This is a genomic window from Paraburkholderia bonniea, from assembly GCF_009455625.1.
Taxonomy (GTDB): Bacteria; Pseudomonadota; Gammaproteobacteria; order Burkholderiales; family Burkholderiaceae; genus Paraburkholderia; species Paraburkholderia bonniea.
The window spans coordinates 3,044,642-3,159,984 of record NZ_QPEQ01000001.1 but is presented as its reverse complement, the minus strand read 5'-3'; the positions used below and the strand labels follow the sequence as shown (position 1 = coordinate 3,159,984).

Genomic DNA, 115,343 nt, shown 5'->3' with positions numbered 1-115,343 from the left:
GGCGGAAGCCAGCAGCGCATAGGCGAGGGCATTGGAGCTGGCTAGCAGCACGAAGGTGGCTTCGAAAATAACGATCTGTGAGGCGATGGCCGCGTGCGGATCAATGAATTGCGGCACAAAAGCGACAAAGAAAATAATGCTTTTGGGATTGAGCGCGGTGACTGCATAAGCATGCGCAAAAATCTGCCAGGTGCGAGGGGCGCTGGCGCTGTGTGCGGTCTCGAACTGACTGGCCGGTGCGCGCCACAATTTGATGCCGAGATACACCAGATAGGCCGCGCCAAGCCATTTCAGGGCGGTAAATAACGTGGCGGAAGCCGCCAGAATCACTCCTAGGCCAAGCATCGACACGGTCATTGAGGTCAAGTCGCCTAGCGCCACGCCTGCGGTGGTCACCATCGCGTAACGACGTCCATGCCCCAGCGCGTATGAGATGACGAGCAGTACTGTCGGGCCGGGAATCGCCACCAGGATTGCTGACGCCATTGCGAACGGCAACCATTGGGCCAGTGTCATGTGAGCCTTCTCCTATAACGTGCTGCGATTAACCCATGAACATTTTTCGGCGACAAGCAACAATTTGCTGATGGCGGATAAAAATGGCCGGGATGGCATTGTTTTTATTCTATAAACGCTGAATTTCGCGGTAAGCGGGCTCTTAATTACGGAATAACTTGGTGTGCGCTGCACCATTGGCGGTGTTATCTCGCTAATGAGAGGCAGCGTGTGGACGCATTGCATGCTGACTTATGGGCCCGGGCGTTGCTAGGCATGGCAATGGCGCTGATTCGCGTGAACCTGTCGTGGCTGGTAATGCGGGGTTCAGGTTGTCAGCCGTGCGGCGTAAAAGTGGTAAATCAGCGCTGCGACAATTCGTCACTGTTGCGAGCGCACACAAGATGTTCTTGCTGCTGCGCGGGCTTCTTTTACAGTGCAAGGTACGGATCTCTCATGAAGTTAAGCACCTAGCTAACCGGAGTTGTTCCAGCACGGAGGCCAGACATGAAACAGCGAGCCGTCATTTTTTTCGCCTTGATGGGATTGATCGCCGCCTCGGCGGTAGAGGCCCAGGACGCCATCGTTAAACCACAGCAAACCATTCAACTGAAACCCAATGCGTATGGCTGCCTGTCGAAAGACAAACTCGATGCGGCTGACCGTCATGCGAAGGCAGGTGAGAAGCAAAAAATGCAGGAATATTTCTCGGGTTTTCAGTGCATTTCGACGCCCGAGAATTCGCGTTTTCGCGTCGTGCGGGTGGTTGGACATGACGTCGAATTCGTCAATGCGGGCAATAGCGACACTCAGGGCCTCTGGACCAACGATCGCTTTATCAGGCAATAAATCAGTGCGATCCGTTTGAACGGATCGCACCCAGGCTGGATACCCCAGGCAGTCCGGGCCATTTATGGATGAATGGCCCGGATTTTTTGCATCCACCGCCGCCAGCCCTCAGCCGCCAGCCGCGCTACCTGTTAGTTACCACTCGCCACCCCCATCACTCGCCGATTCGCCCGTGCGCCTGGTGCATTCGGTATCATCACGCCGCTAGTCACGTGGCTCACGCTGGCTAGCGGTGTTTTTCACCTGCTGTTTCCGCTTCGCTGCCTGTTGGCCTGCTCTTCGTCAGGTTTCGGGGCGAGCGCCATGATCCGGCTTGGGTGCCGTCACGCGCGCCAGTCTGCAATACGCAGGATGTGCGCCACCTTTCACCTTTTTCTGTCCGGTCCGCGCAGGCGGGCTGTGGGTATCGCATGGCTCTTAAATCAACGATTTATAAAGCAGAACTCCAGATCGCCGATATGGATCGGCACTACTACGGCAATCACGCTTTGACGATTGCCCGCCATCCGTCTGAAACCGATGAGCGGATGATGGTCCGTGTCGCGGCTTTTGCCTTGTTTGCGCACGAGCGGCTTGAATTTTGCAAAGGCCTGTCGGATATCGACGAGCCGGATTTATGGCAGCGCGATTTAACCGGTGCGATTGAGCGCTGGATCGACGTCGGCCAGCCCGAGGAGCGGCGCATCGCCAAGGCCAGCGGGCGTGCCGCTCAGGTGCATGTGATCGCCTATGGCGGGCGGACCTCTGAGATCTGGTGGCAAGGCGTGCGCGGCAAGGTTGAGCGGCTGCGCAATGTCACGGTGTGGTCGCTGGGTGAGGGGGTCGCGTCCGCGCTGGGTGGCCTGGCGGAGCGGACGATGCGGCTGCAATGCACGGTGCAGGACGGTGAGGCGTGGCTTGGCAGTGCTGACGCGGATGCGGTGCCGATTGAATGGTCAGTGTTGAAGGAACCGGCGAACGGGTAAAGCGTAAGCGGAATCAAGAGCATGCCGGCCGCTGGGTTTTATGCTGCGGCCGTTGGCCAGGCGGCTTGGGGTGGTCCTTTGAGTTCGATGGTGTTGCCATCTGGGTCACGCAGATAGAGCGATGGCCCAAAGCCGTCTGCGCCATAGCGCTCGGCGATTGCGCCGGGCTGCGCGCCGTGTGCCGCCAGATGGGCGGTTAGCGCAGGGCCATCGAAGGGTTCGACGCGCAGGCACAGGTGATCCAGGTTGTGCCCTGTTTGAGGCCGGCCGCCTGCTGGACTGTCGCTTCGGAGCAGATCAATCAGCGCGCGTCCGGCCCGGAGCTGAACTAGCCCGAGGTCGGGCTGGACTTTTTCCAGCGTGCAGCCGAGAACCGTGCAATAGAACTGCTGCATGGCATCGAGCGCGGAGGTGCGAAGCACCACGTGGTCAATGTCGCGGATGGATATCTTCATGACGCTCGCTCCTTTGGCCGGAATGGACTGGTTGCATCAGACAGCGCAAGTGTAGGAGACGGTACAGCTCCCGGCAAACGGACCAGTGAGGGGCCAGTGAGGCCTGTGCAGGGCGGGTGTGCGGCAAAATGCGGGCAAAAAAAAGCCCGCTCACTAGGGGGCGGGCTGAATCCATATCAGGAGGAGACATGGAGGAGACAGAAACGACTATACACACGGGGTTGATGCAGCGCAATAATTTTTTAAGGGAAAACCCGATGAGGTGGCAATTTGTCGCACAGACAAAAAAGGGTACGAGCGCGAAGGTGCGAGTGAGCGGAATGCGGTATGGGGCTTGGGGCATGCGCTGAAATAGCGCTCAAACCTACACGAGAGCGCAACCAGCGGGCAATAAGAGCACAAAGAGCATGCAATGAAAGAGCAAGAAGCGGGGCGCACCGCCTTTTCTTGCGCGCTACATTGGGCTTTATCCCAACTTCTTTCCGAACCGCGATGACCTCTGCCTATCTGACCGATGCCGAACGCTGGCAAGCCGTGATGAGCCATGACCCCCAGGCTGATGGGGCATTTTTTTATGCGGTCCGGACGACTGGCGTGTTTTGCCGTCCTTCATGTGCGTCACGCCAGCCGAAGCGGGAGAACGTCCGTTTTTTCAATACCGTCGAAGAAGCCAGCGAGGCGGGCTATCGCACCTGTAAACGTTGTCAGCCAGGCAATTTGCCGCGCGATCTGGCGCTGGTCGAGCGCGCGCGTGCGGTGCTGGATGCGCATCTGCAGCAGCGTTTGACGCTGGCCGAACTCAGCGCGGCGGTTCATCTCAGCCCGTTCCACCTGCAGCGGCTGTTTACCCGGGTGGTCGGCGTTTCGCCGCGCCAGTATCAGGCCGCCCAGCGTGGCAAGACGCTGCGTGATGCGCTTCAGGCGGGGGCGAATGTCACTCGGGCTAGTGCTGACGCGGGTTTTGCCTCGGCTTCGCGTCTGTATGACGCGGCACCCGCTGAGCTGGGTATGGCACCTGCGGCGTTTCGTCGTCAGGGCGCGGGGCAGACCGTGCATTACGCGCTGGCATCGACCACGCTGGGTTGGATGCTGATCGCCGCGACCGGGCAGGGCATCTGCCAGATTGCTTTCGGTGAGGATCCCGGCGCGCTCGTTGACGCGTTGCGCACTCAGTTCGCCCGGGCGGATCTGCGCGTTGACTCCGAGCGGCTCGCACCGTATATCGGCCAGGTGAACGCATATCTGCACGGCTCGCGCCAGCGTTTTACGCTGCCGCTCGATGTGCCGGCGACGGCGTTTCAGCGGCGCGTCTGGGATGCGTTGCAGCAGATTCCTTACGGCGAAATTCGGAGTTACTCCGAGATTGCCAGCGTTATCGGCCGCCCCCGGGCCGTGCGCGCGGTGGCGAGCGCTTGCGCGGCAAATCCGGTGGCGCTGGCGATTCCGTGTCATCGCGTCAAACAAAAGGGCGGGGCGCTGGCGGGTTATCGCTGGGGGCTGGCGCGTAAGGCCGCTTTGCTGGCTGCTGAGGTGGGCGGCTCCGCTGTTGTGCTGCCTTTGGTGTTGTCGCAAGAGTTGCAAAAGCCGCAAGAGTTGCAAGAGCCGCAAAAGCCGCAAGAGCCGCAAGAGCCGCAAGAGTCGCAAGAGTCGCAAGAGTCGCAAGAGTCGCAAGAGTCGCAAGAGCCGCAAGAGTCGCAAGAGTCGCAAGAGTCGCAAGAGCCACAAAAGCCACAAAAGCCACAAAAGCCACAAAAGCCACAAAAGCCACAAAAGCCACAAAAGCCACAAAAGCCACAAAAGCCACAAAAGCCACAAAAGCCACAAACGCAACCACAAGTGGATGATCTCGCGTGAAACCGAAGCCGCCGACGCCTCAAACGCCTCCTGCCAGCCGTTCCGGCAGTGTCACGCTAACGCTGCCCTACACCGCGCCATTCGATTGGCCCCGGCTGCTGCGTTTTCTGGCCGGACGCGCCACGCCAGGCGTGGAGGCGGTTGACGCTAACACTGACACTTATCAGCGCGTCGTCGAATGGGCGGGCGTTAGCGGCCTGCTGACGGTGCGCTGTGAGCCGCAGCGTGCGGTCTTGCTGGCGCGTCTTGATGGCGCGGTGAGCCAGCATGCCGATGCGCTGGCCAAGCCATTGACACATCTGTTCGATCTGCACGCAGACCCTGGCGCGATTCAGGCGCATTTTTGCCGTGATCTATGGCTGGGCCCGTTGCTTGCCGCCGCGCCTGGCTTGCGGGTGCCGGGCGCATGGTCCGGTTTCGAACTGGTGGTTCGGGCCATCGTCGGTCAGCAAGTCAGCGTGAAAGCCGCTACCACGCTGACCGGCCGGCTAGTGCAGCGGGCCGGTCAGCTCATCGTTGAAGCCGGGCCAGCGGCTCAGCCGGGGTGGCGTTTCCCGACACCCGAGCGCCTCGCCAGCGCCGATCTGACGAACATTGGCATGCCAGGCAAACGTGTCGCGGCGCTTCAAGGTTTTGCGCAGGCGGTGGCATCTGGCGACTTGCCGCTAGAGCCTGCTGCGGCCGACTGTGCCACGTTGCGTGCGAAGTTGCTGGCGTTGCCGGGCATTGGTCCCTGGACCGTCGAATACGTGGCGATGCGTGCGTGGCGCGATGCCGATGCCTGGCCATCAACTGATCTGGTGCTGATGCAGGCAATCATGGCGCGCGAGCCGGCGTTGGTGCGGCCGGCGCAGCAGCGCGAGCGCACGGAGGCATGGCGGCCCTGGCGGGCCTATGCGGCGATGCATCTGTGGAATGAGATCGCCGACCGGGCGGGTGCCGCGCGAGGCGGATAACACAATGCATGACAGCGGCCGGGCACGAGGCCGCAGACGGCTGTTGCATCAACTCGCTCAGCATTGAAAAACCGTGCGCGGCACAGCCAGGAACGAGTTTAGAAACGGCACGGAGAAACGACACGGAGAAATGGCACGGAGAAATGGCACGGAGAAATGGCACGGAGAAACAGCGCTGAAAAACAGCGCGGAGACTCGCTGAAATGGCCATCGGGCGGCCTCAAGCAGGTCTTGTAACGAGGTGTTAAAGTGCCCGCTACCAAAAAACTGTGCCGACCATTCTCACGAATCTCACGGTGCGATTGCGACACACCGGCCGCCAACATTCCACTCGTCTCAATGCCAAACACCACTCCTTCGCACCATCACGATGCGCTTGCGCACCGCCTGTCCGTGCTGACAACTGAGCCTGAATCCGGGGCCAAACGCACCGCGCTGCTTCAGGGCTTGCGCGGCATTGAAAAAGAAAGTCTGCGCGTCACACCTGAAGGACAACTGGCCATGACGCCGCATCCCCGCGCGCTGGGTTCGGCGCTGAGCCATCCATCGCTCACGACCGATTATTCCGAAGCGCTGCTCGAACTGATTACACCCGCCGAAAAAGATATCGCCATCACGCTCGACAAGCTCGATGAGTTGCACCGCTTCGTCTACGCCAGGCTTGATGGCGAGATGCTCTGGAATAACTCGATGCCCGGTTTGCTGCCCGCGCGCGATGAGGATATTCCGCTGGCGCAGTACGGCACATCGAATATCGGCCGGCTCAAGCATGTGTACCGCATGGGCCTGGCGTTGCGATATGGCCGCACGATGCAGTGCATCGCGGGCATTCATTACAACTATTCACTGGATGAGGAAGTGTGGCGGCTGTTGCATGCTGAGCAGCAGTCCACTGCTCGTGCAGTTGATTTCCAGTCCGAACGATATCTTGGGCTGATCCGCAATTTCCGACGCACCAACTGGCTGCTGATGTATCTGTTCGGGGCCTCGCCTGCGCTGGACCGGCGTTTTCTGCGTGGCCGTGAGCACACGCTTGAAACCTTCGATGCCGACACGCTGTACCGCCCTTACGCGACCAGTCTGCGCATGAGCGATCTGGGTTACTCGAACACCACCGCACAAGCCGCGCTGCACGCCGATTACGACACCTTGCCCGGATATCTCGATGGCCTCGCGCAAGCGGTCAGCCAGCCGTATCCGCCTTATGAGGCGATTGGCACGCGGCGCGATGGTCAATGGGTGCAGATCAATACCAACGTGCTGCAAATCGAAAACGAGTTCTACTCGACGATTCGTCCCAAGCGCGTCACGCATCCGGGGGAGCGTCCACTGCAGGCGCTGGCCGCACGGGGTGTGCAGTACGTCGAAGTGCGCTGCATGGATATCGACCCGTTCGAGCCGACGGGGATCTCGCTGGAAACTTCCCGTTTTCTGGATGCGTACTTGCTGGTGTGCGCGCTGGATAACAGCCCGCCATTGCCGCCAGCGGCTTATGCCGAAGCCAACCGGAATTTCGGCATGGTCACGCTGGAGGGGCGCAAGCCCGGGCTTGAGCTGGTGCGTGACGGTCAGCCGGTGGCGATGCTGGAGTGGGCCGACGCGTTAATGGCGCAGATCGAGCGCGCAGCGGCGACGCTCGATGCATTGCGTGGCGATGACGTGCATGCCCGTGCGGTGGCGGCTCAGCGAGCCAAGCTGGCGGATGCCTCACTTACGCCGTCGGCGCGAGTGTTGCAAACCATGCGTGAACGCGGCCAAAGCTTTCTTGCATTTGGTCTGGCGCAAAGCGCGGCGCATGCGGCGCATTTTCGTGCGCAGCCGCTGGATGCCGCGCAGACCGAGGCGTTTGTCCAATTGGGCGAAGCGTCACTCGCGGAGCAGGCGCGGCTGGAGCAGGAGGAGGCGGGCTCGTTCGATGCGTTTATCGCGGCGTATGGGGCTTATACGCTGAACCGGTTTAGTGTTTGAGATGGCGGGCGGCCGGGGATCGTTTGTTTGAATCCCCGGCTGAAGGGATGTGCTTAGACTTAGACCTTGTTTGAATTTCCAAGGGGCTGGCGCATCAGATAATCTTCAATTTCTTTGTCCAGCACGGCATTCTGGATGCAAATATCCTCTTCTATATCGTGTGGTGCCAGAAGCCGGTTATTTTGCAGAAGTTTTTCAGCATCGAATTTGATTAGTAAGTCGTATTTTTGATCAATATCCCTGAGCTTGGCGTCATACGAATCTTTATCTTGTTTGGTGACGGGATTTTCGCTGGGGGATGATTTTTTATATAAATCGGTGAAATCTTTTTTAATTTTTAGTTTTTCATTTAGCACGAGATGAAGCATCGTGTCGCCACTGCCAGCTTGTTTTGCGTTGACATAGGCTCCGTTATTTAGAAATGATTCAATTTGCCGGTAGTCGTTGATGTAGTTAAAAAGATGATCGCTCATCTTTTTTTGAAATGGGGTGAGGGCGGGTTGCGGCAAATCTTTGATGTATTTAATCTCCTTGGCTTTTTTGAGTGAAAATGTCGAAATGCTTGAGGAGATGATTGCCTGATTTTCGTCGGAACAGTTTTCTTTTTCGGACATATCGGAGCAGGTGCTTGTTTCATCGTTAAAATCATCAAGCTCTCCAATAGACCCAGGGCTGGATTGTCCCGAATTTAAAGGGGATAACTCACTATCCGCGCCCGAGCGTTTTTTATTAGATGTGGTCGAAAATATTTTCTTGCCGAAAAAACCCGTGAATTTCGAAAATTTCTCCTGCGCGACTTGTTTGGCGCGTTGTATCGAAGAGGGTTTAACGGCAGATTTTTTCTTGCTTTCTGGCGGAGGGTTACCTGGTATTAGCCGAGCGCGTCCGCTCAGATCGTTTTTGTTTGTGCTTGTTGTTTTAAATAGCATCTTCGTCTCCTTCATCGGGCCCCATTAATCGGGTGGCGAGAGGGTAACACTTTGGCTCGCGGAGTTCTATCGGTGTACCCCCTTGGCTTTAAGTTTCCTGCACGTCGCCATCCAGATAGCGCCAGTGGCCATCCTCGCCACGCACGAAGCGGCTGAGTTCCTGCAGCCTGTGGGCGCGGCCTTGCACCTTGTAGCGCGCGACAAACTCTACTTCGGCATGTTGTGCATCACGCTCGATAAAACGATTGATCTGCAAGCCTAACCAGCGTGGCGCATCTGGCGCTGTCAGGCTTGCGTCGGTCTCCAGGGTTGCTGGGCAGGTTTGCTCGGCCCAGCTTGTTCGCAGATACGCCGTGTTTCCCAGCACATAGGCGCTATAGCGTGAGCGCATCAATTCCAGCGCATTGGTGGCGGCTTCGCCCCCTTCGAGAAAGCGTCCACAGCATTGCGCGAAGAGCGGTGCATGGGCGTTGCTGCGTTGCCCGGGCAGTGCGCCGCCACAGGGGCACAGTGCGGGCTGGGGAGTTGTCAGGTGTTTCACAGGTAGCGTCGTCAGGTCAGGTTACGTCGAGGCAAGGCAATTCAGGAGGAGAAAAAGGGTGCGGAGCGTGGGCCGCAGACTGCGGCAGCGAGTGCGGATTAAGTTGAGCCTCAAGCCAGCCCGCGCGCGATCAGAATTTTTTGAATGTCGCTGGTGCCTTCGTAAATCTGGCACACGCGCACGTCGCGGTAGATCCGCTCCACTGGAAAATCATTCAGGTATCCATAGCCACCATGCACTTGCAGCGCAGCTGAGCAAATGCGCTCAGCTGCTTCCGAGGCGAATAGCTTGGCCATCGCGGCTTCGCTCAGGCAAGGCTGGCCAGCGTCTTTCAGGCGGGCGGCATGCCATACCAGTTGCCGGGCCGCTTCCAGTTGCGTCGCCATTTCCGCTAGCCGAAACTGCACCGCCTGGTGCGCAAACAGCGGCTGGCCAAAGCTCTCGCGTTCTTTGGCGTATTTCAGCGCGGCCTCGAAGGCTGCGCGCGCCATGCCAACGCTTTGCGCCGCGATGCCGATGCGCCCGCCTTCGAGGCCGGAGAGTGCGATGCGATAGCCCTCGCCTTCTGCGCCGATGCGGTTGGCGAGTGGCACGTGGCAGTCTTCAAAAATAATTTGCGCGGTATCGGATGAATGCTGGCCGAGCTTGTGTTCGATGCGGGCGACGACATAGCCAGGCGTATCGGTTGGCACGATAAACGCGCTGATGCCGCGCTTGCCGGCTGCGGCATCGGTGAGCGCCAGCACGATAGCCACCTGGGCGTTCTTGCCGCTGGTGATGAACTGTTTGACGCCATTGAGGCGATACGTGTCGCCATCCCGGGTGGCGGTGCTGCGCAGCGCTGAGGCGTCTGATCCAGCTTGTGGTTCGGTCAGGCAAAACGCGCCTAGCTTGTCGCCGCGTGCGAGCGGTGTGAGCCACGTGCGTTTTTGCGCTTCGTTGCCATGGCTGAGCAAGACGCTGCACACCGGGCAGTTGTTTACCGAAATCACCGTTGAGGTGCCGCCGTCGCCTGCCGCGATTTCTTCGAGAATCAACGCGAGCGCGAGCGTATCGAGCCCTGCGCCGCCGTAGGCTTCTGGCACCAGCACGCCATAGACACCGAGTTCGGCTAGTTGGCGGTGTACTTCATGAGGAAAAGTGTGATCGCGGTCCCACTGGGCCGCGTGCGGCGTGATGACTTCGGCGACGAAAGTGCGCATCGCGTCCTGAATCATCCGGTGATCCTGGTCAAGCATGCGGGGTTCTCCTTACCACTCGATCGGGCTGCCGTCGTACTGGAAGAATTGCCCGTTGCATGCGGCGGGTGCGCTATGGGCTTGGGCAATCACGTTGCGCATGCCCGCGACGCTGTGTTCCGGGTCGATTGCGGCTTGCGCACCCCCCATGTCGGTGCGCACCCAGCCAGGATGGAGCGCGAGGCATGCCGCGTGACGAGCCTGCAATGAGGTGAGTTTCAGTGCGTCGTTTAGCGCGGCTTTGCTGACGCGATACAGCCAGCCAGTCGTGCCGCTTGCCGCGCCAATGCTACCCATCTTGCTGGAGATCACCGCTAGTACGCCGTGTGCCGCTTCGACGCGTGGCAGCAGCTCGGGCAGTAATTGCATCGGGCCGCGCACGTTGGTGTTCATCACGTGCGCGAAGTCTTCCGCACTGATGTTCTGCACGCTTTCCGTGCGCGGGCCATAGACCCCGGAGACGATGATTGCCGCGTCCAGCGCTGCGTCATTGAGCTGGTGTGCGAACGCCGTGATCTGGCTGGGCACGGTGAGATCAAGCGCAAAGGTGCGCGCGCCCAGGGCGTCGAGCGCCTCCAGCGCGGCGGGGTCGCGGGCGGTGGCTAGCACTTGCCAGCCCGCACGGAGATACTGACGCGCGAACTCACGGCCAATGCCACGCGAGGCTCCGACAATCAGCGCTGTTTTCATGCTCAGGTTCCTTGCTCAATGGACGGAGAGGTAACAAATGAAGCAGCGAAGCACTACACACACGAAGCATCCGGCACCCGGCCTGAAGTCTGAAGCACCAGACACCAGACACCAGACACCAAACACCAAACACCAAACACCAAACACCAAACACCAAACACCAAACACCAAACACCAAACACCAAACTTGCGCCGGCTGAAGCAGCTCTCCGCCGCGTGTTTACATCAGCTCAATGCCCATCGCGGTCGCTTCGCCGCCGCCGATGCACAAGCTGGCGACGCCGCGTTTCAACCCGCGTTGTCGTAGCGCGCCAATCAGCGTGACGAGGATGCGTGCCCCCGATGCGCCAATCGGATGTCCAAGGGCACAGGCACCGCCGTTCACGTTGACCTTGCTGTGCGGCAGGTAGTGCGCCTGGATGGCGGCCATGGCCACCACCGCGAAGGCTTCGTTGATTTCGTAGAGATCGACTTCGCTGGCGCGCCAGCCGTTCTTGCTGAGCAGTTGCTTGAGCGCGCTCACCGGCGCGATGACAAATTGCGCGGGGGCGTGCGCGAAGGTGGTGTGTCCGACGATCTGCGCCAGTGGCGTCACTCCTAGCCGGGCGGCGGTGGAGGCGCGCATCAGCACCAGTGCAGCAGCACCATCGGCAATCGACGAGGCATTCGCAGCCGTCACGGTGCCATCCGGACTGAACGCGGGTTTGAGTGTGGTGACCCGGTCGAGATCGGCCTTGAAGGGCAATTCGTCCTGGAGAATGGTGACGTCGCCATCGCGTCGCGGCACTGTGACCGAAGCGATCTCCCACTGGAACGCACCGCTTTCGATAGCTTGCCGTGCCCGGTTGAAGGATTCGAGCGCGTAGCCGTCCTGAGCCGCGCGTGACAGATGCAGCGTCAGCGCTGCCGCATCGGCAAACGAACCCATCAGACGGCCTTTTTCATAAGCATCTTCGAGCCCGTCGGTGAACATGTGATCAAGCATCTGGCCGTGGCCCATGCGCATGCCGCTACGCGCTTTGGGCAGCAGGTAGGGCGCGTTGCTCATGCTTTCCATACCGCCTGCTACGAGGACTTCCGCTGAACCTGCCAGCAGCATGTCGTGGGCGAACATCACCGCGCGCATCCCCGAGCCGCACATCTTGTTGACGGTGGTCGCGCCAGTGCTTTGCGCCAGACCCGCGGCAAGCGCAGCCTGGCGAGCCGGGGCTTGCCCCTGGCCCGCTGCGAGCACGCAGCCCATGATGACTTCGTTCACTAGCGTGGGTTCGATACCTGCGCGCTTAAGCGCGGCGGCAATTGCGGCAGCACCAAGCTGAGCCGCGCTGAGCGTGGCGAATTCGCCCTGCAGGGCCGCCATCGGGGTGCGCGCAACGCTGGCAATGACGACGGGATCAGCGGCGGCTTCACTCATGCTTTAGCTCCTTGATAACCCCTGCGACAACAGCGGGCACGTCGCCCAGTTTTGCCGCGTCGGCGGCGACCACATCGTTGTCTGTCGCGTGTGCACGGCTGGCCGAGACTGCATTGACACACGCGGCATAGGTGTTGTCGAGCGCGTCGATTTCGCTGATGGTCATGCCGAGATCGCGGACCCGTCCGTCATGCACGCCATAGGCCCAGCCATGCACGGTGAGCTCCTGGCCGCGCGCCCAGGCATCGTTGACGATGGTGGTGCGGCACACGTTGACTACCTGCTCAATCGTGTTGAGTTCGACCAGCCGCCGGTGACGCGCGTCGCCAAGCGGCCATTCTTCCAGCAGCGCAGCATGTTTGGCGCGCACGTCCTGCACGTGATGCAGCCAGTTATCTGCGAGGCCGACACGCCGTCCGTGCAGCGCCGCGCCTACGCCCGAGCAGCCATAGTGGCCAACCACCATGATGTGCCGGACCTTCAGCAGATCGACGGCGAACTGGATCACCGAGAGGCAGTTCAGATCGCTGTGAACCACGACGTTGGCAATGTTTCTGTGGACGAAGACTTCGCCGGGCGGCAGACCGATGATCTGGTTCGCGGGCACGCGCGAATCGGAGCAGCCGATCCACAGATACTCCGGGGTTTGCTGGTCAGCGAGGCGGGAAAAATATTCGGGATCAGCCGCCAGCTTGCGGCTCACCCACGCATCGTTGTTGTCGAACAGATGGGCGAGTGGGTTGGGTGGGGATGCAGGGTTTGAGTTCATCGCAATCAGGTCGGTTTAATAGCTGGGCCGAAAGACCGGTCCGGGTCATTACAGAATGCGTGACGGTGGGGCAAAGCGTTCTGGATAACGGACGCAAAACCGCTCGCGCTGCTCATAAGGATAAAAATCGGGTAGCTCGCCTTGCAGAAGATGATCTTTGTGCCGCTGCCAGAGTGCGGGTTCAAAAAAGTCAGCATGGTGTTTCAGGAAGGCCTCGCGCACGCGTGGATCGCCCAGCAGGAACGTGCCGTAGGTTTGCGGAAAGATGTCGTGCGGCCCGACGCTGTACCACGGCTCGCCAGACATTTCGTCTTCCTCATGACGCGCCTGGGGCACGGCCCGCACGTTGCAGTCGGTCAGATACTCGATCTCGTCATAGTCGTAGAACACGACGCGGCCATGACGGGTGACACCAAAGTTTTTGTACAGCATGTCTCCCGGAAAAATATTGGCTTGTATGAGTTCTTTGACGGCATTGCCGTATTCCTGCACGCCATGATCGACGTCCTCATCGGTGCCGTTTTGCAGGAACAGGTTGAGCGGCACCATGCGGCGCTCGATATACACATGCCGGATCACGAGCTTGTCGCCTTCGTACTCGATCATCGAAGGCGCTTCTTTTTCCAGCTCACGCAGCAGCGCATCATCCAGCCGCGCGAGCGGCAAAGCGACGCTTGAATACTCCAGCGTGTCGGCCATCCGTCCCAACCGGTCGTGACGTTTCACCAGTTGGTACTTTTCCTGGATCTGGGCGCGGGTGGTTTCCTTAGGGGGCGGGAAGTTGTCTTTAATCAGCTTGAAGACGTAAGGAAACGACGGCAGCGTGAACACCAGCATCACCAGCCCTTTGATACCCGGCGCGATGATGAACGGGTCGCTCGAATGCGACAGGTGATGCAGCAAGTCGCGGTAGAACAGGTTCTTGCCCTGCTTTTGCAGACCCACCGAGGTGTAGATCTCCGCTTTGGGCTTGCCCGGCATGATCGTGCGGAGGAATTCGACATAAGCCGAAGGCACTTCCATATCGACCAGAAAATACGAGTGCGAGAAGCTGAAGATGATGAGCAACTGCTCGCGCTTGAGCAGCACCGTATCGAGCACCAGCTGGCCCCGCGTGACATGGCGCAACGGCACTGCGAAAGGCTGTACCCGGTCGCCGTTGATGATGCGCCCGACGATATACGCCGACTTGTTGCGATAGAACAGCGACGACAGCACGTGAATCTGGAAGTTGGCCGCCTGCTCGAATGAGCCGAATGCCTCATCAATGGCTTGCATCATGCAGGCCACATCACGTGGCAGGTTTTCGAATGAAGGCTTGAGCTGGAAGTTCGTGACGATGCGCGTTAGCGTCTGTTCGAGGCCGTCGCGTGCGGGGTAATACGCCCGGTAAGTGGGCTTGGCAGCGGGTTCGTCGTTCTCGATGTATTCGGTGGAGATCGCGGGCCGGACAAAGATGAAATCGTTATTGAAGTACGAACGATGCAGGATCTTGCAGCAAACCGAATTGAAAAACGTTTCGGCGCATTCGGGCTGGCGATGAGTGGTGAGCAAGCCGATGTAGTGCAGTTTGATCTGCTGCCAGATGTCGTCGTCGATGTTTTCGGCGTCGTATTCGTCTTCAAGCAGCTCGACGCATTCTTGTACGCGTTCGTCGTATGACGTGATGCGCTCGCGGGCCAGCGTTTGCAACGTGTGCCAGTCGGCGTTTTCGAACAGGCTTTTGGCGCGTTGCGCCGCTGCGCGAAAAATCGCGTAGTGCCGCTCGAAGCCTTCGAGCATCGTTTGCGCGACATCAAAGCCGATTTGCGATGACAGCAGTTTGGGGAAGTGATTCATAACGGCCGCGCATTCATCCTGTGTCGTGAAAGCCCGGCGATTGTAGCGCCGGAGCGGGCTAGCGAGGCTTTAGCTGGCGTGGTCCGCGTGCGCGGCCTGGTTGTGTTGCAGCAGCGTGCGGGCTTCGGCTTCGTATTGCGTGAGTTCTTCGAGCGTGGTGTTCAGGTCTTCACGCTGACGCTCCAGCACCTCGCGGTGACGTGCCACGGTGGCCAGAAACGCCTGAAGCTGCGGCACGGTGTCGGTGGGGGAGTCGTATAGATCGAGCAGGTCACGGATCTCGGAGAGCGTGAAGCCCAGCCGTTTGCCGCGCAAGGTTAGTTTGAGCCGGGTGCGGTCGCGTCCTGAATACACCCGCCGCAGGCCGCCTGGACCTTCGCGGCTGGGCGCGAGCAACCCTTGATCTTCATAAAAACGGATCGCGCGGGGTGTCACGTCGAATTCACGCGCAAGCTCGGCAATTGTGTAATGCGGATTCATCGGGATAGTCCGGACAGGCAGCGCAGCAAGGTGGGCGATAAAATCGCCGTTTACGTTATCGTCAACCAGATCAAAGCGCAACCTGCGTCCCCAGTTGCGCACCTCCATGGGCGTCTTTTCCGCGCCGCTACTGATGTTGCTACTTGTACTGCTACTTGCGGCGCTCTGTACATTGGCCAGCGTGTTGTCCAGCGCATTGACCCCAAACTTCCCCTGCCCGGCTGTCGATGGAGCAAGCCCCCCACCATGAATGCACTCGAACACCAACTCGATTACCCGTTTGCCGATGTCTTGCCACCTGCGGGTGAGGCGCATGAAGTTGCGCCTGGCGTGTTCTGGCTGCGGATGCCATTACCGTTTGCGCTCGATCACATCAACCTGTGGCTGCTGCGTGACGAGATCGACGGCCAGCGAGGCTGGACCGTAGTGGATTGCGGCATTGCCACCGACACCATCAAGGCGCACTGGGAGCACGTATTCGAGCATGTGCTGGAAGGCTTGCCGGTGTTGCGGGTCATCGTCACGCATTGCCATCCCGATCATCTTGGGCTCGCGCACTGGTTGTGCGAGGGCGGGGAGCATCGGCGCTGGTCGGTGCGGTTATGGATGTCGTTGGGCGAATACATGATGGGCCGGGTGATGGCGGCAGGCGATTCCGGCGCGGGCGGAGCCGGTGCCGCGCGTCATTTCGCGCGCCATGGCGTGAGCGATGAAGCGTCGCTGGCTAGTCTGCGCCAGCGTCAGGGCTATTACGCCGAGCTGGTGCCCGCCATGCCGCAGCAGTACCGGCGCATGCGCGATGGCGACAGGTTGCTGATTGGCGGCGAGACATGGCATGTGGTGACGGGCTTTGGCCACTCGCCTGAGCATTGCGCGCTGCATTGCGAGCGCGCTGGCGTGCTGATCTCGGGCGATATGGTGTTGCCGCGTATTTCGACCAATGTGTCGGTGTTCGATATCGAACCGGAAGGCAATCCGCTCGCGCTCTATCTGGAAGCGCTGGGGCGCTATGAAACGATGCTCCCCGATACGCTGGCTCTGCCTTCGCATGGCAAGCCGTTTCGCGGCGTGCAGATTCGTATCCGGCAGTTGCGTGAGCATCATGCGGCGCGCCTTGAGGAGGTGCGCGCCGCCTGCGCGGTGCAACCCCAGAGCGCCGCCGATATCGTGCCGATGATGTTTCGCCGCCGGCTCGATCTGCATCAGATGACGTTTGCGCTTGGCGAAGCGCTCGCGCATTTGCATTTGCTATGGCTGGCGGGCGAACTGACGCGCATGCAGGATGCAGCCGGGGTGTGGCGTTTTTCCACGGTGCCCCCGGCGGCGTGAGCGTCTGCGTGCTGGGCGCCTGGGCGTTGAATGTTGAATGTTGAGCGTTTAACGCACCACCACGGTGGTGAAGTTTTGCCGTCCAAACGGGCTCACGCGGTAGCCGCTGACATTCGTGCGGGTGATCGCCGTGGCCATCGGATAGCCCAGCGGAATCCACAGCGCCTCGTTGTGGATCATCTGCTGCGCTGCTTCATAGGCCTTGGTGCGCGTGGCCTGGTCCGAGCTGGTACGGCCATCAGCGATCAGCTTGTCGAGCTTTGGATTGCAATAGCGGGCGAAGTTGATGCCCGACTTCACCGCGTTGCAGCTAAACAGCGGTGTCAGGTAGTTATCCGGGTCGCCGTTGTCGCCCGCCCAGCCCATGAACAGCGCATCGTGCTGGCCTTGCTTGGCCTGCTTGATGAGCTCGCCCCATTCGATCACTTTCACCTGAGCCTTGACGCCAATTCTGGCGAAGTCCGCTTGCAGCAGTTCCGCGCCGGCCTTCGGGTTGGGGTTGAGCACACTGCCGTTTGGCCGCACCCAGATCGTGGTCTGGAAGCCTGCCGGATAGCCCGCTTCGGCGAGTAGCTGCTTCGCTTTCACGGGGTCGTAAGGCCATGGCTTGGTTGATTTGTCGTCGCTCCAGGTGTTGGGCGGCCATGGGTTGATCGCGGCCGTGGCCGTGTTGTCGAATACCGCCTTGAGATAGGTCGTGCGGTCAAAAGCCATGTTCAGCGCAGTGCGCACCTTGACGTTATCGAGCGGTTTTTTCTGCGTATTGAGCGCGACAAAGGCGGTCATGAACGCAGGTGTCTGGACGATCGCCAGCGTTTTATCGCCTCGGGCGCGAGCGATATCTTGCGGCTTGGGCGACAGCGCGATCTGGCATTCGCCTGCCTTGACCTTTTGCGCTCGCACCGTGGCGTCTGGCGTGATGACGTAAATCAGGCTGCTGACCTTGGGCTTGTCGCCCCAGTAGCCGGGGTTCACGTCGTAGCGAATCAGCGCGTCTTTCGTATAGCTCTTCAGCATGAAGGGGCCGGTGCCTACCGGCTGGGTGTTCAGCAGCGCGGGCTGACCTGCCTTGAGCAACTGGCTGGCGTATTCGGCGGAATAGATCGAGGCGAAGCCCATCGTCAGAATCGAGGCGAAGGTGGCGTTGGGCTCAGTCAGCGTAAAGCGCACGGTCTGGTCATCGACCTTCGTGACGGACTTGATGAGCTTGGGCAAGCCCATTGATTGGGCGTGCGGGAAACCACTCGCGCCGGTGAGCTTGTGCCATGGATTGCTGTCGTTCAGCATGCGGTCGAACGAAAACACCACATCGTCGGCATTCAGTGTGCGGCTTGGCTTGAAATAGCGCGTGGTCTGGAACGCGACATTCGGCCGGAGATGAAAGGTGTAGCTGAGGCCATCGGGGCTGACTTCCCATGTGCTGGCGAGTGCCGGGGCGATTTTTTTCGTCGCTTCGTCGTAGCTCACCAGCGAGTTAAAGATCACATCCGCCGAAGCATTGGTGGTGACCAGCGAATTGAACTGGACCACATCGAAGCCATCGGGGCTGGATTCGGTGCAGACCGTGAGGGGCCGGGCGAACACAAGCGCCGGGGCCGTGACGAGCAGGGCAGCAGCGAGCAGTTTGAAACGCATAGGGTCTCCGATGACGAAAGTGAGCGAGCGCAGCATGACGCGGTGTGGCGCGGCGTGAGGCGATGCGGCAAGCAAGGGGGCTGCGTGTGGCGGGCTGCCCCGGTCAGGTTGATTATTTGAGGCGGGTGAGCAGGGCCGCTGTGCATCGTGTATCGCATATCGCGTGCCCCGCGCTGGGCTGAAAGCTTAGCGAACAGGGCTGGCGGCGACAACAACAGAATCTTCATACCGGTATGGCGGATGAAGCGGGCGGTGGCTCATGACAGATGGCGTATGGCATATGCCGCAGGCCAGATGCCCTACGCCAGATTTCGGGTGGAAGAGGCCCGGATACGTGCCTAAGCCAAAGTGGACGAGCCAGGCGGTGGGGCTAGCCATGGTCATCAGAGATCAACTGCAAGCAACGGCGTTACGGCTTTTGCAGCGTGTGCGGCGGGCGTTATGGCGGCGTGTTGTCAGCGGCACGGGGTTTGCGCGGCGCTTTTTCGAACAGGCGGTCGTACAGCCAGCGCGGCATCACGTGCAGCAGCATCGCAGCGATCCGCATCGGCCACGGATAGACCGCGAATGACACCTTGCGCGCGATTCCATCTACGACCTTCACCGCGAAACGGCTGGCATCCATCAGAAATGGCATCGGATAGGGATTCTGCGCGGTCATTGGCGTGCGGATATAGCCCGGCGCAATGGTGACGACCGCGACCCCGAGTGGCCGCATCTCGACGCGCAACGCTTCGAGATACTTCAGTGCTGCCGCTTTCGACGCGCTATAGGCCCCCGACCCTGGCAGGCCACGCACGCCAGCCACGCTGGCTACGCCTGCGAGCGTGCCGCGGCGCGCCGCGCACATGGCGGCAACGAAGGGTTCGAAGGTGGCGACCATGCCGTAGTAGTTGACGTCCATCACCTCACGGAAGATGGCGAGATCGCCCTGGCCGGTCAGCGCGCCACGGCTGATGCCTGCGTTGGCGATAACGACGTCGGGGCAGCCGTGCTGCGCGATGAACTGGGCCGCCGCCGCAGCGAGTGCTTCGGCGTCGCAGACATCGACGGGATAAATCGCAATGAGGTGTTGCGGATGAGCTTGCTGGAACTGGCGGAGAGCGTCGCCGCGCCGGGCGGCCAGACCGAGAATGGCGCCGCGCCGGGTGTATTCGGCAGCGAGCGCCAGGCCAATGCCGCTAGAGGCACCGGTAATGAAAACCTTCAGGGGTGGGCTCATTCCGGTGCCTTTGGGCATTACATCTTTTTCGCGCGAACTTGCGTGACGAGATAGTCGAGCACTTGCACGGTGCCTGGCAGGCTGTTGGTCAGGCTGGGGCCGGTGAGGTACTTGCCTTGCACGATGAGTGCTGGGACGCCGTCGATCTTGTAGTCGGCCAGCAGCTTTTTATCGCGCTGCACGGCGCTTTGCGTCGAAAACGAGTTGTAGGCTTCCATGAACTTCTTCGTATCGACGCCGTTTTTAGCGAGGAATTTGGCCTGATCTTCGGGCGTCATCAGGTAGTTCTTGTTGACGTGAATTTCGTTGAAGATTTTTGGCGTGAGCTGCTGGGCGAGGCCCATTGCATCAAGCGCGTGGTAGAGCTTCGAGTGAGGGATGAAGTCGTCGCGGAACGCAACTGGCACGCGCTTGAACACGACGTCCGGGCCTTGGCGTTTGATCCACGTTTCAAGAATCGGATCGAATTCGCTGCAATGCGGGCAGCCGTACCAGAAGAATTCGAGGACTTCGATCTTGCCTGCGGGCACGTCGGCTGACTGCGGTGCAGCCAGCACGGTGTATTGCTTGCCCGCAACCGGATCAGCGGGTGCGGCGTGCGCCGCGCTGGCGGCAAAACCAAGGGAGAGGAACAGGATACCGAGCAATTTTTTCATATCTGGTCGATTGGTTGAGTGGTGCTGATTGAATGTCCGGACGCTTGAGCATCCGCGTAAAGCGTTGTTTGAGACTCGCGCCGCGCGCTGAAGGTTCAGTGTGCTTCAGTGCGGGCGCTGGAATTACTGTTTGGTGAAGCGGATGACGGCGGTATCGACGCCAGCGCTGGAGAGCCGTTGACGGGCAGCATTCATGTCATCGAACTTCGCAAACGGCCCGATACGCACTCGGTAATACGTGACGCCACCGGCTTCACGCAGCGTGACTTTCGATTCAAAGCCCTGGAAGGCCAGCCGTGCGCGCTGTTGCTCAGCATCCGCCGCGGTTTTATATGCCCCGACCTGGAGGAAGTACCCGGTGGTGGCATCAGCCGCGCTGGAGGCCGCGCCTGGTTTGGTGGCGGGTGCCGGTGCGTTGCCGTTGACGGGAGTGCTTGCCGTGGTGGCGGTTGACGGTTTTTTGGCCGGTGGCGTGGCGGCAGTGGTGTCTTTTTCCGGCGCGGGTTTGGGTGCGACGGCTATGCCGTTGCCGCTGGAGGGGGGCACTTCGACGATTTGTGGCTCGTCGAGCAGGCCTGCTGCCTGCGTCTGGTTGCTGGTTGCACCCGGTGCGGTGTTGGGCGGCGAGGGTTGCGCGGCTTGAGGCGTGACCGGCTGGCCAGGTGTTTTGCCTTGCAGCGGCCGGTTCGGGTCGAATGGCGGGGCTTGAGTGGTATCGGCTGGCGCGGTTGCTGGCGGCGCAACCTTCGATACAAATGGCGTTGGCGCGCGCGTGATATAGAGCGCGACGACGACTGCGACGGCGAGGCCGACGATCAGGCCCAGCACGATACCGAGAAACGTTCCCCCGGCTTGTTTCGATTGCTTCGTTGTACGGCGTGGCTTTGCCATCGTATGAATCACCTGCAAAAAAATCCTGGAATGGCCGCCGATTATAACGACGGCCACACGCATGAAGTGGCGGAAAAGGGATGCTTACATCTTGAAGGGCGCTGAGACGCCGATCATTGCCAGACCATTCGCCAGCACCTGCCGGGTGGCGGCGAGCAGTGCCACGCGGGCGTTGCGGCCGGTTTCATCATCGGTCAGCACACGTTCGGCGCGGTCATTGTAGAACGAGTGAAATTCGCCCGCGAGTTCGCGCAGATAGAACGCCACCGCGTGCGGCGCGAGTTCGGCGGCCGCGTGTTCGAGCATGTCGGGGAACTCCGCGAGCTTTTGCAGCAACGCCATGGCCCGCTCGCTGGTGAGCGAGCTGACGTCGATCTGCGGCAAAAGCGCCAGGTCGCCCTGGTAGCGGGAGTGCCATTCGTTGAGCACCGAGCAGATGCGCGCATGGGCGTACTGGACGTAATGCACGGGGTTTTCGTCGTTTTGCTTGAGAGCGAGATCAATATCAAAGACGAACTCGGTATCGGCTTTGCGCGAGATCAGGAAAAAGCGCACGGCGTCGCGGCCGCGCTGGATCGTGGCGGCATCGGGGGCGTTTTGCGCGGTATCGGTGCCAGGCGTGACACCGCCAGACCACTCGATCAGGTCACGCACCGTGACATAGCTGCCGGCGCGCTTGGAGATTTTGACTTCCTCGCCATTGCGCATCACGGTGACCATCTTGTGCAGGATGTAATCGGGGTAGCCCTTGGGGATGCCAATGCCGAGCCCTTGCAGCCCCGCCCGCACGCGCGCAATCGTGCCGTGGTGGTCGGAGCCCTGGACGTTGATGACCTTGGTGAAGCCGCGCTGCCATTTCACCGCGTGATAGGCGACGTCGGGCACGAAGTAGGTGTAAGTGCCATCGGACTTGCGCATCACTCGGTCTTTGTCGTCGCCGTCATCGGTGGTGCGTAGCCACAGCGCGTTGTCCTGCTCGTAGGTTTTGCCAGCGGCGATCAGCGCTGCGACGGTTTGTTCGACACGGCCTTCCTTGTAGAGCGAGGATTCGAGGTAGTACTGGTCGAACTTGACGCCAAACGCCTGAAGATCCATGTCCTGCTCGTGCCGCAGGTACGCGACGGCGAAGCGGCGGATGGCTTCCAGGTTGTCGACGTCGCCCGCGCCGGTGACGGGCTCGCCGTCGCTGGCTGCGACGGTCGCGCGGTTCAGGTAATCGCGCGCGATGTCGGCGATGTACTCGCCGTTGTAGGCCGCTTCGGGCCAGTCGGCGTCACCGGGTTTGAGGCCGCGTGCGCGGGCCTGGGTAGAGTGCGCCAGGGTTTGAATCTGCACGCCTGCATCGTTGTAATAAAACTCGCGGTGCACCGCATAGCCTTGCGACGCCAGCACGTTCGAGAGAGCATCGCCGAGCGCGGCCTGGCGGCCATGGCCGACGTGCAGGGGGCCGGTGGGATTGGCTGAGACGAATTCGACCAGCACCCGCCGTCCGGCTTCGCGGGTCACGTGGCCAAAGCGGGCTTGTTCGGCAAAGACTGCGGCGATCACCGCTTGCTTTGCCGCAGGTGCGAGCCGCAAGTTGATAAAGCCCGGCCCGGCGATTTCCGCGCTCAGCACGAGCTGAGCAGCCTGCGGTTGCGTTAGCAGGGCATCGACGATTTGCTGGGCTAGCTGGCGCGGATTGGCACGCAGGGGACGGGCGAGCTGCATCGCAACATTGCAGGCGATATCGCCATGGGCGGCGACTTTGGGGCGCTCAAGCGTGATCGTGGGGGCGACAAACTGTGCGCCGGGCTCGCCTTGCGTCGCCTGGACGACTTGTTTGACAGTGTCGGAGAACAGCGTTTCGAGAAGATGTTTGTGTGCGGGCAGCATGCTTGTGGTGAGTCCAGTGAGGCAGTCTGGGTGAAACGGAGGCGCGGCGGGTGCGTAGCGCGCCGTGCGGGTTCAGGTTCGACAGGGGGATCTAAAGCGGGTGACGCTGTGCAGCATTGGCTGTCATGCAGGCGGTGTTCCGTGCCGGCGGCTTCAGCCGCCTGGTGTTGCCACAGGAAAGCGCACTGCAGCACAGGCGAGACGCATCTAGCCGGATTTTAGCAGGTGCTAATATATTCAAAGACCTGCCCGTCAAGGGCTGTGGCCTGTCAGTCTGGGCTGCAGCGCTTGACGGGCGTGTGCATATCGAACCTCAAACATCGAACCACGGACAAGGAACCACCATGCTGATTACTTTCAAATGCCACGCCGCGCCGGACGTGATGATGCTGGAAAATCTGGCGCAGTATCTGGTTGGCATTATTGGCAAGCGTCTGGGTGAGCGCGGTGTGATTACTCATGACGAACTGCCCGCCGCGATCGCCAAACTCGAAAGCGCGATCAACACCGACAAGCAGCACCGGGCCGAAAGCGATGGTCATTTTCATGAAGGCGAAGAGGGCCACGAGCACCACGAAATTCCACTGGGCCTCGCGCAACGTGCCTTTCCATTTCTCGACATGCTGCGCGCAGCGCAAAAAGAAAACGCGGATATCGTCTGGGGTCTTTGACTAGCGCGGTTGTTACCCACTGCGTAGTGCGTCAGACGCCAGATACCTGGCAGCATTAAACACAAAGCCCGCCTGAATGAAGGCGGGCTTTGTGTTGTCTGGCGTCGCGTCAACGAAGACGCGGCGCGGCGGGTGGTTTACCGCTGCGGTTTAAAGTTGCGGCGCGAGTGCCCGCTGCGCATCGGCTTGCGATAGCCCCATCCGCTGGGCGTAATCATCGAGCTGATCGGCGGCAATCTTGCCCACAGAGAAATACGTGCTGTCCGGGTGCGCCAGATAAAACCCTGAGACGCTAGCTGCGGGCAGCATCGCCAGTGACTCGGTCACGCTCATGCCAATCTCATTGGCTTGCAGCACCTCGAACATCGCCTGCTTCACAAGGTGGTCTGGGCATGCCGGATAACCTGGAGCGGGGCGCACGCCACGGTATTTCTCTGCGATCAGGTCGTCGTTGTCGAGTGTTTCATCGCTGGCATAGCCCCACAGATCACGTCGCACCCGCGCATGCAGCGCTTCGGCGAAGGCTTCTGCCAGACGGTCTGCGAGCGCTTTGAGCATGATCGAGCTGTAGTCGTCGTAAATTTTTTCGAACTGCTTTTCTTTGACTTCGACACCGAGGCCTGCCGTCACCGCAAACAGACCGATGTAGTCGGCCACGCCGGAGGCCTTGGGCGCGATGAAATCCGCTAGCGAGCGATTGGGCCGCTGCACGCCATTTACCACTGGACGCACGCTTTGCTGGCGCAGGTTGCGCCAGGTGAGGGCGACTTCGGTGCGCGATTCGTCGGTATAGATCTCGATGTCGTCGTCATTCACGGTATTGGCGGGCAGCAGCGCGATCACGCCATTGGCGGTGAGCCAGCGCCCCTGGATCAGCCGTGCCAGCATCGCCTTGCCGTCTGCGAACACCCGCCGCGCTGATTCGCCAACGAGCTCGTCATTGAGGATCGCTGGATAGGGCCCAGCCAGATCCCACGTCTGGAAGAACGGGGCCCAGTCGATGTACTGCGCCAGTTCCGCCAGATCGAAATTCTTGAACGCGCGGCGGCCGATGAACTTCGGCTTGACCGGCTGATAAGCGCTCCAGTCAATCGGGGTTTTGTTGGCGCGTGCTTCGGCCAGCGTCACCATTGGCTGGGCTTTTTTGTTGGCGTGCTGCTCGCGGACGCGGGCGTAATCGGTTTTGAGGTCTTCGAGATATTTCGCCGCGCCTTCGTCCGACAGCAGGCTCGAGGCCACCGACACCGAACGCGAGGCGTCCGGCACGTACACCACGGGGCCCTCGTAATGCGGTGCGATCTTGACCGCGGTGTGGACCCGCGAGGTGGTTGCACCGCCAATTAGCAACGGGGTTTGTTTCTCGCGGAAGTATTCGTCACGCTGCATTTCGGCGGCGACGTAGGACATCTCTTCGAGACTCGGGGTAATCAGCCCAGACAAGCCGATGATGTCCGCGCCTTCGGCTTTGGCCTTCGCCAGAATTTCGCTGCAGGGCACCATCACGCCCATGTTGACCACTTCGAAGTTATTGCACTGCAGCACCACCGACACGATGTTCTTGCCGATATCGTGCACATCGCCCTTGACGGTGGCGATCACGATCTTGCCCTTGGCGCGCACATCGCCGCCTGCGGCTGCGATGCGCAGCTTTTCTTCTTCGATGAAAGGGATCAGATGGGCCACCGCCTGCTTCATCACGCGCGCCGATTTGACCACCTGCGGCAGGAACATCTTGCCCTGACCAAACAGGTCGCCCACGATGTTCATCCCGTCCATCAGCGGGCCTTCGATCACGTTGATCGGGCGTCCACCGGCGGCGTCGATCTGGACCCGGGCTTCTTCGGTGTCTTCGACGATGAAGGTCGTGATGCCTTGCACCAGCGCATGCGCCAGACGTTTTTCAACGGGCTGGTTACGCCATTCGAGGTTCTCTTCTTTTTTCGCCACGCCAGTTTTAAAGCGGTCAGCGATTTCGAGCAGACGGTCCGTGCCGTCCGTGCGGCGGTTTAGCACCACGTCTTCGACACGCTCGCGCAACTCCGGATCAAGGTCGGCATATACCCCGAGCTGCCCCGCATTGACGATGCCCATATCCATGCCCGCCTGGATCGCGTGATACAGGAACACGGTGTGGATCGCTTCACGCACTGGGTCGTTGCCGCGAAACGAGAACGAGACGTTCGACACGCCGCCGCTCACCTTGGCATACGGCAGGTTTTGCTTGATCCAGCGTGTGGCGTTGATGAAATCGACGGCGTAGTTGTTGTGCTCTTCGATGCCGGTGGCGACGGCGAAAATGTTCGGGTCGAAGATGATGTCTTCTGGCGGAAAGCCGACTTCGTTGAGCAAAAACTCGTATGAGCGCTGGCAGATCTCGGTCTTGCGCGCGAAGGTGTCGGCCTGGCCTTGTTCATCGAACGCCATCACCACGGCGGCGGCACCATAGCGCCGGATCAGGTTGGCGTGATGCCGGAACGCCGCCTCGCCTTCCTTGAGCGAGATCGAGTTGACGATCGCTTTGCCTTGCACGCATTTCAGGCCTGCTTCGATCACGTCCCATTTCGATGAGTCGATCATGATCGGCACGCGGGCGATGTCTGGCTCGGACGCGATCAGGTTCATGAAACGCTCCATCGCGGCTTTCGAGTCAAGCATGGCTTCGTCCATGTTGACGTCGATCACCTGTGCGCCGTTTTCGACCTGGTGGCGCGCGACCGCCAGCGCCTCATCGAACTGGCCATTGAGAATCATGCGGGCGAAGGCCTTCGAGCCCGTGACGTTGGTGCGCTCGCCAACGTTGATGAACAGCGTGCCGGGCGTGACGTTGAAGGCTTCGAGCCCGGAGAGGCGCATGGTGTGATCGGTCATGGCAGTCAGATGATGTGAGGGTGACAGCGGCGGCCCGGAAGACAGGGGGCCTGAGCAAGGCGGAGAAGGTGGATAAGACGGACGAGGCGGATAAGGTCGGCCGGCGGAAATGCTCCGGCCAGGAATCGGATCAGCCTTCGTCGCGGTATTGGCCGGGCCACTTGCGTGGTTTGATCTCGGCCAGCGCTTGGGCGATGGCGGCGATGTGCTCGGGGGTGGTGCCGCAGCAGCCGCCCGCCAGGTTGACCAGCCCCGCCTGGGCGAACTCTTTGAGCAAGCTGGAGGTGTCGGCGGGCAGTTCGTCGAAGCCGGTATCGCTCATCGGGTTCGGCAGGCCAGCGTTGGGATAGCACGAGACATAGGTGTCGCACAGACGTGCTAGTTCGGCGATATACGGCCGCATCAGCGCCGCGCCTAGCGCGCAGTTCAGGCCAAACATCAGCGGCCGGGCGTGGCGCAGCGAGTTCCAGAATGCTTCGACGGTTTGGCCCGAAAGAATGCGCCCGGAAGCATCGGTGACCGTGCCGGAAATCATGATTGGCAAGCGCTCGCCGGTGTCTTCGAACAGCTCGTCGAGGGCGAAGAGTGCTGCTTTGGCGTTGAGCGTGTCGAAGATTGTTTCGACCAGAAAGAGATCCGCGCCGCCGTCGAGCAGGGCTTTGGCCTGTTCGTAATACGAAGTGCGCAGCTCGTCGAAGGTGACGTTGCGCGCGGCGGGGTCGTTGACATCGGGTGAAATGCTGGCGGTTTTGGGGGTTGGCCCAATGGCCCCGGCGACGAAGCGGGGTTTATCCGGTGTCGAATATTTGTCGCATGCGGCGCGCGCCAGTTTGGCGGATTCGAGATTCATCTCGATGGCAAGGCTTTCCATGCCGTAATCGGCCTGAGCGACGGTGGTTGCGCCAAAGGTATTGGTTTCGATGATGTCCGCGCCTGCTGCGAGATATTGCTCGTGGATCTCGCCGATGATTTGCGGCTGCGTGAGGGAGAGCAACTCGTTATTGCCCTTGATGTCGCGGCTGTAATCCTGGAAGCGCGTGCCGCGATAGCGGGCTTCATCGAGCTTGTAGCGCTGGATCATCGTGCCCATTGCGCCATCGAGAATCAGGATGCGTGACGCAAGCAGCTTGGGGAGCACCGCACCTCGTGTGTAGGCGCGGATGCTGGGGGCGGAAGCAACAGGCTGGTTCATGACTGGTAGGGCGGGATGCCGACGGGTTCGAAAGAGTCCGCCATTGTAGTCCGGGTAGGCGGAGGGGCTGCGGGCAGGCGGTGGGGCTAGCTTGAGGGCAAAAGCAGGAGCGGGGAAAAGAAAAGCTCTGCTCAGGTTGAACCTGAGCAGAGCTTGGGTGCGGGATGAAGCTAAAGCTAAATAAAGCGGAAAACGGAACCGGCGTTAGTGGGAAACCACGGGCTGGGTCATCAGGCTGTCGAACTGGCCGAGGAATTCATCGACTTCATCGAGTGAGGGTTCTTCTGCGATCAGCTTCTGGACATGTTCGCGGAAGCTGGCTGCCATTGCGCCATCGATATAAATTTCGCGCTGCATGTTTTTATCGACGATCTCGTAGCCGCCTGACCTCATGGCGATGTGACCGTCTTGCGGCGGAAACTCGACGACGCAGTAGTTCGGGCTGTTGTAGATCATTTGCATGTCGTCACTCCTGTTCCTGTTTTCGTTGGCTCCTGGCCGGACAGCGCCTTAAGTGGAGCGGATGCAGAGGAATTCAAGGGGCGGATCTGGCGGGTTAGAAAAATGCCGGCCCTCGGATGGGTGTTAGTTAGCTAGTTAGCGCACAGAGCATGCGGCTTCGAACGTTTCAGGTTTGGCGTCAAAAGTCAAAACGAAGCGGGTTGGCATGGTGCAACGCGGCTCGGGATGAGCTGCGCGCCAGTATGACCCGGATGCAGAAAGCTTGCTGGGCGCGCGCTTCGGTGTGGCTGTGCCGTGCGAGGTGGCTTCAGGGACGGTTGTAGAGGCTGTCCGGGCTGACCGCGGCCGGGTCGGGGCTGCGGATGGAGGCGGGTGCGCTGTCTGCGTTGGCACCTGCTGCGGTGCTTTGGCCACGCCAGACCAGTTCGATTTCGGCACCATTGGGTTCGGTTTGCATCAGCCGGGCGGGCAGCCAGCCCAGCGAAGGAGCCAACCAGATGTCGATGCGGCGGGTATCGTCCGCGCGGCGCGGCAGGCGGCGGAAATGACGAGCGTGGAGTAGGCCTTCGGCTGTGCGGATGGTTTCATCGCCAATGGTCTGAATCGGCCAGATTTCGCCGCTATCGCTATCGGTCACATAAAACTCGCGGGTGACCCCTGGCTGATAGGCGTCCGGATCACCACGCACCAAGGCCGATAGCTGCATCAGCATGCTGAAGCGGTCTTGCGCGCCATCGGGCAGCGCCAGTCTGGTGGGAGTGCGGGTGAAGACGATCTGCTGCTCGCGGCGATTGAAAATCGTGATGTCTTCCACGCGGCGGCCGCGCTTTTCAATGTATTGCTCGGGTGCCAGGCCAAACGCGTCGATCTGGCCATGGCTTGAATACTGATAAGTGCCGACAAATGGCAGCGGAATCGAAATGGCGATGCGGTACTGATGGCCGTCGGTGCTCCAGCGGATCGTGCCCGGCGGGTTGCGCACGCCGTTGTAGTACGAGTCGTATTCGAGGTTGCCTGACGGCGGCACGGAGAATTTCACGCCAGGTTCGGCTTTGGCTGCGCTGGCGGTTGGGTTGTGGGGGTTGCTGGCGCTGCCCGTTGCGGTACCTGTTGTGGTGCCGGTTTCGCTGGTTTGATCGCTGGTGCTGGTGCTGGTGCTGGTGTCTGCGTGTGCCTTGGTCTCAGGCGCGCTTGCGGTGGGTTTGGCTGTTGACGGTGTGGCGCTGAGCGTGGATGTATTGCTACGCGGACGCACCGGTTTGCGCGCAGACGTTGACGTTGATAGCGAGGGAGGCGAAACCGGTTGGCGTTCGATGCGTTCGGGTTTGAGCAGGGCGATCTGCACTGGCGGTGGCGCGGCGGGCGGCTCGAAGCCGATGCGGCTGTGTTCCAGCCATTGTCCTGCGCTCCAGTGCAGGCCTAGCACCGCTAGCAGCACGACGGCCCAGCGGCCCAGTTGCCACCGGCGGCTGGTGGTGTCCTTGGGCGAGCGATGCTGGCGGCTGGCGGGGGAGGGAGACGGCATCAGGTTGAGCGAGACGAGAAATGCGTGAGAAAAATAGCGGGGAGCGGAGGACCCAAGCCAGGACGTTGACCTGGCGCATACAGCGGGAGCGGGCGGGTGTGTTCCTGTGAGCGCTGGGTTGAGGCGTGGCGCATTTTACCGGGTGGCGTGGGGTGAGGCCTGTCAGCTCTGACAGGCCTGTCAGGCTTGTCAGGCCGAAGCGGGTCTAGCGCGATGCCAGCCGGTGCGGCTGAACCCAGGCTAGTCCGCTGCCGCTTGATCTTGACCTATCGGCTTTGCCTGATCTGCTTGATCCACCTGATCCACTCGAGCCGCAACAAAGCCCAATTCATAAGACAGTTGCCGCGCGCACTCGCGCAATGCTGCGCCGGCCTCCCCATCCCAGCGAATATCGAAGACCCCTTCGCGGCCCAGCGCGATCAGCCCTAGCGCGAGGCTGCCCGTTGCATCGAACACGGGCAGGCAAAACGCGTTGATGTTTGGCAGCAGCATGCCTTCGACGCGTGCCGCGCCATGCGCGCGTACTTCGGCCAGCAACGGCTCGATGTCTTCTGCTGTCTTGGGCCGTCCTTTGGTTGGGCTGGCCTGACGCAGATACGCCAGTTCGCGCTCCAGCATGGGTGCGGTCTTGCTGCGGGGCAGATAGGCCGCGAACAGAAGGCCGGTTGCCGAGCCGAGCAATGGCATTACGTCACCGAGTTTGAGTGAGGCCTTGGCCGGATAGCTTGATTCAAGCCAGTGCACCACGGTGGGCCCCTGATTGCCCCAGACGGCGATGCCTGTGGTCAGGTCAAGCTGTGCGTGCAGCCGGGCGAGCGCCTCGCGCGCGAGTTTCACGCCATCGACGCGCGCCAGTCGCGCCAACCCAAGCTGCAACGCAAAGCCGCCTAGCTCATAGCGCCCCGACAACGAGTCTTGTGTCACCACGCCGAGCCGCGCAAAGCTCACCAGATAACGATGAGCTTTCGCGGGGCTCATCTGCGCGCGTTGCGCGAGGTCACGGAGCATCATCGCGCGGGGCTCGTGCGTGAGCACTTCAAGCAGGCGGAAACCCACTTCAATCGACTGAATGCCTGAGCGGAGCTTTGCACTGCCGGTGTCATCCGGTTCGTCGCTGTGGGTCTCGCCGGTGGCCGGTTCAGCCGTAGTGGTGTTGCTGCGGGAGGAAGAAGGCATGGTCAGTGTGCGAGTGGAGAACGAGAGCGGAGAACGCAGATGAAGGACGCAGATGAAGGACGCAGATGAAGGACGCAGATGAAGGACGCAGATGAAGGACGCAGATGAAGGTGAATGGTGCGGCGGGAGGGATGCCACGGCTTTGGGCCGGGCGAATTCACCATCGTAGAATAGATTCCTTCTATCGTCACTTCTTCGAGCCCCTCCTTATGAAATTCGCCACCTTGAAGGACGGCACGCGCGACGGCCAGTTGATGGTTGTGTCCCGTGACCTGCAAACGGCCGCGCTGGCCGATGCGATTGCACCCACGCTGCAGCGGGTGCTTGATGACTGGACCTTTTACGCGCCGCAGTTGCAGGAGGTGTATGACGCGCTGAACCACGGACGCGCGCGCCATCCGTTCGCATTCGATGCGAGCCAGTGCATGGCACCGTTGCCACGAGCGTATCAGTGGGCGGATGGCTCGTCCTATGTGAATCACGTTGAACTGGTGCGGCGCGCGCGCGGCGCGGAGATGCCGCCTGAATTCTGGAGTGATCCGCTGATGTACCAAGGTGGCAGCGATGATTTCATCGGCCCCAAAGACGACATCGTGTGCGCCTCTGAAGCGTTCGGCATTGATTTCGAGGCCGAAGTCGCGGTGATCACCACGGACGTGCCGATGGCCGCCACGCCCGAGCAGGCGCTAAACGGCGTGCGGCTGGTGACGCTGGTCAACGATGTGTCGTTGCGTAACCTGATTCCGGCCGAGCTGGCCAAGGGTTTTGGTTTCTTCCAGAGCAAGCCCGCGAGCGCATTCGCTCCGCTCGCCATTACGCCGGATGAGCTTGGTGAGCACTGGCGCGAAGGCCGTTTGCACCGGCCGATGCTGGTTCACTGGAATGGCAAGAAGGTGGGGCAGCCGGATGCGGGCACCGACATGGTGTTTCATTTCGGCCAGCTGATTGCTCATGCGGCGAAGACGCGTAATTTGCGCGCGGGAACCATCGTTGGCTCGGGCACGGTATCGAACAAGGACGCCAAACGCGGCTATTGCTGTATCGCCGAGAAACGCTGCCTGGAAACCATCGAGCATGGCGCACCAAAGACCGCCTTCATGCAGTACGGCGACACCGTCAAGATTGAAATGCTCGATGACGCGGGCAAGTCGCTATTTGGGGCGATTGAGCAGTCAGTTGTGCCGCCTGATTCAGCGTCTTGATGGCGTTTTTGCCAGTGGCTGGTGAGCCATGGCTGCGCGTATGATCGAGTGATCGTGCGCAGCCTGGCCGGTCCAGTATTGCTTTGTTTGTTTAGTGAGGAGACCCGCGTGTCTGATACCCCCGGTTTTGGTTCTCAATCGCCTTTTTCTGGCATGCCGGGCTTTCCGCCTGCGGGTGTGCTGGATCAGCTCTGGAGCATGATGCCGCTCGCGCCATTTGCCCAGGGGTTTCCTGGCGCGCAGCCGGGTGCCGCTGCTGCGGGGGCGGATCTTCCCGGGATGCTGGCGCAATTGACGAATCTCGAAGAGCTCGACCGGCGCATTACCGATATGCGTGCCGTTGAGCAATGGCTCAAGCTCAATCTGAATCTGCTGCAGTCCGCGATCCAGGCGCTGGAGGTGCAGCGCGCGACGCTGGCTACATTGCGCGCGTTTGGTGCGTTTGCCCAGGCACCGGCTGCGCAGCCAGAGACGGCCAGGGCGGCGGATGATGCTTCTGCTTCTGCTTCTGCTTCTGCTTCTGCTTCTGCGGCTGCGGCTGCGGCTGCGGCAGCTAGCACGGCATCAGGTGCTACGGCTGAAGGCGCTGCTGCTTCTGCTGCTGGAATGGACCCTTCCACCTGGTGGAACCTGCTGCAATCGCAGTTCAACCAGGTGGCCGAGTTTGCGATGGCCCAGCCAGAGGCTGCGGGTACTTCGGCGGGGGGCAATTCGACTGCGAGCAATTCGGGCGGGCAGGCAGCGGCTCACGCTGCACCGGCTTCGGCAACTGACCCAGCGAGCGCACCACCTCGCCGCGCGCCCAAGTCTGCCGCTAAAACCGCCGCTAAAACCGCCGCTAAAACCACCCCCGCTGCTGGCAAAACGCGCGCGGCGAAAAAAGCCGCGCCCCGCCGGACGTGATGCCCGGCCCGCGATCATGACAACCGGGTCGTGAACCGTGCCGCTGCCTGATCTTATGAGCGCCGTTCTGGCGCGCTTGCGCGTGCTGCCTGGGCTTGGGCTGTTGCCTAGCCAGCCGCGTATGTCGCGCCGGTCCAGCTATCCGGCACCGGGTGCCCACGCATGGAGACCGTCCAGCCAGCTACGCCCGTCGCGTTGGTCCGTGCTGCGGCTTGGCAGACCGGGCGGGCAGCCCCGCCAGTTATACGCATCGCGTTGGCCTTTGCCATGCGCCTTGCACTAGTCCTGATGGGCGGCGGGGCTCGCGCAGCCTACCAGGCGGGCGCGTTGCAGGCGTTAGCCGAGATTGCGCGCGCCACCAGGCCCACACGGCCTGAATCTCCCTTTAGCGTGATTTGCGGCACTTCCGCCGGAGCGATCAACGCGACTTCTATAGCTAGTCATGCGGATGATTTCGCCCGTGGTGCGGAGCGCCTGGTGCAAGTCTGGTCAGCGATGCGGGCCAATCAGGTGTATCGCACCGACTGGCCTGGCGTGATGGCCGCGGGTGCGCGCTGGCTCGCGGCGATGACCATCGGCTGGGCTGCGCATCAGTCGCCGCGCGGCTTGTTCGATGCCACACCGCTGGCGCATTTGCTCCGTGAAACGCTTAGTTTTCATCGGATCGAGCAGATGCTCGAACAGCGCGTGCTGCATGCGTTGTCGGTCACCGCGCTGAGTTATTCGTCTGGCCAGCACCTGACCTTCTATCAGGCCAGTGAGCCGATCCACGCCTGGCGCCGGGCGCAGCGTTCCGCCCGCATGGTTGCGCTGACGCCCGAGCACTTGCTGGCGTCAGCGGCGATTCCCTATGTGTTTCCAGCGGTACGGCTCGAACTGGATGGGCATCACGAATATTTCGGTGATGGCTCGATTCGCCAGATTGCTCCTTTAAGCCCGGCGATCCACTTCGGCGCGCAACGCATTCTCGTGATTGGTGCTGCCACGCCGCGTCCAGAGGTGCCACTGGCTGGTCACGAGAATGGTTATCCGTCGCTGGCGCAAATCGGGCAGCAGGTGCTGGCGAGCGTTTTTCTCGATTCGATTGGTGCGGATATCGAGCGTATCGAGCACGTGAACCGGATGGTGCAGCACTTGCCGCATGCGGTTGAGCCCGAGAGCGGCTGGCGTCATGTCGAGGTGCTGGCGATAGAGCCCAGCGAGCGGATCGAACTGCTCGCCGCGCGGCATGTGCAACGCCTGCCACGAACGGTGCGGGGCTTGCTGGGCGCGGTGGGGGGTAACCGGGCGTCAGGGGCCTCGTTTGCGAGTTATCTGCTGTTCGAGCGTGAATTCACTGGTGAGCTGATTGAACTGGGGCGGCGCGATGTGCTCGCCCAGCGCGACGAGATCGTTCGCTGGCTGCGGCAAAGCGATGCCATGGATGGCGCGGCGGGGTGACTCTGCGCTGTGGCAGATGGCGCGTTTGCAAGGCTTGGCATGAGGCTGTCAGCCCTGTCGTATCAGGCCGGAGGCTATGCCAATGGCATTTTTGCCGGCTAATGGCTGGACCCCTCGTGTTACCATCGTGAAAGCTTTTGCCTATTTTTTTGGCACATGTTCCGCACTTGCTGCTGTGGGCTGATCCGGCCTTGCTGCATCAGGCTCAGCGGGAGTTGTGCCAGGGCATGCCGCGGACACGGTTCCATTGGTTGGCCGTGCAACGCACGCTGGGGCCATACCGGCTTTGTCAAATAGCGCGGTTTGCCGCTTGATTACCGCGTAAAATTGAAGGCTTGGGCTTCGCGCGCGCACTGTGCGCCAACAGTCGCCATCACAGTCACGAACATACACAACCAGATGTTGCAATACGCAGAAACAGGGGTGGGACGATGAACACCATGCTTTATCCGGAGCTTTACAAATCACTCGAATCTGTTCGATGGGACATGGAAAAAGACGTGCCCTGGAACAGCTTCGATCCTTCGCTGCTTACCGACGAGCAGGCAGCCACCATCAAGATGAACGCGATCACTGAATGGGCCGCGTTGCCAGCCACCGAAATGTTCCTGCGCGATAACCACCACGACAGTGATTTTTCCGCCTTCATGAGCGTTTGGTTCTTTGAAGAGCAAAAGCATTCGCTGGTGCTGATGGAATATCTGCGCCGCTTCAAGCCAGAAATGATGCCCACCGAAGCAGAGCTGCACGCGGTGCGTTTTGAGTTTGATCCGGCTCCGCCGCTCGAAACCCTGATGCTGCATTTCTGCGGCGAGATCCGTTTGAACCACTGGTATCGCCGCGCCGCTGAATGGCATACCGAGCCGGTCATCCGGCACATTTACGAACTGATTTCGCGCGATGAAGCCCGCCATGGCGGTGCGTATCTGCGTTACATGAAAAAAGCGATGGCGCAAACCGGCGATGTCGCGCGGGCGGCATTTGCGAAGATCGGCGTGCTGATGGCCTCGGCGCGCCGCACCGAAAAGCCATTGCACCCAACCAATCTGCACGTGAACGAGTCGCTTTTCCCGCGTGACACCGTTCAGTCGCGTCTGCCTGATCCGGAATGGCTCGAACGCTGGCTCGATGAGCAAATCCGCTTCGACGACAGTTGGGAAAAGAAAGTAGTTGAGCGCATTTTGCATAACCTGTCGGTTTTGTTTGAGCGCACGTTTAACACGGCGCAGGAACTAAACCGCTATCGCAAGGAAGTGGTTCAGCGCTTGCAGGCGGCTGAACGGACTGCCGGGCAAGCGGCCTGACGCACGGTGGGTGGTTTTGCCCGTTTGAGGCTAGCGGCCAGCAAAGTGAGGCTAGCGGCCAGCAAAGGCTGGTATCAAACGGAGTAGCGGTTCAACGGCCCAGCATGTTTAACGCATGCTGGGCCGTTTGCTTTTGATGTTTTTTTGATGCTATGCCGCCTTGTCGCAGCATGCGATGCTGCCCGTTAGCTATCGGTCGTCAGCCGTCAGCAAGCGCGGTGAGCGTGTATCGTGGCGGCTCGCTTTAACTAGCACTAGCGCCCTGTTAATTTTTAAGCCCTTGCACTGGACGGTTCAATGTCTGCCATTTTTGAACGCAAAATCACGACGCGCGAGGCGCTTGCCCAGCGCCGCGCTACGCTCACTGGCCCGGTGGTGTTTACCAATGGCGTGTTCGATATCCTGCATCGCGGTCACGTCACGTACCTCGCCGCGGCGAAAGCCCTCGGCGCGTGTCTGATTATTGGCGTGAATAGCGATGCCTCAGTTCGCCTGCTAGGCAAGGGCGATGACCGGCCGGTGAATCAGGAGGCTGACCGCATGGCGTTGCTGGCTGCGCTGGAAAGCAGCGACTGGGTCGTGCGCTTTGATGAACCGACGCCGTTGGCGTTGATCGAGGCGCTGCACCCGGATGTGCTGGTCAAAGGGGGCGATTACGACATGGATGCGCTGCCGGAGTCTGCTCTGGTGCGCAGCTGGGGGGGGCGGGCGCTGGCGATTCCGTTCGAGCATGCACGCTCAACCACCGCTTTGCTGAAGAAAGTCCGCGCTCATTCAGGTTGAGCGGGGTCACGTTGATGCGTGGGTTAATCACGTGTGGTTAAGTTCATTTAACCAGGTGGCAGTTCACTACTCGCCACTCACTAGCGCGCGTTGGGCACTTTGAAGCACTGGCACGGCGTGGATAAGCATTGTGAAGACGGCGAAATGAAGTCCGGTGAGGGGTTCGGGGAGCTGCTCGTAGTCGCGCGCGAGACGCCGGGAGCGGTTGAGCGCAGCCAAAGCTGCGCTCGTTTTCCTGCTTGTGTTTGATTCAGGGTATTTCATTCTCCAAACCTCGCTCTTTTCCTGCTCTAGCGCAGATTTATAAAATGCTCGATAAGCGCAACCCTATTTGTCTAAAAGCGTTGTATCTGGCTCAAAAAAGCGTGTTAACCCAAATCCTCTGATTCATCTGGCGCTAAATTGCCGCTCATTAAAAATTAGTAAAGCGAATGAGACCAGATGGAACAAGGCAATAAACGACTTTTGTTCAGTCGTCTGAGAGTGGGGCGCGCTGTGGTTAAAGCAGGTACCCAGGCCACCGTGCAGCAAATGCAGCAAGTGCAGCAAACGCAGCAAGTCAGGACTGGCTGTTACGGCGCGACGGCAAACGTGGCGGGCACTTCAGGTGCAGGACATTGGCCAGTCACGTTTGCACTTCGTCCTGCCGCACTGGCTACGCTCGTGCTGCTCGGCACCCTGCCTGTCTGGTCGCCCGCGCAGATTGTTCCGGGTGGGGTGTATTCGCCTTCGGTGGTCCAGACGCAAAACGGTTTGCCCCAGGTGAACCTCAACCGGCCTTCGGGTGCCGGGGTGTCGCTGAATACTTATGGCCAGTTCGACGTGCCCCGGCGCGGTGCGATTCTGAACAACTCGCCGGTGATCGTGCAGACCCAGCAGGCGGGTTTGATCAACGGGAATCCTAACTTCGGCCCTGGCCAGTCTGCGCGGGTCATTGTTAATCAGGTTAACAGCCGTGCGGCGAGCCAGATCAACGGGTATCTCGAAGTGGCTGGCCCGCGTGCCGAAGTCGTAATTGCGAATGGCTCGGGTATTAGCGTGAATGGTGGTGGTTTTATCAACACGTCACGCGCGATTCTGAGCACTGGCACGCCGAACTTCGCGCCGGATGGCTCGCTTGCGGGTTTTAGCGTGAGCCGCGGCCATATCCGCATCGAGGGTGCGGGGCTGATCGCAGGGGCAACCGATCAGGTTGATCTGATTACGCGTGCGGTGCAGGCGAACGCGGCGATCTACGCTAAAAACCTGAACGTCATCGCGGGGGCAAATGCCGTCGATCACGACACGCTCGGTGCCACGGCGATCGCCGGTGATGGCCCGGTGCCGGGTGTTTCGATCGACGTGAGCCAGTTAGGCGGGATGTACGCGAACCGGATCATGCTGGTTGGCAATGAGCATGGCGTTGGGGTGTCTACCCAGGGTGAGCTGGCGGCGCAGGCGGGTGAGTTAACGCTGACCACCGAAGGCAAGCTGGTTCTTGCCGGACAGGCTAATGCCAGCGGCAATCTCAGTCTCTTTGCACGCGAAGGCATCGAGCACAGTGGCACGACCTATGCGCAACAGAATCTCAGCGTCAGCACCGCTGGCACGCTGACGAATAGCGGCATGCTCGCCGCGAGGCAGAACACAGTGGTTCACGCAGGCCACCTCTCATCGAGCGGCACCCTGGGAGCGGGGATTAACTCCGATGGAACCATCTCGCAGCCAGGTAACCTGGACCTGTTAGCCAACGGCACACTCAGTGCGACCGGCCGCAATGCCGCGGGCGGGAATGCTGCGCTGAACGGCGCGGCGCTCAATCTCGCGGGCAGCCGGACCTCGGCCAATGGCACGCTGGCCCTGCGCGCCAGCGGTGGCGATCTGAACCTGTCAGGTGCAACCACGACATCAGGTGGCGCGTTAAACCTGCACGCAGCCGGGATGCTGCTGAATGACAACGGCGTGCTGTCCCCGGATGGTGCGCTGGCCATCACAGCGGGTGCACTGGGCAACCGCAACGGCCAGATACGTTCGGGCAGCGCGCTTGAAGTTTCAACTATCGATGGCCTGCAGAACCAGGGCGGCACGCTGCAGGCCGCAGGTGCGTTCTCTGTCAATTCCGGTTCACTCGACAACACCGGTGGTCATGTTGCCGCGCTGGGCGCGGATGCGCTGACGCTGGCGATTGGCGGCCTGTTAAACAACGGTGCGGGCGGCACGGGTGATGCAAGTGGCGCGGGCAGCACAGGTGGCACCATTGGCGGCAACGGCAATGTGACCGTACAGGCCGGACAAATCGCCAACGCCGGTTCGATTACCGCCGTGCAGTCGCTGATTGCCCACGCGGCGCAGACACTGTTCAGCAGCGGCACGCTGGCGGCAAACGGCAACCTCGACGTCACGGCAGGGACAACGCTGACGAACCGCGGCACGCTCTCGGCCGGGAACCTGGCGGCACTGGATGCCACGACCATCGACCACAGCGACGGCACGACCAGCGCCAGCCAGTTCACGCTCCGCGCGACGCAGTTCGTGAATCACCGTGGCCGTATCACACAAACCGGCACGGCACCGATGAGCCTCGACGTGGCGGGCACACTCGACAACACATCCGGCACGCTCCAGAGCAACAGCGACAACCTCGCGCTCAATGCTGCGGCGCTGGTCAACGACGGCGGCAGGTTAAGCAGTGCTGGCACCGGCACGCTGTCAGTCACCACAGGCACCCTGTCAAACAACCGCGGCACGCTGGCAACGAATGGCGCACTCGACATCCACGCAGACGCGGTATCGAATCGCGGCGGCAAGCTGGCCGCACAGCGTCACATAACGCTTGATACGGGCTCGCTCGACAACCGCGCGGGCGGCTATGCCGGTGCACGAAACGTGGCACTAACAAGCACAGGCATCCTGAACAACGCAGACGGCACGATCCAGGCGGACGGCACGCTGTCGGTCACCGCACAGTCGCTCGCCAACGATGGCGGCTCCCTCTCGAACAGCGGCACCGGCATCACCACTGTCACCGCCAGCGGCGCAATAACGAATACCGCCAATGGCCTGATCGGTGGCAACGGCAACGTATCGGTGTCGGGCAACCGCATCAGCAATGCAGGCGGCACGATCACCGCAGGCGGCTCAGCGATGCTGCAGTCCGCCAGCACGCTTGATAACCGCGCAGGCCTGGTCCAGGGCAGCGGTACGGTCTCCGTGTCTGCACAGGACGCCATCGACAACACCGGTGGACAGACCGCTTTAACCGGCAACTTCACCCTGAGGAGAAGAAGTGGGTTGGCGACAAAGCTGCGGCTTACGCAAAGCGGCGAGGCATTTCTGTCGAGCAAGCGGCAAGTGAGTTGACTGCGCAAGCGAATCGACAAGTGCAAAACGGCTCGCCTGGCGCATGGGACCAGAACGCCAGCGCGTTCCTGGGACAAGCGCACGGCATGCTGCCCGCCGATGGTGCCAGCGGGCCGGGTTATATGTTCTATGCCACGCCTGATCAGAAGGCGAATCCGAATATGTACGCGGGGTACGCGGGCGTGACGAATGCGTCTGGGGCACAGGACATCGCCAATTCAGTCAATCGCGAGCAGGCGTATCGCGATGCCTATACACAGATGACCTGGGGCGCGGCGGTAGGCGCTGCGGGTCTTGGGCTGCTTGGCCCTGTGGCGACCCTTCCGGGTGCGCCAATTCTGAGTTCTGCCGGAGCGCTTGGCTCAACTACGTGGGCCGCCCCCGTGGGGACAGGGGCGATTAGCGCGGGGATCAACGCGGGTTCGCAGTATTACCAAAACGGCCAAATCAATCCGACTGATGTAGCAGCCAGCTTTGCGACGGGTTACGCGGGCGCCTATGGCGGGCTGCTGTGGAACGTGGGCGTTAATACCGCCGGGGGCGCTGCTACGACTGCCTTGAATAACTTCTTGCAGGGCAAGAACGATAGCGTTATGGGTACTGCGATTATTAGCGGCGTGCTATCAAGCCTGGGTTATGGAGTAGGAAAATTCGGTGAATCAGGCATTAATAACGCTCTCAAACCAACTATCAATACTCAAAACTGGGCATCTACTGGCATATGGTCGAATAGCGGATGGAACATACTTAATCAAAACAATCTGCCTGTGATCTTTGGTTCTGGAGTTGGAGGTTTAGGACAAGAGGTATTCAATAAAGCATGCGATTCCGTTAAATCAAAAAATCAAGGCGAAAAATGAAAAAGCTTCTGATAATTTTTATATGCAGCTTGATAATTTGTTGGGCGACAGTAGCTATTGCCTGGGTTGTTGGCCTATTAACTAGCTGCGCCTTTGTAGACGGGTGCTATGAAAAATTAAGCTTTGTCGAGCTATTGGGATTGGTAGACGAGAAGAGTGTGTTTGTCCGCGGAACTTTGTTGTCACTGGTTTTTATGTTGTTTGCGTGGTCGAAATTCCGTCACTCGTAGCCGTATCGATATGGTTTAAATCAACCGGCACCCCAAGAAAGCCGAAGCTCAGCCCGAATAACCCTAAAGCCGTCTAATAAAGGCTCGTGCGCCAAGCTCAACGCTTCGAGCGCCGAGTCCAAAGCGTCATGTGTCAGGCTTCAACGCGTCATGCATCGAGCGTTAAAGCGTCACGCGTCACTGTCAAAGAGTCAGGCGCGAAGCTTCGAAGCCTCGTGCGTCGAGCCAAAAAACCCAGGCTCCGAACTAAAACTCCCGTGCGCAGCGTTAAAGCTTCCATGTGCCGAGCTTGAAAGGCCGCGAACGCCGAGCTAAAAGCCCGATGCACCGAGTTCTAAGCCTCACGCGCCGAGCTATAAGCTTCATGTGCCGCGCTTTTAGTCCCATGCTCCACTTTTTTAGTCTGATGCGTCACGTTTTAACTTCCATGCGCCAAATTCATCACATGGCATGAGGGTGATTGAGTTTGCCTGGCGGCATGAGACGGAATAAGGATGGCATTCCAACGATAAAAATTGGAGCAGAAACAACAAACCCGGAAATTGCCGGGTTTGTTGTTTTACCGCCGTGCTTTAGGAAGCGGCGTAATAATGATTTTATCGTCGTGGACTTCAATTATCGCGCGATGATTTGCTTTAAATCTGGCCAGTTCAAGCCATCGCCCGGAGAGTTTAAGCCACGAATAAAAAGGCAAGTCTTTACGGTTCTCGTTAGAGCACTGCTGAAAGTGACCTGCCTGATTTCTTCGGGCCATTTCAATCTTGGAGAACGGCCTTGGTTGCTTCAGTTGAACAATGCCGCTGCTTGAACTCGTCGGGCGTCAGGTACGCCAGACTTGAATGCGGCCGGATCGCATTGGAGTGGCACCGCCACTGTTCGATCACGACCTTTGCCTCCGCGCGGCTGCGGAACCACTGGCTGGATGTAGTTCGTTCTTTGAATCGTCGCGCACCGCACCCCGGCGTGCGCGCGGATACGCTTTACCTTGCGCTGTACATTCCGCTTGCATTTAGAACGTTGTCTGAACGTAGATAGCGTGGCGCACCGTGAACACTGATCAGTTGCGAGAGCACTTCGATGACGCGCTTCGAGCGGATTGATCCTGCAACGTCAAGCGCCAGGCTCTCACGCGTGTACTCGTCGATCACCGTCAGACACTTCAATTGCTGGCCGTTCGCGCAGGCATCGAATACGAAGTCATACGCCCAGACATGCCGGGCAGCCGTCGCCGGCCGTGGACGGGAGCGACGAACCGAAACGCGCCTGCGCGAACGCTTGCGCGGCACCTGCAGGCCAGCAAGACGCCACAGTCGCCACGCCCGGTCCGCACTCATCTCGTGACCCTGGCGCCCCAGAAAGATCTGAATGCGGCGCTAACCATAGCGCGGATATTGCGCCGACAGGATGCCCATGGCCGCGAGCACAGGCGCGTCCCGCTCAACAAGCTTCGATTCGTAGCGCAACGCTGATCGCGCGACGGACATCCGCGCGCACGCACGTCGTTCCGACGGGCCCCGTGACTTTGCATAGGCAACCTGCTGGCGACGCGCGGGCGCGCTCACCACTTTTTTGCGTTGATCTCTTTCATCACGTCCAGTTCGAGACCCGCTCCGCCACCATCTTCTTCAACCGCGCGTTCTCCTGCTCGAGTTGCTTGAGCCGCTTCACATCGGCCGTCTCCAGAGCGCCGAAATGCTACCGCCAGTTGTAGATCGTCTGCTCGCTGATTCCGTGCTTCTTTGCGACCTCGGCGACTGGCGACTTGTCTGCCTCACGCAGAATCGTGACCCTCTGCTCGTCGCTAAACCGGCTCTTTTTCATGACTCCCTTCTCCGTTGGAAGCCATCTCTCAAGTTTCAGCTGGTCCGAAAATTCCAGGGCAAGTCAATATGAAGCGACAACCCCAGCGGTGCTGGGGTTGTCGCTTATGGGGGTAAATCAGACCAGATGGCGCAGATGAACTTGACGGTGGATGGACAGACTGAAGCGCATGGCTACGGGTGTAGAGCCACGAGATGGTACGGACTGGCAGAACCGAACACCGCTACGACGAGCAGGCTATAGGCACAACGATCACGGCAATCCTGATTTGCAAACGTATAACGCCACGCTACCAGGTCTCATTCGAAGTGCCTGTCACGCTCTAAGGCGACACAGTTGACGCCGCCACCGGTGCCTCAGGCATCGGGCTGCCAACCACCACCTGGTCGGCGGCTTCGGCGGCCGATAGCGCCTGTACTCTGAGCCAGTCTGGATGTATCTGGCGGTTCAACTGCTGCGTTTCACGCGGGCTGGCCGATGGCAGCGGGCCGAATGCGCCGCGCACGGCGGCGAACGCGCCCAGGTTGGCGAGAAGCAAAATAACGATTAGCCAGCGCAGCATGGTTGAAAACTCCAGCAAAAAATAACGGACATAAGAAGAGATTGGGGCCGGGGTGAGTTGGTTTCAGACGCGCTGGGCGCTCGCCGTCTCAGTGGCGATCAGCGCGAGGCCTGATAGCACTAGCGAATCATGCCGGGTGTACGGCACACGCAGTACGGCGCTGACCTCATCGGCGCCGCCACCGTTTAACACCAGGCGCACGGGCGCTTGCCATTCCTGCGCCAGATCGCGCCACATCCGTTCGATCAGGCTGGCTTGCGCCAGCGCGCAGCCTGCGGACAGCGAGCGTGGAGTATCGGTGGCAAACCATGGGCCGTGTTGCGGGTCGCCGCTTAGCAGGCCGCGTGCGGCGTGGGCGTCGAGCGTGGGCAACTGGGCTGTGTGTTCGCCGAGCGAGCGCATCATCAGTGACCAGCCTGGCGCGATCAGGCCGCCGATAAAGGTGCCGTCGGCGCGTAACGCTTCGAGTGTCGTCGCCGTGCCGATCGTCGCCAGTAACAGCGGCTCGTGCGGAAACGTCGCACGTGCGCCAATCAGTCCCGCCCAGCGGTCGCTGCCGAGCGTTGATGGGGTCGCGTAGCCGTTGGTCACGCCGCATTGTTGTGCGCGAGCGCGGATGGTCGTGCGCGGCAAGCTAGGCCAGTGGGCCTCAAGCAGCGCATCAAGGCGTTGCGCGACGGCCGCGCCTGCCACGTTAGAGAGCCATGCGCTGCCGGGCTGGGGCAGTGCTTGCCACGCCGGGATACCCATGCTGGCGGTGCTGGCCGACACATTGCCGTCGAGCGGGTTGGCGGCCGCTGCCGCATCGTGAGTGAACGCGCCGGTCTGGATCTGGCGGCCGTCAGCTTGTGCCAGCGCCCATTTAACGCGGCTGTTGCCCGCGTCGATCAGTAAAAAAGGCGCGGAGTGCGTCATGCAATACCCGGCTCCGTTGCCAGTCGTAGCGAGACATCGCCAGTGGCAATCGTCTGGCGGCCGGTGGGGGTGTCGAGCAGCAATTGTCCGCGTAGGTCCACCCCCGCCGCGATGCCTCGGGCAATTTCAACGCCCTGTTCAAACAACGCGACTTCGCGGCCAGCATAGGCGTGGCAGGCGTTCCAGCGTCCCTGGAACGGCGTGAAGCCGCTTTGGCCGAAGCGTTGCAGTGCGGGTTCGAGCGCGTTGAGTTCGGCCGCGAGTGTGTCGGTCAGGTTGGCTGTGGGAAGGACGCGCGAGAGCGCCGTGGGCGCGGTGCCGGGGATGGGGGCGTTGACGTTGAACGCGCTGATTTTGCTCGCCAGCTCGGATGCGCCTTTGACGTTGGTGCCGATGCCGATTACCACTGCGCTGGCGCTAGCCGTGCTCCACGCGGTTTCAATCAGGATGCCTGCGAGTTTGTCGCCTTCCAGCAGCACGTCATTGGGCCATTTCAGCGCAATTTGCCCGGGCTGAGCCAGTGGCAGTGAGCGTAGCCCGTCTACCAGCGCCACTCCTAACGCCAGGCTCAGCCCGGCGAGTTCTTCGAGTGGCCGTGGCAGTACGCAGGCTACCGAAAACAGCAGGGCATTGCCGGGCTCGGCGTACCAGGCGCGGCCACGGCGGCCACGGCCAGCGGTTTGCAGATACGCGACGCGCACGATGGGCCGCGTCAGTGCGTTGGCGCGGCGCGGCAGCGCTTTGAGGCGCGCCATCAGATCGGCGTTGGTGGAGCCCGTTTCGTCGACGATTTCGACGGGCCAGTCGTGTGCCGCTGGGCCAAACAGGGCGATGGCGCGCTCGCGGTTGATGCGCCAGTCGTCTGCGCTGGGGGCGCTGGAGGGGGAGGTGGGGGCATTCATGGCGCGTATTGTAGCGATCAGTCTGCTTACCAGGTTGTTACGGCAGGCCTTCGTTACAATGGCCGCTCTTTCGCTAACCGAACCGAACCAGGCGATTTTGAACTACGACACTCCGCCCGGCCTCGATGTCGCGGCAGGCAGCCAGGGCACGATCGTGCGGTTGTCGGGCCAATGGACCGCGCTTGCCCTGGCACGCGACCGTGCACGTAGCGGCACCGTGCTGCGCTTGCGCGGCCTGGCTTCGCAAGCCATTCAATACTGGGATTTATCTCTGGTCGAACGTATCGACCACGTTGGCGCTCAGGCGCTATGGCGTGTCTGGGGGCGGCGCTTTCCCGCTGAGGTCACGCTGACTGGCACCCAGCGCGCGATCTTCGAGCGCGTCGCCCAGTTGGACCAGACAGGCACGGCCGCTGAGCCCGTTCCGCGCATCAATCCATTCACCCAGCTCGGCCTCGGCATTTTTTCGCTGCTGGAGCATCTGTACGGTGGCATTGCGATGTTTGGCCGCTTCGTGCTGGATTTGCTGTCCATCGTGCGTCATCCAAAAACCATCCCCTGGACCGAGATTTCCGCCAACGTTTATAGCGCGGGAGCCAAGGCGTTGCCGATTACCGCGCTGGTGGCGTTTCTGATCGGCATCGTGCTGAGTTATCTGTCAGCGCAGCAGTTGCGGCTTTTCGGGGCCAATCAATACATCGTGAATATCCTCGGGCTTTCGGTGATCCGCGAGCTCGGGCCGGTGCTGGCGGCGATTCTGGTGGCGGGGCGCTCGGGTTCGGCCATCACCGCGCAGATCGGCGTGATGCGGGTGACCGAAGAGCTGGATGCGATGCGCGTGATGGGCATTCCGCACGGGCTGCGGCTGATTTTGCCGCGCGTCATCGCGCTGGCGGTGGCGATGCCCTTGCTCGTGATGTGGACCAATCTCATCGCGCTCACCGGCGGGGCACTGGCTGCGAAGGTGGCGCTGGGTATCGACATGACGTATTTCGCCCGCGCTCTGCCCAATGTCGTGCCGGTGATGAATCTGTGGATCGGGCTGGGCAAGGGCGTGGTGTTCGGCATGCTGATTGCCATCGTCGGCTGTCATTTTGGCTTTCGCATCAAGGCGAATTCGCAGAGCCTGGGCGATGGCACGACCACCTCGGTGGTGACCTCCATCACCGTGGTGATTCTGGCGGATGCGGTGTTTGCGATTCTGTTCCAGAGCGTGGGGATTTAATGGCGACGCCTTCTGTTACCCCGACCCCTCCGGGCTCCGCCGCTGCCGCTAGCCCGGCTGCGCCGCGTCATGCCGAAGCCGTGATTGAAGTGCGCGATCTGACCAAGCGTTATGGGCGCAATCTGGTGCATCAGCATTTGAATCTCGATGTCTGGCGGGGCGAGATTGTCTCGCTGGTTGGTGGTTCGGGTTCGGGAAAAACCTCGTTGCTGCGGCAGATCCTCGGTCTTGAGCAGCAATCGTCGGGCACCATCAAGGTCTTTGGCGAAGACACGCTAACTATTGATCCCGTTTCCGCGCGTCTGATGCGCAGCCGTTTAGGCATGTTGTTTCAGCATGGCGCGCTGTTCTCCTCGCTGTCGGTGTTCGACAACATCGCCCAGCCATTGCGCGAGCTAGGCCAGGTGCCAGAAGACCTGCTGCGCGACATCGTGATGCTCAAGCTGCAGATGGTCGGCTTGCCGTGCAAGCATGCGTCGAAGATGCCTGCCGCGCTGTCGGGCGGGATGGTGAAGCGGGTTGGCATTGCGCGGGCGATCGCGCTCGAACCAGAGTTGCTGTTTCTTGATGAGCCAACGGCGGGGCTTGATCCGCAGGCTTCGGATGAATTCGTCGAACTGATTGATACGTTGCGCGGCGCGCTCGGTCTGACGGTCGTGATGGTGACGCACGATCTCGACACGATGACCGCGCTATCAACGCGGGTGGCCGTGCTGGCTGAGCGCCGGGTGCTGGTGGCCGCGCCGCTCGAAGAAGCGGCGGCAGTCGATCATCCGTTCATCCGTGAATTTTTTCTGGGTCGCCGTGGCCGCCGCGCGCTGCAGGCGCTGCCGCCCGAGCGCCGCGCGAAGCTGCCGCCTGCGGCGCTTGAAGCGGCATCCTCCGACCTACCGCTGTGAACCAGGGAAGCTGATTATGGAAAACAAGGCACATGCCTTCTGGGCGGGACTTTTTACGGTGCTGCTGGCGGGGGCGATTGCCGTGGCGGCGTTCCTGTTCAACGTCGATCGTGCGGTGCGTATGCCCTATGACCTGATTGCGCGCACCAATGTGACAGGGCTCTCGACGGGCGCGTCGGTACGCTATCGCGGGCTCAGTGTTGGCAAGGTGCAGTCGATCCGCTTTGACTCCGAGCATCCGGGGCAAATCGTGATCCGCATCATGGTGGACAAGACCACGCCGGTGACGCAAACCACTTACGGCAGCCTTGGATTTCAGGGCGTGACCGGCATAGCCTTCGTACAACTGGATGACAGCGCGCGCGATTCGCCACGGCTTTTGTCCACGAACAAGCAGGTAGCGCAATTGCCGCTGCGCCCTGGGCTGCTGGATCAACTGCAAAAGCGCGGCGATGTGTTGCTGAGCAAGCTGGAAAAAGTCGCTACCGATGCCGACCGCATGCTCGCGGAAGATACCCGGCAGCAATTGCTCGCTACGGCGGCGAGCTTGCAGCATGCCGCCGATGGCGTGGCCACGCTGACCCGGCAACTGAGCCCCGCGGCGGGCCAGTTGCCCGCGACGCTGAACCAACTGGATCACACGCTGGCCACCACCAGCCAGTTCGTCGCGGACCTGAACCGGCCGGATGGACCGTTCACCGTCAATCTGAACAAGGTGGGCGCGGCGGCGGAACGCGCGGGTGTCGCGTTGACGTCGATGGATACGACTTTGCAGGAGCTATCCGCGCAGGTGGGCTACGAGAGCCTGCCGCGCATCAACCGGATGGCGGAAGAGGTGCGCACCGCCGCGCGTTCGGTCAATCGGGCGGGCGATACCTTCAGCAGCAACCCCCGCAGCGTGTTGTTTGGTGTGCCGCGCGCGACACCGGGCCCCGGCGAGCCAGGTTTTGCCTGGCCTGCCGGTACACCGGCTAGCCAGCAGGCAGCCCCCTGATTTCAAGGTTCAAGGAAAACTCTGCCATGCGATTTTTTTGCTCTGTTGTGTCTGGCGTGTCTGGGCGTCGCCTGAGTGCCGGTGCGGCGCTGGCCGGGCTGGTGCTGCTGGCTGGGTGTGCTGGCACACCGGCTGCGCTGTCGAATCTCCGCTATGACCTGGGCCCGCCTTCCCCTCCAGTAACAGCCGGCACGCTGCCTGCGGTGAAAGTGCTCGATATGGTTGCGCCTACTACGCTTGAAACCGACAAGATGATCTATCGGCTCGGCTATGTCGACGCGCAGCAAACGAGCGCTTATGTGAATAGCCGCTGGACCATGCCGCCAGCGCAATTGCTGACGCAGCGTCTGCGGATGGCGCTAAGCGCGCATGGCCCCGTGCTGAACGGCAGCGACGGAGTGCGCGCGCCGATGCTGAAGGTCAGCCTGGATGAGTTTGAACAAATTTTTGATGGCCGTGCGCAAAGCCATGGCGCGGTGAGTGCCCGCGTCACGTTGCTCAGTGAGGGCGTAGTGCTGGGCCAGCGCACGTTTATCGCGCGCGCTCCCGCGAGCACGCCCGATGCCGCAGGCGGCGCACAGGCGCTGGCGGCGGCGAGTGCCGATCTGGTCGCGCAAATTGCCGTTTGGGTTAGCGCGCAGATGCCGGCGCGTTCACCGGTTGCGGCGACGCCGTAAAGCCATCGGCATGCTGATGAAATCGCGCACCCCGCACCCGCTACTGCGCTTTTTTTTGCCGAAGGCCCCGCTTCGGCTGCCGCGCCAGGCTAGCGCCCACCGCGCAGTTTCTTCCGGCGCACCAGCGGTACTAGCGGCACCACTGGCACCAGCGGCGCGATGAACCCGCGTCCGTGGCAACGTCGCCCGTCTGCTCTGGCACGCCAGGCGCTGGCGCTGTATACCGCGTTGATTGTCTATGCCTCGTGGTACCCGTTTTACGGTTGGCGCTCGCTCGGTATTGGTCCCTTCGCGTATCTGGATGACCCTCTTTCGTCTTATCTGACTGCCTTCGATATCGTCACTAATGTGCTCGGCTATATGCCGTTTGGCGCATTGCTGGTGCTGGCGCTGTATCCACGCTGGCGCGGCGGCTTCGCGGTGCTGTTGGCGCTGAGCTTGGGGGGATTGTTGTCAGGCGTGATGGAAGCGGGGCAAACCTGGCTGCCGACCCGGGTCGCATCGAATCTCGATCTCGCGGCCAACGCGCTCGGTGCGCTGCTTGGCGCGGTGCTGGCCGCGCCTGCCGCGAGCGCGCTGCTGGACCGTGGCTGGTTGCGGCGCTTGCGCTTTCTGTGGTTTGAACGTGAGGCCACCGCGTTGCTTGGCTTCGCGCTGCTATGGCCGTTTGCGGCGATTTTTCCGACGCCTTTTCTGTTTGGCACTGGCGACTGGCCGCGCGTGTTGTGGCTGCGTGTTGATCCGGTGATGCAAGACGCGCTGTTCCGCTGGCTGCCGGAGAGCTGGCAACCCATGACGTGGCCGCTGACGTTGCAAGCGATGCTGCCCGATGCCGGATGGGAAGCGCTCGTGACCGGGCTTAATCTGTTCGCGGCGGGCACGCTGGCCTCGTTGGCGATGCGCGCGCGCGCGCCGCGAGTGCGTTTGCTGCTGGGGCTGATCGTGCTGACGCTGCTGGTCAAGATGGGGGTGAGCTGTTTGCAGTCGCGCGTGGGGCTGGTGTTCGACTGGATGACGCCCGGTGCGCGCTGGGGTGTGGCGTGGGGGGCCGTCGTGCTGGCCTTGACGCTGCGTTTGCGCGCCACGTGGCGCGCCGCATTCGCCGCGCTGGCATTGAGCGTGGCGCTGGTGCTGGTGAATCTGCTGCCGCTCAATCCGTACTTCGACGTGGTGCTGGCGGACTGGCGTCAGGGGCGTTACATCCATTTCAACGGGCTAACGCGCTGGCTGGCATGGATCTGGCCTTACGCCGCGCTGGCATGGCTCGCGTTCGCGGTGGAGCGCACCTGGCTGAAGCGGTGGCGCGGCAGAGGTTAGAGGCTGCGCCAAAGCCAAAGCCAAAGCCAAAGCCGAAGCCGAAGCCGAAGCCAAAGCCAAAGCCAAAGCCAAAGCCAAAGCCAAAGCCAAAGCCGAAGCCGAAGCCGAAGCCAAAGCCAAAGCCAAAGCCAAAGCCAAAGCCAAAGCCAAGCCAAAGCCAAAGCCAAAGCCAAAGCCAAAGCCAAAGCCAAAGCCAAAGCCAAAGCCAAAGCCAAAGCGAGCGCAGAGCGGTTTTTGTGCTGTACGGACTTCACCTGAGCGGCCGAGGCCCGCCCTCACGCCTTTGCCTCGCTGGCTATAATCCACCGCACCCTTGCGCTTCCTGCTGCTTCGGCGACGCTTTTTTTGTCCTTCTTTTTTCCGCAGTGGAAACCCCCATGGATTCCTTCTACAAACATCACGTTTTCTTTTGTCTGAACCAGCGCGAACCGGGCGCTGAGCGCCCGAGCTGCGCGAACTGCAACGCCCAGGCGATGCAGGAATACGCGAAAAAGCGCGTGAAGCAACTAGGCCTCGCGGGCCCCGGCCAGGTGCGGATCAACAAGGCCGGTTGTCTCGACCGCTGCGAGGAAGGCCCGGTGCTGGTGATTTACCCGGAAGGCACCTGGTACACCTATATCGACGAAACCGATATCGACGAAATCGTCGAATCTCATCTACAGCACGGCAAGGTGGTCCAGCGCCTGAAAATCGACCAGTAAGCTGCCACGTCACCCAACCCAGCCGCAACCCAATCCAGTCACACGATGAACCCGCACACGAAAAAATTTCTGCTTGATGGCCCGGTGGGCAAGATTGAAGTCGCTTGTGATCTGCCTGACGACACCCGCGAGCATCAGGCCGCGCCGCGCGGCATAGCGCTTGTCGCGCATCCACATCCGCTCTTCGGCGGCACGATGGATAACAAGGTGGCACAGACACTGGCGCGCACGCTGACGCAACTGAACTACGTGACGTACCGGACGAATTTTCGCGGCGTGGGGGCGACCGAAGGTGAGCACGATAACGGCGTTGGCGAGCGTGATGATCTGTGGGCGGTGCTCGACCATATGCGGGCACAGCCAGGCCAGGCTGACCTGCCACTGGTGCTGGCGGGCTTTTCGTTTGGCACCTTCGTGGTGTCGCATGTTGCAGCGCGGCTGCTTGCCGAGGGCCACGCGCTTGAGCGCATGGTGCTGGTCGGCACCGCCACGAGCCGCTGGGAGGTCGCGCCGGTGCCATCGAACACGCTGGTGATTCACGGGGAGATCGACGAAACCGTGCCGGTTCAGTCAGTTTTTGACTGGGCCCAGCCGCAGGAACTGCCGGTGGTGGTGATCCCGGGCGCGGAGCATTTCCTGCATCGCAAGCTGCACATCCTGAAGCGCATCGTCGTCGATGCCTGGCACTGAATCTGCTTGCTTCGGTATGCTTTCTAGCGGCTACGTGCGGGCTTCCTGGGCGATCGTGCCACTTCGGTGCAGGGCCGGTTCATGGCTCGCCTGACGCTGGACGCAGCGTGTGCATGCGTATAATGGCGCTCTTTTTCAGGCGTAATCTGACTGGCTCAGGTTCAAGCAGGCCTTCACGCCGCAAGCCATCTGACTACGCTCGTAACAATGTAGCAACGTAGTGCGAACCGATCATCCGGCCGCCAGTCCAACGGACTTCGCGCGGCGCACACGGTGAGTTTTTTCTGCTTTCACTGCGCCGTGCGACACGCTCGCCGACCGGCTCTTCCAAACTGCGCGCCCTGTGCGCGGCTCATCTTTCTGCCCGAATCGAACCTATGCGCTTTCCTCTCCCTGGCTATTCACCGTCCCTTTCTTTTGCTCCTCAAGCCATGCATCGCGCGGTGACGCTGGCGCTGCTGCTGCCCGCGACGCTAGCCGCGAGTGCGGCGTTCGCACAAGTGCCGCCGCCTGCCGTCAACGCCCGCTCATGGGTGCTGGTGGATGCCACGGCCAATCAGGTGCTGGCATCCGGTAACGCAGACGAACGGGTTGAACCCGCTTCGCTGACCAAGCTGATGACCGCTTACCTGGTGTTCGAAGCGCTGAAGAGCAAGAAAATCACGATGGAGCAGACGGTTCTGCCCAGCGAAGCCGTCCGCCGGGTGCGCAACGACGAATCACGCATGTTCATCGAAGCCAACAAGCCGGTCACGGTGCATGACTTGGTGTACGGGATGATCGTGCAGTCCGGCAACGACGCCGCGATTGCGCTGGCTGAACTGGTTGGCGGCAGCGAGGCCCAGTTCGTCAACATGATGAATACCGAAGCTGCGCGCCTTGGCATGAAGCACACGCATTTCACCGACGTGAACGGCATGCCTGACCCGGAGCACTACACCACGGCAGGCGATCTGGCGGTGCTTTCCACCCGTTTGATCCGCGATTTCCCTGATTACTACAACATCTTCTCGGTGAAGGAATTCACCTACAACAAGATCAAGCAGCCCAACCGCAACCGCTTGCTGTGGCTTGATTCGACCGTCGATGGCCTGAAAACAGGGCATACCAAGGCGGCGGGTTTTTGCCTGATCGCAACCGCCAAGCGTCCGCTGCCGGGTTCAACCGATGCCTCACGTCGTCTGGTGACGGTGATGATGGGCGAGGTGAAGGAGCACGACCGCGTGCAGGACAGCATGAAGATGCTGAACTACGGCTATACCGCGTATGACACCGTGCGCATCTATCAGGCGGGCCAGGCCATCGAAACGCCGCGCGTCTACAAGGGCACGCAAGGAACGGTGAAACTTGGGGTGAAGGCCGATCAATACATCACCGTGCCGAAGGGTGTGGGCGACAAGATCAAGCCGCAAATCGAAGTGACCAGCCCGTTGGTGGCACCGCTTGCCGATGGTCAGGCAGTGGGCACGGCGAAGGTCATCGTGGATGGCAAAACCCTCGCGCAATTCCCGGTGGTCGCGTTGCAGGCCGTGCCGCAAGCAGGGATTGCCGGCCGCATGTGGGATTCCATCATGCTGATGTTCAACAAGAAGAAGTAAGCCCGCGCTGGGCCAATGGCCTGATGGCTAGATGGTTGCCGCGCCTGCCACATGAATCGCTGTGCGCGAGGCGCGGCGCAGCATCAAGGATTTCCCGTGTACGAATCATTATTTGAATTTCCCTGTGATTTTCCGATCAAGGTGATGGGCAAATCACACCCTGAATTCAGGGACACCATTGCGGCTTTAATCCAGCAGTTCGATGACGGCTTTGCCCCAGAAAACATGGAAGCCCGTCCATCGGGCAGCGGTAGTTACACCGGTCTCACGGTGACGGTTCGGGCACTGAGCCGCGATCATCTCGACGATATTTACCGCGCGTTGACCGGGCACCCGATGGTGAAAGCGGTGCTGTAGGCGCGTTGCGTTTTATTTCTCTTTTGCGCCGCTTGCTGTGCCATTGGCACCATCCGCACTGTCGGCGCAGGCGCGCTCGAACAGCAGCTTGAAGCGCGCTACTTCGCTAAAGACCCAATCCCGGAAGGCCTTCACCCGCGCCGTTTGCATCATCTGCGGCGAGCAGATGAAAAAGTATTGCCACGGGCTAGGCCCGTCGATATCAAATAGCCGCACCAGCCGGCCTTCCGCGATCGCATGCATCGCCAGCGAACGCCGGGTGAGCGCGACGCCCTGGCCATCAATCGCCGCCTGCAGCAGGTTCGATGAATCCTGATACAGCACACCGCGCTTGGGCTCGGGCCAGTCGGTCAGGCCCGCAGCGTTAAACCATGGACGCCATAGTTCGTCATCCGAGCGCAGCAGCGGCACATGGGCCAGATCAGCTGGCGTTTGCGGCAGCACGCCGCCGTTAAAATCCGGCGCGCAGGCCGGAAAGAAAATCTCTTCTAGCAAGAGCTCCACATGCAGGCCCGGATAGGTACCGAAGCCAAAGCGGATGGCGACGTCGATATCGTCGCGGGAAAAATCCGCGAGCGCATTCACCGAGAGCAATTCCAGATCCCATTGCGGATGCGCTTCGATAAACCGGCCAATGCGAGGCGTTACCCAGCGTGCGGCGAAGGACGACAGCATCGACACCACCAGCCGCCGTTCCCGGTCGCCTGCGCGAATTTCGCGGGTGGCATCCGCCAGGGCCATCAGCGCGGCCCGTACCTGTAATGCATAGCGACGGCCAATATCGGTGAGCTGCACGCGCTTGCCCGAGCGGGCGAACAGCGACACCCCCAATTCCGCTTCGAGTGCCCGGATCTGATGGCTGACCGCGCCATGGGTGACGAACAGCTCATCAGCGGCGCGCGAAAAGCTCTCATAGCGCGCGGCGGCTTCGAAAGCCTTGATGGCATTCAGGGCGGGGAGTTGTCTCAGGTCCATCGTAGTTTTTCTCACATTTGCGTGAAATTTGATCGTTTTGCTGCGGCGCTTGTGCTGTCTAGGATTGTAGGCATCACACGATTTTTGGCGGAGGGTGTCATGCGAGAAATTTCCTCAAGTATCACGTTTGAAATCAGGGCCGGAGAGACCGTGCCCATGATGGTCACGCACAGCACGAGTTTGACGCCTCAAGGCGGCGCGGTTTGGGTCACGCGCAGCGACGATTTCGAAGATTACTGGCTCGCGCCGGGCCATACGCTGTATCTGCGGCGCGGTGAACGGCTGTGGCTGAGCGTGGAAGGAGCTGCCGAGGCGCAGGTGTCGTTTGCGCTGCCCGTCCGGGCGGAGCAAAAGGCGCTGCACGGATTCTCGCGGCAAGGCGAACGGCTGGCAGCGTGGTTTCGTGGCGGCTGGCGTGCGGTTTGAATGGCGCGGGTGAGAGGGCGTGAGGACGAGCGCTTGTGGTGGCTGGCTGCTTGCGCTCGGTGTAAATGGGGCGGGCGCGTGGCGGCTGGCGCAACTGTGCGCTTGGCTCTGGCTGCGTGCCCAGGTTGATGCCGGGGTCTGATATTCGGTGGACGCTGGCTCAGCCGCACGTCTGGGCTTGGGCCACGGGCCGTCGCACTCGCTGCCCCGGGTTTGTTGGCACGCGCGTGTGCGGATGCGTTGGCTTTGGCGTTGACGCTGGCTTTGGCACGAAAAGCACGAGCGGCGAGGAAGGGCGGTTTTCTGTAGACTGGCACCACCCTGCGTGCCATCTGGGTAGCCTTCCTGTTTCACCCGCGCGTCAATCCTGTTCATCCTTGCCCCGTGCCGACTGATTTGCCTGCTTCGCTGCCCACTTCTGCGCCTGATTCCGGCGTTGTCCCGTCCATGCCCACTGCCGCCGCAAGCGCGGTCCAGATCGCGCAGCCCGTGCCGGTTACGCTGCGCTGGCTTGGCATCGAACCCTATGAAACCAGTTTCGCGGCGATGCGTGCGTTCACCGATGAACGCACGCCGGATACGCCCGATGAAATCTGGCTAGTCGAGCACCCCCCGGTTTTCACGCTAGGCCAGGCAGGCGACCCGTCACACCTGCTGGCGGCGGATAGCAAGATTCCGCTGGTCAAGGTGGATCGCGGCGGACAAATTACCTATCACGGGCCCGGGCAGCTTGTGGCCTACCTGCTGCTGGATTTGCGCCGCCGCAAGCTGATGGTGCGCGAGCTGGTCACACGCATTGAGCAGGCCGTCATCGGCACCCTCGCGGCGTATAATCTCGCCGGCGAACGCAAGGCTGGCGCGCCTGGCATCTACGTAGCGCCCGGTGCGCACATGGCCCATGTGGGTGCCAAGATCGGCGCGCTAGGCCTGAAAATCCGCCAAGGCTGCAGCTATCACGGGGTCAGCCTGAACCTGAAGATGGATTTACAGCCCTTTCTGGCGATTAATCCTTGCGGCTACGCCGGGCTGGAAACCACCGACATGGCAACGCTCGGTGTCACCGCAAGCTGGGACGAAGTGGCCCACACCCTTGCAACTCAACTCATTGCCAACCTCGACGGCGGTTCTGCGGCCGTCGCCCAACCACAGGCTGGCGCAGCCAGCCTGACCGGATCACACGAATGACCGACGTTACCGCGAACCCCGCAGGCGCTCCCGCCGCCCCTTACGACGCCACTGCGAAGCAAAAAGCGCAGGCCAAAACGGCGCGCATTCCGATCAAGATCATCCCGATCGAAAAACTGAAAAAACCCGACTGGATTCGCGTGAAAGCGGCGACGGGCAGTTCGCGCTTCTACGAGATCAAGCAGATTTTGCGTGAGCACAATTTGCATACGGTGTGCGAGGAAGCCAGTTGCCCGAATATCGGCGAATGCTTCGGCAAGGGCACTGCGACCTTCATGATCATGGGCGACAAGTGCACACGCCGTTGCCCGTTCTGCGATGTTGGCCATGGCCGTCCCGATCCGCTCGATGCGGACGAACCCGCCAATCTGGCACGCACGATTGGCGCGCTCAGGCTGAAATACGTGGTGATTACCAGCGTGGACCGTGATGATCTGCGTGATGGCGGCGCGGCGCATTTTGTCGAATGCATCCGCCAGGTGCGCGAGCAATCCCCTGAAACACGCATCGAAATTCTGACGCCGGATTTCCGTGGCCGGTTAGACCGGGCGCTGGGAATTCTGAACGCCGCCCCCCCGGATGTGATGAACCACAATCTCGAGACCGTGCCGCGTTTGTACAAGGAAGCGCGTCCAGGCTCGGATTACGCGCATTCGCTGAAGCTGTTGAAAGATTTCAAGGCGCTGCACCCGGAAGTCGCAACCAAATCCGGGCTGATGGTGGGCTTGGGCGAAACCGAAGAAGAGATTCTTCAGGTGATGCGCGATCTGCGCGAACACAACGTCGACATGCTGACCATCGGGCAATATCTGCAACCGTCAGAACACCACTTGCCCGTGCGCGCTTACGTGCATCCCGACACCTTCAAGATGTACGAAGAAGAAGCGTACAAAATGGGCTTCACGCATGCGGCAGTCGGCGCGATGGTGCGCTCCAGCTATCACGCTGATTTGCAGGCGCATGGCGCTGGCGTGGTTTAAGCGAGCCGATTCAAGCGCTGCCGTTACCGTTACTGCTACAAACGCAAACGCCCCGGTGCGGTTCACGATGAACCGCACCGGGGCGTTGTGCTTCCAGCGTGAGCTAGGCGAGACGCGCTTCGAATGCGGCTTTGGTCTGCGTCAATGCGGCAGGCAAACCTTGCTGCAAGCGCGTGAACAGTTCAGCGTGCAACGCCAGTTCAGCCCGCCATGCGTCCGCGCTGGACGACATCACCTGAGCAAACTGCGCCTCGCTGAAATCGAGCCCGCGCCAGTCGATATCGTCATAACGCGGTGAGAGGCCAAACGCATGCTCCGTGGCCGCCGCCTGGCCCTCGATACGTCCCACCATCCAGGCCAGTACGCGCATGTTTTCGCCGAAACCCGGCCAGACAAATTTGCCCTCAGCGTTTTTGCGAAACCAGTTCACGCAGAAGATTTTCGGCAGCGTTGCCTGCTGCTGGGCGAGTTGCTCGCCGGTCTTGAGCCAGTGGTTGAAGTAGTCGCTCATGTTGTAGCCGCAGAAAGGCAGCATGGCGAACGGATCGCGCCGCACGACGCCTTGCTGGCCCGCTGCCGCTGCGGTGGTTTCCGAGCCCATGGTCGCGGCCATGTAGACGCCCTCGGTCCAGTTGCGCGCTTCGGTGACGAGCGGCACTGTAGTCGAGCGGCGGCCACCGAAGATAAAGGCGTCGATGGGCACACCCGCCGGGTTTTCCCAATCGGCGTCGATGGACGGACATTGTTCGGCTGGCGCGGTAAAGCGCGCGTTTGGATGCGCTGCTTTGCGGCCAGTTTCGCGCGCGATGGCAGGGGTCCATGGCTGGCGCTGCCAGTCGGTCAGATGTTCGGGCGGCGTGTCGGTCATGCCTTCCCACCAGACATCGCCATCCTCGGTGAGCGCGACATTGGTGAAGATGACGTTTTCTTTCAACGTCGCCATCGCGTTGAAATTGGTTTTCTCGCTAGTGCCTGGCGCAACGCCGAAATAACCCGCCTCAGGATTGATCGCGTACAGGCGGCCATCCTTGCCCGGCTTGATCCAGGCGATGTCATCGCCGATGGTCGAGACGCTCCAGCCACCGAGCGCCTGTGGCGGGATCAGCATGGCAAAGTTGGTTTTGCCGCACGCTGACGGGAACGCTGCCGCCACGTGATATTTGCGCCCTTGCGGCGAGGTCACGCCGAGAATCAGCATGTGTTCTGCCAGCCAGCCCTGATCTCGCCCCATGGTTGAGGCGATGCGCAGCGCGAAGCATTTCTTGCCGAGCAGCGCATTGCCGCCATAGCCCGAGCCATAGCTCCAGATTTCGCGGGTTTCGGGAAAGTGAACGATGTACTTGGTGTCGTTGCAGGGCCAGGCGACGTCGGCCTGGCCAGCCGCCAGCGGCGCACCGACCGAATGCACGCAAGGCACGAACGGGCCATCCGTGCCGAGCACGTCATACACCTGACGACCCATGCGCGTCATGATGCGCATGTTGGTCACCACATACGGGCTATCGCTCAGTTCGACCCCGATGTGCGCGATAGGCGAACCCAGGGGCCCCATCGAAAACGGCACGACATACATCGTGCGGCCGCGCATAGCGCCATCGAACAAGCCATCGAGCGTGAGCCGCATTTCGGCCGGTTCAACCCAGTGATTGGTCGGGCCCGCATCCTCACGGCGTGGCGAGCAGATGAACGTGCGGTCTTCGACGCGCGCCACATCGGATGGGTCCGACCAGGCCAGATAAGAATTCGGCCGTTTGGCTGGGTTGAGGGGTTGCAGCGTGCCGGCTGCCACCATCTGCGCGCATAGCCGGTCGTATTCTTCTTGCGAGCCATCGCACCAAACCACCTGATCGGGCTTGGTCAACGCGGCGACACGCTGTACCCAGTCGATGAGCTGGCGCTGCCTGACCCACGCGGGAGGCTGAATGGTGAGAGGCGGGTTGGGTATAGCGGTGGGGGATTGATTCATCGTGTCTCCGTTTCGTAGCGGCAAAGTAAAACCGTTGCGAACCCGGCGACGCTGCGTGCGAGAGGCGCGTATTTCCGTCTCGGAGAGATCAGGAGACGGGAAATGCTGCAGATCGTCGAGGGGCTCAAGAGCCTGTTGCGGTGTATCCGTCTGAAACTGTCTGTAAAGCGGCTTGCGCGGATATACAACAAACTGTAAAACGCGAGATTCATCCAACTGGTGCTTCTACGTCACCTGCGGGGCCATCAGCATAGCACTCCGTTTCGCACCCCATGGTGCGTTGCAAAACCTACCTGCCATGAAAATTGCCATCCTTGACGACTACCAGGACGCGGTTCGAAAACTCGACTGCTTTCATTTGCTGGCTAACCACGAGGTCAAGGTTTTTAACAATACGGTGCGCGGGCTGGGGCAACTTGCCAGCCGCCTCGGTGAAGTCGATGCCTTGGTGCTGATCCGCGAGCGCACCCGCGTCAACGCACAGCTGCTCGACAAGCTGCCTCATCTGCGACTGATTAGCCAAACCGGCAAGGTGTCGAATCATATTGACCTGGCTGCCTGCACGCAGCGCCACGTTGCGGTGCTGGAAGGCAGCGGCTCACCCGTCGCCCCCGCCGAGCTGACATGGGCGCTCATCATGGCGGCGCAACGGCGCATTCCACAGTACGTGGCGAACCTGAAGCAAGGTGCATGGCAACAGTCGGGCCTGAAGACCTCGGCGCTGCCACCCAACTACGGGCTGGGCCAGGTGCTACGCGGCCAGACGCTTGGGATCTGGGGCTACGGCAAGATTGGACGGCTGGTGGCCGGATATGGCCATGCGTTTGGTATGAAGGTGCTGGTGTGGGGGCGAGAACATTCACGCGAAGCCGCCCAGGCTGATGGCTACGACGTAGCCGAGAGCCGTGAAGCGTTGTTTGCACAGAGCGACGTGCTGTCACTACATTTGCGTTTGCACGATGACACCCGCGGCATCGTGACCCCCAAAGAGTTGACGCTGATGAAACCCACCGCATTGTTCGTCAACACCAGCCGTGCAGAACTATTAGAAGAAAACGCGCTGGTGAACGCACTGGCGCACAACCGGCCGGGGATGGTGGCGCTCGATGTTTACGAAAGCGAACCGATCTTGCAGGGCTACAGCCTGCTGCGGATGGAAAACGTGATTTGCACACCGCATATCGGCTACGTGGAACGCGAAAGCTACGAGCTGTATTTCTCCGTCGCCTTCAGAAACATTCTGGCGTTCGATGCAGGCGATACCACTAGCGTGGTGAACCCGGATGCACTTTCCGGCAGCAGACGGCGCGGCTAGACGCGTTAGACGTACTAGACGCGTTAGACGGACATGCTGGCACGCGCGTCCAGATCTGGCATCTGTTGCAGGAAGCGCTCACCATCGCTGCGGCCCAGGTTATACGCCAACTGCATTTGCGCCGGGTTGGTGTAATCCCAGCTTGAAATCGGCACCTTGCGCGAAGGCTGCACATAAAAGCGCTGCTGCGCGCCATGCGGCACGACGAACATCTGAGGCCTTGGATAAAGCCGCGTAACCAGCACAAGCACCTTGCCGGGGGTTTCATCGAGCGCACTGACGGGCACGTTATCGACCATGCCACCATCCAGCACCGGCCGGCCGTCGCGGCGCAATACCGGCGTAAAAGGCGGCGTGCACGAGGATTGCAGGATCAGATCAGCCAGCGCCTCGACCGACGTGCAATCTTGCGCGCGCACGAACTCTGGCCGAAACCCGAGTGTCTGACCGAGCGTGGGATGCAACGTTTTGCGGACGTATTTTTCGATGTTGTAGGCGATCAAACCAGCCGCGACCGCGCTGCGCGCACCCAGCCAGCGCGGCACATGCGAGATTCCCACACGAATTTCCGGCGCTTGCGCGAGCGTGGCGAACGCCTCGCCATAGATATCGAGCAACGCCTGGCGATAAATGCGGTAGTGCGGAAACACCGGCTCTTTGCGCAGCAGATTGCCCCAGTACGCATTTTTGCGGTTGTGGCGCAACGCTTCGCTGTAATAGCGCATGACCCACTCGGTATCGCGTGTGTAGAGCATGCACGCGGTTGCTGCGCCAGCTGAGATTCCCGTGATGACACGCGGACGAAGGCCCAGTTCCGGCCGGACCACATCCCAGAACCCACCCTGCCACCAGCAGCGATTGCCGCCGCCCGCGAATACGATCTGATCGAACATTGGTGAGTTTCTCCTTGGAGGGGGCTTGCTTTGGGGCTGAGGCTTATGGGGTTATGGCTGGGTGTCGCTGTGTTGCTGTGTTGTTGCCGTTGCCACTGCCGGGTGCGGCGTGTGGCGGGTTTTCAGCTCGGGCGGGGCATGATACCAGGACGGGGTTCGTATCGGCTTTCGGTTTTCAGCGTCACGGGCTGCCGTGGGCGGATTTTCAGGGGGAGGCTGGGCGTAATAGAAGGGCTAGGCAAGTACCGATCTTTGCGGCATAATTCGCCGTCTGTTTGGGGCGTTAGCTCAGTTGGTAGAGCAGCGGACTCTTAATCCGTAGGTCGACAGTTCGAATCTGTCACGCCCCACCAAGTATTTGAAAGGGTTCCAAGCGATTGGAGCCCTTTTTGTTTGTTCCGCAGTTTTCTCTATCGAGTAGGCGTTACCAGGTTGCCTTTCCGATGCCGGACATCCCGGCCATCTGCTCGTCGGCGTGCCCAGGCTAGTCCTTCGCTGCTGTCATTCCCACCCATTCCTCCTTGTCCGTGCCCGCCTTGGCACGCAGATCACGGAACTGGAGCACCTCCATTGCGGCAGCAAATTCGCCCTGCTTCTGCACATGCGCTTTCTTCACCGCCGCTCTGCTCGGGCCTCTCGCAGTGAGCGTCTGAGCGGAGCTGTCGCCAGCTGTTCAACTGGTTCCGATAGCATGTCCAGCGCTGCCAGCGCCACCGGCGTGGGCGATGCTGCTACCGCCTACGCTGACCTCGACCGAGCGACTGCGCAGCGCGTTTTCGCTGTCGCGGCCGACGATCAGCGAGAGATAGACGAGCTGCGCGCGCTTCAGAGCTATGTGTGTGCGGTAAGGCCGGGGGCAGTGGATTGCGGCTCTCGGAGCCGAAGCTAATTTCGCCAACGGGCCGCTTCGGGCCGGTGGCGTAAACAGTAAAGCCTCACTGGAACAGTGAGGCTTTGAGAGTATGAGTGCCGTCAGCCTTGATGCCGCCCGAGTGCCGCCCGAGCCGCCCGGCAAGATCAAGGCACAAACAGCTCGGTGGTTGCGCCATCGGTGTCACCGCTATCGCTTATACGTCCGGCCGCCAGCACCTGGCCGTTCGGCAACAAGGTGAACGTCGCGCCAAACCGGTTCGTATGAGTCAAGCCCGCCATGGTCCACTCACCGGTTTTAATGTCATACAGCTCCGTCGTCCGGTCTGTGCGCAAAGTATCTCCACCCGCCACCAGCACCTGAGCGTTGGGTAACAGCAGCGCAACATGGTCCCGATGCATTACGTTCATCGGCTTTATCGCAGACCACATACCTGTGTCTGGATCGTAGAGCTCAGCAGAGTTCAGCGTTACGCCAGCGAGGTTTGTGCCTCCTGCAACGAGCACCTTGCCGTCCGGCAACAACGTCGCGGAATGTACCGACCTCGGCTCGACTAACTCTCCTGTTGTGTTCCACATGCCGGTTTGCGGGTTGTATCGCTCTGTCGTGCTGCTGCTCGTAATCGTTTGCTGGCCACCTGCCACCAGTACTGTGCCGTCGTGCAAAAGCGTCGCGGTATGACTCACATGAGCCGACTGCATCGTCCCCGCCGCAGCCCATGTATCCGACACTGGATCGTACCGTTCCGTAACCAGCCCGGCTGGCCCAAAAATCTTCGGCGGTGGTAACGATCCGCCAACCACAAGAATCGTGCCGTCATCCAGCTCAGTTGTCGTTTGATTGTTGACGTGCATCTCACTCATCAAACTGGTGGACCAAGTCCATGTTCCGCTCAAGGGGTCATACCGGTCGGACTGCTTGCTCTGCAGCTGCGTGGCGATGCCACCAATTGCCAGGACGGCGTCGGCGTGCGGGCCGGTTTTCAGCCGCATCGCATCATGCATCGCGCGCGGGACGTTCATTGGGCCCGCCGTTTCCGTCCATGTGCCATGGGCCGGATCGTAGATCTCGGCGCTAGAGCGGACTTGGCCCCACGTACCATATAGATCACCGCCCGCCACCAGCACCTTGCCATCAGCAAGCAGGGTCGCAGAATGACTGACGCGTGCCTCGTTCATCGGATTGCCCTGGGCCCAGGTGCCCGGCTTGACGACTTCGAGCGAGACCGGTGCGCTGACCGAGCCCGCCGCGTTGGCACCCGTCACGGTGTACATCGTGCGGCTGACCGTTTCCGTGGGCGTGCCGCTGATTTCACCGGAGCGGGTGTTCAGGCTCAGGCCAGCAGGAAGCGCTGGCGTTACGCTAAACCGGCGAATCGCGCCACCGCTCGACTGCGCCGAATTGGTCAGCAAGACTCGGCCCTCGCCGCCTAGCACCCAGCTTTGTGCATACGCGAGACTCGCGGGCGGGACCGGTAGCGCTACGGCGATAACCAGCGCCGTGCTGACCGAACCCGCGCCGTTGCTGCCGCTTACCGTATAGGTGGTGGCGGTTGTGACGATGCTCGGCGTGCCGCTGATCACCCCGGTCGCTGCGTCGAGTTGCAGGCCCGGCGGCAGCTCCGGCGTGACCGACCACGCGGTGATGGCGCCGCCTTCGCTGTGCGGCAGGTTCGGCGTGATTGCTTCACCCAGTTCATATGAAACCGGCGTGGCGTCGTAGGACAGGTTGGCGGGCGCGGTTTCGCCGGAGGTCACGGTAATCGTGATGGCGGTGGTCGCTGAGCCGCCTTTGTTACTGCCCGTGATCGTATAGATGGCGCGCGCAGTGGGCTGGGCCGGTGTGCCGCTGATGATGCCGCTGGTGGCATCAAGCGTCAGGCCAGGCGGCAGCGCTGGCGTGACCGCATACAGGGCGATCGGCCCGCCACTGCTGGCGGGTGTATTGGGTACGACTGGCTGGTTGGCGGCATAGCTCGCGTTGAGCGTGGTGTAGTGCAGTCCGGCCGGTGCGGCAACGGTCTGCATGTCACTGCCGCAAGCGGCCATCAGGAAGGCGGTGCTGAAGATGAGCAGGAAGAAACGGATCACAAAAATTCCCCGGGACAAAAACGATATGGCATCGGATACCGCGTCACCGGTGCTCTCTGGCGGAGCATGTGGCGCACGGCTCATATCATGCGTAGATTTGTTACTGAATGCTTTCGGTTTCAGTAACAAATGTGGTTATTTCGTTCCATCTTCGAGGAAATTTTTTGTGTTTTATGGTGCTTTCCCTGGAGTAGCGGGGAGGGGGGCCACGCCACATTTTCTTCACGCCTCCAGCCATCCGAGGTCTGGGCCGAACTAGTGCCACAACGGCTCCCGCTCTCCTGCAACCAGCACCCCATAACCCCCTCACATCTCTATCTCAAAAAATGTTATATGGGTTGTCAACGGAACGCTTCGGCGGCCCGTTTTAATGGGCAGGCTATTTTTTGCCTGCCTTGTTCTGTTCCTGTTCCTCTTAACTCAGGAAAGCCGGCATGCCCCGCCTGCGAGACATCCGGCAGGTTTGCCTGAAATAACACCCACTTGCATGGAGTTGGACAATGAAATTGCACCGTCTGGCAGCACTGTTGCCTATCGTTTATTTCGCCGCTGGCGTGGCTGGCGCAGTTGCTCAGCCTGCAGCCGACGTTAGTTACTCGCGTCACCCGGAGCTGGCTTCCGCGCAGGCCTCGATTCGTCAGGCGTTTGTCCAGATTGAGCGGGCTCAGTCGGCGAACCGGGATCGTCTGGGTGATCACGCTGAAAATGCCAAGCGCCTGCTGGATCAGGCTAGCTGGGAGCTGAAAGCGGCTGCGGAATACGCTAATGGCCGCTAAGCCCACCAGCAAGCTGAGCCTCGGTGCCATCAAGCTCATCTGCGCGAGCCTTGTCCTGGCTAGCGTGGCGGGTTGTGTGGTGGCCCCGCCAGCACCGCCGCCTGAGCAGGACATCAGTTGGCAGCTGCATCCGGAACTGGCAGCGGCGCAGGCTTCGATCCGTCGAGCCTACGATGCCACCAGCCGGGCCCAATCGGCCAATCAGAATCAGCTGGGCGACCATGCTGAACGTGCCAAGGGCCTGCTGGATCAAGCGAGTGCCGAGCTGAAAGCGGCGGCGGAATACGCCAACATGCGCTAAGCGTGAGCTAAGCGCGACTTAAGCATGACCGAAGCATGACAAGTGACGGGCCGCCATGGCTCGTCACTTCCGAGGTTGTCCCAGGCTGAGTTCCGCGCCTGGCGTCAGCGCTCATCCATCTTGCGTTCCCGCTACCCCCTGGCGGAGCAGTCCTCTCTTACAGATACCGTTTTAGCGCGAGCCTTCATGCTCAGCGGCTGCATTGGCGATGCCGGTAAGCCGCCAGCGTAATGAGTGGCCGGAAATTTTTATCCGGGCGCTGCCAACAAGATCTGATTCCGTTCGCACAAAGACTTGCGCGTAAACGAGGCAAGCGACGAAAACGATGCAGCCGACATAAAAGACCAACGCATCGTGCCAGCCAACCCCGCCTGCAGTGGTGGTCTATGCCCCGTTCCACGTCCATGACCATGGTCCAGGCAGATCCAGCCGTTGTGCTATGTCAGCACTCTTTTCCGGCTTGCTGAGCTATACCGGCCATATGTAAAAGCAGTACATATTGTTTCTCCATATAGAAGAGAATCCCGGAGCGGCAAACCAGCGTATTGCTTTTCTTTGAACCGAAGGCCAGTACGCGGCCGATGACCGCCATCTGATTTCGACCCGCCACGACCCGCCGCATGACGCTGATTCAGCGCTTGTCTGATTCAGGCTGAACCTGACAACCGGTTTTGCCTGGCGCAATCGAATCATCTAATTCATTGAATCAAACCCGAGGAGGGTGTCTGGAATCGTTACGGTCATCCGATCTGAAGAACATTCTGCATTCCAGGCGCGCCAACCTTTACTACCTCGAACATTGCCGGGTGCTGGTGAAAGGTGGGCGTGTCGAATATGTGACCGATGCGGGCAAAAAAAGCCTGTACTGGAACATTCCAATTGCGAACACCACCAGCATCCTGCTCGGCACGGGCACCTCCGTGACTCAGGCGGCGATGCGCGAACTAGCGAAGGCGGGTGTGCTGGTCGGTTTCTGTGGTGGGGGCGGCACGCCGCTGTTCAGTGCCAATGAGGTCGATGTCGAAGTCGCGTGGCTGTCGCCGCAAAGCGAATATCGGCCTACTGAATATCTGCAAGCGTGGGTGCGCTTCTGGTTTGACGATGCGTGGCGTTTGCATGCAGCCAGACAGTTGCAGACGCATCGCTTGAAGCGGTTGCAGCAGGCATGGAGCGCACGGGCATTGCGCGATGCGGGTTTCACAGTGGATGTCGCGCGCTTGCTTGTGCTGGTGCCGCAGTTTGAGCGGCAGATTGCTGCGGCCTCAGATGTCAGCGAGCTGCTGACCGCCGAAGCCCGTCTGACCAAAGCGCTGTTCAAGCTCGCGGTGGAGGCGGTGGGCTATGGCGAATTCACGCGCGCCAAGCGCGGTGGCGGCACCGATGCGGCCAACCGCTTTCTGGATCACGGTAACTATCTGGGCTACGGCCTTGGTGCCACGGCAACCTGGGTGCTGGGTTTGCCTCATGGGCTGGCTGTGTTGCATGGCAAGACCCGGCGTGGTGGCCTGGTGTTCGACGCGGCTGATCTGGTCAAGGATGCGGTGATCTTGCCGCAGGCTTTTCTGGCCGCGATGCGCGGCGATGACGAGCAGCAGTTCCGGCAGCAATGCATTGAGGCGCTGACGCGCGACGAATCGCTGGATTTCATCATCGATACCCTCAAAGCCATTGCGCTTGACACCGCACGTCTCGCGGCTACAGCGAAGGCGCAGCCATGAACGTGCTGTTCGTCTCGCAATGCACCAAGCGCGCATTGAGCGAAACCCGGCGCATTCTCGACCAGTTCGCGGAGCGGCGCGGCGAACGAACCTGGCAGACGCCGATCACCCAGGCGGGGCTCGATACGGTGCGCAAGCTGTTGCGTCAGAGCGCGCGCAAGAACAGTGCCATCGCCTGTCACTGGATTCGCGGGCGCGATCATAGCGAGTTGCTCTGGATCGTCGGTGACGCGCGGCAGTTCAATCCGCAGGGTGCCGTGCCAACCAATACGACCGCGAACGATGTGCTGCGTGCCGGGGATGAAAGCACCTGGCATCAGTTGCCCATGATGAGTGCGATGAGCGCGCTGGCGGCGTTGCTGCACGATCTGGGCAAGGCTAGCGCAGCGTTTCAGCGGCGTTTGCGTGAGCCGGGCCTGCGGGAGCGTAACCATTACCGTCACGAATGGGTGTCGGTGCGCTTGTTTCAGGCGTTCGTTGGCACGGCGCAAGATGACGCCAGTTGGTTGAAGCGGCTGGCTGATTGCACGGAGGCGCAAGTTGAGCCGCAAGCGTTCGAGGCGCAATGGCTCGATCACCATGGTGGACGTTTGTTGCGCGACGGGCTGGATGATGGAGACGGCACGCAGGAGATGACGCGCTTGCCGTTTGCGACCTTGCCGCCACTGGCACAGGCCATCGCCTGGCTGGTGCTGACGCATCACCGGTTGCCTTGCATGCCGGTGCGCACAGGGGATGGCAGTGCAGATGACGGCGCCGATGGCAACGCCGATGACAGCGCCGATGATGGGCCGCGGCGCGAGAAATGGATGCGGTTCGGCGCGGACATGCGCAGTATCAACAGCGCAGATCTGGTCGATCTGGTGCGCCAGATCAGCGCGGACTGGAATGAGCCCCGTGAGCCTCAGGCCGCTGCTGCGGTGGCAGCGTACTGGAGCTTTCCGCATGGCCTGCCAGTGGCCACCGCACCCTGGCGCAAGCAGGCGGCGCGCTATGCCCGCAAGCTGCTGGCGCTGCCCAGCGTGACCTTGAGCTCACCAGTGCTAGACGATCCGTTTGTGCTGCATGTGTCGCGGCTGTGCCTGATGCTGGCCGACCATCATTACTCCAGCATCGAAGACGACGCCCGGCGTCAACCGTATCGCAATCCAAACTATCCGCTCTATGCCAACACGCTGGGCCAGCGCAGCGTTGAGCGCTTGCAACTGAGCGGTTCCGGGCCGTTTTTCAAGCAGACGCTCGATGAGCACCTCCTCGGCGTGCAGGCGCATGCGTCGTTGATTACGCGTTCATTGCCGACGCTGGCGCGCAGTTTGCCCGCATTGCAGAACCATCGCGGTTTGCGCAAGCGCAACACGAACCCGCGTTTCCAGTGGCAGGACAAGGCTGCGGACCTCGCGGCGGGAGTACGTCAGCGCGCGGCCGAACACGGTGCGTTCATCGTCAACATGGCTTCGACGGGCTGCGGCAAGACGCTCGGTAACGCTCGCATCATGAATGCGCTGGCGGACCCGCAACGAGGCTTGCGCTGCGCTTTTGCGATTGGCCTGCGCACGCTCACGATGCAAACCGGCCGCAGTTTTCAGCGCGATCTGGGGCTGAACGACGAACAACTCGCGGTCAAGGTGGGCGGTGCCGCTAGCCGTGCGTTGTTTAACTACTGGGAAGCTCAGGCCGAAGCCACAGGATCTGCATCCGCGCAGGCGTTGCTCGACGAAGGCGGGCAGGTGCTGTTCGAGGGCAACGAGCAGCATCCGTTGCTGCAACGGCTGACCGACGATGCCCAGGTGCGTTCGCTGCTCGCCGCGCCCTTGCTGGTTTGCACCGTCGATCATCTGACGCCCGCGACCGAGAGCCTGCGCGGTGGCCGCCAGATCGCTCCGATGCTGCGGCTGATGAGCAGCGATCTGGTGCTCGATGAACCCGACGATTTCGACATGGCCGATCTGCCCGCGCTGACGCGGCTGGTGCATTGGGCCGGGCTGCTGGGCACGCGCGTGTTGCTGTCGTCGGCGACGTTGCCGCCGTCTCTGGTGCGCGGGCTGTATCTGGCCTATCTGGATGGCCGCCGCTATTACCAGCGCAACTTGGGTGAGCGGCCTGAGGAAGCGCCGCGCGTCGTGTGCCTGTGGTGCGATGAATTTGCCCAGGCGCATGCCGATTGCGCGGATGACGAGCAGTTTGCCGAAGCGCACCAGGCTTTTGTGGCGAAGCGCTGCGAACACCTGGCTCGCGCTGAAATCCGCCGTCGTGCGGCGCTGTTGCCGGTGCATGACGAATGGGGCGCAATCTCGCGTAGCGCGCGCCGCGAAGACTTCGCCACGCGCGCGCTAGAGCGTGCCTGGGCCTTGCATCAGGATGAGCAGAACCATTCTGTCGATCCCACTAGCGGCAAGCGCGTGAGTTTAGGTTTGATTCGTATGGCTAACATTGCACCGCTGTTCGATGTTGCACTGGCGCTGTATCGGCAGGGTGCGCCCGCACCCGGTGTGCGAGTTCATCTGTGTGTGTATCACTCGCAATTTCCGCTGCTGGCGCGCTCGCATATCGAGCAGCAGCTCGACGCCGTGTTTGATCGCCGTGGGCCTGCCGGGGACGTTGATCCGGCGCTGACGCATCCGGCGGTGCGGGCGCTGCTCGACGTGCACCCTGAACCGCACCAGATGTTCGTGGTGCTGGCCTCGCCGGTGTGCGAGGTCGGGCGTGACTGGGATGCCGACTGGGCGATTGCAGAGCCCTCCTCGATGCGCTCGCTGATTCAGCTCAGCGGGCGGGTGCGGCGGCATCGGCCTGGGGCGGTGACACGCGCCAACATGGCGGTGTTCGATACCAACCTGCGGTGTTTCGAGCGCATGAGCGTCAGGAATGGCGAAGGTGCCGCTCCGGTGTTCTGTCTGCCGGGGTTTGAAATGAAGGAGATACCTCGTTCAAAGAAGCCGGGCGCGTCAACCCCGCAGGAATCTTCGATCTACTTTCATCTGCAATCGCATTGCTTGCGCGATCTGCTGGCGTTGCCCGATGGCGTGTGCGAGTGGGCGATTGATGCGCAGCCGCGTATCCGCCAGGCCGATGTGCTGAAACCGAAAGCCAGCCTGATTGATCTTGAACATGGACGGATGCGCGACACCATGCTGCCGCGCGCAGAGAACTCAGATTTTTTCACGCCGGTGAAGCGCGACGCGACTCGTCACTGGCATCGTCACGACCCCGCCCGGAGCCGGCCGCTCTGGCTGACAGGGGTGCTGCCGCAGTTGCAGCAGTTTCGCCATGACTCGACGAAACGCGAAGACGGGGTGTTGTTGCCGACGGAGGATGAGGACGAGTTGCGCCTGCATCTGACCATCAAGCGGCCGGAGCACGGCAAAACGCCTTATGTGGAGAACCACAGCCTGCTGGTGCCGATACCCGATAGCGCGCTGGACGGGCCAGGCATTGGCCCGTGGTGCCATGCCGATCTGCTGGATTTGCTGCGGCAATGGGCCGAAGCCCAAAGCCAGAGTTTGTTCGCCAGCGCTGAGCGGGTGGCGACGGTGAGCTTGCCTAAGTCAAGCGCGGGCTCGGGGTGGCGGTTTCACCCGAGGCTGGGGTTTAGCCGGGAGGTGCCTTCATGAGCCCCGAAAAGCATTCGACTGGAAAGCCAGTCTTGAGTTGTGTTCTCGGCCTGCACGTGCTGAAAGTACCGGCTGCGGGCGATTTTTTATGGTTTTTTTTAAGGAACCCGAATGTCCGACCTACCTACAACGGTGAGCTATTCGAGCTTCCGTGCGGCTATTGATGCGTTTCTGCTTGATCGCCTCCAGAGCAAGCTCGATAAGCTCCAGCCGGATGACCCGGCCCGCCCCGATCTGATCGCCGACCATCAGCGCGGCCCGTGGCTAAAGGATGCAGCCAGACGTGTCAAACAGATCCAGGCGGTGACGCATTCGCTTAAACCCATTCACCCCGACGCACGCGGCACCAATCTCTACGTTGAGCCCGCCACGTTACCCACGCTCAATGAGCTGGGCAGCCACGCGCTGGGCAGCAACTTTGCCAGCGACGTGGTGGGTAACGCCGCCGCGCTCGACGTCTACAAACTCCTGAAACTCGTAGCCGGGGGACGCAGCCTGTTACAGGCGCTCACCGCTAACGACGCCAGCGCGTTGCAGGCGCTCAGCGACGATCCCGCTGAAGCTCGCTCTTGCCGCGACGCGCTGGTCGGCCTGACAGCCGCCCGCGAAGCCGGGGTCAGCTCACACGTGCTGGCGAAACAGCTGTACTGGCTGACCGGCGACGATGCCACCGACAACGCGCAGTACCACTTGCTTTTGCCGCTGCACGCAACCTCGCTGGCTCACGCTGTTTATGAAGAAATACAGGATGCCCGCTTTGGCGAGGCCAACAAGCTGGCGCGCCAGGCTCGTCGTGAAGGCGCTCCGCATGACGGCGTCTACCGGGAATATCACGTCGCTGTTCAGCAAATGGGCGGGACCAAACCGCAAAACATTTCGCAGCTCAATAGTGAACGCCGCGGCAACAACTACCTCTTCGCCTCACTCCCCCCCATCTGGAAAATCCAGCACAGCTCCCTTCCAGCCTACGTCCCCTCCATCTTCACCCGCACCTTTGGCGCACGCGTTTCGGTGCGCGCCACGCTCCACAAGCTGACGAAGTTCTTGCAGAGCAACCCGCCGCCCAATATGACTACCCGAGAGAAGGTGCGCAACCGCATAGACCAGCTTGCCGACGAAATGGTGATCTACGCAGGCGAGCTGCTGCAGTTTCCAGGGGGATGGTCGCGCGATGCCGCGTTCGACGACCTGGCCGATCACGAAAAACTCTGGCTCGACCCGCTGCGTTGCGAACTGCCGGAAGAAGGCGAGTTCGCCGGCCGCTGGGAATTCATGGATTGGCCCGCCAAGGTCGGCAACGCGTTCGCCCTTTGGCTGAATGAGCAGTTGCGCAAGCAGTCGCTGGATGCCGGTGACGCAGGGTTACGCGAATGGCGTCGGGTGCTGCTGGGCGAAGACCACGCCTGGGTGCAGCAACTGCGCCAACTGCGCGAACGGCTCAATGCGCCGCAAGCCATCCCTTTCCGTCAGACGCATGACGAATTAGCCGTATCGCGGATGGGCAAATGAGCCAGACCACCATGACTAACCTCACCAAAGCACTGCTCGTCTTGCCGCATCTGCGCGTGCAAAACGCTAACGCTATTTCCAGCCCGCTCACTTACGGCTTTCCCTCGATGACCGCCTTCACCGGCTTGATGTGGGCCCTGCAGCGCCAGCTTGCCGCCGCCGGGATTCCGCTGCAGCTGCAACAGGTGGGCGTGATCTGTCATCACTATGAAGCGCAAATGAACGATGGCTACGTCAAGACGTTCCGGCTGACGCGTAACCCCATCGACAAGGACGGCAGCACCGCTGCCATCGTCGAAGAAGGGCGGATTCATCTGGATCTCACCTTGCTATTTCAGGTGGCACAGCCCGCCGAGCAGGCATGGAGCAATGACAGTCAGCTTGCTGAATGGGCCGCCCAGGTTGGCGAGATCGTCTCCCGCATGCGGGTGGCAGGCGGGACGCTGCTGCCACCCGGCCCACCACGGCCAGGACGAAGAACACGTCCATGGCTGGCGAAGCTATCCGAGGTTGATGAAGTGCAGACCCAAGACTTCGCCCGCTGGCGACGTCAGTGGCTGCCAGGTTATGCGCTAGTCGGGCGCGACGATCTGCTGGCTGAGCGCTATCAAACGCTGCGTGACGAGAAGCCCGATGCCACGCTGCTCGACGCATGGCTCCATGCCGCACGTTTTAATCATCAGCCGGTGATGGATGCAGCGGCTGGCATTGCGGCAGATGCTGCGACTGCCATAGCGAATGACGACGCGAATGACGACGCGAACGACGCAATGACCGTCGAAGCGATCAAGCCTGCCACCACCGCCAAAAAATTGCGCTGGGCCGATCCCGTCAGGCAAAAAGGCGCGGGCTGGACTGTCCCGATACCAGTGGGCTATGCCGCGTTGCAGGCACCGCTGGCCGCTGGTGCTGTCGCCAATACGCGCGACGACTCCACGCCCAGCGTTTTTGTCGAATCGGTTTACTCGTTTGGTCAATGGATCAGCCCGCATCGGCTGAATCGCCTGGATGAGTTGATGTGGCAGCCCAGCACTCGTAGTGATGCCAGTACCGACGCCGCGACTGGCCTGTACCGCTGCTACAGCGGTTACTCACCGCATGATGCAGACGACACCGAGCTACCCGATTTCACTTGAGCTTGTCCTCCCCCCTGGACCGGCGACTCTTGTGACGTCGCACGGCCCGATCTTCACTTTTTTGCAGGATGTCTAACATGTTAGAAAAACTGTCCACTACTTCTGTCCTTGCCTTCGAACGCAAACTCGACCCGTCCTATGCGGTGTTCCATTCAGGAAGCTGGAGCGAGCAAGCCAAAGCCTCAGCCTGGGTGCCGATTGGCATCCAGGAAAAATCAGTGCGCGGCACCATCTCCAACCGGCTCAAAGCTAAAGATCAAGACCCCGCGAAACTCGACGCCTCGATTGCAAACCCCAATCTGCAGACCGTGGACATTGCCACGCTGCCAGCCGACGCCGACACGCTCAGAGTCCGGTTCACATTGCGCGTGCTGGCGGGTACGGGCACACCATCAGCCTGCAACAACGCGGGCTACCGCACCCGGCTTCAGAGCGTGGTGCAAGGCTATGTTGAGCAGAATGGATTTACTGAACTAGCGCTCCGTTACGCCGCCAATCTGGCCAATGGACGCTTTCTGTGGCGCAACCGTATCGGCGCGGAAAGCGTGCAGGTGGAGGTTGCGCGAATGCAGAATGGCGCTTCTTCACAGTCATGGACATTCGATGCGCTCGCGCTGGATTTACGCGGGCTGGAGCAACCGAACCAAGACGTGCAAGCGTTAGGCAAATTGATTGCCTCAGGGCTTGCCGGAGAAACGCATGTGCTGTTGCAGGTGAGCGCCTATGTACGGCTTGGAAGAGGACAGGAAGTGTTCCCATCGCAAGAGTTGATTCTCGACAAAGATACTAAGAAGGAGAAAAGCAGGACGTTGTATCAAGTGCAGGACGTAGCTGCGATCCATTCGCAAAAGATTGGCAATGCGCTGCGAACCATTGACACCTGGTACGACGAGGCCCAGGAGGTTGGCCCGATCGCGGTGGAGCCCTATGGTTCGGTTACCACGCATGGCAGGGCGTACCGTCAACCAAAGCAGAAACAGGATTTCTACACCCTGCTGGACGACTGGCTGCTTAAGGACAAGACGCCAACCGTGGAGCAACAGCATTTCGTGATGGCCGTGCTGATTCGCGGCGGGGTGTTTGGCGAGGCGGGCTAACGGCCATGACGACTCACTACATCGACATTACGTTGCTGCCCGACCCGGAGTTTAGCCACGCGCACCTGCTGGGCGCGCTCGTGGCGAAACTGCACCGGGTGCTGGTGCAGCTTAGGGCCGACGATATTGGCATCAGTTTTCCACAGTTCAGCGAGCGGCCACGGTCGTTAGGCCGGGTGCTACGCCTGCATGGCAGCGAGGCTGCGCTACAGCATCTGATCGCGCAAGCGTGGCTGCAAGGCATGCGCGATCACGTGAAGCTGACCCCCGCGACGCCCGTGCCAGCGGCGGTGACGTACCGGGTGGTGCAACGGCGGCAGTTCAAGACCAATGCTGAACGCCTGCGCCGCCGCCGTATGCGACGCAAGGGCGAGACGGCTGAACAGGCCGCAGCAGCGATTCCCGACAGCATCGAACGACAGCCTGACCTGCCTTATGTACAGCTGCGTAGTGTCAGCACAGGGGGGCAGCCGTTTTGTTTGTTTGTTGAGCAACGGGAGGTGACAACTGGATCAGTGCCCGGCAAGTTCAATAGTTATGGCTTGAGCCAGGGCGCTACGGTGCCGTGGTTTTAACTGTTGGTGTTTTTTTAACCCTTTTTTTTGGCAGGGGCTGATGGCCTGTTAAATCAAGGGGTTGGAGATGGTGCTGGAATTTGGGGGAATCCGGGGTGAAAGCCGGATTTTCTTTTGGAATTAAGGGGTTGGGGGTTTTGGGGCGTAGTTCGCTGCCGTGTAGGCAGCTTAGAAAACTTGCAGCGCCAGCTATGCTGCCCAACAAACGTTCGCTGCCGTGTAGGCAGCTTAGAAACCCGCCGCCGCACGCAGACAGAATCAGCAAAAGTTCGCTGCCGTGTAGGCAGCTTAGAAACACTGGTGCGCCGCCGAACTCTCAGCAGAGAGGTTCGCTGCCGTGTAGGCAGCTTAGAAAGATGCGCTCCGACTCAAGCACAGAGCGGGTTGTTCGCTGCCGTGTAGGCAGCTTAGAAAAGCTTCGTTGCGATCGCCACGTGGTCTGGCGAGTTCGCTGCCGCGTAGGCAGCTTAGAAATGTGCCATCAGGTGCCCGGCGTCGCTCGACATGTTCGCTGCCGCGTAGGCAGCTTAGAAAATTAGCCTTGACCTATGGCGGCGGCGCGGGTGGTTCGCTGCCGCGTAGGCAGCTTAGAAATCAGTGCCGATCGTCACGCGACCAGCGCGCCTGTTCGCTGCCGCGTAGGCAGCTTAGAAAAACCTGTCGAAGACCGGTCTATCGGTCGAAGAGTTTGCTGCCGCGTAGGCAGCTTAGAAATGGAAGGCGGGGGGACAGGCGCTCGTGGGCTAGTTTGCTGCCGCGTAGGCAGCTTAGAAACTCGCCTACAAAAGCTTTCTTAAGGCGCGATCAGTTCGCTGCCGCGTAGGCAGCTTAGAAAGTGCGCCGGTCGCTAATCACGCAGCAGTTTATGTTCGCTGCCGCGTAGGCAGCTTAGAAATTCCGGACAGTTACGCCGACGGACACAACCCCGTTCGCTGCCGCGTAGGCAGCTTAGAAAGCGACAGCATCCGGGCTACAGATCCGCGCTGGGTTCGCTGCCGCGTAGGCAGCTTAGAAAAGCTAGCCATATGCGGCGGCCAATTCGTCTCCGTTCGCTGCCGCGTAGGCAGCTTAGAAAATGATGACGACATGCAAAATCCATTTTTCATTGTTCGCTGCCGCGTAGGCAGCTTAGAAAATCGAGGGATCGCACGCGCCAAACATCAGCCAGTTCGCTGCCGCGTAGGCAGCTTAGAAATTCTCCCGATTTGCTCGAACCTGCCCCTCATTGTTCGCTGCCGCGTAGGCAGCTTAGAAATCGGCCCGACGCAGCAGTGCGCTGGCATCAACGTTCGCTGCCGCGTAGGCAGCTTAGAAATACGTCGATGACCAGACATATCAGGCGGTCTGGTTCGCTGCCGCGTAGGCAGCTTAGAAAAGCAGAAAAAGACATCACGCCAGCCCGGCAAACGTTCGCTGCCGCGTAGGCAGCTTAGAAAGTCTATCGTGTCGAAGGTGTACGGGTGCTTATGTTCGCTGCCGCGTAGGAAGCTTAGAAAATGCGCGCGACAAAATCATCAATGCTGGCGTAGTTCGCTGCCGCGTAGGCAGCTTAGAAAAGCACCTGGCGAGCCCGGCAGGATTGTTTGTCGTTCGCTGCCGCGTAGGCAGCTTAGAAATGCGCCTGCGTAAGTCCCGCACTCTTCCGCGCGTTCGCTGCCGCGTAGGCAGCTTAGAAAAGTTAGCCATTGCGGCTCGCTGGTTCGGTTTGGTTCGCTGCCGCGTAGGCAGCTTAGAAACTGACTGCAACGGGAGAGGTGTAGTTGGTGGCGTTCGCTGCCGCGTAGGCAGCTTAGAAAATGCGCGCAGATCGTCGGATGTCATGAAAACTGTTCGCTGCCGCGTAGGCAGCTTAGAAAGATGGCACGAGCGCAGACAATCGCGTCGAAGTGTTCGCTGCCGCGTAGGCAGCTTAGAAACGCCACGACATCAGACGGAGATTCCACATTGAGTTCGCTGCCGCATAGGCAGCTTAAAAAAGTCAGCGCACGCGTATAGCTTCGCAAAAGAAGTTCGCTGCCGCGTAGACAGCTTATAAACTGGAGATTGACTGATAGCCGAAGATCATTGCGTTTTCTGCTGCATAGGCAGCATTAGAAATGCAGATTCGGGGCTAGATGCGAAAGCTATTGGTTTTCTCCCACATAGACAGCCTAAAACCCCGAGCTGCTCCCCCTAAAGCAACCCCGAAATCCTCCTCGAAGCCTCCCTTAACTCCCCCAGATATCGTTCAATCACCACCTCAGTGGATAACGCCGATGAAAACCACGTCATGCCAATCGACGCCACCACGACGTCCTGCGCCATAACCGGAACAGCGATCGTGCGTGATACCGGGCGAACTGCTTCATCGCGGAGCGCATAACCGCGTTCACGGGTTGCATCCAGGAGTGCGTTAATGGCCTCGCTGTCCTGTGCGAGCCGGTCTTCCGAATGGGGGCTCTGGCGCAAAATTTCCAGCAGTGTCTGCCTTTCTTCCGGTGTGCAAAACGCAAGATAAGCTCGTCCCATCGCGCGGGCCACCAGGCTTAGCCGCATGTTGATCGACGAGTGCAGCAGCGATAGCGGTGAATACGGAATCGTGCTGTAGCGCACCACCAGTGCGTCAACCTCCAGCACGCCCACGGCGATAGGCCATTTGATCTGTTCGGTCAGCTTGCGCACGATGGGGGCGGTGGCTTGCACGATGTGCGGGACGTGGTGGTAGCCGGAGTTGAGCATGTTGACGCCGTCGAGCAGACGGTATTGCCCTGGCCGGCCTGCGTGGGTGACGAGACCGAGTTCTTCAAAGGTGTGGAGTAGCCGGATAAGGGTTGGCTTGGGTACGGCTGTCAGGCGGTACAGCGCGTCGAGTGTGGAGACCGGTGCCTGGTTCAGCGCGCGCAGCACGATGATGGCTCGTTCTACAGAACGTATCGACGGGTCGCGTTCCTTCGCCTTCTGAATCTGGACGGTGTCTGTCATGCGGGGCTAGACGTTGTGTGTTGCGATTCATTCGCTGCGCTTCACGTACACGATTGAAAGAATGCACAACACGTTCCGTCAGCGAATGTCTGCTGCCGGTTCGATCGGTTCAATCGATTCGACAGCTTCGCCTAGCTTAATGCGATTCATCGGCTTCAACTATCCGGGCTAGCCCGGTACAACGTTGCTGCTGTGGTGTTTCATTTTTTGAGTGCTAGTGCGCCTTGGCGCAGCATGGATTGGTCGGAGCCGACTACGAACCATGTCGCGCCCATCTGCGCGAATTCGGTGCATTCGTTCACGCTGCCGGTGGCGACGCCGGGAATTTTCCCCGCGCGCTGGGCGATAGCGAGAATCTGTTCGGTGGCTTCCATGACTTCTGGTGCGCGCGCGTCGGTTAGCCCTAGCGATAGTGCGAGGTCTGCGCGGCCGACGAAGAGTCCGGCGACGCCGGGTGTTGCTGCGATCTGTGCGGCGTCGGCTAGCGCGGCGCGGCTTTCGATCTGGCACATCAGCACGGCCTGGTCTCCGGTGGCGATGGTTTGCTTCATGCCGTTCGCGCCATAGCTGGCGAAGCGCGGTGAGCTGGAGTAGCCGCGCTCGCCACCGATGAAGCGGGCGCGTGCCACTAGTTCGCGGGCCTGTTCGGCGGAGTCGACGTGGGGCACCAGTAGACCGGTCGCGCCACAGTCCAGCGCGGACTGGATGGTCGAGGCTTGCTTGTCAGGAATCCGCACAAATAGCGCTAGCCCGACGGAGCGCGCGGCAATAATCATCATGTCGAGTGTCAGGCGGTCAAACGGGGCGTGTTCTGCGTCAACAACGGCGAAGTCGAGCCCGGCACCGCCGAGGATTTCGATGATCTGGGGGGCGGGTGTCTTGACGAAGGTGCCTATCTGGCATGGGGGGGAGCCGGTTTCGATTGAAGTCATGGTGTCGGGTCTTGGGGTATGTGTGTCGGTGGCGCTTTGGGGTGGCCGGTGTGGTCGTGTGTAAGTGTGTCGGGCTGGCAGGTCATGCGCCGGTAGGGTTCTGTGCTGAACTTGTGCGGCCGGTCTGCATGAACAGTGCGATGCCGCTTGCCATCAGCAGGCAGAACGCGGGTAGTGCCATGGCGTAGGCCGGGTGCCCTAGCAGCTTGCCGATCCATGGCATCAGGTTTTGCGCGAGAAAGCCGCCTACATTGCCGACGCTGCAGATCGCGGCGAGGCTGGCGGCGGCCCGGCGTCCGCTGAAGTATTTCGATGGCAGTGACCAGAAGCAGGGCAGTAGCAACGAGGTGCAGGGTGTGCCTAGCACGAGGGCGATAAAGCGGAGGGTCTGCGATTCCACCACCATGCTGACGATGAAAGCCACGCATCCGGCTGCGGCAATCACCATTGCGGTTTTGCGGATCTGGTTGTCGCGTTTGAGCTGGCGCGGAATGATGAGCAGCAGTGTGGCGGTGAGGGCCCACGGGATCATGTTCAGCGTGCCGTTGAGTGCGCCTGATACGCCGAAGTCTTTGATGACGGTTGGTAGCCAATAAATGATGCCGTACAGCGAGGTCAGCAGCAGGGTGTAGCCGCCGGAAAAAGCGATGACTCGTTTGTCGATCAGCACGCTCCAGAGTGAGCCGCCTTCGGTGGCTTGGGGTGAGGCCTCGGAGGCGATGATCTGGCTTAGCCGGGTGCGTTCGCCGGCGTGCAGAAAACGGGCGGAGGCGATGTTGGCGGGCAGCAGGAACAGCACGAAGGGGGCGAGCACAACAGCCATCATTCCGGTGATGAGAAACACCCATTGCCAGCCTGCGATATTCCACAACCCATCTAGCGATAGCAGCGCACCGCCGAAGGCTGAGCCGAGCATGTTGCCGATTGCGCTCCCCAGCGTCAGGATGCCGAGTGCACGCACCTGGTAAGCGCGCGGAAACCATAGGGTGAAGTAGTAGATGATCGCTGGATAAAGTCCGGCTTCGGCGGCTCCCACCAAAAAGCGCAGCGCGGCGAAAGTGGAGCCGGAGGCGGTGTAGGCCAGCAGCAAGGTGGCGAGGCCCCAGCTCAGGACGATGCGTGAGATCCATTTCGGTGCGCCGAAACGATGCGCGCCCATCGCGCTAGGCACCTCGAAGATCACATAGCCGATGAAGAATAGTGAAGACGCCAGGCCGTAAGCGGTTTCGGACAGGCCAATGTGATGCACCATCTGCAGCTTGGCAAAGCTGACGTTCATCTTGTCGATGACGGCCACTAGATAGGTCAGTAAAACCAGCGGCATGATGCGCCACCACACGCGCTGAATCAGTAGCGCATCGTTTTCAGCTTCGCCCGTTCGCGGCGTTGCAATCGTGCAATCCATCTCTCCTCCGGTATTTTCTGTGGCGCTTGATCAGCCATCGAATGGCGCGCCTTGTCTGCTGTATGGCCTGGTAATGGGTGCCGTCTATGCCTGTGCATTGCGGCCCAGCCTGGCTGTTTTTGGGTTTCCAGAAAAATACTAAGGCTGACGAACGACATGCAGCAAGACGAGTTATGCCACTTTTCGCCAGCCGGAATGATGTTCTGTCGCACGGATAAACCCTGGGTGAGGGCGTTGCTTTGCCGCCAGGATTTCGGCCTGCGAAATCTTGGTTTGCGGTGCTTGGATTAGCCACCTCGTCGTGGAAGGATGCGGGCCGTTGGGGGTTTTTTGACTGAAGCTAGAAACTCGCTTGAAAGAATTTAGCTAAGCAGATTGTATGAATCGCTTGGGATTGAGCAGGAAGGAGACATTGATTGATGAATCGACATCAACATCAGCACCGGTATCGGTATTTACTGAGCGCCGTGGTTTGCAGTGTGGCTTGTAGCGTGACGTGTACGGCGCACGCGCAGAGCCGGATCACGCTCTACGGCATCGTCGATGCGGGGCTGCGGGTGACGACGAACATGGGCGGCAAGAACCAGATCGCGCTGACTGGAGGCAATGAAAGCGCTTCGCGGTTTGGCATGTCTGGTGCAGAAGATCTGGGTGCGGGCTACAAGGCGGTGTTTGCCCTCGAAAACGGTTTTACGACGACTACCGGGGTGCTTCAGGCGGGTCTGGAGTTTGGCCGTCAGGCGTATGTGGGGGTGGCGACGCCGCTGGGCACGCTCACGCTTGGGCGTCAGTACTTAACCTTGTCGAGTTTTCTTGGCCCGTTCGCATCGGGTTCGGACTGGGCTGCACGAGGCTCCAGCTACGGCTATCACCCAGGCGGGCTGGATAACGTCGATGGCACTGGGCGGGCGAACCATGCGCTCAAGTTTCTCAGCACCGCTTATCAGGGGCTACAGTTCGGCGCGACATATGGGGTAGGTGGCGTTGCGGGTGACGCGAGCAAAAATGAGCTGATGTCGTTCGGTGTCAATTACGCGGGCGGGCCGTTGAAGCTTGCCGCGGCTTATTTGTTCGTCAAGAATCCGAATTTTTCGCTGTATGGCAACAATGCGAACAGCAGCGCGACGGCCAGCAACATTACTAATCCGGTTTTTCGTGGCTATGCGTCGGCGGCCTCGCAGGAGGTGCTGGGTGCGGGGGCGTCGTATACGGCGGGGTTGATCACAGTTGGCGGGATCTACACCCGCACCAGTCTGGGCAATCTCGGTGGAACCGCACTTGCTGGCCCGGCACTGCCGCCCGGTGTGCAAGGTACGACGGCCAGGTTCAACACGGGCGAGCTGAACCTGAAATATCAGGCGACGCCGTGGTTATTTTTTGGCCTGGCTTATGCCTATACCCGCGCTAGTTCGTATCGCGGCTTGAGTGGTGCGGCGTATCAGGAGTGGAGTCTTGGGGCCCAGTACCTGTTGTCGAAGCGAACGGATGTGTACCTCACCGCGTTACGGCAAACCGCAGCGGGTTTTGATTCAACCGGCGCTCGCGCGGTCGCGGTGCTTGGCTTTGCCACGCCGTCGTCCAGCAATGCGCAAGCGGGTTTGACCTTCGGCTTGCGGCATCAGTTTTAGCCCTGATTTTTTTCTCTGTCTGGCAGTAACGGAACGTTGCTGTCAGGCACTTTGGATGGAGATGAAATGCATAACTCTCACGACAGCAGCCACGTCAGGCTGCCGCTGTTCGATGCGCACGCGCACCTCGTGGCGGATGACCAGACGCGTTATCCGCGCAAGCCGATGCAGCGCGCGCCAAATGCGCCGCCGCGCAAGCCAGGTGTAATCGGCACGCCAGGCGGCAAGGCTGGGCCCAATCCGGTTAACGAAATTCCCGACGTGCTGCGCATGGTGCGCTGGATGAAAGAGGAAAACGTGGAGGGGGGCGTGGCGGTGCAAAAGCGCATGCTCTACCGCTTCGATAACAGTTACATCCTCGATTCGTCGGACTTGTATCCGGAGGTGTTCTCGGCGGTGGTGATCCTTGATGCGGAAGATGCGGGCACGCCCGCGCTGATTCGCCAGTATCGGGAACAACATGGTTTGTCGGGCGTGCGGCTCTTCGGCGGGCGTGAGCCGGATGGCACGATGCCCTGGCTGAATTCGCCAAGCGCGCTTGAAACCTGGGCGGTGGCCAACGCCTATGGCCTGGTGATGAACGTCGAAGTGCTGGCCACTGGTGGCGGTGGTCCGTCGGTCCCGGCCATCATCGAGCTGGCGCGCCGCTTTCCGAACGTCAGAGTGGTGCTGGACCACATGCTGGAGCCGGAGGTCGAAGACGATAACTACGGTTTCGATGCGCGCTTCGTGCCGTTGAGCGCGGAGCCGAACATCTACTTCAAGTTCACCTCGATCAATCTCGACATCTACCGCGAGTCAGATGTTCCCGCAGAAAAAGCGCTACGCGTGGCTGTCGATCTGTTTGGTGCTGACCGGATCATGTGGGGCTCGGATATCGGCACTTCATCGGGCACATACAAGGAAATGGTGCAACGCATGCTTGATGCGTCGAGATTGCTGACGCAGGAAGAGCGGCGCGCGGTGCTCTATACCACCGGCAAGGCCGTGTTTATCAAGGGCGGTGTAACGGACGTGAGCCGTGCGCCAGACCAGCGGGCCGCTGGCTAACCGGAGGCCGCACGATGTTTCTCGATCCGGCGACCACGCCCAACTTCAAGCGCACGCTGTTCAACGCCATCGTGGCTCCTCGGCCGATTGGCTGGATCAGCACGATCAATCTGAAAGGGCAGGTCAACCTCGCGCCTTTTTCGCATTTCAATCTGGTTTCAACCGCACCACCGGTGGTGATCTTTTCGTGCAACGCACCTGCCGATCGCGCTGAGAAAGACACCATCGTCAACGTCCGGGAAACAGGCGAATTCGTCACGAATTTGGTGACCTGGGCGTTGCGTGAGCCGATGAACCAGAGCTCGCTGGATGCGCCCTACGGCGTCGATGAGTTTGAACTCGCGGGCGTGGAGAAAGCGCCCAGCCACTTCGTTAAGCCACCGCGCGTGGCGTGCTCGCCCGCCAGCATGGAATGCAAGCTGCTGAGAATCGTCGAGATCGAACCGACTAGCCCCGGCGAAACGCAGAGCCATGTGGTGTTTGGCCGGATCATCGGCGTGCATCTCGATGAACGTTTTATCGAAGCCGATGGCCGCTTCAATGTCTCGCGCACCGAGCCGCTTACGCGCCTGGATGGCAACCATTACGCCACCGTTGGCCGCTTGACCGAACTGGGGCGTCCCAGTCCGCGTCGAGATTAACCACCCCATCCATTCACGAGTTCATGAGTTCACGCAAGGACATAACAATGACAACCTCAGCCGACGCAGCGGTACGCGAATGCGCGGTGTATCCCCTAGTGCCAGGCGCGCTCGCGCGTGGGCAGAATTTTTTTGTGCACTGGCTAGACGCCTCGGCCGTGACCCGTGCGCGCAGCGAACACGAGATGCTGCTGTTATTGCCTGACAGTACCGGCGCTGAAGTGCAAACCGATGCCGGCACGGAGCGCGTGCCGGGCCGCTCGGTTTGCGTGCTGCCTGCGGGCGAGGTGACGGTGCGGCTGGAAGGTGTGGCACCTGCGGTGCTGATCGCGTCGTCACGTCCTGATCTGAGCGCCGGAGCGGTGTGCAATCAAGCGGATTACGCCCGGCCAGACCCGCGCATCGTTGCGAGTGATACGGGCTTTCGCCGCAAGGCGGGTGCCCGTGCGCTTCAGGTGATGGAGGTAGATCGCATCGCGCCACCGGCTGACAAGCCACGGCTCAAGATGTTTCAGTCGGAAACGCTGAGCATCAACTGGGTCGAATACCACGATGCCCGCGACCGCTCGCAGCTCAGCCCGCACAGTCATACGAATTTCGAGCAAGGCTCGCTGGCTATCGCTGGCCATTTTGTGCATCACCTGCGGGTGCCATGGGGGCCCAACGCCAATGACTGGCGTGACGATCAACACCTGGCGGCGGCACCGGCTTCGATGCTGACGGTGCCGGTGAACCTGATTCACACGACCGAAGGCGTGGGGCCTGGGCGGCATCTGCTGATTGATGTGTTCTCGCCGCCCCGGGCAGATTTCATCGCTAAAGGCTGGGTCGCTAATGCTCAGGAGTACACCCAGGAAAGTGCGTGTGAGCGCGCCAACTGAGAAGAGTGACGCGCGGAACAAGAGGCGGCAGAAAGCTCAGGCCGGATAGAGCCCGGCCTGACGCGCACGCAAACGCGCGAGTGCAAAAATTAGCGTCATCGTGGGAGTAGGGCAGCCGATTTTTGCTGCGCATTCGAGGGGTGCGCCGAGAATCGCATCCAGTTCGACGCTGCGCCCCGCGTCCAGATCCTGCAGCATCGAAGTTTTGATTGCGCCAAGCTGCCGGGTCTGTTCGATTCTCTGACGCGGTTCAAGCGCTGTTTTCAGGCCCAAATGCTTACCTAGCTCAATGCACTCTTGCATCATCTGCTCGATGATGCGGCACACGTCTGCGTCATCCAGCAACTGATCGGTGCGAGCGCTGGTCAGCAGGCTGAGCGGATTGGCGCACACATTGCCCAGCAGCTTGTGCCACAGATCCAGCCGGATATCGGCGCTGACGCTGGTTGGCACACCGGCGGCGCTGAGCACGCCAGCCCATGTTTGCGCGCGGGCGCTGATGCCTGGCACGGGTTCTCCAAGCACGACGCGGCCGCCGCTGTGATGCACGACCACCCCAGGCGCTGGGCTCGAACATGACGCCATGACACTGCCGCCGAGAATCTGCTGCCACGGCAGCGCGTGTTCGATGACACGGTGTGGATCGGCTGAGGTGAGGCGCATGCCAGACAGCGGGACGTCCGGGGCGAAAAAGTACCACCAGGGCAAACCGTTGCCTGCCGACACGATGACGGTATCGGGGCCAATCAATGGCTTCAGTTGAGCGGCTAACTCGGGTAGTGCCTGGGCTTTGAGCGCGAGGATCACGAGCGCTTGAGGCCCCATCGCCGCGCAACTGCCATACGCTTGCAGCGCAATACGGCGAGGCGCATGGCCGCCGCTGGAATACATGAGCCCCCGCGTGGACAGCGCTTGCAGCGTTGCGCCGCGTGCCAGAACCGACACCTCGTGACCCGCCTCGGCAAGTTGCGCGGCGAAGTAGCCACCAATCGCTCCCGCTCCGACTATCCCGATGCGTTGAGGTGCTGCGTCAATTTCGTTCATTGAGGGCCTTGTTCTGTGGAGTGAAGTCCGGGGCGGTGTTAGTTGCGTGCCGCATTTTCATCCGCTTCATGTGACCCGATGACACTTTCTCGCGGCTTTTTGCCAGGCGGAATCTGCGGAAAACGACCTTGCCGGCGAGGCGTGCTTGCCTGATGCTACCGGCTTGGCAAGCTCAACGAACTACCGGACCACCAACCCAGCATGGCTATTGCAAGCGCTACCCTCCAGTACGTCACCGCGCAGCTTTACGAGCGCTCGCTGAAAAAAATTCCCGATGACACGCGCGCCGTGTTGCAGCGCGCCGAGCGCGAAGAAACCCATGCCACCGGCAAGGCGACGCTGACCATCATGTTGCAAAGCGCAGATGCCGCACGCGACGAAGGCGCGCTGGTTTGCACCGACATCGGGATTCCTGTGTACAGCATCAAGATCGGCACACGCACCCAGTTCGATGGTCCGGTGCGTGCCGCGATCCAGCAAGGGTTCGCTGAACTGGCGCGAACGATCTCGCCGCCCATTCTGAAGATGGTGACGAACCCCCTGACTCATGAGCGCAGTTACGCGGGCAAGGACATGCCGCTGCTGAGCTTCGACGTGATTGATGACGCGGATTACGTCGATATCGTCTGCGCGCCGAAGGCGATGGGAACGGGCCGCTGGGAAGCGGTCGAAGCGTTTGTTTATCCGACGCTGGAGCAGATCGAGCGCTTCGTGCTCGATACCGTGCTGCGTGCGGGCTCGCAGCCTTGCCTGCCGTTGGTGATTGGCGTGGGTATCGGTGGCACATTCGATTACGCCGCGCGTCTGGCGAAAGAGCAGGTGTTGCGGCGTTTTGGCCAGACCAACCCCGAGCCGGTGCTGGCCAGCATGGAGCAGCGCTTGCTGGATGCGGTGAACCAGATGGGCTTTGGCCCGATGGGAACGGGTGGCAATTCCAGCGCGATGGCCGTGCATATTGATTACGCCGCTAGCCACGGTTTTGTTCCTGTGGCGGTGTGCTTCAACTGCTGGATCAACCGCCGGACAGCCGCGCGCATTTATAACGATGGCCGCGTGGAATTTCTCGATCACTAGCCGCTCATGACAATCATTCAAGATCTTCAATTGCCGCTCACGCGGGCCCAGGTGCTCGAACTTCGCGTGGGCGAGATGGTGCGTCTGTCGGGCGACATCACGGTCAGCATCGGCTTGCCGACGCACAAGCGCATGGTCGCGTCGCTGGAAAACGGTGAGGCTTTGCCGATTGATCTGCGTGGCGGTGCGTTTTTTCATCTGAGCACGTATGTGCAGATGACGGACCAGGGCCCTGTGCCGCTCTACCTCAACCCAAGCACCAGCACGCGCTACAACACGTGGATGCCGGACCTTGTGCGCGGGCTGGATCTGCGCCTCGTGGGCGGCAAGGGCGGACTGGATGCGGCGAGCGTCGCCGCGTTGCAGGAAACGGGTTGTGCGTATCTGTCGTTTCTGGGTGGCGGCGCACAACTTCTGTCGCGTGCGCTGCGCGGTGTGGTGGCGATGAACTGGAGCGAGTACATCTCGCAGTTCAGGTTGCTGACGTTACGCGTGGAAGGGCTGGGGCCGGCCACGGTCGCTATCGACGCGCATGGCAACAGCATTTACGAGCAGTTGCGCGATGAAGCGCAGCAGCGCTTGCCTGGCATTTTGCAAACGCTGGGGCATGGCGAGGCGTAAGCGTCAGCGTCAGGTTGTCTGGAACTGCATGCGCTGGCTGTACGGTTCTTGAAGCAGCGATCTCCACGATCGTTAGCCTTGCTTCGTTTTGTTGAGTTTTATTTCGTTTCGTTTAGCTTATCTATTCGTTCGCTTAAATCGCGCAGCTTGCATTCGCCTTGCTGCGCGATTTTGCTTTTTGGCGAGATGAAGGTATTGGTCAGAAACGCCCGTGCAGCTTGCTTTCATTTATGTAATTGGCATATTTCTCCCTTGATATCCTGAAATTGTCGCGGTATAAACGGGCGGTTCAGGCCCTATTCCGGGCGCAATAAAACTGTTTCAAACAAGTGTTTGCAGGCTGCACTGCAGGGCTGTGCCGAAGCCTCACGCTGCCTCCCGCGAATGCATTGACGATAGTTTGAGTTGCCGTGGTTTGAAGTTTTAACGGCCGGAATTCCGGCCGATTGCGTGTGGCTCATACCGGTAGCGCGTCAGGAAGTTGACGCTAGCGGATTGGTTGCATCGCTTCCGATATCCTGGGGGACAGGTTGAGGGAGGCGTTTCATGTCCAGGGTGGCGGCCGTGCCATCCCGGTATCGTGGTTCGGAGTGCTCACTCCAGTAACGAGTGCGCGCATGCAAGCAATGAGTTTTTAACTTATCGGGCGTTTAGAACCCGAGTTCTTATGAAAAACGACCTCCTACACGAGAGACCGGACCTCCTGGTACCGGATTTGCACGAGCTTCCTTGTTTTTTACAACCCAAGCTGCGCTTGTTTATGAGCGTCGACATCACGGGCTCGATGCTGTTCAAGCAGATCTTTACGCAAAAAAATGCGACGCTGCCGTTCGACGAACTCGATGAGGGCATGCCGTCCGAGCCGTGGCTGTCGCCGACGCTCGAGTTTTATGAGCAGATCTCGACCATCTTCGATGAACGCTGGCGCACGATTGGCGAGCATGCGCAGGGCGACCCTCATGCGTGGGCCATTGGTGAGCGTCCGACGCTATGGAAGGTTGTCGGTGATGAACTGATTTTCACCAAGGTGCTGACGGATCATCGGCAAGCCTATATCTGCGTCACTGCATGGCTGCAAACCGCGCAGGAATACCGCAAGCGCATCAAGCAGCACAGCGTGGGCCTCGATCTGAAATGCGCGGCATGGCTGGCGGGATTCCCGGTGAATAACGCGGAAGTCATTCTCGATCATCAAGCGGCTGGCGGACTGGTCGCATGCGACAAGGGCGATTACATCTTTGGCAATCTGTCGCGCTTGCATGCGGCTGCGAATCAAGTATCCGATGCGGGCAACGCACATACCCGGGATTTCATCGGTCCTTCGATTGATACGGGGTTTCGCGTGGGATCGGTGGCCTCGCCACGGCGCTTCGTGCTGTCGGTGGACCTTGCGCTGGTGCTGGCGCATACGCTCGACAATTTGCCGGGCACTTGGGGCTACGGCCATTTGCAGCTTTATTACGAAGGGCGCAAGGATCTCAAGGGTGTCACCAATGGCACGCCGTATCCGATTTTCTGGGTGAATGCGGCGACACCTGATCCGTTGATGACCATCGAAGATGAAATCGAAAACCGCACGATGACGCCGGCGAGCCGCGTGAAGGAGTTCTGTGAACAGTTCTTCGAAAAGAACAAGGGCACTCATCTGATGCGGCCGTTTATCTTGGATGACCCGGATGATTTTTTTCGCCGGGTACCACCGCTTCATGCGGAAAAGCTCAACAAGCTGGCTCGTTACTGGAAAAGCGAAAGCGCTCGCCGGATGGTTGAAGAACCCACGCGGCGGGAGCCTGCGTGTGTGGTGACGCTCCAGCGCGAGCCTGTGAGTAGCGAACGCAATGAGCGCAATGAATGCAGCGCCCGGATTGCGGTGGAAAAACCCGACGTGATGCCTGGCTAGCGCTGCTGCTTCTGGGGCGAAAGTGATGCCTGAGTGCGATACCTGAGCGTTTCAACGGATGTGCGGTGGTGGTGCTCATAGCAAAGAAGGTGTGCTTTACCGCAGGTACCACAGGCCGTGGTCGTACATCAACGATAAAACTTTATGCTCGCATGACGCGCTGCGAGCTAGCGTATGCGCTACCGTCAGGCACGCGGCAGCGGTGTTGCCTGCGATAAAGCCGAGGGTTCGGGCCAAGGTTTGACGCGTCTCCATCGCTTCTTCGTGCGATACGGTTCTGACTTCGTTAATCAGGTTCCAGTCGAGAAAAGGCGGCACCACGCCAACTGACATCCCTTCGAGTTTGTGACTTGTAAAGATGCCGTTGCGCGAGTCACATCCTTGCGGTTCGACCAGCACGACATCGACGGCATATCCCGCATGCTTGAGTGCTGTCGCAATACCGGTCAGGCTCGCCCCCGTCCCGGCACACGATACGAAGGTCAGTTTTTTGACCTCAGGCCATGCTTTGAGCTGCATGGCGATCTCGGGCCCGGTTTCGAGTTCGTGAGCGGCGACGCTCGCAGGGTTGTGAAACTGGTCGGTGTAAAAGTAGTGCCGCTCTAGTTCGTTCGCCTGTTCGAGATGCCACTCCACCACCTCTCGTGGCGTCGCACCACGCTCAAGCATGTCGAGCCCGATGAGCCTGGCACCGAACAGTTCGAGGCAGCGGCGTTTGACCGCGCTGAATTCAAGTCCGACCGCAAGCTCAACGGGTACGTTGTGCGCCTGGCATGCAAGCGCGAGCCCGAAGCCGAAGTTGCCACCAGTTTTTTCGATCACGGTGGTGTGGCCCGGAACAATGTCCCCGCTGGCGATCGCGCTTCGAACGATAAAGCGGGCTGCCCGCACTTTGTGGCTGCCTCCCGGGTTGTCGCTTTCGAACTTGAGAAGCAGGCCCGGGTGAACTTCAAGCAGCGGTGTGGCCAACTGCACCGGATGGTCACTGGCAATGGAATGTCGCGCGATGGGTTCGGCCAGTCTCAGCGTCATGATCGAAGCACCTCTGCAGCGGGGGTTTTGGCCTCGCGCATGCAGGCCCACGTCAAACCAGCGGCCGCCAGGCAAAGCACCAGGCAGAGCAGGTTGGTGTTTTGCCAGCCGATTGCGGTTTGCAGCACGGCGGGGAGAAAAGCCCCGGCCGTGGCACAGATGGCGATGATGGAATCGTTGATGCCCTGCATGCGATGGCGATTGTCTTCGGTTAGCACCGAGGCCAGCAAGGCACCGCCTCCGACGTAGCCGAAATTCCAGCCGATACCCAGCATGAGCAGCCCGGCGACCATTGCGCCAAGACTGAACCCCATGATGCCCAGCACGGTTGAGCCAGCCAGCAGGAGGTAACCGGCGAACAGGGTATTGCGGTAGCCGATGCGAGCCAGAATGGCACCGGTCACGAACGATGGCGCGAACATCGCTATCACGTGCCCCTGAATAGCGAAGGAACTGGTGTCGAACGACACGCACATGGAGTCCATCAGCAGCGATGCCTGCACCATCAGCATGTTCATGATGAGGTAGCTCAGCGCTGCCGCGACGATGGCGGCGATGATCGCCGGGCGGCTCGATACCGCGCGTGTCTGAATTGAGCGCGCAACCGGTGCAGCTGCGGCCGCAGGACGCCAGAACATCATCAACGCGGCTGTGGCGAGCCCGAGTAAAACGAAGGACGCATAGCACAACGAAAACGGCGAAAAGTCGCCAACGTCTTTTAGTCCCATCGACAGCAGCGGCCCGCTAACCGCCGCAACGATGCCGCCCGCTACCACCAGCGAGACGCCTTTCGGGCGCATCTCGGGCGCGAGAGCATCCACGGCGGCGAAGCGATAGAAATTGGCAAATGCCACGTACATGCCTAACAAGCCATGCGCGACGATCAGTTGCGTGAAGCTGGCTTGCACCACTGCGTGGTAACCGAGGCCGCCCGCCGCAATCAGAAATAGCGCGCCGAGCAGGAAGCCTTTTTTCCGGCCATAACGCCGCATGAAACTCGCCGCGGGGTAAGTCGAGAGCGCAACCGCTGCGAACTGGACACCGTAGGGCACCGTAGCCCATGCATGGCCGGGAGCCAGTTTGCTGCCCACTAGTGCCGCAATCGTGACGGACACCACCGCTGCAGTCAGATTGATGGCCTGACAAAGCGTGAGAACGTAGGTGGCACCCGGCAGCTTGCCCGGGCCACTTAAATGCGGTTGCGGTGCAGCGCGCACGCCGCTCATTGCGCACCTCCTTGTGAACGGTCGCCGCACGCGTTGGCGTGAAACGGCGCAAGGTCGAAGCTGGCGCTATCGAACTGGCATGACAGGCGTTCTTTACCTGCGCCCATGCTCTTGCGGCGCACGGCGATGCGTCCTATTGGCGCGGTGTTACCGATGTGCGTGCCGCCACACGGCATGACATGGCCTTCGCATTGCCAATAGCGGGCGTCGATATGTTGCGGGTGCGCGTAGGTCGTTACTTCACTGGCGCGAGCGACGAAGTCATTGGCAATTTGCTCGATGGCGCTGACTTCTTCGGGCGTGAAGCGCTCGCTGACGCCAAAGTCGAAGCGCGCGCCGTCGGTGCGGATATGACAGCCGAGGGTCCATGTGAGTGCGTCCGGGCGAATCTGGCCGACGCCTAGATACAGCAGATGCGATGCCGTATGGCTCAAAGACAGTTGAGCCCGGCGCAGGATGTCGATGCTGATCTGCACTTCATCGCCTTTCTTTAAGCGTTCAAGGTGATGAAGATCTTCGGCATGGATGATGTGTTCGACGACACCACCGGTTTGAACATCAGGGAAATCGGGAATGTTGGGGCGCTGGCCGTACATCTTGCGTGCATGAATAAAGCGCATGACGGCTCCGTCAGGCAGCAGGAGCGTGCCGACATCGGACTCCTGGCCGCCGCCCTCGGGATACGCGACGGTAGCGTCGAGTTCAACGTAGTCGCGGCCAATCTTGGAGAGGGATGATTGGGTCTGGGATAAAAAGGTATCCGAATAATAAAGTTTGCTGGTGGCTCTGGAAAATGGAAGCATGGAATGGGTGATCCTGATTGATGCGGTTTGGTTAGGTTGGTGTGGAGGAGGCTCTGGTGCGGATGATCTGCATCTTGGAGCGGAGCGTGACGGTGGAATTCGGCATGATGCTTTGCGTGACCGTGCAATGAGCGCCGACGAAAACATCGTCGCCGATATGAATGTCGCCGAAGATGCGCGAGAAAGCGCCGATCTGTACACGGTCACCCAGCGTAGGGTGACGCTTCATGGACGTGTTGTTTGCGATGCCTGTTGCGCCGAGGGTTACCCCACCGAGCAGGTAGCAATCGTTGCCGATCACGCTGGTCTCGCCGATGACTGTGCCCCAGCCGTGGTCAAGAATGAAGCGCTGGCCGATGTCGCATCCTGGATGGATTTCCGCGCCAGACAGGAGCTTGCCGCGATGGGAGACAAGCCAGGCGCATGCTTCTAGTTCATGACGTGCCGCTGCATCGAGCTTGGCGCAGGTCATGAGCGCGTGAGCAAGCCGGTAATGCAGGGTTGCTTTGTACGAGGTGGAGCCGAATAACGTGGCGATTGGCGAACCGTGCTGGGCCGGATCTTTGGAAAGGAATGCGTGCAGGTCTTCGTGTGCGGCCACGCATGCCTGAGTGAAACAAGGGTGAGCCGCAGTCGCCTCGGCAAATGCGGGCGGCCCGCACTCAAGCAACGCAGCTCGCATAAGGTTGGCAACGGCGTTGTAGGACTGGATAGATTCTTGCGCTGCTGGATGGCCCTGAACCGGTTTCGCCTTGATGGAATCCGCGGTGAAATGAACCCTTGGGGACGGCTCGGAATTCAAAAGTGAATTTAAGAAATCTCTCATTTTTGAAGGTTTTATATAGGAATGCTAGTGGATAAGAATACCTTGGGATCTGGATGCCGTGTTGGGGAAAATGTCGGCTTGGAGAAACGCAGGTAAATGAGTCGCTCAAAATCCCCCTAAAAATTCACCTCATTTGCACCCTTGAGCTCAAGCATCGCGTGTGCTTCTTGGGGGGCGATTTCAAGTGAGAGCCTTTCGATGATCTGTCTGATTTTCAGCACTTGCTGTGCGCTGGATTCGGCTAGCTTGCCGGGTTCGATTCAGAATGAATCTTCGGGCCCGACGCGCAAGTTTGAACCTTGCATAAGGCCTGCTGTGGCGAGTGGAATTTGCTGATGCCCAGCCCCGAGGATGGACCGGAGATAGTCGTTGCCGAATAGGTGGTCTGCAGTGCGGCGCATCTGCATCAGGTCTTCGGGGTGAGAGCCGATACCGCCTGGCAGGCCAAACACGATTTGAATAAAAAACGGTGGCTGGGCCAGCTTGCGTTCGACGAAGTGGGAGAGGTTGTACAGATGGGAGATGTCGTAACACTCGAACTCAAAGCGCGTGCCGTTGGCACTGCATGAGACCAGGATGTATTCGATATCGGCAACGGTGTTGTTGAATACCAGGTCGCGGCTATTGACGAGGCGGGCGTATTTCCAGTCGTGTTGCAGTTTGGTAAAGCGATTTAGCTTGAAGTACTGGTGTGGCGTCGATGGGCAGGAGCATTGCGAAGACGACGTAGTGAAGTCTGGTGAGGGGTTCGGGGAGCTGCTCGTAGTCATAGTCGCGCGAGAGACGCCGGGAGCGGTTGAGCGCAGCCAAAGCTGCGCTCGTTTTCCTGCTTGTGTCTGGTTCAGGTTATTTCATTTTCCTAACATCGCTCTTTTCTTGCTCTAGCGCAGATTCATAAAATGCTCGATAAGCGCAATCCGATTTGTCTAAAAGCGTTGTATTTCGCTCAAAAAAGCGTGTTAACCCAAATCCTCTGATTCATCTGGCGCTAAATTGCCGCTCATTAAAGATTAGTAAAACGAATGAGACCAGATGGAACAAGGCAATAAACGACTTCTGTTCAGCCGTCTGAGAGTGGGGCGCGCTGTGGTTAAAGCAGGTACCCAGGCCACCGTGCAGCAAGTGCAGCAAGTCAGGACGGGCTGTTACGATGCGACGACAAACGTGGCGGGCACTTCAGGTGCAGGACATTGGCCAGTCACGTTTGCACTTCGTCCTGCCGCACTGGCTACGCTCGTGCTGCTCGGCACCCTGCCTGTCTGGTCGCCCGCGCAGATCGTTCCGGGTGGGGTGTATTCGCCGTCGGTCGTACAAACGCAAAACGGCTTGCCCCAGGTGAACCTCAACCGGCCTTCGGGTGCCGGGGTGTCGCTGAATACTTATGGCCAGTTCGACGTGCCCCGGCGCGGTGCGATTCTGAACAACTCGCCGGTGATCGTGCAGACGCAGCAGGCGGGTTTGATCAACGGGAATCCTAACTTTGGGCCGGGCCAGTCTGCGCGGGTCATCGTCAATCAGGTTAACAGCCGTGCGGCGAGCCAGATCAACGGGTATCTCGAAGTCGCTGGCCCGCGTGCCGAAGTCGTGATTGCGAATGGCTCGGGTATCAGCGTGAATGGTGGCGGTTTTATCAACACGTCACGCGCGATTCTGAGCACTGGCACGCCGAACTTCGCGCCGGATGGCTCGCTTGCGGGTTTTAGCGTGAGCCGCGGCCATATCCGCATCGAGGGTGCGGGGCTGATCGCTGGGGCGACCGATCAGGTCGATCTGATTACGCGCGCGGTGCAGGCGAACGCGGCGATCTACGCTAAAAACCTGAACGTCATCACGGGGGCAAATGCCGTCGATCACGACACGCTCGGTGCCACGGCGATCGCGGGTGATGGCCCGGTGCTGGGTGTTTCGATCGACGTGAGCCAGTTAGGCGGGATGTACGCGAACCGGATCATGCTGGTTGGCAATGAGCATGGCGTTGGGGTGTCTACTCAGGGTGTGCTCGCGGCGCAGGCGGGTGAGTTAACGCTGACCACCGAAGGCAAGCTGGTTCTTGCCGGACAGGCTAATGCCAGCGGCAATCTCAGTCTCTTTGCACGCGAAGGCATCGAGCACAGTGGCACCACCTATGCGCAACAGAATCTCAGCGTCAGCACCGCTGGCACGCTGACAAATAGCGGCATGCTCGCCGCGCGGCAGAACACAGTGGTTCACGCAGGCCACCTCTCATCGAGCGGCACCCTGGGAGCGGGGATTAACTCCGACGGAACCATCTCGCAGCCAGGTAACCTGGACCTGTCAGCCAACGGCACACTCAGTGCGACCGGCCGCAATGCCGCGGGTGGGAATGCTGCGCTGAATGGCGCGGCGCTCAATCTCGCGGACAGCCGCACCTCGGCCAATGGCACGCTGGCCCTGCGCGCCAGCGGTGGCGATCTGAACCTGTCAGGTGCAACCACGACATCAGGTGGCGCGCTAAACCTGCACGCAGCCGGGACGCTGACGAACGACAACGGGGTGTTGTCCCCGGATGGTGCGCTGGCCATCACAGCGGGTGTACTGGGCAACCGCAACGGCCAGATACGCTCGGGCAGCACGCTTGAAGTTTCAACTACCGATGGCCTGCAGAACCAGGGTGGCACGCTGCAGGCCGCAGGTGCGTTCTCTGTCAATGCCGGTTCACTCGACAACACCGGTGGTCATGTTGCCGCGCTGGGCGCGGATGCGCTGACGCTGGCGATTGGCGGCCTGCTGAACAACGGCACGGGTGATGCAAGCGGCGCGGGCGGCACCATCGGCGGCAACGGCAATGTGACCGTACAGGCCGGACAAATCGCCAACGTCGGTTCGATTACCGCCGTGCAGTCGCTGATTGCCCACGCGGTGCAGACACTGTTCAGCAGCGGCACGCTGGCGGCGAACGGCAATCTCAACGTCACGGCAGGGACAACGCTGACGAACCGCGGCACGCTCTCGGCCGGGAACCTGGCGGCGCTGGATGCCGCGACCATCGACCACAGCGACGGCACGACCAGCGCCAGCCAGTTCACGCTCCGCGCGACGCAGTTCGTGAATCACCGTGGCCGTATCACACAAACCGGCACGGCACCGATGAGCCTCGACGTGGCGGGCACACTCGACAACACATCCGGCACGCTCCAGAGCAACAGCGACAACCTCGCGCTCAATGCTGCGGCGCTGGTCAACGACGGCGGCAGGTTAAGCAGTGCTGGCACCGGCACGCTGTCAGTCACCGCAGGCACCCTGTCAAACAACCGCGGCACGCTGGCAACCAACGGCGCACTCGAAATCCACGCAGACGCGGTATCGAATCGCGGCGGCAAGCTGGCCGCACAGCGTCACATAACGCTTGATACGGGCTCGCTCGACAACCGCGCGGGCGGCTATGCCGGTGCACGAAATGTGGCACTAACAAGTACAGGCATCCTGAACAATATAGGTGGCACGATCCAGGCGGACGGCACGCTGTCGGTCACCGCACAGTCGCTCGCCAACGATGGCGGCACCCTCTCGAACAGCGGCACCGGTACAACCACTGTCACCGCCAGCGACGCACTGACAAACACCGCCAATGGCCTGATCGGTGGCAACGGCGACGTATCGGTGTCGGGCAACCGCATCAGCAATGCAAACGGCACGATCACCGCAGGCGGCTCAGCGATGCTGCAGTCCGCCAGCACGCTTGATAACCGCGCAGGCCTGGTCCAGGGAAGCGGTACGGTCTCCGTGTCTGCACAGGACGCCATCGACAACACCGGCGGACAGATCGAAGCGAATGCGATTGCAGGCGACCCAGCGTCAACACTGACCCTCACCGCCACAGCCCTCGACAACACAAACGGACGCATCGCCAACACCGGATCGGGTACGACATCGCTCAGCGCGGCCACCATCACGAGCAGCAACGCAGGCGGCGTCGCTGGCGCAGGCACCATCGGCGGCAATGGTGACGTGAGCGTGCACGCAGACACGCTGCTAAACACCAGCGGTGCCCAGCTCATATCCGGCCATGACCTGACGCTTGAGATCGCCGAGCTCGCGGACAACACAAGCGCCACGCTATCCGGCGCGAACAGCGTCACGCTCAACGGTCCCCATGCGCGGCTCATCAATGCAGGCGGCTCGATCCACGGCAACGGCGCGATCACGCTAACCACCGCCACGCTCGACAACACGGCAGGCCGCATCGGCAACGATCAGCGAACTTCATCAGCCAGCGCAGCACATCCAGACAGCGGCCCGGTCTCCATCCACACCGGCACACTGACGAACCAGAACGGCGCGATTGGCAGCGAACAGGACCTGACCATCACGGCAAACCAGCTTACCGGCGACGGCCGGATCATTGCCGGGAACGACGGTTCCATCACACTCAACGGCGACTACACGCTCACCAGCAGCAACCTGATTCAGGCCAACCACAACCTGACCTTCACGACAGCGGGCCGCTTGACGAACCAGGGCACGCTCGGTGCGGTAAACGCGCTCACGCTGAACGCCACGAACCTCGACAACCAGGCAGGCGCACACCTGAACGCCTCGACCACGACACTCAATGCGCTAAACACGATTACTAACGCAGGCCGCATCGAAGGCGATAGCGTGACGACGAACAGCACCTCGCTGCTCAACACCGCAACGATCATCGGCAACACCATTACGCTGAACGCCAGCCAGGTCATCACCAGCAGCGGCACAGCGGCTGTGATGGCTGCTGCTTCGCAACTGAACCTGTATTCGCCGGGCAGGATCACCAGCACCGGCGGTGCAAACCTCTTCAGCCTGGGCGACATCAACCTCGCCGCAGACAGCACACGCGATGCGAACGGCGTGCTCGCCCATCGCACACATTCGGTGACGAACGACCAGTCCACCATCGAAGCCCAGGGCAGGATCGAGATCGCCACACAGACGCTGACCAACACCCGCCCCGCACCCCGCATCGAAACCGTCACGACCGCTGTGACGACCGCTCACCAGACCAAACGCGACAAATACCTCGCCTGCACCACCGGCAACGCCGACAGGGGCTACTGCACCCAGGCGATGTGGGACAACGGCTACCGCCATCCGCTGAATGAAACGTTCAGTAGCACTGATGTCATTACCAAAACCAGCGGCCCGAACGCGGTAGACCGCACACTGGTCGTACAGCGCAACGGCCAGCCACTGACGATCTACTACAACACGCTCACCCCCAACGCTGACGGCACGCTCAGCGTCAGCTACTGGGACGGCTACGACCCGCACATCAACTACGACCCCGGAACCGAATACGCGTCACACAACGACGCCCACAAGGGCTACCAGCGTGTAGAAATTGCCCGCGACACGACCACCACCACCCAGCAGGACAGGGTCACTGGCCCGCAGGCACAGCAGGCGCAGATCATCGCGGGCGGCAAGATGGTGCTCGCCAACGTTGGCACACTGAACAACCTGCACAGCGCGATGGCCGCAGGCGATTCAATCCAGATCGGCAGTGCTGACGCGACTGGCGATGTGGCGAGCGGCAGTTACGGCGGCACGCTGGTCAACAACACTGGCCAGACGCTGTACCAGCACCAGAAGCAGGACATCGTTTCGACCTACGCCTGGAACGAGAACATTGCGCGCGACCGTGGCCCGGTGGTACAGCCATCAGTGGTGCTCACGCCTGTTGCTATTGGCGGCACAGGTGGCACGATCATCGCTAGCCACGCTGTAAAAATCAGCGCAACTGATATCAGCAACACGAACGTGACCGCCGCCAGTTCAGCCACCGGTGCGACCGGTGGCACGCTGGGGGCGAATGGCGTCGTGGGCGGCATCAGCGGCACAGGTACGCAGACGGTTGATCTGGCCACCGGGCAGACACAGACCATCAACGCACCGCAATCCATCGCCGGACCCGGCGGCGCACTGACGGTCACCCTGCCATCGAGCGGGCTGTACACCGTTAACTCCGCGCCCAGCGCGTCATATCTGGTCGTTACTGACCCCCGCCTCACGCGCTACGCAAACTTCATTTCCAGCGACTACATGCTGGGAGCACTCGGGCTCGACCCGTCTAAAATCATCAAACGCCTCGGCGATGGCGTGTACGAAGCCCGGCAGGTACGCAACCAGATCACCCAGCTCACTGGCCGGGTTTATCTCCAGGGCTACACCAGCCACGAGGACGAATACCGCGCGCTGATGAACAGTGGGGTACGTGTTGCGCAGGCATTCAACCTGCAACCCGGCCTCGCGTTAAGCGCCGCGCAGATGGCAGCGCTCACCAGCGATATCGTCTGGCTGGTGAACCAGACGGTGACGCTGCCCGATGGCACGACGCAGACGGTGCTCGCACCAGTGGTGTATCTGGCGCAAACGCACGCGAATGACCTGCAGCCGGCCGGAGCGCTGATCGCTGCCGATGAGGTGGAGATCCGCGCCACGGGCAGCGCGATGAACGCGGGCGTTATCAAGGGCGGCACGCAGACAGTTCTCGCCGCGACCAGCATCCTGAACCGGGGTGGCTTGATAGGCAGCAGCACGGACACCGGCACGACTGTGGTTTCCGCGACGCATGACGTGGTGAACGCGTCAGGCCGCATCACGGGCAACCGCGTCGCGGTGCTCGCCGGACATGACATCGTGAACACGACGCTGGTGGATACAGCAGGCGTTAGTTCGGCAGCAGGCCAGAGCAGGATCAACCAGAGCCTGCCCGGCGCACAGGGCACGATGGCCGCGACGGGGGACCTGCTGGTGATGGCGGGCCATGACCTTGTGGTTCACGGTGCGGGCATCGCTGCAGGCGGCAATGCGCAGATCACAGCGGGACACGACATCACGGTGGATACCGTGCAGTTGGACACATCACAGTCGGTGACCAGGAATGCCGACCATCACTGGGAAGCCTCCAGCACGATGCACCAGACCAGCGCCCTTACTTCAGGCGGAAGCCTCGCATTGCAGAGTGGCAACGACACGGCGCTCAATGGCGCGACGCTCAATGCAGGTGGCGATTTGTCCGCCATCGCCGGTGGCAACCTGAGCGCAACGAACGTCACCAACACCACGACCTACAGCAACGTCGCCACCGGCGACAAAACCCGTCAGCAAACCGACCGCCGCTACGACGAACAGACTATCGGGGCGAACATCCGCGCAGGCGGCAACGCAACACTCGCGGCCGTGAGCACCGACCAGGGTAAAGGCAACATCACGCTCACCGGTTCTTCACTGGCAGCCGGCAGCGGCGCAGCAACTATTGCTGCCACGGGCGACGTCCACATCAGCGAAAGCCGCGAGGAACACGATGCGTACTCCGCGACCGAATCGAAGCGCGGCAGCTTCGTACACGGCTCGACCACTCAAACGATGCAGGACACGCAGGCGAACCTCGGCGTGGGCAGCACCCTATCCGGCGAGACAGTGACCGTCAGCGCGGGCAAGAACCTGAACGTGCAGGGCTCGACCATCGCGGGCACACACGACGTGAATCTGGCGGCCGCAGGCAACATGAACCTCACCGCCTCGCAGGACACGCAAACCAGTTCGGGCTACAACCAGAAGCACGAATCCGGCTTCGGCACGGGGGGTGGAATCGGCATTTCGGTGGGCAGCAAGACGCAGACTGACACCGCGAACACCACACAGGTGACACACACCAGCAGCACCGTCGGCTCACTCGGCGGCAACCTCAACCTCAGCGCAGGCAAAGACCTGCACGTCACGGGCAGCGATCTGGTCGCGGCACAAAACCTGACCGGCACCGGCACGAACATCACGCTTGACGCTGCTGCCGACACGCAGCACCACGACGAGACACACGAAGTCAAACAGAGCGGTTTTACGCTCGCGCTCAAGGCCCCGGTGATCGACGCGGTGTCCAATACCGTTGACCAGGCCCATGCGGCGAGCCGCAGCCAGGATAACCGCGCGGCCGCCCTGCACGGCATGGCGGCGGCCAGCGGTGCGATAGATTCGTCAGGCGCGGCTGGCGCGGCCCTGGGCGAACTGGCCAGCGGACAAATGCCCTCGGCCAGGATCGAACTCAGTTACGGCAGCAGCCACAGCAAACGCACTTATGCCGAAGACAGCACAACGCATCGCGGCTCGAAGGTGACGGCAGGCGGCACGGCCGCGTTGGTGGCGAAGGGTGAAAGCACGCCGGGCAGCGGCAACCTGACAATCGCCGGTTCAAACGTGAACGCGAACGACGTGATCCTGGCGGCAAAAAATCAGGTCAGTCTCGTGAACACCACCGATACCATCTCGACGCGCAGCAGCAACGAATCTGGCAGCGCAAGCGTTGGTATCTCCTATGGCACACAGGGCTTCGGCATCTCTGCGTCGATGTCGAAGGCCCACGGTAATGGCCGCAGCGACAGCGCGACGCAGAACAACACGCACGTAAGCGCAGCCAGCACCGCGACGATCATTTCGGGCGGCGACACGAACATCATTAGCTCGAACCTCAACGGCCGCCAGGTGAGCGCCAATGTTGGCGACAACCTGAACATGGCGAGCGTGCAGGACACGATGTCGAGCGCCGCGCATCAGGAAAGCAGCGGAGGAGGATTTACGCTCAGCCAGGGCGGTGGCAGTGCAAGCTTCAGCCACACCAGCGCGAACGCCAGTGGCAATTACGCGGGCGTGAACGAACAGGCAGGCATTCAGGCCGGTGACGGCGGATTCGACATCAGCGTTAAAGGCCATACCGGTCTGAACGGTGCCTATCTCGCAGGCAGTGCTGATGCGTCGAAAAACACACTCACGACCGGCACCCTCACCTTCTCAGATATCAGCAACACGTCGAACTACAAGGCATCGAGCAGCGGCTTCAGCGCAGGCGTGAGCACTGGCGATGGAGGGGCGAACTACAGCACCCATGGCAATACCTCAGGGAAGAACACCGGCGGTGGCACCCCAATGCTGAGCCAGAATGACAGCGGCAACGACAGCGCGACCACGCGTAGCGGGATCAGCGCGGGCACGATCAGCGTGACCGATGCAGCCAGCCAGAGACAGGACATCACCAGCCTGAACCGTGACGCGTCGAACACAAACGGCACGATCGCCAGGCTACCGGACGTGAACAACCTGCTCGAGCGCCAGGCAGACATGATGGCGGCGGCCAGCGCAGCGGGTGAAGCGGTATCACGGCGGATTGGAGACTTTGCACAGTCGAAGTACGACGAAGCAAAGGCGAGCGGCGATCAGGCCGGGATGGAGGCGTGGAAGGAAGGCGGCACGGCGCGAGCGGGCATGCAGGTGGCGGGAGCGGCAATGGTGACTGGCCTTGCGGGTGGAAACGCGCCTGGTAGTGCAGCGGGTGCCGGGATCGCATCGATTGCAGCGGGCAAGCTGAATGAAATTAGTGCTGCAATTGCAGGTTCAAACCCGACCGGCAGTGCTGACATCAACACCGCCCTTGGCAACATCGTGGCGAACGCGATAGCGACAGGCGCGGGTGCCGCAGTGGGCGGGAATGCGGGGGCGGTTGCTGGGGGGAATGTGGACCGGTTTAACCGGCAACTTCACCACGATGAGAAAAGCGCAATAGAAAAGAAGGCAGGCAAGGACAAGGCCGAAGAGGAACGGCTGACAAAAGCGGCATGTCTTGCGGTGAAATGCTGGGCGGAATTCAAGCCGGGCAGCGACGAATACAACAGGAACTATGTCAGCCAGGTTGAGGCATCACAGTTGCAGCCGGAAATCGACTGGGTGAACCGGCAGAAGGAAGCGGGACTGTTCAACTACACGCCGGGGCAGAAAATCGGCGATGCGGTGAAGAGCGATCCGGTGGGTGTGGCAAAGGACACGGCCAAAGTTGTACTCGGTGGAGTAACGGCTAATACGGGGGCTGGTATCTGTGCAACGACCGGGGCTGGTTGTGCAACTAGCGGAGCCTGGATGGTTGGCTTTGGCGTAGGAGATATGGCTGAAGGTGCAGATGGGCTATACAACCGCTATAACGGGATTAATTCACCAGGCGTCAATCCATTACGCTGGGGAACTAATCAACTTGCGCCGATGTGGGGCAATGCTATATTCGACGGGCTGAATTTTACTGCTTCTGTTCTGGCTTTGAGAGCACAAACTCCACTAAAGATGGGTGTTGCCGATGGGTTGAACCGTCCGGGTTCAATGTTCGGCGTCACGGTACCACGCATGAACAACAACACTCTGATTCCATTCGTTAATCAGGCCGCACCCTATGGAACGACACAGGGCATTCTGTTGTTTGGAGTGGGCTCTAAGGGCGCGACGGTTATCAATGACGTTCGTCGCTCAGGAGACCAGAAATGAATTGGAGACGGCTATATGCAACGGTAGAGATTTACCTGACGCTTGGACTATTTTCATTATTTGGTGCTGGATGCTGGGCCTTTGTAATTGCTGGAATTTTACGACTTACTTTCCAGATTGATGAAAACAAGGCGATCTTATTAATTGGCTTGCCTCTTTTTATAGTCTTAACAATCTGGTTTATCCGGTTATTACCAAAGCATCTGCGTAAAGCCGGAATATTAAGCGATGAACCAGAGAAATTTGGCCCGTGGTTCAAGGACAGGAAAAGCTGAAAAAAACAAACCCAGCGCTGTACGGCTGAGATTGGCCGGCGCGGTTGCTGGGGGGAATGTGGACCGGTTTAACCGGCAGTTGCATGAAGACAGCAAGGCGAAAGCGCAGACGCTGGCAAGAAAGCTGGCTGAGGGAAGCGGAGGCAAATACAGTGAGCAGGACATCGAAAACCAGATGGCACGGATGAACCTGACGGTGGATGGCCAGACTGAAGCGGGAGGTGTTCGGGTGGCGACGGGAGTGCAGCCGCAGGATGGAACCGAGTGGCAGTCTTATGGGGTGACCTCCCCCCGAAAAACCGTAGCGGCGAGAAGTAGAGATTTCTGGCAAATTTGAAGCCCTGACGGGCGGGAGGTTTGCATGAAGAAATCCAGGTACACGGAAGAACAGATCGCGTTCGCGCTGAAGCAGGCCGAACTGGGTACCCCGGTGGCAGAAGTGTGTCGGAAGATGGGTATTTCCGAAGCCACGTTCTACAACTGGAAGAAGAAGTACGGCGGCCTCGGCGTTTCGGAGTTGCGGCGCCTAAAGCAACTCGAAGAGGAGAACGCCCGACTCAAGCGCATGGTGGCCGACCTAAGCCTCGACAAGCAAATGCTTCAGGAGGTGGTGCAAAAAAAGCTGTGAAGCCAGCCCGTAAGCGCGAGCTGGCTGATTTTTTGATTCAAGCGTATCGGGTGAGTATCCGGCGTGCGACAGCACTATTGCAGCTACGCCAGGCCACGTACTTCTATGTGCCGAGCCCACGTGATGACCGTGCCGAGCGCCGGCGCATCCGGGAGATTGCCGAAACTCGGATACGTTACGGCGTAGAGCGCATTCACGTTCTGCTGCGCCGCGAAGGCTGGTTGATCAATCACAAAAAAACCTACCGAATCTACTGTGAAGAGGGGCTGAACCTGAGGCGTAAGCGGCCTCGCCGTCGTGTCGCTGCCGCACACCGTATGGAGCGCCCCGAAATCTCTACGGTGAATGCGTGCTGGAGCATGGATTTCGTGGCCGATCAGTTGTTCAACGGGCAGAAAATCCGGGCCTTAACTGTGGTCGATAACTTTAGCCGGGAGAGCTTGGCGATTACCGTCGATTACGCCTTGAAGGCTGCCGATGTGGTGGCAACGATGGGACATCTAAAAGCGCTGCGAGGTGCCCCGAAACGGATACAGGTCGATAACGGGAGCGAATTTATTTCTCATGCGCTGGATCACTGGGCGTATGAAAATGGCGTAACGTTGGACTTCTCCCGTCCTGGCAAACCCACGGACAATCCGTTCATCGAGTCATTTAACGGCAGTTTTCGGGATGAATGCCTGAACGTGCATTGGTTTCTGTCACTGGACGATGCCCGAGAAAAGATCGAAGGCTGGCGACAGGATTACAACGACTTCAGACCGCATAGTTCGCTAGGCGATTTGACTCCGGGTGAGTTCCGACTTGCCCACCTTGAAGCCGGAACTCTCTAGGCCAAAGTGCTCGGTTATCCGGGGGGAGGTCAGGGGACGTTCACGCGTGATGGGAATGCGTTCTTTGGTGGAGGTCTGAACCTTAACGTTCCCAATGCTGTTAATGCGAGCATAGGAATATCGGCTGGCTGGCTTAATAGCTCAGGGGTAAGGCCGGGGCAGGTTAATAATTTTGCTGGTGAATATGCCGGTGGAATGAGTGGTGCATATGATTTTGTTGGTGGCGGGTTAATGTATTCACCGGGTAATGGTTCAGCAACCGTATTGGGTGCTAGCCTGAACTTGGGGAATACCAGAAACATTGGAGCCGTTAGCGGTGGTTTCTCCGTAGATCAGGGTAAAACCGGTATTAAATGGTGATGACATGTCTAGCTTCCCTTTCTCTTCGGCCACGAAAACTCGACTCAGCCGCATTGTGGCCATCATCGTCTTCACAGCCATCATGGGCTTCATCGTGTATGTGGTTATAAAAAACATCTTCTTTAGCTGATATGACAACCCCAGCCTTGGCTGGGGTTGTCATATCAGGATCTGCTCACACAGTCGTGATGACAAGCCTGCCATCCTGCACTTCGATTCTGACGCGCTGATGAGGCGAGAATCCTGCGAGTTCGAGCCAGCGCCCGGCGATCCTGATCCATGGGTAGGAGGCCGGCTCGTTGTAGCGTGAGGATTACCCCATCGACCAGCCGACCACCTTGCGTGAGTACAGGTTCAGCACGACCGCGAGATACAACCAGCCCTGTGCCGTGCGGATATACGTGATGCCGGAAACCCACGCCCGATTGGGTTCGGCCATATCAAACTGCTGGTTGGGCACGTTCTCTGCCACAGCTAGCGTATGCCTGCTGCCGGTTGTCGAGACGAACTCGTTGTGACGCGACGTGACGTGACGGGTGACCGAAGGCTAGTGACTAGCGCGAAAAAAACCGCCCGGTTTATTTCCTGGGCGGTTTTTCACTACTGAACTGATGTGCGGGCGTGGCTGTTAGCCACGGTTTAACTACTCATCCATCAACCGCACTTTGACCTTCTTGCCTTTGACTTTACCGGCGTTGAGCTTGCGCAGTGCATCGCGGGCCACGCCGCGTTCGATGGCCACGTAAGTCGAAAACTCCGTCACGTTGATCTTGCCGATCTGCGCGCTGGAAAATCCTGCATCTTTAGTCAGCGCGCCTAGCACGTCACCCGGACGGATTTTTTCTTTGCGCCCGCCGAGAATTTGCAGCGTTTCCATGGGGGGCAGCAGCGGTTCATTGCTGGCCGCGCTGAGTTCCGCCAGCGGATGCCATTCGACTTCGCGCCGTTGCGCCTGCTCCAGCCCGCCCACGCGGCCCATCTCGTTCATGCTGGCAAGGCTGAGCGCCCAGCCGTCCTGGTCGGCGCGCCCGGTGCGGCCGATGCGGTGAACGTGGACTTCCGGGTCAGGCGTGACGTCGACGTTAATCACCGCTTCGAGTTGCGCGATATCCAGCCCGCGCGCGGCGACGTCGGTTGCCACTAGCACCGAGCAGCTGCGGTTGGCGAACTGGATCAGCACCTGATCGCGCTCCCGCTGGTCTAGCTCACCGTGCAGCGCCAGCGCATGAAAGCCTTGCGCCCGCAGCACATCTAGCAGATCCCGGCACTGTTGTTTGGTATTACAAAACGCGAGCGTGCTCACCGGACGATAGTGATTCAGCAACATGCCTACCGCGTGCAAGCGTTCGTCTTCGACGACTTCATAGAAGCGCTGGCGAATCTTGCTGTTGTCGTGCCGTTCCGTCAGCGTGATTTCTTTCGGATTGCGCAGAAACTGCTGGCTGAGTTTGGCGATGCCGTCGGGGTAGGTCGCGGAAAAAAGCAGGGTTTGGCGTTCTTTAGGGCATTGGCGAATCACCGTCACGATGTCGTCGAAAAAGCCCATGTCGAGCATCCGGTCGGCTTCGTCGAGCACCAGTGTTTTGAGGCCTTGCAATGCCAGCCCGCCGCGCTCCAGGTGATCCATGATCCGCCCTGGCGTGCCGACGATGATGTGCGCGCCGTGTTCCAGGCTGGTGGTTTGCGGCCGCATTGGTGTGCCGCCGCAGAGCGTGAGCACTTTGATGTTTTCTTCGGCGCGTGCGAGGCGGCGAATTTCCTGCGTAACTTGATCGGCTAGTTCACGCGTGGGGCACAGCACCATCGCTTGTACGGCGAAGCTGCGCGGATCGAGCCGCGCTAGCAGCGCGAGCGCGAATGCCGCGGTTTTGCCGCTGCCGGTTTTGGCCTGGGCGATCAGATCGTGGCCTGCCAGTGCGAGCGGCAGGCTGGCGGCCTGGATCGGCGTCATCTCGTGGTAGCCGAGTTGCGTCAGGTTGGCCAGCGTGGCGGGCGGCAGCGCAAGCTGGCTAAAAGCGGAGTCCGCTGCCGGGGTGGCAGGGACGGGATTGGGCTGGGTCATGGGGATATAGGTTGGAGGCAAGAGGCTTACTGGAACGGGCGGCCGTCGATCTGTTCGTAGAGGACGTTGCCTTCTTCGTCATCGAAACGTTCGACGTAATTGCGTGCGCCGCACATCGGGCAGCGGAACAGCAGCCCTTGGCCTTCATTTTTAATGAGCACGTCGGCGAGTTCCCACTTGGCGTCGCAGGACTGGTTTCTACAGGTGAACACGTTGATTCTCCAGCTTGGATGGGGTGATTGGTGTGATGAGTGTGATGAGGCAGGTGATGCAGATGCCGCCAGCCGCTGGTGGTGCGGCTGGCGGCATGGCTGTATTGAGGCATTAACCGAGGTGCGTATGACGTGAGCGTGGCGCGGCGACTTCCATGTCGGTGAGTCCGTGGACGATGCCGCAGTCTTCAACCGACTGTTCGCCATGGCACTGCTCGCGCAGCGTGGTTAATTGCGTTTTGAGCTGACGCAACTCGTTGATCCGGGTATCGACGTGGGTGATGTGCTCGTCAATCAGCGTATTGATCGCCCCGCAGCCATCGGCGGGCGCATCCGTTAGCCGGAGCAGCGCGCGGATTTCATCGTGGGTCATGTCGAGCGCGCGGCAGTTGCGGATAAAACGCAGCCGCTCGACATGCTTCGCCGTATAGCTGCGGTAGTTGGCTTCCGTCCGGTCGGCCTCAGACAGCAGGCCTTCTTTCTCATAGAAACGGATGGTTTCGGTAGTGCAATGGGTAATTTTTGCTAATTCGCCGATTTTCATGATGTTTCCTGGAGAAGGGCCTTGACCTTGTAGTGGCTTCAAGGTGTCTACTAGACCACAAATCTCTGAAGGAAGCCACCATGCCCCATGCCACTCACTCGCCCGTTGCCCGCCATGACCATGACGAAGCATGCGGCGCGCACGATCATCCGGCCGCAGCCACAACGCAAAACAAGGGCCACGGGCATGAAGGGCATGACCACGCTGGGCACGACCACGCGGCACATGACCATGCAGCGCACGACCACGATCACACCGGCCACGACCACGCAGCGCATGACCACGCTGGGCATGACCACGATCACGCAACACACGATCACGCAGCTGCGAACCATTCCCACGAGCACGCTCACGACGCCCATCACGCCTGCGGGGGGCATGACCATAACCATGCGCATGCTCCAGCACCTGAGCAGTTGCAACAACTAGCGGCGCAAGAGTTTCTGGATGGCAACGTACGCACCGCGATTCGCATCATGCAGATGGACTGCCCTACTGAAGAGGCGTTGATCCGCAAGCGGCTGGGCCGTCTGCCAGAAGTGTCGAGCATGCATTTCAACCTGATGCAACGGGTGCTGACCGTGGTTCACACGCCCGATTCGCTCGAAATAGTGCTGGCCACGCTGCGTTCACTCGATTTCAGCCCTGAAATATCCGACGCTGGCGCGTCATTGTCCGCCCCAGCCACGCCCGCCAAGCCCTGGTGGCCGTTGGCGCTGGCAGGCGTTGCCGCAGTGGCCTCGGAAGCCGCAAGCTGGTTCGGCGCGCCTGCGTGGCTGGCAGCCGCACTGGCGCTGGGCGCAATCGCCGCCTGTGGCTTGACCACCTACCGTAAAGGCTGGCTGGCACTGCGCAACGGCAACCTGAATATCAACGCGCTGATGAGCATCGCGGTGACCGGCGCGCTGATTTTGCAGCAGTGGCCAGAAGCCGCGATGGTGATGGTGCTGTTCACGATTGCAGAGCTGATTGAAGCCAAATCGCTCGACCGCGCCCGCAATGCGATCAAAGGCCTGATGCAACTGACGCCCGAACAGGCCAGCGTGCAGCAGTCAGACGGCAGCTGGCGCAGCCTTGACCTCAAGACGATCACGCTGGGCAGCGTGGTGCGGGTGAAGCCCGGCGAGCGCATTGGTCTGGATGGCGAAATTGTCGCGGGGCGCTCCAGCGTGAATCAGGCACCGATTACCGGCGAAAGCCTGCCGGTCGATAAAACGTCTGGCGATGCAGTTTTTGCGGGCACGATCAACGAATCCGGTTCGTTCGACTATCGCGTGACGGCCGTCGCCAGCAACACCACGCTGGCGCGCATCATTCACGCCGTCGAAGAAGCGCAGGGCAGCAAGGCACCGACTCAACGCTTCGTCGACCAGTTCGCGCGGGTCTACACCCCTGTGGTGTTTGCGATTGCGCTGGCGGTCGCGGTTTTGCCACCGCTGCTGCTGGGCGGCGCATGGCATGAGTGGGTCTACAAGGCACTGGTGATGCTGGTGATCGCTTGCCCATGTGCGCTGGTGATTTCAACGCCGGTGACGATTGTTAGCGGGCTGGCAGCCGCCGCGCGGCACGGCATCCTGATTAAGGGCGGCGCATATCTTGAGCAGGGACGCAAGCTGAGATGGCTCGCACTCGACAAGACGGGCACGCTGACCCATGGCAAACCGGTGCAAACCACGTTTGAGCTACGCACCACCGAAGCGGACGCTGGCGCTGGGCTGGACTCGATTCGCTGCCGCACACTGGCGGCGAGCCTTGCGGGCCGCTCGGACCATCCGGTATCGCGCGCGATTGCGCTGGCCGCCCAGGCCGATGGCCTGTTGCAACTTGCCGTTGAAGATTTCACTGCGCTGGCCGGACGCGGGGTGAGCGGGGTGATTGATGGCGTGCTGTATTCGCTTGGCAACCATCGCTTGGTGGAAGAGTTGGGGCGCTGTTCAACTGAACTTGAAGCACGGCTCGATACGCTTGAGCGTGAGGGCAAGACCGTGGTGATGCTGATCGACGCCGAGCGGGTGCTCGCGTTGTTCGCGGTGGCGGATACGGTGAAGGACAGCAGTCGTGAGGCGATTACCGAGTTGCATCGTCTGGGCGTACAAACCGCAATGTTGACCGGCGACAACCCGCATACCGCTGAAGCGATTGCACAGCAAGTCGGGATTGATGAAGCGCGTGGCAATCAGTTGCCCGAAGACAAGCTCAACGCGATTGTTTCGTTGTCGGCTGAGGGCACGGCGGTGGTGGGGATGGTGGGTGACGGCATCAACGATGCCCCGGCACTGGCACGCGCTGACATTGGCTTTGCGATGGGCGCGATGGGCACCGATACCGCTATCGAAACCGCCGACGTCGCGCTGATGGACGATGATCTGCGCAAAATCCCGCTGTTTATCCGGCTGTCGAAGGCGACGCACTCGGTGCTGGTGCAAAACATCGCGCTGGCGCTTGGCATCAAGGCGGTCTTTCTGACGCTGACGCTGATGGGCATGGGCACCATGTGGATGGCCGTATTCGCCGATGCCGGTGCGAGCTTGCTGGTGGTGGGGAATGGTTTGAGGCTGTTGCGGAAATGAGGCCGCGGCAGTAGCGGCCGTATCACACGCAGGCGCGATGCTTGCTTCTCGCAACGCAGTCTGCGCTGCGGACGCCAGTCGCTGAAGCGGAATATCCGCTTACTGCCAAGAGCCAATGCCGGTTTTGTTCGGCTTAGCCGCCTCCCATGAACCGGGTCACAGGGAATCTAATAGAGCCCGTTTTCAGAGCGGAAGGTGGACATAAAAAGCGTTTTTCGGCAGAGCAAAGCATCGGCTTTCTAAAGGAAGCCGATGCTGGCATGCCAGTCAAGGAACTGTGCCGGCGACGCCTTGAGTGATGCGAAGCCACTTTGCCCCACGCCCCTTGCCGGTCGATTCGAGCAGTCCTTCTGACTTCATCGCCCGCAATACCAGCCTGACCATGTCCCGGCTCACCCCCGGACAAGTTTCTTCGATTTCAGAAATCGAAAACGGCAGGCTACGTCTCAGGATTTCCGCCCGCACCCGGTCGCCCTTGTTCCCACGTCCCCGCTCGATGGTGCCGACACGTTCCTCGAACTCGCGGTACGCCCGCAGCAAGGCCCCCCAGAAGTAATCAAGCCATGGCTTGACGTCGTGCCGCCCCTGGTGCCATCCCTGCGAACTGGCTTCCAGCGTTTCGTAATAGCTTTCCTTGGTTTCCTCGAAGATGCGTTCCAGGCTGATGTAGCGGCCTACGGCATAGTCGAAGTGGTAAAGCAACAAGAGAGTCAGCAAGCGGGACATGCGGCCGTTGCCGTCCGGGAAGGGGTGGATGCACAGGAAGTCGAGCATCGCCAGCGGCACCAGTACCAGGGGGTCGGTCAGATGCTGGTCCAGTGCGCTCGCGTAGCGCCCAGTCAGATCAACCATGGCCATCGGCGTCAGGTGTGCCGCGACCGGCTGGAAGCGCAGACGTGAGGTGCCATCCGGGTGACGTTCGATGATGTCGTTATTCGTGGCTTTCCAGCGCCCACCCGCCTGCGGCATGTAGCGGTACAGCAGGGTATGCAATTGCAGCACCACGCCCTCGTTGAAGGTCATGTACGTGGCGGATTCGTGGATCAGGGCCAAGGCGTCGCGGTAACCAGCGATCTCCTGTTCGGAGCGGCTTTTCGGTGCCGCATTGCGGATGACCAGAGACTTCAAGCGCGAGGGTGCGACGACAACGCCTTCCAGCCGGTTGGACGACTCCGTGGACTCCACCACCGCGATTTGGCGTAGGCCCTTGAGGGTTTCGGGCGATTGTGCAGCGTAGAGTTGCTGCTTGCCCTGGTACTCGCCCAGTGAGCGCAACGTGGCGGCCTGGGTGCCATCGAAACGAAGCGCGGCGAGGTACTCGGGTGTGAGCGAGTGCATGAAAATGTAAGCTTGGGCTGTGTAAATGGGGTAATCATAGTCGTTAAATGGGGTAATTTCTAAGAAAATACCCCATTTTTATGGCTTGATTACCCCATTTCCGGCACCTGGACTTCGGCAAAGGCAAACGGCAAGGGAGCGGCAGGCATCCAAGGGACAACGGCCCTACCCAGAAAAGGAAAAGGCCTGCTTAACCCGCCAGGCGCTCCTGAGTGCCGAAAAAAATCGTCAGATGCCGCTTACACGTTAAACAAGAAATTCAGCACATCGCCATCCTGCACGACATATTCCTTACCTTCGGCGCGCATTTTTCCAGCTTCTTTCGCGCCTTGTTCGCCCTTGTAGGCCACGAAGTCGTTAAAGCCGATGGTCTGGGCGCGGATGAAGCCGCGTTCAAAGTCCGTGTGAATCACGCCCGCTGCTTGCGGGGCCGTGTCGCCAATGTGGATGGTCCAGGCGCGGACTTCTTTTACCCCGGCGGTGAAGTAAGTTTGCAGGCCAAGCAGCTTGAAACCTGCGCGAATCACGCGGTTCAGGCCCGGTTCCTGCATGCCGAGGTCGGCCAGGAAGACTTCTTTGTCTTCGTCGGGCAGATCGGCAATTTCAGCTTCGATGGCCGCGCACACCGCCACCACCGGCGCTTTTTCTGCATCAGCAAATCGCCGTACCGCGTCGAGATGCGGATTGTTGTCGAAGCCATCTTCTTTAACGTTGGCCACGTACATGGTTGGCTTCGCGGTAATCAGGCAAAACGGCTTGAGCAGCGCTTGCTCTTCGTCCGACAGATTCAGCGCGCGCACGGGCCTGGCCTGATCAAGTTGCGTGCGGACTTTTTCCAGTATGGCGACGAGCCTGGTCGCTTCTTTGTCGTTGCCTGAGCGGGCGGCCTTGGCATAACGCGTCAGCGATTTTTCGACGGTGGCCAGATCGGCCAGCGCGAGCTCGGTATTGATGACCTCGATATCCGAGAGCGGATCAATCTTGCCCGCGACGTGGATCACGTTGTCGTCTTCGAAGCAGCGCACGACGTGCGTGATGGCATCGGTTTCGCGGATGTTGGCCAGGAACTGGTTGCCCAGCCCTTCACCTTTGCTCGCGCCGGCGACCAGCCCCGCGATATCAACGAATTCCACCACGGCCGGCAAAATGCGCTCGGGTTTGACGATGGCGGCCAGTGCGTCGAGCCGCGCGTCCGGCACTTCAACGACGCCGACGTTGGGCTCGATTGTGCAAAACGGGTAGTTTTCGGCGGCGATGCCCGCCTTGGTCAGTGCATTGAACAGAGTGGATTTGCCGACGTTGGGCAAGCCGACGATGCCGCATTTGAGGCTCATGGGACAACCTATTGGAAATAGTGAAAGGCGGGTTTGCAGTGGTCTGCTGTGCAACGCTGGCCGTGCGGTTGAAGCACGGGGCGGCCGCGGGACGAATTCGGGGGCGGGGCGGTGGCCGCGACGTGGCGCAGCTCCGATGATCCGGCCCAGCTTCTGCGGCGCACGAAAGGCGCAATTGTACCCGTTTGGATGCGTTGACAGGCATGGCGTGCAGGGGTTTGGCGCATGGCGCTGAGGGTTGTGCCGCGACTGGAAAAATGCGCGCGCCGCATGTTTCGGGGCTGCTGCTGCGGCAGGTGGGGGCAAGCGGATTTGACGCTGGTGTGACAATTCACGCGCTAGGCGGCACGCAAAGCGAGGCCTACCATGTGACGCAATCGGCAATCGGCAATCGGCAATCGGCAATCGGCAATCGGCAATCGGCAAGTCGTAACCCGTAACCCGTAACCCGTAACCCGTAACCCGTAACCCGTAACCCGTAACCCGTAACCCGTAACCCGTAACCCGTAACCCGTAACCCGTAACCCGCAGCCCGCAGCCCGCAAACCCGCAAACCCGCAGCCCGCAAACCCGCAGCCCGCAAACCCGCAAACCCGCAAACCCGCAAACCCGCAAACCCGCAAACCCGCAAACCCGCAAGCCCGCAAGCCCGCAAGCCCGCAAGCCCGCAAGCCCGCAAGCCGCAAGCCGCAAGTCCGCAAGTCCGCAAGTCGCAAGTCGCAAGTCGCAAGTCGCAAGTCGCAAGTCGCAAGTCGCAAGCCGCAAGCCGCAAGTCCGCAAGTCGCAGCACCAGCACCCGCTAATGCAGTTCAGAGCGCCGCCGTGCCGATCCCCGGCGCGGTGGAACCTAAGAGCGTCATTCACCTCGTTCCAGGGAGTCATCGCATGAATCCGACCATGAAAGCTGCTGTTGTCCGTGAATTTGGCCAGCCATTGACGATTGAAGAAGTCGCGGTCCCGCGCCCCGCTGCTGGCGACCTGCTGGTCAAGATCGAAGCCTGCGGGGTGTGTCATACCGATCTTCACGCCGCCGAAGGCGACTGGCCGGTCAAACCAAAGCCTCCGTTTATTCCCGGTCACGAAGGAGTGGGCTATGTCGCGGCTGTCGGCGCGGGGGTGACGCATATCAAGGAAGGCGACCGGGTAGGCATTCCGTGGCTCTATTCAGCGTGCGGTTATTGCCCGCATTGCCTGGGCGGCTGGGAAACCTTGTGCGAAGCGCAGCAAAACACGGGCTATTCAGTCAACGGCGGCTTTGCTGAATATGCGCTGGCAAACGCCGCTTATGTGGGTCGTTTGCCGGACAAAATCAGCTTCGTCGATATCGCACCGGTCTTGTGTGCCGGCGTGACGGTCTACAAGGGCCTGAAAGTGACCGATACCAAGCCCGGTGACTGGGTTGCCATTTCCGGCATTGGCGGTCTGGGCCACATGGCGGTGCAGTACGCGAAGGCGATGGGGCGCAACGTCGCGGCGATTGATGTGGATGAGGCAAAACTCGAACTGGCGCGCAAGCTGGGCGCAACCGTGACGGTGAATGCGATAAAGACCGATCCGGGGGCGTATCTCAAGAAAGAGATCGGCGGCGCGCATGGTGTGCTGGTCACGGCGGTGTCGCCCATTGCCTTCGAGCAGGCGCTAGGGATGGTTCGGCGGGGCGGTACGGTGTCGCTCAATGGGCTGCCGCCTGGCAGCTTTCCGCTGCCGATCTTTGGCATGGTGCTAGAGGGGATTACCGTGCGTGGTTCGATTGTCGGCACCCGGCTGGATTTGCAGG

Annotated in this window: 90 protein-coding genes, 1 tRNA gene, 8 pseudogenes and 1 CRISPR repeat array (2 of these 100 running past the window's edge); of the genes and pseudogenes, 53 read left to right on the top strand and 46 right to left on the bottom strand. The window is 60.5% G+C overall.

Translation table 11 applies throughout. The features are described 5' to 3' along the window. A protein-coding gene (locus GH656_RS13915; RefSeq protein WP_153076477.1) for a LysE family translocator crosses the window boundary here: on the bottom strand, nucleotides 1-516 show its 5' portion. The gene continues 114 nt to the left of window position 1, outside the view; only the first 516 of its 630 coding nucleotides appear in the window; it begins with the start codon at nucleotides 514-516; its stop codon lies beyond the left edge, outside the window. 486 nt (nucleotides 517-1,002) lie between these two features. On the opposite strand from GH656_RS13915, the gene sap1 reads away from it, so the two are divergent. Further along, nucleotides 1,003-1,344, top strand: a complete 342-nt coding sequence (gene sap1, locus GH656_RS13910) for a surface attachment protein Sap1 (RefSeq protein ID WP_153076476.1) — start codon at nucleotides 1,003-1,005, stop codon at nucleotides 1,342-1,344. A gap of 410 nt (nucleotides 1,345-1,754) precedes the next feature. Beyond that, nucleotides 1,755-2,309 (top strand): YaeQ family protein, encoded by a 555-nt coding sequence (locus tag GH656_RS13905; RefSeq protein ID WP_153076475.1) that lies wholly within the window; start codon nucleotides 1,755-1,757, stop codon nucleotides 2,307-2,309. A 38-nt stretch (nucleotides 2,310-2,347) separates the two neighbouring features. Here GH656_RS13905 and GH656_RS13900 read toward each other — a convergent pair whose 3' ends face one another. Then, nucleotides 2,348-2,764: a VOC family protein gene (locus tag GH656_RS13900; RefSeq protein WP_153076474.1), complete on the bottom strand. Its 417-nt coding sequence runs from the start codon at nucleotides 2,762-2,764 to the stop codon at nucleotides 2,348-2,350. A 492-nt stretch (nucleotides 2,765-3,256) separates the two neighbouring features. On the opposite strand from GH656_RS13900, the pseudogene ada reads away from it, so the two are divergent. The 3 genes and pseudogenes from ada to gshA all read left to right on the top strand — a co-directional run. After that, a pseudogene (gene ada / locus GH656_RS13895) lies at nucleotides 3,257-4,294 on the top strand (bifunctional DNA-binding transcriptional regulator/O6-methylguanine-DNA methyltransferase Ada); the annotation flags it as partial. A 320-nt stretch (nucleotides 4,295-4,614) separates the two neighbouring features. Continuing rightward, nucleotides 4,615-5,574, top strand: coding sequence for a DNA-3-methyladenine glycosylase family protein (locus tag GH656_RS13890; RefSeq protein ID WP_153076473.1), 960 nt, complete (start codon nucleotides 4,615-4,617; stop codon nucleotides 5,572-5,574). Nucleotides 5,575-5,913: 339 nt separating this feature from the next. After that, a complete protein-coding gene (gshA, locus tag GH656_RS13885; RefSeq protein WP_153076472.1) occupies nucleotides 5,914-7,542 on the top strand; it encodes a glutamate--cysteine ligase in 1,629 nt (542 codons plus the stop codon). 59 nt (nucleotides 7,543-7,601) lie between these two features. On the opposite strand, the gene GH656_RS13880 is transcribed toward gshA, so the two are convergent. The 8 genes from GH656_RS13880 to GH656_RS13845 all read right to left on the bottom strand — a co-directional run bounded on the left by GH656_RS13880 (nucleotide 7,602) and on the right by GH656_RS13845 (nucleotide 15,442). Then, nucleotides 7,602-8,471 carry a hypothetical protein gene (locus tag GH656_RS13880; protein ID WP_153076471.1) on the bottom strand — a complete coding sequence of 290 codons (870 nt, stop codon included), beginning with the start codon at nucleotides 8,469-8,471 and terminating at the stop codon, nucleotides 7,602-7,604. Nucleotides 8,472-8,559: 88 nt separating this feature from the next. Further along, nucleotides 8,560-9,012, bottom strand: coding sequence for a YchJ family protein (locus tag GH656_RS13875; RefSeq protein WP_246184273.1), 453 nt, complete (start codon nucleotides 9,010-9,012; stop codon nucleotides 8,560-8,562). A gap of 110 nt (nucleotides 9,013-9,122) precedes the next feature. Next, on the bottom strand, nucleotides 9,123-10,250 hold the full coding sequence (locus tag GH656_RS13870; protein ID WP_153076469.1) for an acyl-CoA dehydrogenase family protein: 1,128 nt from the start codon (nucleotides 10,248-10,250) through the stop codon (nucleotides 9,123-9,125). Between the two features lie 12 nt (nucleotides 10,251-10,262). Then, the gene (locus tag GH656_RS13865; RefSeq protein ID WP_153076468.1) at nucleotides 10,263-10,940 is read right to left on the bottom strand and encodes an SDR family oxidoreductase; all 678 of its coding nucleotides are present in this window, start codon (nucleotides 10,938-10,940) and stop codon (nucleotides 10,263-10,265) included. A gap of 220 nt (nucleotides 10,941-11,160) precedes the next feature. Next, a complete protein-coding gene (locus tag GH656_RS13860; protein ID WP_153076467.1) occupies nucleotides 11,161-12,354 on the bottom strand; it encodes an acetyl-CoA C-acyltransferase in 1,194 nt (397 codons plus the stop codon). After that, nucleotides 12,347-13,123 (bottom strand): carbonate dehydratase, encoded by a 777-nt coding sequence (can, locus tag GH656_RS13855; protein ID WP_153076466.1) that lies wholly within the window; start codon nucleotides 13,121-13,123, stop codon nucleotides 12,347-12,349. Before can ends, GH656_RS13860 begins: the two co-directional genes overlap by 8 nt. Before the next feature lie 48 nt (nucleotides 13,124-13,171). Beyond that, the gene (gene aceK / locus GH656_RS13850) at nucleotides 13,172-14,962 is read right to left on the bottom strand and encodes a bifunctional isocitrate dehydrogenase kinase/phosphatase (protein ID WP_153076465.1); all 1,791 of its coding nucleotides are present in this window, start codon (nucleotides 14,960-14,962) and stop codon (nucleotides 13,172-13,174) included. 69 nt (nucleotides 14,963-15,031) lie between these two features. Further along, the gene (locus GH656_RS13845; RefSeq protein WP_153076689.1) at nucleotides 15,032-15,442 is read right to left on the bottom strand and encodes a MerR family transcriptional regulator; all 411 of its coding nucleotides are present in this window, start codon (nucleotides 15,440-15,442) and stop codon (nucleotides 15,032-15,034) included. Nucleotides 15,443-15,688: 246 nt separating this feature from the next. Between GH656_RS13845 and GH656_RS13840 the strand changes: the two genes are divergently transcribed. Continuing rightward, nucleotides 15,689-16,771, top strand: a complete 1,083-nt coding sequence (locus GH656_RS13840; RefSeq protein WP_153076464.1) for an MBL fold metallo-hydrolase — start codon at nucleotides 15,689-15,691, stop codon at nucleotides 16,769-16,771. A gap of 48 nt (nucleotides 16,772-16,819) precedes the next feature. Here GH656_RS13840 and GH656_RS13835 read toward each other — a convergent pair whose 3' ends face one another. The 5 genes from GH656_RS13835 to argS all read right to left on the bottom strand — a co-directional run bounded on the left by GH656_RS13835 (nucleotide 16,820) and on the right by argS (nucleotide 23,050). After that, on the bottom strand, nucleotides 16,820-18,406 hold the full coding sequence (locus GH656_RS13835) for an ABC transporter substrate-binding protein (protein WP_153076463.1): 1,587 nt from the start codon (nucleotides 18,404-18,406) through the stop codon (nucleotides 16,820-16,822). A 439-nt stretch (nucleotides 18,407-18,845) separates the two neighbouring features. Next, nucleotides 18,846-19,628 (bottom strand): SDR family oxidoreductase, encoded by a 783-nt coding sequence (locus tag GH656_RS13830; RefSeq protein ID WP_153076462.1) that lies wholly within the window; start codon nucleotides 19,626-19,628, stop codon nucleotides 18,846-18,848. A 17-nt stretch (nucleotides 19,629-19,645) separates the two neighbouring features. Continuing rightward, nucleotides 19,646-20,284: a thiol:disulfide interchange protein DsbA/DsbL gene (locus GH656_RS13825; protein ID WP_153076461.1), complete on the bottom strand. Its 639-nt coding sequence runs from the start codon at nucleotides 20,282-20,284 to the stop codon at nucleotides 19,646-19,648. A 123-nt stretch (nucleotides 20,285-20,407) separates the two neighbouring features. Continuing rightward, nucleotides 20,408-21,193 carry an SPOR domain-containing protein gene (locus tag GH656_RS13820; protein WP_174769761.1) on the bottom strand — a complete coding sequence of 262 codons (786 nt, stop codon included), beginning with the start codon at nucleotides 21,191-21,193 and terminating at the stop codon, nucleotides 20,408-20,410. Nucleotides 21,194-21,259: 66 nt separating this feature from the next. After that, on the bottom strand, nucleotides 21,260-23,050 hold the full coding sequence (argS, locus tag GH656_RS13815; protein ID WP_153076459.1) for an arginine--tRNA ligase: 1,791 nt from the start codon (nucleotides 23,048-23,050) through the stop codon (nucleotides 21,260-21,262). A 344-nt stretch (nucleotides 23,051-23,394) separates the two neighbouring features. On the opposite strand from argS, the gene GH656_RS13810 reads away from it, so the two are divergent. Then, nucleotides 23,395-23,721: a DUF1840 domain-containing protein gene (locus GH656_RS13810; protein WP_153076458.1), complete on the top strand. Its 327-nt coding sequence runs from the start codon at nucleotides 23,395-23,397 to the stop codon at nucleotides 23,719-23,721. A 150-nt stretch (nucleotides 23,722-23,871) separates the two neighbouring features. Here the strand turns inward: GH656_RS13810 and metH are convergent, their stop codons facing one another. The 5 genes from metH to GH656_RS13785 form a co-directional block, all read right to left on the bottom strand. After that, nucleotides 23,872-26,589 carry a methionine synthase gene (gene metH, locus GH656_RS13805; RefSeq protein ID WP_174769760.1) on the bottom strand — a complete coding sequence of 906 codons (2,718 nt, stop codon included), beginning with the start codon at nucleotides 26,587-26,589 and terminating at the stop codon, nucleotides 23,872-23,874. A gap of 130 nt (nucleotides 26,590-26,719) precedes the next feature. After that, on the bottom strand, nucleotides 26,720-27,781 hold the full coding sequence (locus tag GH656_RS13800; protein ID WP_153076457.1) for a homocysteine S-methyltransferase family protein: 1,062 nt from the start codon (nucleotides 27,779-27,781) through the stop codon (nucleotides 26,720-26,722). Nucleotides 27,782-27,985: 204 nt separating this feature from the next. Beyond that, nucleotides 27,986-28,243, bottom strand: coding sequence for a BTH_I0359 family protein (locus GH656_RS13795; protein WP_153076456.1), 258 nt, complete (start codon nucleotides 28,241-28,243; stop codon nucleotides 27,986-27,988). Nucleotides 28,244-28,550: 307 nt separating this feature from the next. Next, nucleotides 28,551-29,768 (bottom strand): DUF3108 domain-containing protein, encoded by a 1,218-nt coding sequence (locus GH656_RS13790; RefSeq protein WP_153076455.1) that lies wholly within the window; start codon nucleotides 29,766-29,768, stop codon nucleotides 28,551-28,553. Between the two features lie 240 nt (nucleotides 29,769-30,008). After that, the gene (locus GH656_RS13785) at nucleotides 30,009-30,944 is read right to left on the bottom strand and encodes an IclR family transcriptional regulator (RefSeq protein ID WP_153076454.1); all 936 of its coding nucleotides are present in this window, start codon (nucleotides 30,942-30,944) and stop codon (nucleotides 30,009-30,011) included. A 209-nt stretch (nucleotides 30,945-31,153) separates the two neighbouring features. On the opposite strand from GH656_RS13785, the gene GH656_RS13780 reads away from it, so the two are divergent. The 8 genes and pseudogenes from GH656_RS13780 (at nucleotide 31,154) to GH656_RS17800 (ending at nucleotide 41,813) form a co-directional block, all read left to right on the top strand. Then, on the top strand, nucleotides 31,154-32,146 hold the full coding sequence (locus tag GH656_RS13780) for a fumarylacetoacetate hydrolase family protein (RefSeq protein WP_153076453.1): 993 nt from the start codon (nucleotides 31,154-31,156) through the stop codon (nucleotides 32,144-32,146). A 108-nt stretch (nucleotides 32,147-32,254) separates the two neighbouring features. Next, entirely contained in the window at nucleotides 32,255-33,049 is a 795-nt protein-coding gene (locus tag GH656_RS13775) for a PhaM family polyhydroxyalkanoate granule multifunctional regulatory protein (RefSeq protein ID WP_153076452.1), read from the top strand. Between the two features lie 267 nt (nucleotides 33,050-33,316). Beyond that, the gene (locus GH656_RS13770) at nucleotides 33,317-34,489 is read left to right on the top strand and encodes a patatin-like phospholipase family protein (RefSeq protein ID WP_153076451.1); all 1,173 of its coding nucleotides are present in this window, start codon (nucleotides 33,317-33,319) and stop codon (nucleotides 34,487-34,489) included. A 431-nt stretch (nucleotides 34,490-34,920) separates the two neighbouring features. Next, nucleotides 34,921-35,793 carry a ferritin family protein gene (locus GH656_RS13765; protein ID WP_153076450.1) on the top strand — a complete coding sequence of 291 codons (873 nt, stop codon included), beginning with the start codon at nucleotides 34,921-34,923 and terminating at the stop codon, nucleotides 35,791-35,793. 297 nt (nucleotides 35,794-36,090) lie between these two features. Beyond that, nucleotides 36,091-36,576 carry a D-glycero-beta-D-manno-heptose 1-phosphate adenylyltransferase gene (gene rfaE2 / locus GH656_RS13760; RefSeq protein ID WP_153076449.1) on the top strand — a complete coding sequence of 162 codons (486 nt, stop codon included), beginning with the start codon at nucleotides 36,091-36,093 and terminating at the stop codon, nucleotides 36,574-36,576. A 441-nt stretch (nucleotides 36,577-37,017) separates the two neighbouring features. Then, a pseudogene (locus GH656_RS13750) lies at nucleotides 37,018-39,819 on the top strand (two-partner secretion domain-containing protein); the annotation flags it as partial. 92 nt (nucleotides 39,820-39,911) lie between these two features. Then, on the top strand, nucleotides 39,912-40,775 hold the full coding sequence (locus GH656_RS17805) for a hypothetical protein (protein ID WP_174769759.1): 864 nt from the start codon (nucleotides 39,912-39,914) through the stop codon (nucleotides 40,773-40,775). Between the two features lie 690 nt (nucleotides 40,776-41,465). Then, nucleotides 41,466-41,813 (top strand): hypothetical protein, encoded by a 348-nt coding sequence (locus GH656_RS17800; protein ID WP_174769758.1) that lies wholly within the window; start codon nucleotides 41,466-41,468, stop codon nucleotides 41,811-41,813. On the opposite strand, the pseudogene GH656_RS13730 reads toward GH656_RS17800, so the two are convergent. The 4 genes and pseudogenes from GH656_RS13730 to GH656_RS13715 form a co-directional block, all read right to left on the bottom strand. Further along, nucleotides 41,761-42,826: pseudogene (locus GH656_RS13730) on the bottom strand (IS3 family transposase). The gene GH656_RS17800 and the pseudogene GH656_RS13730 overlap by 53 nt on opposite strands. A 322-nt stretch (nucleotides 42,827-43,148) precedes the next feature. Further along, nucleotides 43,149-43,388 (bottom strand): hypothetical protein, encoded by a 240-nt coding sequence (locus GH656_RS13725; protein ID WP_153076446.1) that lies wholly within the window; start codon nucleotides 43,386-43,388, stop codon nucleotides 43,149-43,151. A 63-nt stretch (nucleotides 43,389-43,451) separates the two neighbouring features. Then, nucleotides 43,452-44,303, bottom strand: a complete 852-nt coding sequence (locus tag GH656_RS13720; protein ID WP_153076445.1) for a type III pantothenate kinase — start codon at nucleotides 44,301-44,303, stop codon at nucleotides 43,452-43,454. Next, nucleotides 44,300-45,205 (bottom strand): biotin--[acetyl-CoA-carboxylase] ligase, encoded by a 906-nt coding sequence (locus GH656_RS13715; RefSeq protein WP_153076444.1) that lies wholly within the window; start codon nucleotides 45,203-45,205, stop codon nucleotides 44,300-44,302. The genes GH656_RS13720 and GH656_RS13715 overlap by 4 nt, the downstream gene beginning before the upstream one ends. A gap of 97 nt (nucleotides 45,206-45,302) precedes the next feature. Here GH656_RS13715 and GH656_RS13710 point away from each other — a divergent pair, with 97 nt between their 5' ends. The 9 genes from GH656_RS13710 (at nucleotide 45,303) to GH656_RS13665 (ending at nucleotide 53,663) form a co-directional block, all read left to right on the top strand. Continuing rightward, nucleotides 45,303-46,430 carry an MlaE family ABC transporter permease gene (locus GH656_RS13710; protein WP_153076687.1) on the top strand — a complete coding sequence of 376 codons (1,128 nt, stop codon included), beginning with the start codon at nucleotides 45,303-45,305 and terminating at the stop codon, nucleotides 46,428-46,430. Then, entirely contained in the window at nucleotides 46,430-47,329 is a 900-nt protein-coding gene (locus GH656_RS13705; protein ID WP_153076443.1) for an ABC transporter ATP-binding protein, read from the top strand. The genes GH656_RS13710 and GH656_RS13705 overlap by 1 nt, the downstream gene beginning before the upstream one ends. Before the next feature lie 16 nt (nucleotides 47,330-47,345). Continuing rightward, a complete protein-coding gene (locus GH656_RS13700; RefSeq protein WP_153076442.1) occupies nucleotides 47,346-48,323 on the top strand; it encodes an MlaD family protein in 978 nt (325 codons plus the stop codon). 26 nt (nucleotides 48,324-48,349) lie between these two features. Then, nucleotides 48,350-49,000 carry an ABC-type transport auxiliary lipoprotein family protein gene (locus GH656_RS13695; RefSeq protein WP_153076441.1) on the top strand — a complete coding sequence of 217 codons (651 nt, stop codon included), beginning with the start codon at nucleotides 48,350-48,352 and terminating at the stop codon, nucleotides 48,998-49,000. 159 nt (nucleotides 49,001-49,159) lie between these two features. Further along, nucleotides 49,160-50,317: a VanZ family protein gene (locus GH656_RS13690; protein WP_153076440.1), complete on the top strand. Its 1,158-nt coding sequence runs from the start codon at nucleotides 49,160-49,162 to the stop codon at nucleotides 50,315-50,317. 377 nt (nucleotides 50,318-50,694) lie between these two features. Next, nucleotides 50,695-51,018, top strand: a complete 324-nt coding sequence (locus GH656_RS13680; protein WP_153076438.1) for a (2Fe-2S) ferredoxin domain-containing protein — start codon at nucleotides 50,695-50,697, stop codon at nucleotides 51,016-51,018. Nucleotides 51,019-51,063: 45 nt separating this feature from the next. Beyond that, the gene (locus GH656_RS13675; protein ID WP_153076437.1) at nucleotides 51,064-51,708 is read left to right on the top strand and encodes an alpha/beta hydrolase; all 645 of its coding nucleotides are present in this window, start codon (nucleotides 51,064-51,066) and stop codon (nucleotides 51,706-51,708) included. Between the two features lie 377 nt (nucleotides 51,709-52,085). Then, nucleotides 52,086-53,306, top strand: a complete 1,221-nt coding sequence (locus GH656_RS13670) for a D-alanyl-D-alanine carboxypeptidase family protein (RefSeq protein WP_174769757.1) — start codon at nucleotides 52,086-52,088, stop codon at nucleotides 53,304-53,306. Nucleotides 53,307-53,357: 51 nt separating this feature from the next. Beyond that, a complete protein-coding gene (locus tag GH656_RS13665; RefSeq protein WP_153076436.1) occupies nucleotides 53,358-53,663 on the top strand; it encodes a DUF493 family protein in 306 nt (101 codons plus the stop codon). 12 nt (nucleotides 53,664-53,675) lie between these two features. On the opposite strand, the gene GH656_RS13660 is transcribed toward GH656_RS13665, so the two are convergent. After that, nucleotides 53,676-54,638 carry a transcriptional regulator GcvA gene (locus tag GH656_RS13660; RefSeq protein WP_153076435.1) on the bottom strand — a complete coding sequence of 321 codons (963 nt, stop codon included), beginning with the start codon at nucleotides 54,636-54,638 and terminating at the stop codon, nucleotides 53,676-53,678. Between the two features lie 99 nt (nucleotides 54,639-54,737). Here GH656_RS13660 and GH656_RS13655 point away from each other — a divergent pair, with 99 nt between their 5' ends. The 3 genes from GH656_RS13655 (at nucleotide 54,738) to lipA (ending at nucleotide 57,229) form a co-directional block, all read left to right on the top strand. Further along, entirely contained in the window at nucleotides 54,738-55,064 is a 327-nt protein-coding gene (locus GH656_RS13655) for a DUF2917 domain-containing protein (RefSeq protein WP_153076434.1), read from the top strand. A 447-nt stretch (nucleotides 55,065-55,511) separates the two neighbouring features. Continuing rightward, complete coding sequence (gene lipB / locus GH656_RS13650) at nucleotides 55,512-56,249, top strand: lipoyl(octanoyl) transferase LipB (protein ID WP_153076433.1); 738 nt, start codon at nucleotides 55,512-55,514, stop codon at nucleotides 56,247-56,249. Further along, a complete protein-coding gene (gene lipA, locus GH656_RS13645) occupies nucleotides 56,246-57,229 on the top strand; it encodes a lipoyl synthase (protein ID WP_153076432.1) in 984 nt (327 codons plus the stop codon). Before lipB ends, lipA begins: the two co-directional genes overlap by 4 nt. A gap of 103 nt (nucleotides 57,230-57,332) precedes the next feature. On the opposite strand, the gene GH656_RS13640 is transcribed toward lipA, so the two are convergent. After that, nucleotides 57,333-59,195, bottom strand: coding sequence for a phosphoenolpyruvate carboxykinase (GTP) (locus tag GH656_RS13640; RefSeq protein ID WP_153076431.1), 1,863 nt, complete (start codon nucleotides 59,193-59,195; stop codon nucleotides 57,333-57,335). Between the two features lie 298 nt (nucleotides 59,196-59,493). Between GH656_RS13640 and GH656_RS13635 the strand changes: the two genes are divergently transcribed. Continuing rightward, nucleotides 59,494-60,510 (top strand): D-2-hydroxyacid dehydrogenase family protein, encoded by a 1,017-nt coding sequence (locus GH656_RS13635; protein ID WP_153076430.1) that lies wholly within the window; start codon nucleotides 59,494-59,496, stop codon nucleotides 60,508-60,510. 23 nt (nucleotides 60,511-60,533) lie between these two features. Here the strand turns inward: GH656_RS13635 and GH656_RS13630 are convergent, their stop codons facing one another. Beyond that, complete coding sequence (locus GH656_RS13630; RefSeq protein WP_153076429.1) at nucleotides 60,534-61,403, bottom strand: patatin-like phospholipase family protein; 870 nt, start codon at nucleotides 61,401-61,403, stop codon at nucleotides 60,534-60,536. Nucleotides 61,404-61,680: 277 nt separating this feature from the next. Between GH656_RS13630 and GH656_RS13625 the strand changes: the two genes are divergently transcribed. Next, nucleotides 61,681-61,756 (top strand) — tRNA-Lys (locus tag GH656_RS13625). 131 nt (nucleotides 61,757-61,887) lie between these two features. Here the strand turns inward: GH656_RS13625 and GH656_RS18170 are convergent. Further along, nucleotides 61,888-62,019 (bottom strand): hypothetical protein, encoded by a 132-nt coding sequence (locus GH656_RS18170; protein WP_281349654.1) that lies wholly within the window; start codon nucleotides 62,017-62,019, stop codon nucleotides 61,888-61,890. A gap of 401 nt (nucleotides 62,020-62,420) precedes the next feature. Beyond that, nucleotides 62,421-64,364: a Kelch repeat-containing protein gene (locus GH656_RS13620; RefSeq protein ID WP_174769756.1), complete on the bottom strand. Its 1,944-nt coding sequence runs from the start codon at nucleotides 64,362-64,364 to the stop codon at nucleotides 62,421-62,423. A 500-nt stretch (nucleotides 64,365-64,864) separates the two neighbouring features. Here GH656_RS13620 and GH656_RS13615 point away from each other — a divergent pair, with 500 nt between their 5' ends. From GH656_RS13615 to cas6f, 8 genes are all read left to right on the top strand, one after another. After that, nucleotides 64,865-65,140, top strand: coding sequence for a hypothetical protein (locus GH656_RS13615; protein WP_153076427.1), 276 nt, complete (start codon nucleotides 64,865-64,867; stop codon nucleotides 65,138-65,140). After that, on the top strand, nucleotides 65,130-65,441 hold the full coding sequence (locus GH656_RS13610; RefSeq protein WP_246184272.1) for a hypothetical protein: 312 nt from the start codon (nucleotides 65,130-65,132) through the stop codon (nucleotides 65,439-65,441). The genes GH656_RS13615 and GH656_RS13610 overlap by 11 nt, the downstream gene beginning before the upstream one ends. Before the next feature lie 701 nt (nucleotides 65,442-66,142). Then, nucleotides 66,143-67,159, top strand: coding sequence for a type I-F CRISPR-associated endonuclease Cas1f (gene cas1f / locus GH656_RS13605; RefSeq protein WP_425495866.1), 1,017 nt, complete (start codon nucleotides 66,143-66,145; stop codon nucleotides 67,157-67,159). Further along, nucleotides 67,156-70,770: a type I-F CRISPR-associated helicase Cas3f gene (gene cas3f / locus GH656_RS13600; protein WP_153076426.1), complete on the top strand. Its 3,615-nt coding sequence runs from the start codon at nucleotides 67,156-67,158 to the stop codon at nucleotides 70,768-70,770. The genes cas1f and cas3f overlap by 4 nt, the downstream gene beginning before the upstream one ends. Before the next feature lie 111 nt (nucleotides 70,771-70,881). Then, nucleotides 70,882-72,279 (top strand): type I-F CRISPR-associated protein Csy1, encoded by a 1,398-nt coding sequence (csy1, locus tag GH656_RS13595; protein WP_153076425.1) that lies wholly within the window; start codon nucleotides 70,882-70,884, stop codon nucleotides 72,277-72,279. An 11-nt stretch (nucleotides 72,280-72,290) separates the two neighbouring features. Further along, nucleotides 72,291-73,415 carry a type I-F CRISPR-associated protein Csy2 gene (csy2, locus tag GH656_RS13590; RefSeq protein WP_153076424.1) on the top strand — a complete coding sequence of 375 codons (1,125 nt, stop codon included), beginning with the start codon at nucleotides 72,291-72,293 and terminating at the stop codon, nucleotides 73,413-73,415. 77 nt (nucleotides 73,416-73,492) lie between these two features. After that, on the top strand, nucleotides 73,493-74,512 hold the full coding sequence (gene csy3, locus GH656_RS13585; protein ID WP_153076423.1) for a type I-F CRISPR-associated protein Csy3: 1,020 nt from the start codon (nucleotides 73,493-73,495) through the stop codon (nucleotides 74,510-74,512). 5 nt (nucleotides 74,513-74,517) lie between these two features. Then, the gene (gene cas6f, locus GH656_RS13580) at nucleotides 74,518-75,087 is read left to right on the top strand and encodes a type I-F CRISPR-associated endoribonuclease Cas6/Csy4 (RefSeq protein WP_153076422.1); all 570 of its coding nucleotides are present in this window, start codon (nucleotides 74,518-74,520) and stop codon (nucleotides 75,085-75,087) included. Between the two features lie 147 nt (nucleotides 75,088-75,234). Continuing rightward, nucleotides 75,235-77,123: direct repeats of the CRISPR family, unit length 28 nt; unit sequence GTTCGCTGCCGCGTAGGCAGCTTAGAAA. Nucleotides 77,124-77,259: 136 nt separating this feature from the next. On the opposite strand, the gene GH656_RS13575 is transcribed toward cas6f, so the two are convergent. The 3 genes from GH656_RS13575 to GH656_RS13565 all read right to left on the bottom strand — a co-directional run bounded on the left by GH656_RS13575 (nucleotide 77,260) and on the right by GH656_RS13565 (nucleotide 80,385). Next, nucleotides 77,260-78,048 (bottom strand): DNA-binding transcriptional regulator, encoded by a 789-nt coding sequence (locus GH656_RS13575; protein ID WP_153076421.1) that lies wholly within the window; start codon nucleotides 78,046-78,048, stop codon nucleotides 77,260-77,262. A gap of 200 nt (nucleotides 78,049-78,248) precedes the next feature. Continuing rightward, complete coding sequence (locus GH656_RS13570) at nucleotides 78,249-78,980, bottom strand: HpcH/HpaI aldolase family protein (protein WP_153076420.1); 732 nt, start codon at nucleotides 78,978-78,980, stop codon at nucleotides 78,249-78,251. Nucleotides 78,981-79,062: 82 nt separating this feature from the next. Next, complete coding sequence (locus tag GH656_RS13565) at nucleotides 79,063-80,385, bottom strand: MFS transporter (RefSeq protein ID WP_153076419.1); 1,323 nt, start codon at nucleotides 80,383-80,385, stop codon at nucleotides 79,063-79,065. 419 nt (nucleotides 80,386-80,804) lie between these two features. On the opposite strand from GH656_RS13565, the gene GH656_RS13560 reads away from it, so the two are divergent. The 4 genes from GH656_RS13560 (at nucleotide 80,805) to GH656_RS13545 (ending at nucleotide 84,585) form a co-directional block, all read left to right on the top strand. After that, nucleotides 80,805-82,013 (top strand): porin, encoded by a 1,209-nt coding sequence (locus tag GH656_RS13560; protein WP_153076418.1) that lies wholly within the window; start codon nucleotides 80,805-80,807, stop codon nucleotides 82,011-82,013. 66 nt (nucleotides 82,014-82,079) lie between these two features. Then, nucleotides 82,080-83,063 (top strand): amidohydrolase family protein, encoded by a 984-nt coding sequence (locus GH656_RS13555; RefSeq protein WP_153076417.1) that lies wholly within the window; start codon nucleotides 82,080-82,082, stop codon nucleotides 83,061-83,063. A gap of 14 nt (nucleotides 83,064-83,077) precedes the next feature. Then, on the top strand, nucleotides 83,078-83,704 hold the full coding sequence (locus GH656_RS13550; RefSeq protein ID WP_153076416.1) for a flavin reductase family protein: 627 nt from the start codon (nucleotides 83,078-83,080) through the stop codon (nucleotides 83,702-83,704). A 47-nt stretch (nucleotides 83,705-83,751) separates the two neighbouring features. Next, nucleotides 83,752-84,585, top strand: a complete 834-nt coding sequence (locus GH656_RS13545) for a cupin domain-containing protein (protein WP_153076415.1) — start codon at nucleotides 83,752-83,754, stop codon at nucleotides 84,583-84,585. A 36-nt stretch (nucleotides 84,586-84,621) separates the two neighbouring features. Here GH656_RS13545 and GH656_RS13540 read toward each other — a convergent pair whose 3' ends face one another. Then, a complete protein-coding gene (locus tag GH656_RS13540) occupies nucleotides 84,622-85,629 on the bottom strand; it encodes a ketopantoate reductase family protein (protein ID WP_153076414.1) in 1,008 nt (335 codons plus the stop codon). Between the two features lie 201 nt (nucleotides 85,630-85,830). On the opposite strand from GH656_RS13540, the gene GH656_RS13535 reads away from it, so the two are divergent. The 3 genes from GH656_RS13535 to GH656_RS13525 all read left to right on the top strand — a co-directional run bounded on the left by GH656_RS13535 (nucleotide 85,831) and on the right by GH656_RS13525 (nucleotide 89,224). Then, entirely contained in the window at nucleotides 85,831-86,703 is an 873-nt protein-coding gene (locus GH656_RS13535; RefSeq protein ID WP_153076413.1) for a fumarate hydratase, read from the top strand. 6 nt (nucleotides 86,704-86,709) lie between these two features. Continuing rightward, nucleotides 86,710-87,324 carry a fumarate hydratase C-terminal domain-containing protein gene (locus GH656_RS13530; RefSeq protein WP_153076412.1) on the top strand — a complete coding sequence of 205 codons (615 nt, stop codon included), beginning with the start codon at nucleotides 86,710-86,712 and terminating at the stop codon, nucleotides 87,322-87,324. 760 nt (nucleotides 87,325-88,084) lie between these two features. Continuing rightward, a complete protein-coding gene (locus GH656_RS13525) occupies nucleotides 88,085-89,224 on the top strand; it encodes a hypothetical protein (protein WP_153076411.1) in 1,140 nt (379 codons plus the stop codon). A gap of 96 nt (nucleotides 89,225-89,320) precedes the next feature. On the opposite strand, the gene GH656_RS13520 is transcribed toward GH656_RS13525, so the two are convergent. From GH656_RS13520 to GH656_RS18090, 6 genes and pseudogenes are all read right to left on the bottom strand, one after another. Continuing rightward, complete coding sequence (locus tag GH656_RS13520; RefSeq protein WP_153076410.1) at nucleotides 89,321-90,256, bottom strand: PLP-dependent cysteine synthase family protein; 936 nt, start codon at nucleotides 90,254-90,256, stop codon at nucleotides 89,321-89,323. Next, complete coding sequence (locus tag GH656_RS13515; RefSeq protein WP_153076409.1) at nucleotides 90,253-91,482, bottom strand: MFS transporter; 1,230 nt, start codon at nucleotides 91,480-91,482, stop codon at nucleotides 90,253-90,255. The genes GH656_RS13520 and GH656_RS13515 overlap by 4 nt, the downstream gene beginning before the upstream one ends. Continuing rightward, on the bottom strand, nucleotides 91,479-92,285 hold the full coding sequence (locus GH656_RS13510; protein WP_153076408.1) for an alanyl-tRNA editing protein: 807 nt from the start codon (nucleotides 92,283-92,285) through the stop codon (nucleotides 91,479-91,481). Before GH656_RS13510 ends, GH656_RS13515 begins: the two co-directional genes overlap by 4 nt. 31 nt (nucleotides 92,286-92,316) lie before the next feature. Then, the gene (locus GH656_RS13505; RefSeq protein ID WP_246184271.1) at nucleotides 92,317-92,886 is read right to left on the bottom strand and encodes a serine O-acetyltransferase; all 570 of its coding nucleotides are present in this window, start codon (nucleotides 92,884-92,886) and stop codon (nucleotides 92,317-92,319) included. Nucleotides 92,887-93,227: 341 nt separating this feature from the next. Then, nucleotides 93,228-93,797: pseudogene (locus tag GH656_RS13500) on the bottom strand (beta-keto acid cleavage family enzyme); the annotation flags it as partial. Continuing rightward, a pseudogene (locus GH656_RS18090) lies at nucleotides 93,733-93,931 on the bottom strand (hypothetical protein); the annotation flags it as partial. The pseudogenes GH656_RS13500 and GH656_RS18090, both read right to left, overlap by 65 nt. A 212-nt stretch (nucleotides 93,932-94,143) precedes the next feature. Here GH656_RS18090 and GH656_RS13495 point away from each other — a divergent pair. The 5 genes from GH656_RS13495 to GH656_RS13475 all read left to right on the top strand — a co-directional run bounded on the left by GH656_RS13495 (nucleotide 94,144) and on the right by GH656_RS13475 (nucleotide 105,506). After that, the gene (locus GH656_RS13495; protein ID WP_217352255.1) at nucleotides 94,144-103,410 is read left to right on the top strand and encodes a hemagglutinin repeat-containing protein; all 9,267 of its coding nucleotides are present in this window, start codon (nucleotides 94,144-94,146) and stop codon (nucleotides 103,408-103,410) included. Continuing rightward, on the top strand, nucleotides 103,407-103,685 hold the full coding sequence (locus GH656_RS13490; protein ID WP_153076406.1) for a hypothetical protein: 279 nt from the start codon (nucleotides 103,407-103,409) through the stop codon (nucleotides 103,683-103,685). Before GH656_RS13495 ends, GH656_RS13490 begins: the two co-directional genes overlap by 4 nt. A gap of 58 nt (nucleotides 103,686-103,743) precedes the next feature. Further along, on the top strand, nucleotides 103,744-104,022 hold the full coding sequence (locus GH656_RS13485) for a hypothetical protein (protein WP_153076405.1): 279 nt from the start codon (nucleotides 103,744-103,746) through the stop codon (nucleotides 104,020-104,022). Between the two features lie 24 nt (nucleotides 104,023-104,046). After that, nucleotides 104,047-105,146, top strand: a protein-coding gene (locus tag GH656_RS13480; RefSeq protein WP_425495843.1) for an IS3 family transposase whose coding sequence is annotated in 2 segments (ribosomal slippage) — nucleotides 104,047-104,308 and nucleotides 104,308-105,146 — 1,101 coding nt in all. Because the reading frame shifts where the segments join, the coding sequence is not laid out codon by codon here. A gap of 6 nt (nucleotides 105,147-105,152) precedes the next feature. Continuing rightward, nucleotides 105,153-105,506: a hypothetical protein gene (locus tag GH656_RS13475; RefSeq protein ID WP_153076404.1), complete on the top strand. Its 354-nt coding sequence runs from the start codon at nucleotides 105,153-105,155 to the stop codon at nucleotides 105,504-105,506. Between the two features lie 175 nt (nucleotides 105,507-105,681). On the opposite strand, the pseudogene GH656_RS13470 reads toward GH656_RS13475, so the two are convergent. The 5 genes and pseudogenes from GH656_RS13470 to cadR form a co-directional block, all read right to left on the bottom strand. Then, nucleotides 105,682-105,798 (bottom strand): annotated as a pseudogene (locus GH656_RS13470) (SymE family type I addiction module toxin); the annotation flags it as partial. A 27-nt stretch (nucleotides 105,799-105,825) separates the two neighbouring features. Then, nucleotides 105,826-106,011, bottom strand: a pseudogene (locus GH656_RS18085) (DDE-type integrase/transposase/recombinase); the annotation flags it as partial. A 138-nt stretch (nucleotides 106,012-106,149) separates the two neighbouring features. Beyond that, entirely contained in the window at nucleotides 106,150-107,568 is a 1,419-nt protein-coding gene (gene dbpA / locus GH656_RS13460; RefSeq protein ID WP_153076403.1) for an ATP-dependent RNA helicase DbpA, read from the bottom strand. Nucleotides 107,569-107,594: 26 nt separating this feature from the next. Continuing rightward, complete coding sequence (locus GH656_RS13455; protein WP_153076402.1) at nucleotides 107,595-107,780, bottom strand: hypothetical protein; 186 nt, start codon at nucleotides 107,778-107,780, stop codon at nucleotides 107,595-107,597. Between the two features lie 112 nt (nucleotides 107,781-107,892). Then, entirely contained in the window at nucleotides 107,893-108,324 is a 432-nt protein-coding gene (gene cadR / locus GH656_RS13450) for a Cd(II)/Pb(II)-responsive transcriptional regulator (RefSeq protein ID WP_153076401.1), read from the bottom strand. Between the two features lie 87 nt (nucleotides 108,325-108,411). Here cadR and GH656_RS18080 point away from each other — a divergent pair, with 87 nt between their 5' ends. The 3 genes and pseudogenes from GH656_RS18080 to GH656_RS18235 form a co-directional block, all read left to right on the top strand. Beyond that, the gene (locus GH656_RS18080) at nucleotides 108,412-108,753 is read left to right on the top strand and encodes a hypothetical protein (protein WP_246184270.1); all 342 of its coding nucleotides are present in this window, start codon (nucleotides 108,412-108,414) and stop codon (nucleotides 108,751-108,753) included. 47 nt (nucleotides 108,754-108,800) lie between these two features. Beyond that, nucleotides 108,801-110,894 (top strand): heavy metal translocating P-type ATPase, encoded by a 2,094-nt coding sequence (locus tag GH656_RS13445; RefSeq protein ID WP_246184313.1) that lies wholly within the window; start codon nucleotides 108,801-108,803, stop codon nucleotides 110,892-110,894. A 146-nt stretch (nucleotides 110,895-111,040) separates the two neighbouring features. Continuing rightward, a pseudogene (locus tag GH656_RS18235) lies at nucleotides 111,041-111,181 on the top strand (transposase); the annotation flags it as partial. Here GH656_RS18235 and GH656_RS13435 read toward each other — a convergent pair. Next, nucleotides 111,162-112,232, bottom strand: a complete 1,071-nt coding sequence (locus tag GH656_RS13435; RefSeq protein ID WP_153076398.1) for a Fic family protein — start codon at nucleotides 112,230-112,232, stop codon at nucleotides 111,162-111,164. The pseudogene GH656_RS18235 and the gene GH656_RS13435 sit on opposite strands and share 20 nt — an antisense overlap. 239 nt (nucleotides 112,233-112,471) lie before the next feature. Continuing rightward, nucleotides 112,472-113,566, bottom strand: a complete 1,095-nt coding sequence (gene ychF, locus GH656_RS13430) for a redox-regulated ATPase YchF (RefSeq protein WP_153076397.1) — start codon at nucleotides 113,564-113,566, stop codon at nucleotides 112,472-112,474. 885 nt (nucleotides 113,567-114,451) lie between these two features. On the opposite strand from ychF, the gene adhP reads away from it, so the two are divergent. Continuing rightward, nucleotides 114,452-115,343 carry the 5' portion of an alcohol dehydrogenase AdhP gene (gene adhP, locus GH656_RS13425; protein WP_153076396.1) on the top strand. Its footprint extends 137 nt past the window's final position, so the window shows 892 of its 1,029 coding nt (coding positions 1-892); its start codon is at nucleotides 114,452-114,454; the stop codon falls past the right edge of the window.

Coding starts and splice junctions, on each gene's coding strand:
- sap1 (WP_153076476.1), top strand. CDS start 1,003: ATGAAACAGCGAGCCGTCATTTTTTTCGCCTTGATGGGATTGATCGCC.
- GH656_RS13905 (WP_153076475.1), top strand. CDS start 1,755: ATGGCTCTTAAATCAACGATTTATAAAGCAGAACTCCAGATCGCCGAT.
- GH656_RS13900 (WP_153076474.1), bottom strand. CDS start 2,764: ATGAAGATATCCATCCGCGACATTGACCACGTGGTGCTTCGCACCTCC.
- gshA (WP_153076472.1), top strand. CDS start 5,914: ATGCCAAACACCACTCCTTCGCACCATCACGATGCGCTTGCGCACCGC.
- GH656_RS13880 (WP_153076471.1), bottom strand. CDS start 8,471: ATGCTATTTAAAACAACAAGCACAAACAAAAACGATCTGAGCGGACGC.
- GH656_RS13870 (WP_153076469.1), bottom strand. CDS start 10,250: ATGCTTGACCAGGATCACCGGATGATTCAGGACGCGATGCGCACTTTC.
- GH656_RS13865 (WP_153076468.1), bottom strand. CDS start 10,940: ATGAAAACAGCGCTGATTGTCGGAGCCTCGCGTGGCATTGGCCGTGAG.
- GH656_RS13860 (WP_153076467.1), bottom strand. CDS start 12,354: ATGAGTGAAGCCGCCGCTGATCCCGTCGTCATTGCCAGCGTTGCGCGC.
- can (WP_153076466.1), bottom strand. CDS start 13,123: ATGAACTCAAACCCTGCATCCCCACCCAACCCACTCGCCCATCTGTTC.
- aceK (WP_153076465.1), bottom strand. CDS start 14,962: ATGAATCACTTCCCCAAACTGCTGTCATCGCAAATCGGCTTTGATGTC.
- GH656_RS13845 (WP_153076689.1), bottom strand. CDS start 15,442: ATGAATCCGCATTACACAATTGCCGAGCTTGCGCGTGAATTCGACGTG.
- GH656_RS13840 (WP_153076464.1), top strand. CDS start 15,689: ATGAATGCACTCGAACACCAACTCGATTACCCGTTTGCCGATGTCTTG.
- GH656_RS13835 (WP_153076463.1), bottom strand. CDS start 18,406: ATGCGTTTCAAACTGCTCGCTGCTGCCCTGCTCGTCACGGCCCCGGCG.
- GH656_RS13830 (WP_153076462.1), bottom strand. CDS start 19,628: ATGAGCCCACCCCTGAAGGTTTTCATTACCGGTGCCTCTAGCGGCATT.
- GH656_RS13825 (WP_153076461.1), bottom strand. CDS start 20,284: ATGAAAAAATTGCTCGGTATCCTGTTCCTCTCCCTTGGTTTTGCCGCC.
- argS (WP_153076459.1), bottom strand. CDS start 23,050: ATGCTGCCCGCACACAAACATCTTCTCGAAACGCTGTTCTCCGACACT.
- GH656_RS13810 (WP_153076458.1), top strand. CDS start 23,395: ATGCTGATTACTTTCAAATGCCACGCCGCGCCGGACGTGATGATGCTG.
- metH (WP_174769760.1), bottom strand. CDS start 26,589: ATGACCGATCACACCATGCGCCTCTCCGGGCTCGAAGCCTTCAACGTC.
- GH656_RS13800 (WP_153076457.1), bottom strand. CDS start 27,781: ATGAACCAGCCTGTTGCTTCCGCCCCCAGCATCCGCGCCTACACACGA.
- GH656_RS13795 (WP_153076456.1), bottom strand. CDS start 28,243: ATGCAAATGATCTACAACAGCCCGAACTACTGCGTCGTCGAGTTTCCG.
- GH656_RS13790 (WP_153076455.1), bottom strand. CDS start 29,768: ATGCCGTCTCCCTCCCCCGCCAGCCGCCAGCATCGCTCGCCCAAGGAC.
- GH656_RS13785 (WP_153076454.1), bottom strand. CDS start 30,944: ATGCCTTCTTCCTCCCGCAGCAACACCACTACGGCTGAACCGGCCACC.
- GH656_RS13780 (WP_153076453.1), top strand. CDS start 31,154: ATGAAATTCGCCACCTTGAAGGACGGCACGCGCGACGGCCAGTTGATG.
- GH656_RS13770 (WP_153076451.1), top strand. CDS start 33,317: ATGCGCCTTGCACTAGTCCTGATGGGCGGCGGGGCTCGCGCAGCCTAC.
- GH656_RS13765 (WP_153076450.1), top strand. CDS start 34,921: ATGAACACCATGCTTTATCCGGAGCTTTACAAATCACTCGAATCTGTT.
- rfaE2 (WP_153076449.1), top strand. CDS start 36,091: ATGTCTGCCATTTTTGAACGCAAAATCACGACGCGCGAGGCGCTTGCC.
- GH656_RS13725 (WP_153076446.1), bottom strand. CDS start 43,388: ATGCTGCGCTGGCTAATCGTTATTTTGCTTCTCGCCAACCTGGGCGCG.
- GH656_RS13720 (WP_153076445.1), bottom strand. CDS start 44,303: ATGACGCACTCCGCGCCTTTTTTACTGATCGACGCGGGCAACAGCCGC.
- GH656_RS13715 (WP_153076444.1), bottom strand. CDS start 45,205: ATGAATGCCCCCACCTCCCCCTCCAGCGCCCCCAGCGCAGACGACTGG.
- GH656_RS13705 (WP_153076443.1), top strand. CDS start 46,430: ATGGCGACGCCTTCTGTTACCCCGACCCCTCCGGGCTCCGCCGCTGCC.
- GH656_RS13700 (WP_153076442.1), top strand. CDS start 47,346: ATGGAAAACAAGGCACATGCCTTCTGGGCGGGACTTTTTACGGTGCTG.
- GH656_RS13695 (WP_153076441.1), top strand. CDS start 48,350: ATGCGATTTTTTTGCTCTGTTGTGTCTGGCGTGTCTGGGCGTCGCCTG.
- GH656_RS13690 (WP_153076440.1), top strand. CDS start 49,160: ATGAACCCGCGTCCGTGGCAACGTCGCCCGTCTGCTCTGGCACGCCAG.
- GH656_RS13680 (WP_153076438.1), top strand. CDS start 50,695: ATGGATTCCTTCTACAAACATCACGTTTTCTTTTGTCTGAACCAGCGC.
- GH656_RS13675 (WP_153076437.1), top strand. CDS start 51,064: ATGAACCCGCACACGAAAAAATTTCTGCTTGATGGCCCGGTGGGCAAG.
- GH656_RS13670 (WP_174769757.1), top strand. CDS start 52,086: ATGCGCTTTCCTCTCCCTGGCTATTCACCGTCCCTTTCTTTTGCTCCT.
- GH656_RS13665 (WP_153076436.1), top strand. CDS start 53,358: ATGAATCGCTGTGCGCGAGGCGCGGCGCAGCATCAAGGATTTCCCGTG.
- GH656_RS13660 (WP_153076435.1), bottom strand. CDS start 54,638: ATGGACCTGAGACAACTCCCCGCCCTGAATGCCATCAAGGCTTTCGAA.
- GH656_RS13655 (WP_153076434.1), top strand. CDS start 54,738: ATGCGAGAAATTTCCTCAAGTATCACGTTTGAAATCAGGGCCGGAGAG.
- lipB (WP_153076433.1), top strand. CDS start 55,512: ATGCCCACTGCCGCCGCAAGCGCGGTCCAGATCGCGCAGCCCGTGCCG.
- lipA (WP_153076432.1), top strand. CDS start 56,246: ATGACCGACGTTACCGCGAACCCCGCAGGCGCTCCCGCCGCCCCTTAC.
- GH656_RS13640 (WP_153076431.1), bottom strand. CDS start 59,195: ATGAATCAATCCCCCACCGCTATACCCAACCCGCCTCTCACCATTCAG.
- GH656_RS13635 (WP_153076430.1), top strand. CDS start 59,494: ATGAAAATTGCCATCCTTGACGACTACCAGGACGCGGTTCGAAAACTC.
- GH656_RS13630 (WP_153076429.1), bottom strand. CDS start 61,403: ATGTTCGATCAGATCGTATTCGCGGGCGGCGGCAATCGCTGCTGGTGG.
- GH656_RS13615 (WP_153076427.1), top strand. CDS start 64,865: ATGAAATTGCACCGTCTGGCAGCACTGTTGCCTATCGTTTATTTCGCC.
- GH656_RS13610 (WP_246184272.1), top strand. CDS start 65,130: ATGGCCGCTAAGCCCACCAGCAAGCTGAGCCTCGGTGCCATCAAGCTC.
- cas3f (WP_153076426.1), top strand. CDS start 67,156: ATGAACGTGCTGTTCGTCTCGCAATGCACCAAGCGCGCATTGAGCGAA.
- csy1 (WP_153076425.1), top strand. CDS start 70,882: ATGTCCGACCTACCTACAACGGTGAGCTATTCGAGCTTCCGTGCGGCT.
- csy2 (WP_153076424.1), top strand. CDS start 72,291: ATGACTAACCTCACCAAAGCACTGCTCGTCTTGCCGCATCTGCGCGTG.
- csy3 (WP_153076423.1), top strand. CDS start 73,493: ATGTTAGAAAAACTGTCCACTACTTCTGTCCTTGCCTTCGAACGCAAA.
- cas6f (WP_153076422.1), top strand. CDS start 74,518: ATGACGACTCACTACATCGACATTACGTTGCTGCCCGACCCGGAGTTT.
- GH656_RS13575 (WP_153076421.1), bottom strand. CDS start 78,048: ATGACAGACACCGTCCAGATTCAGAAGGCGAAGGAACGCGACCCGTCG.
- GH656_RS13570 (WP_153076420.1), bottom strand. CDS start 78,980: ATGACTTCAATCGAAACCGGCTCCCCCCCATGCCAGATAGGCACCTTC.
- GH656_RS13565 (WP_153076419.1), bottom strand. CDS start 80,385: ATGGATTGCACGATTGCAACGCCGCGAACGGGCGAAGCTGAAAACGAT.
- GH656_RS13560 (WP_153076418.1), top strand. CDS start 80,805: ATGAATCGACATCAACATCAGCACCGGTATCGGTATTTACTGAGCGCC.
- GH656_RS13555 (WP_153076417.1), top strand. CDS start 82,080: ATGCATAACTCTCACGACAGCAGCCACGTCAGGCTGCCGCTGTTCGAT.
- GH656_RS13550 (WP_153076416.1), top strand. CDS start 83,078: ATGTTTCTCGATCCGGCGACCACGCCCAACTTCAAGCGCACGCTGTTC.
- GH656_RS13545 (WP_153076415.1), top strand. CDS start 83,752: ATGACAACCTCAGCCGACGCAGCGGTACGCGAATGCGCGGTGTATCCC.
- GH656_RS13540 (WP_153076414.1), bottom strand. CDS start 85,629: ATGAACGAAATTGACGCAGCACCTCAACGCATCGGGATAGTCGGAGCG.
- GH656_RS13535 (WP_153076413.1), top strand. CDS start 85,831: ATGGCTATTGCAAGCGCTACCCTCCAGTACGTCACCGCGCAGCTTTAC.
- GH656_RS13530 (WP_153076412.1), top strand. CDS start 86,710: ATGACAATCATTCAAGATCTTCAATTGCCGCTCACGCGGGCCCAGGTG.
- GH656_RS13525 (WP_153076411.1), top strand. CDS start 88,085: ATGAGCGTCGACATCACGGGCTCGATGCTGTTCAAGCAGATCTTTACG.
- GH656_RS13520 (WP_153076410.1), bottom strand. CDS start 90,256: ATGACGCTGAGACTGGCCGAACCCATCGCGCGACATTCCATTGCCAGT.
- GH656_RS13515 (WP_153076409.1), bottom strand. CDS start 91,482: ATGAGCGGCGTGCGCGCTGCACCGCAACCGCATTTAAGTGGCCCGGGC.
- GH656_RS13510 (WP_153076408.1), bottom strand. CDS start 92,285: ATGCTTCCATTTTCCAGAGCCACCAGCAAACTTTATTATTCGGATACC.
- GH656_RS13495 (WP_217352255.1), top strand. CDS start 94,144: ATGGAACAAGGCAATAAACGACTTCTGTTCAGCCGTCTGAGAGTGGGG.
- GH656_RS13490 (WP_153076406.1), top strand. CDS start 103,407: ATGAATTGGAGACGGCTATATGCAACGGTAGAGATTTACCTGACGCTT.
- dbpA (WP_153076403.1), bottom strand. CDS start 107,568: ATGACCCAGCCCAATCCCGTCCCTGCCACCCCGGCAGCGGACTCCGCT.
- cadR (WP_153076401.1), bottom strand. CDS start 108,324: ATGAAAATCGGCGAATTAGCAAAAATTACCCATTGCACTACCGAAACC.
- GH656_RS18080 (WP_246184270.1), top strand. CDS start 108,412: ATGCCACTCACTCGCCCGTTGCCCGCCATGACCATGACGAAGCATGCG.
- GH656_RS13445 (WP_246184313.1), top strand. CDS start 108,801: ATGCAGATGGACTGCCCTACTGAAGAGGCGTTGATCCGCAAGCGGCTG.
- GH656_RS13435 (WP_153076398.1), bottom strand. CDS start 112,232: ATGCACTCGCTCACACCCGAGTACCTCGCCGCGCTTCGTTTCGATGGC.
- ychF (WP_153076397.1), bottom strand. CDS start 113,566: ATGAGCCTCAAATGCGGCATCGTCGGCTTGCCCAACGTCGGCAAATCC.